The organism is Weissella paramesenteroides ATCC 33313, assembly GCF_000160575.1.
GTDB lineage: Bacteria > Bacillota > Bacilli > Lactobacillales > Lactobacillaceae > Weissella > Weissella paramesenteroides.
In genome coordinates, this window is record NZ_GG697133.1 from 1 (window position 1) to 91,875 (window position 91,875).

A 91,875-nucleotide genomic window follows, 5' to 3' on the forward strand; every position below is an offset into this window, starting at 1 on the left:
TGTCGACAACTTAATTAATTATACAGACATAATTTTTAAAAGTCAACAACTTTTTTTATCATCATAATTTGTATAAGCTCGGCTTTTTTAACCGCTCATATAATATACCTTAGAAAAGAATGTTCGTCAACAACAAGTTTCAGCTTCTTTACTTACGAATATTTTTTACTCACCTTGCATTTACTTAAACGCAATAAATTAGTTACTAACATAGCCTAAAAAAGCTCACTGTAGATTCCCTTTCTTAGGGAACTTACAGTGAGCTTCTCACTTTAAATTTATTAACAATAATTAACTCAAAGAAAACTACTGATTATCATTTGAACTAGATGATGAACTGCTATCACTACTATTATTTTTATCATCTTGACTAGAAGACGTTGCTTCCTGAATAGTTTGTGGTTTTCCACCCAACTCTGGTGCATCAGTAATATAGTCTTTCAGTGTTGACTGGTTATTATGCTTAGCTTTGACTGATGTTGGGTTGTCCTTATTGGCTTTCTTCAATTGCTTCAATCCGCTTGCCTTCTGGTATGAATAATCTTTGCGATTAACCTTCTTAAATCCTTCCGGTGTATAGAAACGTAGTAAGTCACCCGTTTGGACATCATCTGAATACGTTAGCATTTTATCAACATCTTTTTGTGTTGCATCAATAATTTGTTTAGCTCTTGGATCCTCTTTTGGATTAATTTTTGTACCAGTGGTCGTTACATAATAATTACCACCATACTTCATATATTCCGCAGAAACCCAATCACCATTTCTAAATGGTACAACTTGACGACGATTTGTTGCTAATAAATCTTGACCAAATTGAATATCGTTATCTGTTGAAACACCTAACAGGTGCAGCAATGTTGGCATGACATCAATTTCACCACCATAGGTATGATTAATACCACCCTTCAATCCAGGTGCATGTACCATGAATGGTACCTTTTGCCAATTAGCTAGGTCATAATCAGATACGCTATCTTTTCCGGTCAATTTAGCAATTGCTGCCTTATGGTTTTCTGAAATACCATAATGATCACCATATAGGACAATCATTGAGTTATCATATAGGCCAGACTTTTTGAGCCAACTTAAGAATTCGCCAAAGGATTGATCCAAATAACGGGCCGTTTGGACATATCCGTCAACGGTCTTATCATTGGTTTTAGTTTTAGCAATAGAGGCATTTTGACTATCTAAATCATATGGATAATGATTTGTGACTGTAATAATTTTTGAATAAAACGGCTGTGGTAATTGTTCGAGGTATTTCGATGCATCCTTCAAGAAAATTTTATCCTTCATACCATATCCTATATTATAATCTGCATTATTTGCATTCTTATAATATGGCTTACTGAAGAAATAATCATATCCCCAAGACTTATACGTATTATCACGATTCCAGAAAGAAGCCACATCTCCGTGGAATGCTGCTGTCGTATATCCTTGTTGATCTAGAATAGCTGGCACAGCTTGATATGTGTTAGAAGTACCATAATTAACCATTGCTGATCCTGATGCTGTACCAAATAACCCTGTTTCAAGCATCATTTCCGCATCAGCTGTTTTACCTTGTCCCACTTCATTGTAGAAATTATCAAATGATAAAGTATTTTGATCATGATAGAACTTGTTTAAATTAGGAGTTACTTCAACGCCATTAACTTTGTAATCCATTAAAAATTGTTGGAATGACTCTAAATGAAAGACAATGACATTTTTGCCTTTTTCTTTACCGAAATAGGTCGCATTTTGTAAGGTTTTGTTTCCCTTAACATAATTCTTGATTTTATTAAGATCATCGGCTTTGGCATCTTTTTTAATATCCGCCGTTTGTTTGGTCTTAAAGATATTATATGCGGCATACTCATTTAAACCTAAGTATTTAACAATATAATTATTATCAAAAGTTCGAGTTAATAGACCAGAACGATCTTTGCTTGAAATGCCGTATCCAACAAGCATCAAGACAATTCCGAATACAGTTGTCAAGGCAGCAAAGCGTTTCTGAACGACTTCTTTATCGAACTTAATGCGTTTAAAGACTAATAATAGCACTAAAATTATGATATCCAGAAATACTAGAAAATCAAATGGGCTGATAATTCCTGCAATTGATTTTCCTAAATTATTATCTACTGAGCTACCTGAGTTAAGGATGTTCAACGATAAAAAGTCTGAAAATTCCCGATAATACAGCATATTGGCAAACAACCAAATTGACTGGATCAGATTTATCAGAATCATTAACCAATAAGCAACTTTACCTCTAAAGTAAAGTGCAATACTCAACAGTATAATCGCTGTTGGTAACGGATTAATGACTAGGATAAATTCTTGTAGGGTGCCTTGAACACCTAAAGAAAAGCTTGTCTTGTATGCCCAGTAGGTCTTAAGCCATACTAAGAATACAGATAACAAGAAGAAGCCAACGGTATCGTTGAAATCTGGCCATTTTTTCTTAATGGTTAACATAACTCGTTGCATTTTATTATCTCCAAATATTTTTTTAATTATTTGTTATATTGAAAACAAACTACCAAATTCTGGTTATCAACCTAACATATTATAAAAGACACCATAAAAATTTCTTATAATTCATCAGAATGATTCTCTAAACTCAGCTAGCGCCTCATAAATATCAATTGCCAGTAAGTCAACATCATCAAAAGCAAATCGATGTTGGTGCCGTTCATTTGTTTCTAAAGCAAACATACCTGACATAGAATCATACAATACGGTCACTACTGGCACACCAAACACACTAAAATCACGCTGTTGGATCGTTGACCGCTTGTCTAGGCGCATAGCCTGAACCCGTCGCACAATTTTACTTAAATCATTCTCTGCCAGCATAAATCTAACCTCACTGTTTGGATTTTATATTAAACGCGACAATGCCTGCAAACATCCCCAAGTAATAGGTAATGATTCGCCACAATGCCATCGCACATACTAACAATGCTGCATTTGGCAAAAACGTTGAAAACAGCATTGAAAAACCAATCTCAGCTCCACCTGTACCACCAGGAATTGGGAACAGAGAAATAACCATCACTATTAACACATGAAGTGACATCACTAAAATAATATTAACCTGTGAAGCTCCCAATGCTAATAAAATGAAATATGGGATTAAATAATAAACTGTCAATTGAACTAATGTCAAAACAATAGCTTTAAATAATACCCACCAATCATGGCTCATTCGTATACTTTCAGAATGAAAATTTTTAATTTTTTCATTTACAACTTGTTGCCATTCTTCTGCCTTATTTGGTTTTATCCATTTAATTGGTTTAAATACTACTCTGACCAGTGCTTTAGTTAAACCTGGCCAGTACATCACTAATAATAACGTAATTATCACAACTAGATGGATAATAAATCCTAAAATGACAAATAAAGACCACGCCTTTAATTTATCAGCAATAAATTGATAACCCACAACAATTGCAATGAAAAAATTAATGACAATCATCGCCTGATAGACCACAAATTTCATCAGTAAAATGGACCCTGCGCGACCGGGATCAACGCCAGCCTGAATAAGCGTAATCAATTGCATGGGTTGTCCCCCTGCAGAAAATGGTGTTATCCCATTACCAAATTGTTCAACCAAAGGGATTCGAATAGCATCGGACCATGATAATTTCTCATGAGAATCATCCACGAAAACTTTCACAACAATTGATTCCAATAATAAATAAACAACCATTGCTAACAAGGCAACCAGTAGCCACCACCAATTGGCATCCCGAAGATCTTGCATAAGTTGTACCATACTAACATTACGAAAGGACCAATAAAATATGGCTACACCAGCAATCATCATTAAAACAAATACAATGCCATTTCGCCTTGTCATTGATGACCCCCATCATTTTTGTCATTAACCTGATTTGTATAATAAGCGTCCCAAATTTTAGAAACATGTGTTGCTGAATAATATTCAGACGCCGCCAATGATTGTTTTGCCATCTGTTTCTGTAAATCATTATCTGCTTCAAGCGTATCAAGTTGTTTCTGCATCCCATCTTTATCAACAGCAGGTAAATAATAGCCATCAATAATAGCACGATATAAATCTAAATCGCGTAAAATTGTTGGCGTTCCAGTGCTAAAGGCCTCTAAAGCTGACATCGGAAACAGTTCTGTATAACTTGGCAGCAAAAAAACATCAGCTGCATTATAATAATCATTCATCAATCTTCTATCCACTATACCAGGAAAAATCAAGTTTTTAGGTGGATTATCAACCACTTTTTTAAGTGTTTCATAGCCGGCCGTTATAGCGCCAAACGAGAAACCACCAACCCAAACGAATGTCCAATTCGGATTGTCTTTTGCTAACTGAATAAAATCTAACACACCTTTTCGAACTTGAACCTGCCCTACACCCAAGATCATGAATGTATCTTCAGGTAAGACCAATTTTTTACGAATATTTACTTTTTGATTTTCAGGAACAGGAAAGAAATCGTCTTTGGAAACAAAATTAGGAATATAGGTGATTTTTTCTTTTGACACACCTAACGCCACTAGTTTATCAATGAATACTGGATTAACTACCACAATTTGGTCCATTCGTTTATAGAAGGTCATCACATACCAATAAAAAATCTTTTTAAATGGCCACCATAAATTAATTGAACCTTCTAGGGTTTCAGGTAAAAAATGTACATATCCTACTTTTTTACCTCTTCCTGGAAGAAATGTATTTAAAAAGAAGCCAAAATTAATAGTATGATAATGACTAATATCAGTCTTTGACAAACTGTTAAATTTTAGTTGGAATTTATCGGGAAACCTACTAGTTAATAAATTAACTAGTTCACGGTAGGCTGAACCAACACCTTGACCGGGAACTGTTTCAGCTGCAGAGAACATTGTGATTCGAATCATTTATTATTTTTATGGAATGGCGTCCTAGATAAAAATGATTTTGCATACTCAAAATCATTACTATCCGCTTCTTCCATATCCTCCTCTTCATGGTACACAACTAGTGCCTCAGAGTAGAAATCTAACACTCGTTGTCCAAAAGTAACTTCATCAATATCATGCAGCACTTTCTGCCGTACTGCTGGATTTCCTATCACTTGCTGTTGTTTCTTTGCATTTAAGTACATGATTAGTGGTGCCATTAGATCATAACTATCATCCGCAAGCGATCCAATATTTTTATCTAAAACAACTGTCTCTAAATAAGGACTACGAATCGCAACAACGGGTGTATCAGCCGTCATTGCTTCAATAAAGGTCAATCCTTGCGTTTCCGATACGGAAGCAGATAAGAAAACATCAGCTAATTTATAATAACCATAGACCTCTTTATGATCCACTTCTCCGGTAAAAATCACATGATCTGCAATTTCTAATGACCGTACATGATCCTTTAAAGCAGACATTGCTGGTCCATCTCCAACAATTACAAACATCGCCTCGGGTACCTGTTCTAATACCTCTGCAAATATCGTTAATGCAGTATCAATATTTTTTTCAAAGGCCACGCGCCCTAGTGATAGGACAACCGGTGTCTGACTAGCTAATCCTAATTTTTCACGCAAATAAGTGCTGGTATCATCTTGTTTTGCATGTTTTACACTAACACCAGTCGGAATAATCTCAATTGGTGCAGAAACTTTATATTTGGTTAGTGTATCAAATGTTTGTTTAGATGGTGCAATTACGCCAGTCATTCCTGCCATGTAACTTCGCGCAATCACTGCTACACTAGCTGGCCGAATGATTTTCCCGTTAGCAACATAATGTAAATAATCTTCATAATTTGTATGAAAAGTATGTACAACGGGTATTTTCAATTGTCTAGCAACTAATTTTCCCATTAAACCTAATGAGAATTCAGTTTGAGTATGTACAATATCAAGTTCTAACTTTTTTGCTAGCTGAATCGCTTGAATAGCACCACGATACGATAACCGCCGATCCTTGAAACCAATAAATGGAAAACTTGGAAAGCGATAGACATCAGGTTCTAAAACTTCCTTTGGCACATTTGGATCAGTTGAAGTAAAGATATACACCCGATGTCCATGGTCAATAAGCTGCTGTCGGAGTGTCTGAATTGATGATACAACACCGGAAACTTGTGGTGCATATGTATCTGTAAATAATCCAATATTCATAACTGACCAACCTTTCACAAAATTACTTATTACTTATAATAACAAATTTCTATTTATAACGGAAAAAAAGCATGTAAAAAGAGCCATTAAATACCACCATTACGCTTGATGTTTTCAAGGTATGATAGTATTTCTGACTCTTTCATTAAAGTTAACTAACTTTATTCTCAGCTAAGATTTTTTCAACAACAGCGTCCATCTCTGGCGTCCGTTGCCATTCAATATACTCTGAAATAGCAATTTTTGTTGGAATATCAAAATTCTCATTAACAAATTTTTCGTAACTAATAACATTCTTAGAGTGTGGAATGTTAATTTTTAAAATTCGAACCTTCTTGATCATTCCTTCTTCAACAGCATACTCTGCCTGACCATTATGCAACAAATTGCCAATTTCCTTATACGTTGAGCCATCATTGCGTGTAATTTCTTCAATAATATCTAACGTCTGAAAATCTGCTGACATTACTCAACACCAACCTCTTGCTTAACAACCGTGACAATTCGATCAACATATTCATCGACAGCTTCACGAGTAGGCGCTTCCGCCATCACTCGTAACAAATCTTGCGTCCCTGAAGGCCGTACAAGAACACGTCCATCATTGCCCATTTCAGATTCAACTTCGCTAATAATTTGCTTAATTGCTTCATTTGACAATGCTGCTTTTTTATCTTGTACTTTAACATTTACCAATTTTTGTGGATAAACTGTCATTTCTGCAGCTAATTCAGATAATGGTTTATCTGCCTCTTGCATCACATGTAATAATTGTAGTGCGGTTAGCATGCCATCACCTGTAGTTGCCCAATCTAAAAAGACAACGTGTCCAGATTGTTCACCACCTAGGTTGTAACCAGACTTGATCATTTCTTCAACGACATAACGATCACCGACTGCCGTTTTCACAGAGTTCAGTCCGTTTTCAGACATCGCCTTATACATACCAATATTAGACATGACTGTCGTCACGATGGTATCTTGCTTTAAACGACCGTGTGAAGACATGTATTTACCAACGATGAACATAATTTGATCACCATCAATAATCTGCCCCTTTTCGTCGACGGCGATTAAACGATCACCATCACCATCAAATGCCAAACCAACTTGCGCTTCATTTTCAAGCACAAATTTTGCTAATGCTTCTGGGTGGGTTGAGCCGACGTTTTGGTTAATATTAAGACCATCTGGTGATGTCCCCATCGTAACAAAATCAGCGCCCATGTCTGCAAATAAATTAGCCACTAGACCTGACGTAGCACCATTTGCTGCATCAATAGCTAATTTCATGCCATCTAGGTTACTAGGAATAGTCGTTTGCAAATATTCTAAGTATTTAGCCGTTCCCTCTTTAAAATCAGAAACAGACCCCAGGCCTTCAGCTGCTGGGCGTGGCAATGTATCTTCTGGTGCATCAAGCAGTGCTTCAATTTCTGCTTCCAGCTCATCTGATAACTTCATACCATCAGAACCAAAGAATTTAATACCATTATCTTCTGCCGGATTGTGTGATGCTGTAATCTGTGCACCAGCATCGGCCTTTTGTGCACGAACTAAATAAGCAACCCCCGGTGTAGAAATCACATCTAAACGTTGGATTTCAATACCAACAGAAAGTAAACCAGAAATTAGTGCATGTTCCAATAATGGACCTGACATTCTTGTATCACGTCCAACAAGCACACGAGGCCGATGATCTACTGCATGACGAGTTAGTACTGCTCCACCCATTCGGCCAAGACGAAATGCTAACTCAGGTGTCAATTCTTTATTGGCAATGCCCCGCACGCCATCTGTTCCAAAATAATGTAATTCAACCATAATTCTCTTTCTACTCCTTAGGAGTTATAACCACCGATACTGTCTTTGGGTCAACACTTTCAGCACCATTTGGCACATCAATCGTAACATCTTTTTGTGTTGCTGTCGTTACGCCAGACAAATCTACAACAGCCTGGACATTCTTTAATTTGTTTAAGACATCAATATTTCCTTGTACAGCTACTTCATTAACTGAGCCAGACAATGAAAATTCTGAAGCATTACCATTTTTTGTTTTTAAATCCAATGGTACTTGACGCGTACCATTACCTGTTTTAATTGGTATTTTAACCGTTGTAACCTGTGGTGATACAGCGACATCTACTGGATTACCATTCGCATCTACTGCCTGCAATGTGACCTTTTGTCTAACCGTTTTTTTCGTATCTCGCTTCAATTGCACATCAGCGACAACACTATCTACGACATTAATTGCGGACTGACGTCCCATAATTTGAACGTTGTTGACTGACGTTGTCACCGTACCAACTGTGTAACCATCAGCAATAGCATCCTTATTATAGTTAGTTTTCACTGAATAATATGAAGAAGTGCGCTTATACATGGTCAATGTTACTTTAGGTGTTTTCAGCTTATACGTCAAATCTTTATTTAACCCAGTAACTTTAAGACTAACAGTATGTGTACCATCTGATAAATTCTTTAAGTTTGCTGATACTTGAAAATTTTTCGTGTTTTTTGCAGCCGTAACTAATGCCGATGGTCCACTTATTGTCACCGCAACATTGTCGGGCACACCACTAATATAATAATCATCTGTATTAATGCCAGAAAATTGAATAGGCACATTAACCGTTGCCGACTGTGAGGATGTTATCTTGCCAATAGTAGATAATTCATTAGTATTATTATTTGATCGACGCGTGGACGTTGTTGATTGTGAGTCAGTGTAAGCGGACATAAAGATGGCGACAGCTAATGTTAACAGACCATACACGATTTTATCAGTACGTCGTTTCATATTACTTATCTCCTCGCTTTAAGAATGATCTTAACTGCGTCCACCAAGATTGGTTAGCTACCTCATCTGATGTGACAAGTTGACGGGTAAGGTACTTCCGATAATCCTCTCGAGATAACGACTGCATCAATTCCGAATTTCTAGTAATTGACACAGCACCCGTTTCTTCAGACACAACAATAGTTAGTGCATCCGTAACTTCTGAAATTCCGACTGATGCACGATGCCTTGTCCCCAACTCTTTAGGAATTGTTGCACTGTCCGACAATGGTAAATAAGCTGCAGCCGTTGCCAATCGATTATCTTTCAAGATAACTGCTCCGTCATGTAACGGTGTATTCGGAATAAACGTATTGATCAATAGCTGACTTGAAATTTCAGCATCAATTGGAATACCGGTTTCAATATATTCTTCTAAACCTGTCTCCATTTCAATTGAAATTAAAGCACCAATACGTCGCTTAGACATATACTGAATCGCATCATCGAGCTCATTAACCAATCGTTTTTCAGATTGATATGCCTGTTTTTGTCTGAACAAACCAGAACGACCAAGGTGTTCAAGACCTCGTCGAATTTCAGGCTGAAAAACAATCACCAAGGCAATGACTCCCCAATTAATAATTTGGTCAGTTACCCAAGAAATTGTCGCTAATCCGAAATACCAACTAACTACCTTCACTATGATAACAATTCCAACACCACGCAGTAAAGTGACCGCCTTGGTACCACGAATCAGCATCATCAATCGGTAAAGAACCCACCAGACAATGATGACATCAATGATACGAACAATGTTTATATTTTTTAATAATGCATCAATATCAAAATTCATACTAACTCCTACTCTTCCAAATTGGTCAACATGCCTGCTTCCGTAAAGTTAATATTTTGTCGAATGTTCATACTCGTCGCATTCGAGATAAAGTGAGCTTCAGTTAAATGTTGTACCGCTTCACGTTGTGCATTCAAGCCAACTAATTCGAGTTCAATTTTCAAATCTTCAATATTTTGGACACCTTTACGACCATGACGTGCACGTTCCAAGCGTGAACGGTACATAATAATTAAATTATACGCTGCCGTTTGATCCAGGTGCGAATTTTGTGCCTCTTCTGTACTAATATATTTTGAGATTGCTGCAATTGCTTCTTTGGCAGATTCATGATGCGCTAATTCATACTCTGACATCAATGTGTCAGAAGAATCATCACTTAACCAGACACGTACCATGCGTCCAAAACTCATTAAGAATCTACGAATTTGACGCCAAGTTCGCTTACCTCGATCATGGGTAACTAAATCATCCAATTCGGATTCTGCACGATCAATACGCCGACCTTCACTAGCAAAAACTAATGGTGTAATGCGCTCATCGACTAACAATCTTTGAATGGCACTACGTTCTGCTTCTAAGGCGATTTGCCGTAATGACATTTCTGCATTTAAGATTGGACTCAATTTGTCAGTTTTCATAAATTGCAATTGCAATTGGCGAATTTGAATTTGATAACGTCGAATTATTTCATAGACAACCGCCTGATTTGATTCTCGGCGTCGTGCCTCAATTTCTCGCACAGCTGACTGTAAAACATAAACCCGTGCACGTGGTTCTGACATATGTTGTGCGACCTTAGCTTGCGCCTTATTCTTACCAGGTGGCACTTGTGTTTTCTTTGTTCCACCAACTATTGGTAGAAATACAATGGCAACAACCAATGATAAAATTATTGTGATAGCAGCAATAAATAGCATTAGCGCACGTTGTGGAAATGGTTGGCCACTATCTGTTACAAGTGGTACAGATAAAACTCCGGCCATTGTCACTGCACCGCGAACCCCTGTCAGTCCAGATGTAATGGCAACCTGCCATGATGCAGTTTCATTTTTATGATTTTTTAAACGTACCCACTGTGAGACATAAGTCCAAATAACACGAATACCAAAAATAATGAACCAAGTAATTACTGAATACAAAATAGCCATTGGTAATGATATGACTTTGCCTAAATGTGTTGCTAATGGAAATTCAATTCCCAAAATAACAAATATGTATCCATTTAATAGGTATCCGAAAACATTCCATGTATTAATACCAATAACATGGAGTTCCCCCGTATAATCAACATCATGTTTTGTATGAATATTTAAAATAATTGCCGCAACGACGACAGCAATAACACCAGATGAATGAATTTCTTCAGCAATAATATAAACTAAGAAAGGTGTGAATAATTGAATCACAACCCGTAATGAGACATCATTAATGGCATGTGCAGATAGCCAGTCACCAACAGCATTAATAAGAAACCCCATTAATGCCCCTACTAAAGTTCCCACAATAGAAACATATAGGAATTCACCTGTTGCGTCCCAAAGCGAAAAGGTTCCTGCTGTTGCAGCTGCAACAGCAAATTTAAATCCAACCAGACCACTTGCATCATTAATTAGACTTTCTCCAGCCACTAAATGCATAATTGAAGGCGGCAATTTTGCTTCAGATGCAATGGCTGACACTGCTACGGGATCAGTCGGTGATAAAATAGCTGCAATCGCCAATGCTACAGGAAGTGGTAACTGTGGAATCATCCAATAAATCAAAAAGCCACCAACAATCGTTGTAATAAATACTAATAAGATTGCATTACCAAAAATAGGTCCTCGTAATTCCCAAAGCTCTTTTTTAGGAAATCGCCACGCGTCTGAGTATAGCAACGGGGCAATAAATAAAAGTAAAAACCATTCTGTATCAAGTTCAATTTCAACATTAAAAAACACAGCCACAAGTAAACCTAATCCAATTTGGATCAAACTGACTGGTATCTTTTTTAGAAAGTTACCTAATACGTTGCCTAACACAACTAAAAATGTTAGACCAACAACGGTTTGTAGTAGAACCATACACACACTCCTTTTCTTTGTTTATTTTCTCCCTAGTACCCGAACTTCAGTTTCTAAGTTTACTGAAAACTTTTCATATACAACATCTTGAACATGCTTAATTAACTGAACATAGTCACTCCCGGTTGCTTGTCCACGATTAACAATAAAACCTGCATGTTTTGTCGATACCTGCGCACCACCAATTTGATATCCTTGTAGACCAGAATCCATAATCAATTTACCAGCAAAATATCCAGTTGGTCGTTTAAAAACTGACCCACACGATGGAAATTCTAAAGGCTGTTTTTGCGCGCGACGGGTATTAAAATCAGCCATTTTTTCACCAATTTCTGATCGTTTCCCAGGTTGCATAGTAAATGTTGCTCTAATAATGACATCGCCCGTTTCCTGAACCAAACTATGACGATAACCGAATGCCAATTCAGCTGCAGAATATGTTTTTATTTCTCCCACCGGCGTAATTACATCAACACTTTGCAAAACTTGATCGATTTGACCGCCATATGCCCCTGCATTCATAAAAACAGCGCCACCAATCGATCCAGGGATTCCTGCGGCCCACTCTAAACCAGTTAATGAATAGTCATAGGCTACTTGTGCCACCTCAATTATCCATGCCCCTGCTTCAGCAGTGATGCTATTTTTTTTAAAAACTTCAATTTGATGCATATCGGTCAAGAAAATGACTACTCCTTGTCGACCATCATCAGTAATAACCAAATTCGAAGCATTACCAAGAACTGTAATGGGTAAATCAGTCTCATTTGCAAAATGGACGACCTGCTGTAGTTCTTGTTGTGTTTTTGGCCAAAAGCACCAATCTGCTGGCCCACCAACACGTGTATTTGTATAGTCTCCTAAATTAACATTCGCCTGAATGTTATAACTTGGAAACATTTCATTCAACATTTTCATTTTTCAATTCCTTAATTAAATCACTTTAACCAACTGTTTCAATGGTTCAACACCAAAATCAGTTGCTTGTCGTACTAAAATTTCAGCTGCCGCTACTGTGTCATTAAGTGCATTATGATGGTGTTTTAAATCAATTCCTAGCGCTGCTGCTACCGTATTTAATTTATGATTTGGTAATTCTGGATAAAGTTTTCGTGACGTGCGCACAGTATCTAAAGATAGATAGTGCGGCAAGTCAATATCATAATGAGTTAATGTTTCTCGCAAAACACCATTATCAAACGGCGCATTATGAGCGATAACTAATTGATTAGGTGTATAAAACTGCTGAATTTGCTCCCAAACTTCTGGAAAAATTGGTGCATTACGGACATCAGCTTCGGTAATCCCATGAATACGAGTATTACGCTTATCAAAAAAACTATCTGGTTTAATTAATGTATAAAATTCATCAACAAGTTTGTTATCGCGCACAACTGCCAATCCAAGCGATACAGCACTATAACGCTTAGCACTTGCAGTTTCAAAGTCCATTGCAATAAAATTCATGATTACACCTCATTAATCGTTGACCGTCCAAGCCATGTCAAAAGCTGGCACCAGTTTTTGATCACTATTCATAATTTCACTTTCAGAACCGGCAATGCGCTTAAAACCCATTTTTTCATAAATATGAATGGCAATTTCATTGATTGTTTGTACTGTTAATACCAACTGATTGACTGAACTAAAGGTTATTGCCCAGTTTAAAATTTCTGAAATCATTGCTTGCGCTAATCCATTACCTTGATAATCAGCTAACACCGCAACCCCAATTTCTGCAACTCTTGGTTGGCCAGGTTTTGCCGCAGCCGACGCCAAACCAACTAATTGTCCCTCTTCAGTGGCCGACACTAGCATAATGTTATTTGTTGTCGTCTGCAGAATATCAATATTATCAGCTTCATCCGTTGCTTCAATCGTTTCAGGATCTTGTGCAATCATAAATGTACTAGATTCATCCTGTAATTGAAATAACAGTCCCATCAGTTTTACTGCATCCTGTCTATCTGCAGGTCGTACAAATACTTCCATTATGCCTCCATTGCTGCTAATAATTGGTTTGATCGATGACCAGTTGCTGTAATTGTAATTAGTCTTTCTGTCTCTTGACCTTCGACCCGTTCAAACGAAATTTTTAATACATCATCAGGTAGATCGGCCTTAATATACTGTGACCACTCAACTAATGCAACACCATCGCCGCCGAAATACTCTGATAATCCTAAATCCTCTGCGTTTCCCTCTTCACCTAGACGATAAACATCCAGATGGTATAAAGGAAACTTTTCTGTACGATATTCACGTACCAAAGTAAACGTTGGACTCTTAACGGGCCTTCTCACACCCAATTCTTTTGCAAATCCCTGTGTAAAGGTAGTTTTTCCTGCTCCTAAATCACCTGATAACAAAATTGTGTCACCAGCTATCACATTTTTTGCCAACTTAGCGGCTAATTCTTGTGTTTCATTCACTGTGTTTACTAATATTCTCATAGTTAAAAGTATACCATTTTTGACTAACTGATTACAGAGCACAAACGGCTCAAATAATGGCAAAAAAGCTCAACATAAAATTTTTACGGAGCTTTAATGACATAATATTTTAATTTAATTGATTAACCGTTAACTCATCGGGAACATTATAAACGACTGCCTCAGTAGCAGTTAACATATCATCTGTTAACTGTAGTTTGGACATTTCACCCTGATGATAAGACTGAAAATAATAACTACGGCTTTCAGCCACCGTAGCTGCTCGATAAACCGAGAATGTTTGTTGATGTGTCAAATTTTGTGGTACTGTCACGCTATCTAATAAATGCCAGCTGGTAATAATTGCCTCTGCTTCATCCGCCGGTTGATCAGCCCGTTCTTTTAGATACGCTGCTCTTAAAAAGCGTGCACCAGGTGAGTAAGAACCTGGCGGTGTCGCTTTGCCAGATAGTTTTCCCGTTGTTACTTTAGGAACATTGATTGGCATTTTGCCCGCCTTAAATTCTGGTTTAAAATCAACATATTTTTCTAATTGCTGAATTTGACGCTCAAAATGTGGACTATTGGTTACCACCCCCAATGGATTCGCCACAATTCTCATTGGCCAAGTAGTTGGCTCAATCACGACGATTGCCCCAGTAGGATCAGTAACAGCAAAATGTAATTCAGGATTGCCATACTTTATGACACTATTTTTTTGAGACATTAGTTGAATGTCAGCAATATGTTCAGTAATATCAGCAATTGATTTAAAATTTCCTAATAGCCAAAATACAAATTCAAATGGCGCAATCTGTACTTTAGAATCGTCAATTTCATCCACAAAGTGTGCACCATTACCAAAAGTCAATTTTTGTGCACATAGTCCATATTCATTAACACCATCCGCAATATCTGTTCGTTTATTGCTTAATTCACCACCACCAATGAAGGCATACTTGTTTTGTATGAGATGTCGGTTAAATGATGAATGCCATTGATATTTTCTAGGCACAAACATTGGCGAATTCTCTAACCTCGGCCAATCCATTGTTCGCGACAAAACATGTACACCATTACGTGCAACTTGAAAAATACTCGTACACATACGCTGTCCCTCTTACCTTATATATTAAAAAGCGCCATGACACATCTCATCGATAAATTGCCAACGAATTTGTGTTATGTCGCTCCTCTATTAATTTATCTAGTTTTCTAATGCCTGTGCAGCCGTAATAATAGCGACCTTATAGACATCTTCCTCATTGGCGCCTCGTGACAAATCTGAAACCGGCTTTGCTAACCCTTGTAAAATTGGGCCAACTGCTTCAAAGCCGCCTAAACGTTGGGCAATTTTATACCCAATATTTCCAGATTGTAGATCAGGGAAGATAAAGACATTTGCTTGGCCAGCAATTTCAGAATCTGGTGCCTTTGACTTAGCAACCTCAGGAACGAACGCTGCATCAAATTGTAGCTCACCATCAAGTGCTAGTGATGGTTCTAGTTCTTTAGCAATTTTCGTTGCTTCTGAAACTTTATCAACCTGTGTTGCTTTGGCTGAGCCCTTTGTAGAAAAGCTTAGCATCGCAACCTTTGGATCAATACCAAAGACTTTTGCCGTCTTAGCTGACTGAATAGCGATTTCTGCCATCGTTTGTGCATCAATGTCAATATTGATTGCTGCATCAGCAAAGATATAACGGTCATCATCACGTTGCATCACAAACGCACCAGAAATTCTTGATGAACCTGGCGCTGTTTTGATAATTTGCAAAGCAGGACGAACAGTATCCCCAGTTGGATGTGTTGCACCAGATACCATACCATCAGCTAAATTCATATAGACTAACATCGTACCGAAATAGTTCACATCAGTAACCCACTTTTTAGCGGTCGCTGTATCTGTCTTTCCATGGCGACGTTCAATAAGTTCATGAATCATGTCGTTCAACTTATCTTCAGGATAACTTGCTGGATCAATAACTGTTATGTTTGATAAATCAAATTGATGTTTTTCTGCCGTCGCATCGATCAATGACTGCTTTCCTAACAAAATTGGCTTAACTAGACCATCAGCAGCTAAACGAATTGCTGCACCTTGAATACGTGCATCTTCCCCCTCTGGAAATACAAGTGTCTTATTTTGTCCTTTTATCTTATTTGCTAATTGCTCAAACAACTCCATGATCAACAAACCCCCGTCTTTTTTTAAAATTATTTTTTATTACATATCCTATTATACCATAAAGGCACTAAACCCATTGATGTATAGCCGTTTCTAAGTGTTTCACTTTAGCAACAAAATATATTGATTTATACCCACTTAATAGGTGCAACATTATTTTTTTGCAAAAATTCGTTGGTTTTACTGAATGGTTTAGAGCCAAAAAAACCACGATAAGCAGACAATGGACTTGGATGAGGCGCTTTCAACACCAAATTTTGTTCACCATTAATGAGCTGCTTTTTATTTTGCGCTTGTTTACCCCACAAAATAAATACAGTTGGTTGATTTCGTTCCGCGACTAATTTAATAATTTCATCAGTCAACTGTTCCCATACTTCGCCTGCATGTCCCCCAGCATGGTGAGCTGGTACTGTTAAAACTGTATTTAACAGTAAAACACCTTGTTTTGCCCAACGATGTAAATCACCATTGTTGGGTGCAGTAACTGCTAAATCATCTGTTAATTCTTTATAAATATTAATCAATGACTTAGGTAAGGCCATCGTTGCTGGTACAGAAAAACTCAACCCCTGCGCTTGGCCAGGGTTTGGATATGGATCTTGCCCTAAAATCACGACTTTCACCTTGTTTAAAGGGGTTTCTTTTAACGCAGCAAATACATTTTGTCGTTCTGGATACACCGTATCGACTAAATAAACTGTATCTAAAAACTCTTGGATGCGACCAATATAATTTGGCTGCAATACTGGTTGCAATGCATCTGCCCAATCTTTTGGTAATAGCTCTGGCATATCGACTCCTATTTTCATAATTTGAATTCATGCATATATCTATTATACTGACTAAAACACGTTCAAACATGATTATGTTAGAATAAAATAATGAGTAATCTTTTTCATGTCATGACGAGGTGTTTATATGCATGATTTACTAATGTCAAAAGTACGTGAACAATTTGATGGTACAACTACTGTCACAACTTATACAAATGTCGTCAAATACATTATCTCTGGACAAATCGGTCAACGATACGATACGATCACCATTTATAATCAATCTTACGAACCACTTGCTAAGATTACACAAATTTCAAGTGGTATTATTCCTAGGTTCATTTTAGCAAACCATCAACAAGAAGTCGGTTCAATCGGCCTATCTCTGAAGTTACACGAATTATTATTTGTGAACAACTTAAACTGGTTTGTCCTTGGTAGTCTTGAAAAACGTCACTTTCAAATAAAAACAGTTAGTCAACAATTAGCAACCGCGACCCCAAGTAAAGATCAACGTCTATTAATCAAAATTTCTGATACACATCAAGAGCCACTTTTATTACTGATTATTGCCTTTTTAGATCGCTGGGAATTTATTGCTCATGGGCACCCACTAGCTTGGCCAAGTATTTTCAATATGCCAGCCCCACGTTTGACACCATTTATTAATTCTAAAGCACTAAAATATCTACCTAAAAAATAAAAAGGCTGGGACAGAAATTGTCTCAGCCTCTATTTTTTTCGCTAAAAGTGCGTAATTAAGAGCATATTAGTTTTATAGCATAAACGCGTTCCAAGCCGGCTTCAAAACGACTTTTGTCTCGCTCTCTTATTTATACATTCAAAACTTTATCTAAGAAATCACGTGTACGTGGATCTTGTGGATGATCAAAAATTTCTTTTGGTGCACCTTCTTCGCGAATATAACCATCTGCGAAGAATACCACACGATCAGCAACCTGCTTAGCAAAGCCCATTTCGTGAGTCACCACAATCATCGTCATACCTTCTTCAGCAAGTTCTTTCATAACTGCTAAAACATCACCAACCATTTCTGGATCTAATGCTGATGTCGGCTCATCAAATAACATAATTTCCGGATTCATGGCCAAAGCACGCGCAATTGCCACACGTTGTTTTTGACCACCAGATAATGTGTCAGGCTTAACATCTGCCTTATCAGCTAGACCAACACGATCTAAAAGCTTTTTAGCATTTGCAATCGCTTCGCTTTTGGTCATCTTACCTAATTGTACTGGTGCTAACGTCATATTCTCCATGACTGTTAGATGAGGAAAAAGGTTAAAGTGTTGGAATACCATACCAACCTTTTCACGTATCTTGTCGATGTTCACCTTAGGTTGGTTGATATTCTGACCATCAATAGCAATTTCGCCACTATTAATTTCTTCAAGCTTATTCAATGCACGTAGAAATGTAGATTTGCCAGAACCAGAAGGGCCAATCATTACGACAACTTCACCTTCTTCAACAGCCAAGCTCAACCCTTTTAGCACTTCATTTTTTCCAAAGCTTTTATGAACATCACGTGCTTCAATAACTGTTGCCATTATTTGATCCTCTTTTCTACCCAATTTGATAACCAAGTTAATAGTGTAATAACGATAAGATATAGAACCGCAATCATTAACCAGACTCTAAATCCTTGCAAATTACGAGCAATGATTAATGTACCTGTTTGTGTTAATTCAATAATACCAATTGCTGACAGAATTGATGTATCCTTCAACGTAATAATAAATTGGTTAATAAAACTTGGTATCATTAAGCGAATTCCTTGTGGCATAACAACTTTGCGCATTGCCTTACCATATGGTAGTCCCAATGAACGTGCTGCTTCAAGCTGTCCTGAATCGACCGACTTAAATCCACCACTAACGAAAGCACCAATATAAGCACCTTCATTCAAAATCAACGTGATAACACCCGCTGTAAAGGCCGGAATTTTTTGTCCAGTTAAGTTGGGAATTCCAATATATATAAAGAAAGCTAGAACAAGCATTGGTAACCCACGGAAAATGTAAATAATTGTCGTTGAAAGGCCACGAGCGAGCTTACTTGGCATAACGCCTAGAATACCTAGGAATATTCCCCAAATAGCTGCCAAAATAATTCCCACTAAGGTCAACTCTAGTGTCTTAACTAGCCCACTAGATAGCGCACTCTTATTTTCTTTAACAAGATCCCAAATTGTTGTTTTTTGATTTTCAGTCTGGTTAGCTGCATTCTTTTTATAATTGTAGCCACCTTTTCCTAGATATCGGTTAACAATCTTGTCATAAGTACCATCTTTTACAATTTCTGCATAACCCGCATTGAATTTCTTTAATAGTTCAGCATTAGCAGACTTTTTGACACCAAAACCATACCAATTACCTTTGGCTGGTTTTGTGACAATTTTTAGATTTGTACCTTGCTGAATCGCATATGCCATAACTGGTTGATCCTCAAAAACAGCAACCGTATTACCAATCAAAACATCATTGTACATTGTATTTGAATCATTAAAGAAGGTTACTTTAAAACCATACTTTTTTGACATCTCACGTGCGTAATCCGCTCCAGCACTACCTGTTTTTGCGGCCACTGTTTTACCTTTTAGATCAGACAATCCTTTGATTTTTGATTTTTGTGAAACAGCCATAACAATACCACTTTTATAGTAAGGTGTTCCAAAATCAAAAGTATTTTTACGCTCGTCTGTTATGGACATACCAGCAACGATACCATCAACTTGACCAGCCTGAACTGCCTGCACACCAGCATTGAAGCTCATTGGCTTTAGTGTATAGGTAAAGTGCTCGCGTTTTGAAATTTCTTTCAGCATATCCATATCAATTCCACGATACTTCCCGTTATCTGTTTGAAACTCAAATGGTGGGAATGTTGTATCAGTTGTAATGGTATAGTTTGGTGTTGCTGCATGCACAGCTGGTGAACTTACTACTATCCCAACTGCCAGACCAACTAACGCCATTAGACTAATTAACCACTTGCGCATTGTCTATTCCTCCAAGACTATAATTTTTAAATTCATACCAGTTTATTTTACGCTATTCACACGATAAAAAGATATTTTGTGTCAGCTTTTCTGACATTAAATATTCTTTATCAGTAAAGTAAAAACACTGATTTGATGGATTCTATGCTAAATCTCCATCAAACCAATGTTTTTAAAAGTTATTAATAACGTTTCTTCAATGTTCGGTGTAACTCACGATCTTGATCACGTCTTTTGATTGTTTCACGTTTATCATAATTATGTTTACCAGTTGCAACACCAATTAGAACCTTTGCAAAACCATGTTTTAGATAAACCTTCAAGGGCACAATCGTTTTACCCTGTTGCGCAACAGCCGCCTGTAATACTTGAATTTCTTTTTTATGCAATAATAATCGTCGACTACGTAACGGATCGTGATTAAATCGATTACCTTGTTCAAATGGACTAATATGCACATTATCTAACCAGGCTTGGCCATCACGAACCTGGACAAAACCATCCCCAATCGTGATTTTACTGGCACGAACTGATTTAATTTCTGTTCCCGTCAATTCGATACCTGCTTCATAAGTTTCAGCAATTGCATAATTATATCGTGCTTTATTATTAGTTGCCAACGCACCATCAGCGCGCTGCTTTTTTTTAGCCATGACAACCCCCTGATTCTAATTACTAATGACGGCCTTTACGGTTGGTACCTTGATGCTTCGAATCTGGTTTACGTTTATTCTGATAGGCACCAAATGGCTTACCATCATTATGAGTTTTATTTCCCTTTGATGAATGATTACGCTTATCATGTTGACGGCGCTCACCACGATTTTTACCAAAAGCACCACGATGTTCTTCGGGTACTTTAATATCGGTCAAAGGTGCTTCATCTGGGTCTACCAATACAAAGTCAATCGATGCTTGTTCCTTATCAACACGAACAACACGAACTTTCACTGGTTGACCAATTTGATAGATATGATGTAAGCGACGGCCAATCAATGCCATGTGTGCTTCATCGTAAACATATTGATCATCAGTAAAGTTTGATACATGAATCAATCCTTCAACGGTGTTCTCTAATGAAACAAACATACCAAACTTTAGCACACCGTTGACAACACCATCAAACTCTTGGCCAACTTTGTCCATCATGAACTCAGCCTTCTTCATCGCATCAGTATCACGCTCTGTATCAACTGCACGACGCTCTTTAACAGAAGTATCTTCACCAATTTGAGCTAGTTTGTCTGCATACTTTGCCTGTGCTTCTTCACCAAGCCCATTCTTTTCATACCACTTGATCAATCGGTGAACAGTTAAATCAGGATAACGACGAATTGGTGATGTAAAGTGCGTATAATATTGGGCGCCAATTCCAAAGTGCCCTAATGGTTCATTCGAATACTTCGCTTGTTTCATTGTACGCAGCATCATCGTTGAAACCATCTGTTCCTCCGGACGACCGACAAAGAAATTATGGATCGCTTGCAAATCTGTTGACTGTATCTTTTCAGGATCCAACTTTACTGGTGCTCCCAAAGCTTTTACAAATTCAACGAAGTTTTGCACACGATCAGCATCCGGCGTTTCGTGAATACGATATAAGAATGGTACCTTAGCTAAGTCAAAGTGCATCGCAACAGTTTCATTTGCTGCTAACATGAACGATTCAATAATCCGTTCTGATAAACCACGTTCACGTAATTCAATATCAGTCGGCTTTCCTTGCTCATCAACAATGATTTTTGCCTCGGGTGCATCAAACTCAATTGCGCCTCGGGCCGTACGCTTTGCCGACAAAATACGATGTAACTCAGCCATATCTTCAAACATCGGCACTAATTCTGCATATTCAGAACGGGTTTCTTCGTCACCATCCAAGATTGCATTCACTGCCTTATAAGTCATACGTGCATGTGATCGCATCACTGATGTATGTAGACGATGATTAACCAAGTTTCCTTTTGGTGTGAACTCCATTTCAGCTGACATCGCTAATCTATCAACACCTGGATTCAATGAAGCAATGCCATTTGATATTTTACGTGGCAACATAGGAATCACACGATCCGTTAGGTAAACTGATGTGCCACGATTATAAGCTTCTTCATCCAAAGGTGTTCCTTCAATCGCATAATGAGATACGTCAGCAATATGAACACCTAAGTGGAAATTACCATTTGGTAACTTCCAAACAACAACCGCATCATCCAAATCCTTTGATTCAATTGAATCAATTGTAACTAATGGTTGGTCGGTAATATCTTCACGTCCCTCACGTTCACTATCTAATACTTCGTCAGGAATCGCTTCTGCCTGCTTCATTGCATCTTCAGGAAAGACATGTGGTACATCATGGTTGTAGACAATTTCCAAAATATCAACACCTGGATCATCTTTATAACCAACTTTATCTGTTATGACACCTGTAAAGTGCTTTGGCATTTCAGCTGACGGATATGTTGCAATGGATGCCACAACGACTTCACCATCTGTAGCAACTAACCCACCTTCTTTGACTAAAAACTCAAATGAAGAAAACTTTTTATCAGTTAATCGTACGCTACCAACATAGCCCTTGTAATCACTACCGAGAGCGAATTCCCCAACAACTTGTTCACGCCCGTGCGTAATAATTTCCTCAACCTTACCCTCTGGACCACGTTTCTCATCACCTTTATTAAGTAATTTCACACGCACTTCATCACCCTGAGTAGCAAAGGCAGTATTGTCTGGATTAATAAATACATCTGGTGCTGTTTCATCGTAATGAACAAACCCGAAGCCTTTATCATTAGCTTTAAAAATACCAATCACACCCTCATGATCAGCATTATACTGGAAAGCCCCTGCATCATTGACCTTGACTTTACCAGCACGTTCCAAAGCCGCTAATGCTTGCACAACTAACTTAAAAGCATTTGCATCATTTAATCGCAACCCATCTGTCAACGTTTGTGCTGGATACGCTTGGGTTGGATTACCTTTCAAAAAACCAAATAATTGATTTTGTAAATTTTGTAACTCCATTAATTTCTCACTATTCTTAAAATGAAAGACCTCTCGTAATAAATGTCACGAGAGGTCTTGAGCACTGGTTATTTTTAATGTGAAGAAAGGTAAACAAGCGCCAATCCCAAAATAAACCAGATTGCTGCAAGAACTGCTGTAACTCGTTGCATCACAGCGACAAATCCTCGGGCCTTTTGGGTTGCAAACAAGTCACCACCACCGCCACCTGATAATGCTGACAAAGCATCCTGTTGCTTAGATGGTTGCATCATAACCGCAATAATAATTAGTGCACCCACTATAATCATTGCTGTTAATAGTATGTTGTACATCCTGGTGCCTCCTCTTTCTTCTATCTCTAATCATATATACTTTTATAGCATAACATAGGTAATAAATTGTCTCAATAAAAAAAGTGAGACTGATCAATAATTTCATCAGTCTCACTTATCTTTATATTAATTAATTATTTTGCTTCGTAGTTAACAATTGCATCACGTGCAGACTTGTCAATGTTGTAGAAGCTGTTAATACCCTTGTATTCAGCAACCTTATCAGTCAACAAATCTTCAATGCGCATCAATTGGTTGTACTTAGCAATACGGTCAGTACGTGACATTGAACCAGTCTTAATTTGACCAGCGTTAGTTGCAACAACCAAGTCAGCAATGGTTGTATCTTCAGTTTCACCTGAACGATGTGAAACGATAGCTGTATAACCAGCTTCCTTTGCCATTTCGATTGCTTCAACAGTTTCTGTCAAAGTTCCGATTTGGTTAACCTTAATCAAGATAGCATTAGCAGCACCCTTAGCAATACCCTTTGCCAAGAAGTCAGTGTTCGTTACAAAGAAGTCATCACCAACGATTTGTACCTTGTTACCAAGACGATCAGTCAACTTTGCCCAGTTATCCCATTGTTCTTCATCGTTCAAGTCTTCAGCTTCTGCCAAAGGATCCTCAACAGAAACAACTGGGTACTTCTCAATCAAGTTTTCTAGATAATCGATGAATTCATCAGTTGTGTATTCCTTCTTATCAGGTTCACCAGCTAATGTGTAAATCTTCTTTTCATGATCATAGAATTCTGAAGAGGCAACGTCAAAGGCAATTGCCACATCCTTTCCTGGCTTGTAACCAGCGCGTTCGATTGCTTGCAACAAGTATTGGAATGGCTCTTCATTTGAAGTAAAGTTAGGGGCAAATCCACCTTCATCACCAACAGCAGTTGAGTGACCTGATTCCTTCAACAAAGCTTGCAATGCGTGGAAAGTTTCTGAACCCATACGAACAGCTTCAGCAACTGACTTAGCACCAACTGGCATAATCATGAACTCTTGGAAATCAACTGAGTTATCAGCATGTGCCCCACCATTAACAACGTTCATCATTGGCGTTGGCAATACCTTTGAGTTAAATCCACCAAGGTAGTTGTACAATGGTGTACCTAATTCATCAGCAGCGGCACGTGCAGCAGCAATTGAAACACCCAAGATAGCGTTGGCACCCAACTTACCCTTGTTTGGCGTACCATCCAAGTCGATCATTGTGCGATCCAACAAAACTTGATCAGTAACATCCATACCAATCAACTTGTCCTTGATTACCTTGTTAACATTTTCAACAGCCTTCAAAGTTCCTTTTCCAAGGAAACGGCCCTTATCACCATCACGTAATTCGACAGCTTCGTTAACACCAGTTGAAGCACCAGATGGCACGATACCACGACCAAAGCCACCTAATTCAGTGTAAACTTCAACTTCAACAGTAGGGTTACCACGTGAGTCTAAAACTTCGCGTGCATAAATATCAGTAATTGCAGACATGTTGTCTTCTCCTTACTTATTCTTGAAAGTATAGTTAAATATGGGAATATCCCTCGAGACTTATTGTAACATAATTCACAGTATATGCTAACAACGACGTCTGTAAGTTTAATAACGGACACAAAAAATTCACATTACCTTCACAATCAAACGATCACTTTTTAATTATTCTTAAAAATCAATGCGCTGACGTCACTAATTTGCAAGTGATTTGTTGTTGTTTTGTTATACTAATGACTGTCATGTAATTGTTAAGCACGTTAAACTATACTTGTTATGACATTATTTTTTAAGGGAGAAGATTTATGAAAAGAGCAATTTTTACTATTTCATTATTAGTTAGTCTATTATTCATTATTCCCATCTTCTTTCTAAGTACATCACAAGCATTTTCGGGCTGGTTAACAAACCCAAAAGAGCAGGTCACCCATCTACAAGCACAAAAGCAATCTCAAGCGGAATCAAGATCGAACTTAGCAAAATTTAGTTCAAGATTAGCTGCTAGTGGTGTCTCGGTCATCTCTAGTAACTCAGAAGATGCCGTTGATCCCCATCGTACAGTGATGACTTCTCAAAATCCTAAAAATTCCCGGACCTCCCAGCAAGCCACAAGCCAAGAAATGTCATCTCATTCAACCAGCACTAATCGAGATAAATCATCAAACCAACCGACAAGTTCTAGTGCTAATTCACAACATAGTTCAAGTAGCTATAGTTCATCTAGCATGCCAAGTTCTTCTACTTCGAGCAATTCTTCAAGTAACTCTAGTTCTTCAAGTAGTTCTAGCTCTTCAAGTAGTTCTAGCTCTTCAAGCAGTTCTAGTTCTTCAAGCAGTTCTAGTTCTTCAAGTACTTCTAGCAGCTCTAATTCTTCAAGTACCTCAAATAGCTCGAGCTCTTCTGACTCTTCAAGCAATAGCAGTTCTAGCTCAGTTAATAGCGAAAGTTCTAGCACTAGTGGTTCTGAAAGCTCAACAACAAATCATGATTCAAGTTCAAAAGAATCTGGTAGTAATAAAGAAACAAGCAATACACAGGGAAGTTCAGTTGTAACTCCCGCACCTGACACGGCTATCTCATCTGTTGATTAACAATGAAACGCGTCTGAAACATAAGTAACTATTATAAACTGAAAGAGGTTGAGACAAAAAATGTCTCAACCTCTTTGTGCTAAAATGTCTTAATTATAAGATTATAAATTACGTTTTGCTTGCTCTGCTAAACTAATCAGCTCAATAAATGTTGCGGCATCCAATGCAGCATCCCCAACTAAAACACCATCAATGTCTGGCTGCTTCAAAAGTTCATACGCATTTGCTGGTTTCACAGAACCCCCATACAAAATCCGAACATGGTCAGCAACTTCTTGATCAAACATATCCGCAACTGTTTGACGAATCACATGTAAACTTTTTTGGGCTGCTTCGGGGCCCATTGCTTGCCCCGACCCAATCGCTGCCGTTGGTTCATAAGCCAACATTAATCGACTCATTTCTTCACGTGTCACACCCTTTAATGATTCAACGACCTGGTTTACAATCCAGTGTGCGTGGTCATTGAGTGATTCCAATTGAACAGCTTCATCAATTGCAATAATTGGTGAAACGCCATTACGCAAAGCAGCCAACGTTTTTAAATTAACCATTTCATCCGTTTCACGAAAATAGTTTCGGCGTTCAGAGTGACCAATAATCACTCGACTAATACCTAGGTCAGCAAGTGCTGCTGGACTTGTTTCACCCGTATATGCACCTTTATCCTGCCAGTACATATTTTCAGCCCCAATTTCAATTGATGTTCCCTTAGCAGCAGTCACCATTGCATTTAATAAGACATCTTGTCCTGCTAATACTGCATCCACATGCGGATATGCTGCTAATTTTGGTGAAACCTCAGCAATATAACGTTCTACCTCACTTGGCAATTTGTTCATTTTCCAATTTGCTATAACAATTGGTCGTCGTAACATCCTCTTTTACCACCCCTCATCGTGCTTATTCTGATTATACCACGCTTACCAATTCAAATTTACTTAATGCACAAATCAAAGTTTTGATAGATTTGCTAATAACATTTACTTAATTGACCATCTTAATCACAAAACTTCATAGATAATCGCTGTTTTTGGTGCTAAATATATGCCCTCGTCTAAAGTGCCTAACAACACTTTTGCAGTTGACTCTAAATTGACCATTAATTTTGCATTTGTCGCAAAAATCCCTTTAACTATGTGATTATCTTTTATCCGCTGGACAATAACGCCATCGCCGTCAGTTGAAAACTCAATACGGCCATCAGATAGAATATCCGCATAGGCATGACGAATGCCAATTAATTTTTTCATATAAGTGTACATTGCATTTTCGTCATCCTTTTGCCAATCCATTGGGCGTCGATTGTCAGGATCATCACCACCAACCATGCCTAATTCAGTACCATAGTAAATATCCGGTGTGCCAGGTTGTATAAACATGAAGGCTAACAACTCTTTAACAACTTGTTCGTCATTTTTAGCAATTGTTTTTATTCGTGCTGTATCATGAGAATCTAATAAATTAAACATCATGCGGTTTGTTTGATCTGAATATAACATCAGTTCATGTTTTAGTTGGTTAATGAAGTTTTGTGGTGATTGTTGTTCTGTTAAGAAGAAATCCTTAATATGCTGCATATATGCGTAGTTCATCACACCATCAAATTGACTACCATCTAGCCAAGCCTGAGCTGTATGCCAAATTTCACCAAGAATATAAATATCTGGTTTTAGCTTTACCATCGCTGATCGGAAAGCTCGCCAAAAATGATGATCAACCTCATTGGCAACATCCAACCGCCACGCATCAATATCAAAATTTTCTACCCAATACTTCGCTACATTAATTAAATATTGTTGCACTTCTACGTTACTTGTATTCCATTTAGGCATATGTGGTGTGAAAGCAAACGTATCATATAAATAATGCTTTTCAAACGTCGCATCTGTCACCTGCTCATCAATAGCTACAGGAAATTGATTAATATGGAACCATTCCGCATAACGTGAATTTTGCCCGTTTGTTATAACATCTTGCCAAATAGGTGATTTATCACCAATGTGGTTAAATACAGCATCTAACATGACATGCATATGTCGCTTGTGCGCCTCTGCAATTAATGTATGAAGTGTCTCCTTATTACCAAAAGCTGTGTCAATCTCATAATAATCTGTCGTGTCATATTTATGATTAGTTGGCGCACTGAAAATTGGTGTTAAATATAGCCCGTTAATTCCCAAATCCTGCAAATAATCTAAATGATCAATGATTCCTTGTAAGTCTCCACCAAAAAAACTATCTGGTGCGGGTTTAATATTTGCTTGCCACGGTAACGAATCTTTAGGATCATTTGTTTTATCACCATTTGCAAAACGTTCAGGAAAAATTTGATACCAAACCGTTTCTTTAACCCATGCAGGTCCTTGGTTACTATCTATCATATGAAAGTATGGTAATTTAAAAAAATTACTACCATTGTGTAACGATGTATCATTCACTTCATAAAATCGTTGATCACCATACAATATTTGATTTTCCTGTTCGTCTTTAAGTAAAAACGCATAGGCCAATCGTTTAGTTACTTGTTCTATGGTAATTTGCCAATAATCATATATGTTGTCATTTCCCAAATATGTCATTTCTGTTCTTTTCCCTGGCCTATCCATTGATAGAGCATACGGATCCGCAGAAATTAAAGTTACCTGTTTAATATCATTGCATGCTGTCTTAATTCTGATACTCACTTGATTATCAGAAACTAGCGAAATATCTGCACTTTCGGGTTGATGATGAATACCAGCTTTTAACATATTTATCACCTCCACTTAAATAATACGATTGGTTGTTTCTGCATCGAAATAGTGTGCCTTTGATAAGTTAGCTGCAACTTCAATTTGTGTTCCTGGATCAACAAAGTCGCTACCTTTACTGCGCACAACAACCTCCGTCTCACCAACTTTCGTATACAGCATTGCATCCGCACCTAACAATTCAGATACTTCCACCGTTGTATTAAATTTGCCTCCAATGTACGTTTCAACAGCAATTGGATCGAGATGCAAATCTTCTGGTCGGATTCCAAACACAATCTGTTTGTCGTCATAGCCACCATTAGTTAATTGTTTCGCAATTCCTTCAGGCAATTTTACTGAAAAGCCAGAATTATTTTCAATGATTCCGTCATGATAAGTGACAGTTAATAAATTCATGGATGGTGAACCAATAAAACCAGCCACGAAAGTATTTTTAGGTTGATTATATAACTCGCTTGGCGTACCCACTTGCTGGATATCTCCATTATCGATAATTACAATCCGATCCGCTAATGTCATTGCTTCAGTTTGATCATGTGTCACATAAATTGTTGTGCCACCCATTCGTTGATGTATCTTTGCGATTTCAGCACGCATTTGCACACGAAGTTTGGCATCCAAATTTGACAGTGGCTCATCCATCAACAAAATTTTTGCATCACGAACGATCGCCCGTCCCATTGCGACACGTTGTCGTTGTCCACCAGATAAATCTGCTGGTTTACGTTCTAGATATTGCTCAATACCCAGTACAGCAGCAGCCTCATGCACCCGCGTATTAATTTCTTTTTTAGGAAGTTTTCTCAATTTTAGTCCGTAGGCAATATTGTCAAATACGGACATATGGGGATACAAGGCATAATTTTGAAAAACCATGGCAATTTCTCTGTCTTTTGGCGCAACATCATTCATAATTTTGCCGTCAATGGAAAAAATACCATCGGTAATATCTTCCAAACCTGCTATCATTCTCAAAACCGTTGACTTACCAGAACCAGATGGTCCAACAAAAACCATAAACTCTTTATCATGTATTTCTAAATTATAATCAGCGACTGCTGGAATATCCGTATTTGGGTATGTTTTTTTAATATGTTCTAATTTAATCTCTGCCATGTTTTTTCCCTTTTTAACCCTTTACTGCACCTGATGTAACGCCCTCAACAAAGAAACGTTGCAAGACAATAAACAATATCGTAATTGGTACTGCAATTAAAACTGAACCTGCGGCAAATGCCATAAACAATGAGTTTGCTGACTCTCTTGTCATCATTGTATAAAGTCCAATTGCAACCGTATAATTTTGTATATTATCTCCCATAATTACTCGTGCAAAAATAAAATCCATCCATGGACCTGTAAAAGCCATTAATGTGGTATAGACAATAATTGGTTTTGAAAGTGGTAATGTAATCGTACGAAAAATATCCCACTTTGTTGCCCCATCTAGCATTGCTGATTCATCAAGAGATATTGGAATTGTATCAAAGAAACCTTTTTGCACGTAGAATCCCAAAGCAGCTCCTGCGACATACACTAAAATTAAGGCAAGTAAAGATTGTGTTAATCCAATTGCTTTTAAAATATAATAAATAGCAATCATACTCATAAAGCCAGGAAACATGTTAAGAATCAAAGCAATCTGCAAAAATCGACCTCGCCAATGAAACTTCAAACGGGATAACGAATATGCCATAACAACAGTAATAAAAGTTGACAAAACCGCACTAACTACTGCAACAACCAGAGTATTCATAAACCATCTACCAAACGGATACGTTGAATTGGTAAATAATGTTTTATAGTTATCTAAAGTAAAATGATGTGGAATGAAGTAATCCACAAACATGCCACCCTCGGCACGAAAACTAGTTAACACGATCCAAATAATCGGTAAAATCCAAATAATCGCCAAAACGGTTAATACAATATATATTAACGTTCGTGAGCGTCTCTTTTTATTTTTCATGACTGCTCCTTATCCTAAATTACTCATCTTATTAACACGTTTATATGCAAATAATGAAAAGATTGCTGATAATGTGAAAATCAAAATACCAATAACTGATGCTAAATTATAATCAGCCGAATCAATCGTCAACTTATATAACCAAGTCACCAGTAAATCTGTGTCCCCTGCATTATAGTAATTAGAATTCATGGGTCCACCACTAGTTAACAAATAAATAACATTAAAGTTATTGATATTACCAATAAACTGCTGGATCAAGCTAGGAGCCATAACAAACAATATTTGAGGAAATGTCAAATCACGGAAAATTTGAAACTTATTCGCACCATCAATTTCTGCAGCTTCAACCTGATCTTGACTTAAATTCTGTAAAATGCCTGTTGTGACCAACATCGTGGCTGGAATTCCAATCCACATATTAACAACAATAACTGTAACTTTTGCCAATGTTCCATCTGTCAAAAAAGGAATTGGATGGCTAATTAAATGCCAATTCATTAGCATTGTATTTACCATGCCGGAATCATTTAATAAATTATTCATAATTAATAAGGTAATAAATTGTGGCACAGCCATCGTAAGAATAAAGAGGGTTCGATAAACCTTTTTCCCTTTAATTCCCTTTGCATTTATTAACATTGCCAATAAAACACCAAACAAAAATGATGTTGCAGTTGCCATAACTGCCCAAACTAATGTCCATCCAAGAAGTGGAAAGAACGTGCCCGCGACATCACCGCTTAGTACATTTCCAAAATTTTCAAATCCTACCCATGTAAACAAATTTTTAGGTGGTAAATGATTATGGTCATAATTCGTAAAAGCAATAGAAATCATGTAAATCAACGGTAGAATTGTGAAAGCCAAAACTCCTATCATAGGTATCGACATCAAAAGAATGTGTAATTTACTATCAAGTAATTTTGCCAGATCTTCTTTCAAGTTTGGTACTTTACTATGATTTAAATCAAATTCCAGTAAAGTTCGTGCAGATTTTAAATTCACCCAATACTGGTATAAAAATATACTGACTACCAGAATTGTCGCGATACCAAACAACAAGAGCAACATAGAATTATCGCCTTGTTGCAAAATATTAATTCCTAGTTTTTTGTCAAATACGAAACCCTGTTTGTGTGTACCTAATGTCAACAAATAATTTAAGCTTTTAATTCCTCGCATCAAAAACCATGTAAAAAATGATATTTCAACGGCTAGAAACCAAATCCCTTTTAAAACTTGTCCGTGTAATAATTGTGAACTTCCCATAATAACAGCAGATAGTTTCATCCGCCAGTCACCCACCTGCAAAGCTTTTAACACTGTTAATCCTTGCTTTTGCATATGACAACCTCCATTTAGTGCTTATAAAAAGATATGCCTATATAGACATATCTTTGATAGTAATTACATTAGTTCTTGTCAGATTTTTCGGATTGCTTGACCAACTTATCTAACTTACTTTGCATGTCCGTATCAGACTTAATCTTTCCCTTATAAGCATCGTTAATCAACGCATCAGAAGGTCCCCAGAAAGTAACCATTTGAGGTAGTTTAGGCATAACAACTGAATTTTCTGGTTTTGCCATCTCAATCACAGCAGCAGCAACATCATCTTTTTGCACTTGATCGTTAGCTTGAACTGCTTTACTTGAAGGCACATAACCTAACTTATCAAAAATTTGTTGTTGTACCTTATCTGAAGATAAGTAGTTAGCCAACTTCATAGAATTCAAAGCATTCTTAGTTTGTGCATTGACCCCAAATAACTTAACCCCGAGAAAGGCTTTCATTTGCTTATCCCCATCACCAAAGTTTACAGTTGGATATTTTGCCACGCCCAACTTGTCACCAAGTTCTTTCTGCAAAGCTACCTTATCCCACGGTCCTGAAAGATAAGCATCTGCTTTACCATCAGCCATTTTATTCAATGATGCTGCATCAGTACTTTGAATAACCCCCTTGTTCTTCTTTTGTGAAGCAATCCATTTTAGAACTTGCACGCCTTTATCATTATTAAAGTTTGTACCCTTTACAGATTCTCCATTTTTACCGTACAAGTAATCACCATTACTCATGAACAATGGCACATATTTATAATTTGCACCATCATCTGCCAAGTTTGTAGTTAACTTACCTTTACTGGTAAGTGAGTCCCAAGACTTAATGTCATTTGCTGATAACTTTTCTTTGTTATAGTACAAAACTTGAGTTTCTACACCGTAAGGATATCCATACATCTTCCCTTTATACTTTGCACCTGCAACAGCAGACTCAGTTTGATTTTTTTCAATTGTTTTTTCATACTTTGTATTCTGATAAATCAATCCAGCTTGTACCATTTGTCCCAATTGATCATGTGGAAACATAAATACGTCTGCTGCTGCAGATGGATCCTTTTTTAAATCAGCTTGCGCATCTGCCGATTGCCCAATTTTAAAATCTACTTTAATCCCTGTATCTTTTGTAAACTGCTTAACAATTGGTTTATAGGCTTTGTTATCAACCCATAATTTAACAACCTTATCATTCGCAGAAGCAGATTGTGTTGTTATCACCATTCCTGTTGTCGTAGCAGTTACAGCTAAAGCAGCGATCATCGCAATTTTTTGTGTCTTGCCCATTTTTCTATTCCTCTTTCAAAAAAATATACAATAATGTAAGCGTTTTCATATGTATATTTTAGCAAACTATTTGCAAAAAGCACGTTAAAATTCAATGTTACCGGTAACATAAATTTTAACTAGTTGACCAATAAAAAAAAAAATATTAAATCACTGTTCAATATGTCTTTATTGTTTTATTATTCACAATCGTTAATTGTCATTAAGTCCCATAACTACAGCTGAGTATCCAGCCATTTTAACATGGTCGTTATCGATTGTGATATCTCCTACTTTTTCTAACACGTCTCCAACATTGTGTGCATCAAATTCTGCTAGTTCATGACTTAGATTAACAAATACCGTTAATACTTGTCCATCAAGGATGCGCTGATAGCCAATAACAGTTTCAGGCAATGAATCAATTGGTTGGAAATCACCTGTAGTTATAACTGATTGCCATGCTAGATCATGATGCAGTTGCCCTAATTTCTTGTAATAGTTCAAAACAGAATTTTCGTCTGCTAACTCTGTCTGCACATCAATACCTTCTCTATCATTTCCCATGCCTAGCCATGGTTCTGTGTCAGAGAATCCCGCAAAGTTAGAATTATTCCATTGCATTGGGACTCGTGCATTATCACGTGATTTATCGTTAATCGATGCGAGAGCACTTTCTTTAGAATAACCATCCTTAAGTGCCATTTGATAATTATTGATTGATGACACATCATTAAATTCTGAAATATCCTTACGGACGAAATTCTTCATTCCTATCTCTTGGCCTTGGTAAATAAATGGCACACCTGGTAAGAAATAATACATGGTTGCCAATGCCTTTGCGGCTGTGGGTGTTTGATCATGCTTATCAGGTACTAACTTTGATAATACTCTGGGTTGATCATGATTCTCTAAAACATTGGCAAGTGTACCATGAACCTGCCCAGCAACCTGTTGTGACTCAAATAGAGCTTCACGCAGATCCTTTACTGTCCATTGGCTACGACCGCGATACCATTCATCAGTATTTAGGACATCGATATTCATATATGAAAAGTCAAAGATCATTGAAAAGTAGCCATTTGGGCCAATATATTTCTTTAAATCTTTCTCCGGAACACCGTATGCTTCACCAACTGTAATAGCGTCATATTTATCAAATGTTTCTTGCTTTAGTTCATTCAAGAAGACATCAATACCTGATCGATTTTGTCCCTTCTTAATAACCGAGACAAGGCCATCACTGCCATCGGCAGGTAAACTAGCCCAATCTAAGTCTTTCTTCAAATGAGTAATCGCATCAACTCTAAATCCTGCCACACCTAATTCCAACCACCAGTTAATCATTTGATATATTTCCTGACGCAACGCCGGATTTTCCCAATTCAGATCTGGTTGTTGTGGGGCAAAAGTATGAAAATAGAACGTATTTGGTTCATCAGCAACTGGCTCCCAAGTTGAGCCACCGAAAATACTACGCCAATTATTTGGTACATCACCGTCATCAGTCGTTTTAAAAATAAAGTAATCACGGTACTTACTTTTGGGATCAGCTAATGCTTGTTTAAACCATTCATGTTGATCAGAAGTATGATTGACAACTAAATCCATAATTACTTTAATATGACGCTTTTTAGCTTCAGACAAGAAAACTTTAAACTCATCCAGTGAACCAAATTGCGGATCAATATCTTGATAATCAGCAATATCATAACCCATATCAACCATTGGTGATTTGTAAATTGGTGAGACCCAAATCATTGTGACCCCTAATTCTTGAATGTAATCCAAGTGATCAATCATTCCCTGAATATCACCAATTCCATCATGATTCGTATCTTGAAAAGAACGTGGATAAATCTGATAAACAATCTCGTTTTGCCACCATTTTGTAGACATCTATATATTCCCCCAAATATTCATTAATGTTTTTAGCATATATGAGCTAGGTTAAATATTCAATCCTAATTCGCTACAAAAAGAAAACGCTTACATTTTATTCTTTTCAACAATTTAATCATAATTACTATTAAAATAAACATATATGTATATTTAAAAAATCATTTAAAATAAAATTAATATAAAAATTATATTTAACCTGCCATGGAATGTTACCGGTAACATATTTGAAGAAAAAATTACTAACTATAAAAAAAAGAACAACCCTTTTTGGTCGCTCTCACAATTTTTTATCAACTAGTCAGCTGAAACATTAGATTTTACTAACGCAACAACTTCATCATTTGTTTCGGCATCAACAGCTTTAGCAGCTAATTCAGCCATATCCTTCGTATCCAACTTCTTCATCAATGAACGTGCCTGTAGAATAGAAGTTGCAGACATTGAGAACTCATCTAATCCCATACCAACAAGAATTGGCAATGCAATTGGGTCCCCTGCCATCTCACCACACATTGCAGCAAACTTACCATACTTATGTGCAGAATCAATCACATTCTTAACCAAACGTAAGATTGATGGATTGTATGGCTGGTACAAATATGACACACGATCATTACCACGATCAGCAGCCATAGAGTATCCAATTAGATCATTGGTTCCAATTGAGAAAAAGTCCACTTCTTGTGCAAACTTATCTGCCAAAACAGCAGCCGCTGGAATTTCAATCATAATACCAAGCTTAATGTCATCTGATACTGGCGTACCCTCTGCAACTAACTTAGCCTTTTCTTCATTGAAAATATCACGAGCTGCACGGAATTCTGGTAACGTTGCAACCATTGGGAACATGATCCAAAGTTGTCCGTAAACTGAAGCACGTAGTAATGCACGTAACTGTGTACGGAAAATATCATCACGATCTAGAGAAATACGAATAGCACGGTAACCAAGGAAAGGATTCTCCTCTTCAGGCAATGGCAAATATGGCAAGTGCTTATCACCACCAATATCCATTGTACGAACCGTAACTGGCTTGCCGTCCATACTCTTTAATACCTTCTTGTAAGACTCAAATTGATCATCTTCTGTTGGCAATTCTGAAGAATCCATGTACAAGAACTCTGTACGATATAGTCCAACACCTTCAGCACCATTATCAATGACACCATCAAGATCTTTTGGTGTTCCAATATTTGCTCCAATGACAAATTCCTTGCCATCGGCTGATACAGACTTTTCGTCTTTCAACTTAGCCCATTCCGCTTTCTTAGCAGCGTATCGATTACCTTTAGCTTGATAAGTTGTGATTTCATCTTCTGTTGGATTTACCAACGCCACACCATCAAGACCATCTAAGATAACTGTGTCACCCTCATTGATTTCCTTCGTAGCAACTTCAGAACCAACAACTGCAGGAATTTCCAATGTACGAGCCATAATAGCAGCGTGTGCCGTACGACCACCAACATTTGTAATAAATCCTTTGACATAGCGACGATCTAATTGCGCAGTATCAGAAGGTGTCATATCTTGCGCAACAATAACAACTTCTTCATTGATCAATGCTGGATTTGGTAATTCCTTATCAAGCAAGTGACTTAACACACGCTTGGTTACATCGCGGATGTCAGCAGCACGTTCAGCCATGTATGGATTATCATCTGCCATGCCTTCAAACATGCCAATAAACATATCTGTAACAGCCTTTAAAGCTGCCTCAGCATTTGTTTTATCACTATCAATTTTATCGTTAATGTTACCCAAAAGCTCCGGATCTTCAGTAACCATGATGTGTGCTGTAAAGACTTCAGCTTCATCCGCACCCATTGATTCTTCTGCTTTTGCACGAATCTTTTCCAAATCTGCCTTAGAAGACAAAAAGGCCGCCTTGATGCGGTCTTTCTCACCTTGAGTATCGTCGATTGTGCGAGTCTCAAAAGACAGATCTGGGTCAACTAACTTATAAGCTTTCGCAATTGCGACACCATTTGATGCAGCAATTCCTGTAATTTTATTAGTCATTCTATTTCCCCTAGAACCTGTTTAACCTAATCTAAAAAACTAGTCCGTCAAACCTTCTGCTGACATTGTTTCTGCAATGGCTGCCAAAGCGTCTGCTTCGTCATCACCTTCAGCAGAAATCTTAACATCTGCGTTTTGACCAACACCTAGTGACATAACACCCATGATTGACTTCAAGTTAACGTCCTTACCTTGGTATGATAGTGTAACGTTTGATGAGAACTTTGAAGCTGCTTGTACCAACAAAGTTGCTGGGCGAGCGTGAATACCAGTTTCGGCTACAATGTGAAATTCGCGTGATTCCATGGTGATAATCTCCTCTAAATTTAAATATTATTCTTTTACTTTGGGTTAAGTTAAATTATGCTTTCTACAATCAATTTTAACCAACCTTCATACATTCATTTTATCAGGTATAAGACATATTCGCAAGCGCTTACATATTTTTTTCATAAAATATAATTTGTTATCGTTAAGCTATAAATTTTATTCTATGATGCTTCGTCATCTTTTGCTGTATATGTAATTATACCACCACGTTCGGCAGTGCCCCTAATTGCATTCTGATAGGGATAATCTCGCCATACAACATAAAAATCAGAAAACTCTTTTGCAGTTACCACAAATTCATCTAATTCGCCTGATCTTAGTTGATCTAATATCTGACTATAATCCATTCTGCCTCCTCAATTACATTATACAGCGATAATTAAAATTGGCACAATATACTTCCATATGTAAATCCCGCACCAAATCCAGTTAACAACACTTTCTTACCAGCTAGTTGCTTATTGTGTCGCAATTCATCTAAGCCCATTGCAATACCAGCCGACGATGTGTTTCCATATTTCGTAACATTTGTCACAAATTTTTCCATAGGCTGTTCTAATTTTTTAGCAATCATTTCAATTATTCTTAAATTAGCTTGGTGTGGTATGAAATAATCAACATCCGATGGTGTCACATCATTTTTCTTTAAAAAGTTGATAATATGATCAGGAATCAAACGTTCAACTTCACTAAAAACTTGCCGTCCTTCCTGATGAAAGGCTTCGGTTTTCGGATAGTTATCTGCAGAAAGTTCATGTAGCGGTTGAATACGTCCTGAATGCACCACCTCCGCATTACCAATCGTATGCATTTCTTCTGCCACTAGTAGTGATTGTTCACTAGCTTCCAATATGAACGCTCCCGCACCATCCCCAAAAAATACTGAAGAGGCACGGTCTTTAAAGTCCATCATTTTTGAATTAACTTCAGCAGATATAACTAACGCATACTTTGCGGTACCGGCCTTTAAAAATTTATCTGCGGTACTTAAACCAAAGATAAATCCCGCACATGCTGTGGAAATGTCATACGCCCATGCATTCTCTGCCTGTATATTTTTTTGTACCAGGGCTGATGTCGATGGTGCCAATCCGTCTGGTGTAAATGTTGTTACAATTATTAACCCAATCTCAGCTGGTGTAAGTGATGTTTGAGCGAGTGCTTGTTGCGCTGCCTTAGTGGCTAAGTCCGAAGTATTTTCTCCTCGCAATGAAACATGCCGAGTCTTTATACCCGTATGTGCTTGAATCCATTCATCATTTGTATCCATGATTGTAGCTAAATTATCATTAGTCACAATGTCTTGCGGCACATAATGAGATGAAGCAACAATTTTTACGCCTTGCGCCATGCTTTGCTCTCCTCCTAATTTCTATTCAAAAGATATTATACGCATGCTAACCACAAAAAGACATTAATATTTTACTAAAAAAAAATATTTCATAACTAATTTCGATTGAAATAATGTAAATATCGGTTGCCATCAGAAGTTTGGGTCAGTTTAGTCACGCTGGCATTATCTGGTTCAGGTATATTGCTAGTTACATGGTTTATGCCAAAAGTAGCCATTAATATCGCCTTAATCGTAAAACCATGCGTAACAACAATTATTTGTTCATTTGGATGCTGCAAGCTTGTTTCATTCAAAAATAGGTTAACTCTTTCAACAACCTGTGCAAATGTTTCACCTGCCGTGGCATATTTCGTATAATTTGCGGTCACATCGTGTAAAACAGGATTAAAGACATCCGGAAATTGCATTTCAAGTTGCTGATTTTTTTGTCCATCCCATTCACCATACGAAATTTCTAATAAACGTTGATCCTGTTGCATAGGAATACCAGCCGAATTATTAAGGATATCTGCCGTTTGCATGGTTCTGTGCAACGGACTACTTATTAACAAATCTGCAAAGCTAATATCAAAATGATCCGCTAATTGGCGAACTTGTAATTTACCTTTGTCATTCAATCGTGTCATAGCAGAATTAATTTGTCCTTGTTTCAAACCCGCTGCGTTAGCTGCCGTCTGTCCATGACGTACAAAATAAAAAGTTGTCATATGTTACCCTCTGTTATCTTCTTACCATGTAAGTTAAAAAAGAGGCCGAGCCAGAATTTCTCTAACTCAGCCTATAAACCGCATTTTACTATGCATGAAGCATCAAAAATAAATTTTATCTTATGCTTCCGCTATCTTTTTCTGCTGTTGTAGTTTGAAATTTTCATTGTATGAAAAGACGTTTTGTCCAGCGATTGCTGCATCCCCAACGGCTGTCGTGATTTGACGTAATTCTTTTTCACGAACGTCACCAAGTGCATAAATACCTGGCAATGATGTTTCCATCCGCTCATTTGTTTTGATCCAACCTTGATCATTTGTAATACCCAAATCAGCAACAACATCAGAAACTGGTAAGACACCAACATAGATGAATACACCTGCAGCATCAACCGTATAAACTTCATCAGTTACATTATTGTGTACTCGGACCCCTGTAACCTTTTTATCATCACCTAAAATTTCTTCAACTTCAGTATTCCAAACGAACTCAATCTTTTCATTGGCAAATGCACGTTCTTGCAAAATTTGCTGTGCTCTCAACTTGTCACGACGATGGAAAACAGTAACCTTATCTGCTAACCCAGCTAAATAGGTTGCTTCTTCAACTGCAGAGTCACCACCACCAACAACGATGACATGTTGTCCACGGAAAAACGCACCATCACAGACAGCACAATAAGATACACCTCGTCCTGAATATTGGTCTTCACCAGGTACGGCTAATTTCTTGTAATCGGAACCAGTCGCCACGATAACTGTGTTAGTTGTATATTCGTCCATATCAGTAACAACGCGCCATGAGCCATCCTCTTGTGCTTGAACATGTAACACTGTTCCAAAAGCATACTCAGCACCGAATTGTGTTGAAGACTGATACATTTTTTCAGCCAAGTCTGGACCTAATACACTACTAAAACCAGGATAGTTTTCTACCTCAGCCGTGTTATTCATCTGGCCACCATATATCCCTCGATCAATCATTAGTACCGACAGATTTGCACGTGAAGCATAAGTCGCTGCCGTCATACCACCAGGACCTGCACCCAAAATTATTGTGTCATAGTGTTGGGTCATAACAACACCTCCCCTTCAAGTACTTGCTTATCAAACTCATATTGACTATCTACTACATTTTACATTCTTTTAATTAGAAAGCAAGTTTTTTAACTTACTTTTTGTAAACAAAAAACTGCAAGCCCGATAGATACCGAAACACTTGCAGTTTTTGTGAGTTCATCAATGACTAATCTAGCTTAGCAGCTAATTCCTTGATATATGCCTTCAAATCTTCAGACGTTTGTGGGTGCTTTAGCCCAAATTCAATATTAGTTGTTAAGAAACCAATCTTTGATCCAATATCATAACGGCTACCCTTAAATTCATGAGCATAAACGTGTTGACGCTTGTTCAATGAATCAATGGCATCAGTTAATTGAATTTCGTTTCCCTTACCTGGCTTAGTATTCTCTAATTCCTCAAAAATTTCGGGTGTTAATAGATAACGACCAATAATTGCCAAATTAGATGGTGCATCTTCTGGCTTTGGCTTCTCAACGAAAGTATTAACCTGGTGTAGTCCAGGTTCAACTTCCTTTTCAGGTGCAATCACACCATACTCAGAAACTTGATCATGTGGTACTTGCATCACGGCCAGCGTTGACTCACCAGTTGTGTTGTAGCGATCAATCAATTGCTTTGTCAAAGGCACCTCATCACTCATCAAATCATCACCTAGCATTACAACGAATGGTTCGTCGCCAATGAATGATTTTGCGGTCAACACAGCATCCCCTAAGCCACGTGGATGAGATTGACGAATAAAGTACAAGTTAATATCAGTTGTCTCTTGAACAAGCTTTAGTAACTCATCCTTACCTTTTTCACGTAAATTGTTTTCCAATTCAGGATTTGAATCAAAATGATCCTCGATTGAACGCTTTGACTTACCGTCAACGATCACAATATCTTCAATTCCTGAAGCCAAAGCTTCTTCAATAATGAATTGGATAGTTGGCTTATCAACAATTGGTAGCATTTCCTTTGCTAATGCCTTTGTGGCAGGCAAAAAACGAGTTCCTAATCCTGCGGCTGGAATGATTGCTTTACGTACTGGTTTCATGATTAATTTACTTCCCTTCTTGTGAGACTGGACGTCCCATTAATGTTTGAATAGCTTCTTTAACATCTTGATTTTCGTAAAGTACGCGATAAATCGCTGACGTAATTGGCATCTCAACATGTTTCTTTTGTGCTAATTCATGGGCAACTTTGGTTGTTGAAATCCCCTCAATAACCATTCCCATATGTTCAATAATATCTGCTAATTTCTTACCTTCACCTAATTGGACACCAGCTCGATAGTTTCGAGAATGTACCGAGGTAGCTGTGGCAAATAAGTCCCCCACACCAGACAATCCCATAAAAGTAATTGGATTAGCTCCAAAAGCCTGTCCTAAACGACTGATTTCTGCTAAGCCACGGGTGAACAATGCTGCTTTAGCATTAGCGTCATACCCAAGACTTTCCAGTGCTCCTGCCCCAATGGCAATCACGTTCTTCAATGCGCCACCGATTTCTGATCCGATCATATCAGTATTGGTGTAAACACGGAACACCTGATTACTTAATGCATGTTGGACCTTTTCAGCAACTGCCACGTCTGTACTAACTGCTGTAACCAAGGTTGGGTCATGTGTAATAACTCCTTCAGCATGTGAAGGTCCTGAAATCACACCAAGTCCACGTAAATACTTAGCTGGTACTTCTTCGGCTAGCATTTCTGATACACGTTTGTATGTCCCTGGTTCTAATCCCTTGGTTGCAGCCATTAGAATGATACTTTGATCTAAGTTTTTAAGGGCTGCAACTAATTGCTTTGCAACCTCTCGTGTCGCCTTAGTTGGCACAACACTTAATACAATATCAGCATCCTGGACTGCAGCTTGCATATCTGCGACACCAACAACCCCTTCATTTAATGGATTATCACCCAAATATTTTGTATTTCGATGCGTTTCATTAATTTCGGCAACTTGTGATGCTCGATGACTCCATAAACGAACGTCATGCCCATTTTCAGCAGCAACATTTGCCAGTGCGGTTCCCCACGATCCAGCACCTAAAACTGCAATAATTTCGTTACTCACGAGATTCCTCCTTTTTATTGCATGAGCGCCAATATCATAATAATACCATATTCTAATATCTTAGCAATCTTATCATGAATGGATCGCTACAGAACAACGTTACTAGCCTATTTTGAGTTTTCGGCAATCAAACTATTTAAGTTGTTATTAAAGGTTTCTGTTGCATCAAATCCCATTTGCTTAGCCCGGAAATTTTTGGCTGCCGTTTCAATAAGCACCGCCAAATTTCGTCCAGCTTGAACAGGCAAAACAAAACGTGGTAAATCAACGCCTTGAATCGTAATAACTTCTTCACCATTACCTAAACGATCCACTTTTTGATCATCATGCCATTTAGCAAGATGTAGATTAAAAGCAATTGTCGCGTGTGAGCGGACCGCACCAGCGCCAAACAAGTCCATCACATCAATGATCCCTACACCACGTAATTCCATCAAATTGCGCAAAATTGCAGGCGGTTCTCCAACTAAGCGTTCCTCATCTTGTGCATAAACATCAACACGATCATCAGCAATCAATCGATGTCCTCGTTGTACTAATTCCAATGCTGTTTCTGACTTTCCAACACCTGAATCACCAGTAATTAACACACCTAACCCATAAATATCAACTAAAACACCATGTACAGATTGACGTTCCGCTAATCCACCACTTAAGAAATAAGTCATATTAGCTAATATTTTTGAAGATGTTAATTCCGTTGCCAATACCGGAATATGATTTTCCTTTGCAGATTGCATGAACTCTTCCGGTAATTTTCGACCCGTTGACACAACAAAGGTTGGCGTATTTGGTTGCATCATCTTTCTTGCAATCAATAATAATTCTGAATGATTCATTCGATGAGCAAATGAAGTTTCAGTAATTCCCATCAACTGAATTCGCTCAGGTGCATAATAATTAAAATAACCTGTCATTTCAAGACCGGGTCTTGAAATATCTGGGGTTGTAATCTTGCGATCTAGGTATTCCTCACCTGCTACAATTTTTAGGCGAGTATTATCCAATAAATCTTTTACTGTTAATTCTTTTGCCATTTTCTACTACCTGTCTTAATTATTGATTATCATTTTTACTAAAGTAACTAGAAATTATCATGTTAACCACGGACATCACAATAGCAATAAACATTGCCCAACCAAAACTAGCAAATCTGAACCCGTCACCAACGACCCAAGCCGTCAGCCACAATACAACGCCGTTTATAACTAGCCCAAACAAGCCAAATGATAGAATAGTTAGTGGCAAAGCAAGTAATTGTAAGAATGGCTTCACCAAGGCATTTAAAATTCCTAGGATCACAGCAGCCAGTATTGCTGTCCAAATATTTTTAATATAGAGACCATTTCTAAATAGTCCCGCCATTGCTAATAACATAACTGTATTAATAATAATTCGTTGCCAAAATGAGAAATTTTTAAAAGTAACTGTCTTCATCTATTTCCTCCAGTTATTCTTAGCACCAGTATATCAAAATTAGGCTAATATTTGGCTAAATGTTCGGTAATTTATATACTTAATTGTGATAAATAAAAACCAGAAACGGACGCGTCCATTTCTAGTATTATCAGAATCTATTAATAAACTTATTTGTGCTTTGCCCGAAATAGATCATTGAATGGTGACTCCCCACTATGTGCCACCTGAGTCAAAAACATCTTAACGGCTTGCTGTGTCGTTAACCCGTTTTCTTTAAATACTGTATCTGCTGCATTGCGTACTTCTTCTTCAACCCGAATTTGAATTAATTTTTCCATGTGATACGTCCCCCCTGTATCCTAAAAGATATATCCAACTCACTCATTATTATATACCATTTTACAGAAAATAACTTAACCAAACATATTTTTAAAATACATGTTATTCAAAATGCATGACTTACATAACAATATTTTCTCTAGATTGGTTTTTCGACAAAAAAACACACTGTCAAATAATGACAGTGTGTTTCATTTGGCATTGCTAAGATTGACGCGTCTTAGCTCACGTGATGGTTACCCACCAGTCAACGTACACCCATTAGGTAACCCTAAAGGTAGTCATGTGCAGTAAAGCAAGTTCCACAACTTGCTTTACACCCTCCAGTAATACGACTGTTAATGAGGGCCGTTTATCAAAGATCATTTAAGATCCTCTCGACTCATCGCATAAAAATAATTATAGCACAATGACTACCATCAAACAATCTTTTTATTTAAAATAGACTATAATTTTTCAACTATACATAACGCATACATGTATCATTACTAAGCTAAAATTTAAGATGGCGCTTACAATAAAGTGTTATTAGGTATATAATATAAGCATATAAAGAATTTTATGTAATTAATAACTAATTTATAAGGATGGTGACTTCCATGGCAGAGGACAAAATTGCATACAAGAATATTTTGGCACCAATTGATGGTTCAAAAATTTCTGAGGCCATAGTTGAAAAGGCTGCTGCTGTTGCGGTACGTAACCAAACCGTTTTAGATTTATTGTACGTCATTGATACCAATTCAATTTCAGGATTAGCCGGTATGTCAATTTCTGGTGACGTTGTTTACCAACTAGTGCAGGATGCAGAAGAAAAGTTATCTAAGTACGCAGAAATTGCACGTAAGCAAGGTGCTAAAGAAGTTAACATCCACGTTCGTTTTGGATCGCCAAAAACCGTTATTGCTCGCGACTTTCCTAAAGACCATGACACTGGTCTAATTATGTTAGGTAAATCTGGATTAAACACGCTGGAACGACTACTGGTTGGTTCAGTTACGACTTTTGTTGTTCAAAATGCTAAAGCAGATATTTTAATTGTGCAGTAAAAATAAATACCAGCCACCCTGTGGTTGGTATTTTTATTATCTGCGGATGCTCATTATACCTATATACAATAGAATTCAATGTATTTTTATTAAAGTTAGGTTATAATAATTTTATATTTCTAATCAATATCAAAGTAGAGGAAGAATTATGAAAATTATAGGCAATACACTAGAAACAATTCACAAATTTCGACACGGACACCTTAGCAAACGTTGGTTGGAGGATCCCTTCTTAACTTCAACGACTGCATTGGGTGCAAACCGAAACATTAAATTACAATTACTATATTTAGATACGAATGACACTTTTTACTTAGTTGAAAGCACCTCATCGATTGCTCACTCTTTGCAATATCAAGATGGTGCAATTAGTGTTTCTGAGTGGTCACCGGCTGATTTTGCTGGCTTATTACGCAGTTATAATCAACCCGGTTTTGATAATTATTTCCAATTAATTGTTACCAACACTGCGATGGCTTACTCTGATTCGAAACAAAAGGACTATGTGAAGTAGCCACCTCGTTTTAAAAATCACAGTCACAAATAAGTATAATAAAACAACGTCATCAAGAATCAAATTGCATTCTGATGACGTTGTTTTATTATATTGCCACATCAAACTATTTTTTAATAACAGTTGTACTTAAAATTTTAACCGGATTCACAGGTGCAGATTTTTCAGAACCATCCGCATTATCCTTAACTTCAGCACTAGCAATTTTATCTACCACATCCATACCACTAATAACCTGTCCAAATACTGTATAGTTGCCATCAAGTGAGGGATTGCCACCCTTTTGATATGCTTTAATAATTTTATCTGGATAATTTTTCTTCTTTAATTGCGAAGCGACATTTTCATGATTTTGGTTGATAAAAAATTGTGAGCCATTTGTATCTGCACCAGCATTAGCCATTGATAATGCCCCTCTGATATTATACAAAGATGCCGAAATTTCATTCTTAAACCCTGAGCCAGAATCAATTTTTGAATTTTTATTTTTCCAAATTGACGAACCACCAATTCCTGTACCAGTAGGATCACCACCTTGTATCATAAAATCATTAATGACACGATGGAAAATTGTGTTATTGTAATATCCTGTCTCTGCATGTTTCACAAAATTCTTTACCGCAAGTGGTGCGTATTTATTAAATAATTTCACCTTAACATTACCGACCGTCGTTTTTATTTCAACAACCGTTTCATTCTTATGAACTGCGTTCGAAAGTTGTGGTAACGGTTGTTTATTTAATTCTTTTTTTGACAACGTCTGTTTCGTCTGAGTGGTTGACTGCTGGTTAGAATGCGATGATAGAAACGCAATGCCAATGACAGCTAGAACGACGACAACTACTACGCTAGCAACAATCATTTCTGATCGACCCTTCTTCATTTTGTTAACTCCCATTCTTTATTAACACTAAAGCATAAATATTATGAACCATTGTATAATTTTTTGCTTAGCCTAAAGATAAAATAATCACTTAAATTAGCGACTTGTCATCTTAAATTCTAAGAAATAATCATTATATGTGCCTACCCAAGATGGTCCTAAATCTTTATAAACTTCTAAATGTGACAAAGTCTTTTTTGAAGGATACCAAGCTTTATTATTTTTGATTGAACGTGGCAATAATTTTACCGCCTCTTTATTAGGAGTTGCATAACCAACATATTCAGCATTTTGTTCTGCATGCTTTGGCTCACTCATAAAATTGAGAAAAGCATACGCTGCTCGCTTATTGGTAACAGTTTTAGGCATGACAATATTATCAAACCACAAGTTACCACCATCACTGGGAACAATATAATGTAAATGCTTATTTTCGGCTATCATCTCAGAGGCATCTCCAGAGTAATCAACCGCTAATGGCGCTTCATTCTGAGCCATATACATCTTAATCTCATCAGCAACAATTGCCTTAACGTTAGGCATCAATGTATCTAGCTTTCCTTTAGCAGCTGCTAACTCAGGAATACTTTTTGTATTAACAGATTGCCCGCTCGAAGCTAAAGCCATTCCCATAACGTCACGGGATGAATCAATCAACATAATACTTTTCTTATACTTTGGTCGCCATAAATCATTCCAAGTCTTTATCTCGCCAGGTTTAATATATTTATCGTTATAAACGATTCCCAATGTGCCCCAAAAATAAGGTATTGAGTATTTATTACCTGGATCAAACGATTGATTCATAAATTGTTTATCATAATTTTTCAATCCAGTTAACTTACTATGATCTAATGGTACGAGCAAATTGGCTGATTTCATTTTTTGAATCATATAATCAGAAGGAACCGCTAAATCATAGTGCGTACCTCCTTGTTGAATTTTTGTAAACATTGCTTCATTAGAGTCAAATGTTTCATAATCAACTTTATAACCCGTTTCTTTTTGAAATTCTTTTATCAAAGATGGGTCAATATAGTCACCCCAATTGTATATAGTGAGTTTTTTGTTGCCTGTACCTTTTGCACTAGTACTTGAATTTTCAGAATGCTGAAAACCTAGATTAATACCAAAAAGTAATAATACAGCTACTAAGATAACCCCTGATAACCAAATAATTCTTTTCATTACTGATGCACCACCATTCTTGCACCACGCTTTTTCTTACCATTTTTTGAACTATAATTTGAAATAAAGTAATAGATAATTACTAAAATCAAAGATAGTAAAAACATAAGCGCTGACATTGCGTTAATTGATAAATCAATTCCCTGTCGTGCACGCGAGTAAATTTCAACTGATAGCGTTGAGAAACCATTACCTGTAACGAAAAAGGTAACTGCAAAATCATCTAAGGAATAAGTGATTGCCATAAAGAAACCTGATAAAATACCAGGCCAAGCATAAGGCAAAACAACGCGAGACAAGACTTGATAATTATTCGCCCCTAAATCACGAGCTGCATCTACCAATGCAGGATTCATCTCATTTAGTTTTGGTAAGACCATCAAAACAACTATTGGAATTGAAAAAGCAATATGTGACAGAACTACTGACCCAAAACCTAATTTTAATCCCACTATTGTAAAGAAGATCAAAAAACTTGCACCAATAATAACATCTGGTGAAACCATCAAAATATTATTCAATGACAGTAGTATATTTTTAACACTTTGCCGTTTTGTATTATAAATTCCTAACGCACCAAAAAGACCAATCAAAGTCGCAATCAAAGCAGATAACAACGCAACAATGAATGTGTTGACCAATATTTGCATCAACCGTGTGTCAGCAAACATATCGACATAATGACGCCATGAAAATCCTGAAAAATCGGTCATAAAGTCACCTTTATTGAACGAATAAAAGATTAAATAAAAGATTGGTGCGTACATTAAAATAAATACAAAAACCAAATAGAGATTAGCCCATTTTTTTGATTTACTTGCCATGTTTTGCCCCTTTCTTTTTATGATCTCTGGTCAATAACATCGTTAGTCCCATTGCAAGAATAAGAATAACACCAATTGTCGAGCCCATGCCCCAATTTTGTGTGACTAAGAAATGTTCCTCAATTGCCGTTCCTAGTGTAATGACACGGTTACCACCAATCAATCGTGTAATCATGAATAATGATAGCGTTGGAATAAATACAGCCTGAATACCAGCTTTAACACCACCCATTGACATAGGAAAAATGACCCTGACTAACGTTTGCCATGAATTTGCACCAAGATCACGGGCAGCATTAATATAACTTTGATCCAGCTCAACAAGGGAATTAAAAATAGGCATTATCATAAACGGAATTTCAATATACGCTGCCACAATCAAAAACGATGCATCAGTAAACATAATCTGTTGTGGACCAATACCAATTAAAGTTAAAAAATTATTGACTGTGCCAGTTTTAGAAAATAAACCAATAAATGCATAGGCTTTTAATAATAAGTTAACCCACGTGGGTAAAATCACCAGTAATAACCAAAATTGTGCATGCTTTAATCTGCTCATAATATAAGCCATTGGATAACTGATTAATAGCGTTATGACCGTAACGACGAATGCAAAAAACACCGAATTAAAGGTCATGCGTAAGTATGTACCCGAACTAAAATAAGCCTCATAATTTGCTAACGTAAAGTGTCCAGATAGATTACCAAATGACTGAATAACAAGTAGGATAACTGGCGCAATAACAAACAATCCCAACCACAAGAAGTAAGGGATTGTATAACTAAATGTATGATTACGATTCATGCAAACCATCCTCCTCTGAATCCTCATACTCTTCCATACGTGCATCGAAATCTTCCTCAGATTCATTTAACCGCATAATATGAATATCTTCTGGATCAAAGAATAACCCACGTCTTTCCCCGATAACTGCTGGGTTTGTTGCTTGAATTTGCCAGTCATTTTGATCATCATCATGAGCTGTGATTTCGTAATAATCTCCTCGGAACGATTGATCATCAATGGTAACAACTAATTTACCTTTGTCAACCGCTACCAAATCTAAGTCTTCAGGTCGCAGGACAACTTCAACTTGCTCATTTGGTCGCATACCACCATCAACATTTTCAAACTCTTTACCCGCAAATGATACCAAATAATCTTTTCGCATGACACCTGGTAAAATATTTGATTCACCAATAAAATCTGCAACAAAGTGATTAATTGGCTCATCATAAATATCCACTGGTGTACCGTTTTGGACAATCTCACCATCATTCGTAACAAAAATCCAGTCCGACATTGCCAAGGCTTCTTCCTGATCATGCGTTACAAAAATAAAAGTGATGCCTAATCTTTTTTGTATTTCACGTAATTCATATTGCATATCCTTACGTAATTTGTAGTCTAATGCCGATAGCGGCTCATCCAATAATAGGACTTCTGGGTCATTTGCTAGTGCTCTAGCAATTGCGACTCGTTGTTGCTGTCCACCAGATAACTCAGATATTTCTCGGTCCTCAAAACCATCTAACTTTACGAGCGCCAACATTTCAGAAACTTTGGCTTTTATATCACCTTTATTGATGCCTTTAATTGACATGCCAAATGCAACGTTATCAAAGACGTTCATATTCGGAAATAGTGCATAATTTTGAAAAACAGTATTTACGCGACGTTTTTCAGGCGGTAAATCATTCATCCGTTTACCCTCAAATAAAATATCTCCTGAAGTCGCTTCCAAAAATCCTGCGATAAGACGTAAGATAGTTGTTTTACCAGACCCTGATGGTCCTAATAAAGTATAAAATTTGCCAGCCTCTATTTCTAAATCTACTGACTTTAAAACAATATTATCATCATATTGTTTGGCAACATTTTTAAATTCGATAATTGGTTGTGCCACTATCAGTACCACCTTTCTTTGCATAACCTTAATTATACAAATTTATCAAAAAATAGTCGATAACGAAAGATAGGCACTTACAATTAAAAAAAGAAGATGTTGATTTAATAATCAACATCTTCTTTATATACATATCTAAAAACTAAGTTTAGTCATTTGACTCCCCATACTTAGCAATGATATCTTCTTGAACGTTCTTAGGAACTGCTTCATAGTGATCAAATGACATTTGGAATGTTCCACGACCTTGCGTAGCTGAACGCAAAGTAGTTGCATATCCAAACATTTCTGATAGCGGAACCTTAGCATGGATCAACATTTGCTTACCACGTTGTTCTTGACCTTCAAGCAAACCACGACGAGCTGAAACGTGACCCATTGCATCACCCAAGTTATCCTCAGGAACAACAATGTCAACCTTCATGATAGGCTCCAAAATAACAGCACCAGCGGTCTTTGCAGCTTCACGTAGTGCCAATGAAGCAGCAATCTTGAAGGCAGCTTCAGATGAGTCGACATCGTGGTATGAACCATCATACAACTTTGCCTTCAAATCAACCAATGGGAATCCAGCCAAAGGACCATTGTTCAATGAATCCTTCAAACCAGCTTCAACTGAAGGGATGTATTCACGAGGAACAACACCACCAACGATGGCATCTTCGAATTCGAATCCAGCACCTTCTTCGTTTGGTGCGAACTCAATCCAAACATCACCATATTGTCCCTTACCACCTGATTGACGCTTGAAGTATCCACGAGCTTGAACAGTCTTTGTAAATGCTTCACGGTAAGCAACTTGTGGTGCACCAACAGTAACATCAACGTGGAACTCACGCTTCATACGGTCAACAATAATATCTAAGTGAAGCTCACCCATTCCAGAAATCAAAGTGTCACCAGTTTCTTGATTCGTTTCTGCACGGAATGATGGATCTTCTTCAGCAAGCTTTTGCAAAGCAACAGTCATCTTTGCTTGGTCTGCCTTAGTCTTAGGCTCAACGGCTAATTGAATAACTGGGTCAGGGAACTCCATTGACTCCAAAATCAATTGACGATCTGGTGAAGTCAAAGAATCTCCAGTAGTCGTATCCTTCAAACCAATGGCAGCAGCGATATCACCTGAGAATACCTCAGGGATCTCTTTACGGTCAGTTGCGTGCATTTGTAGCAAACGACCAACACGCTCACGCTTACCCTTTGAAGTGTTCATAATGTATGAACCTGACTCCAATGATCCAGTATATACACGCAAGAATGTCAAACGACCAACGAATGGATCAGTCATAACCTTGAAAGCCAAAGCAGCGAATGGATCTTCGTCGTTCGCAATCAAGTCAATTTCTTCACCCGTCTCTGGATCGTTAGCAACATATGGCTTAACATCCAATGGAGATGGCAAGTAATCAACAACCGCGTCCAACATCATTTGAACACCCTTATCCTTGTAGGCTGAACCTGCAAGAACTGGGTAGAATTGTAGTGAGATTGTTGCACGACGAATAGCTGCCTTTAACTCGGCTTCAGTGATTTCTTCACCTTCCAAGTACTTGTCCATGATTTCATCATCAACATCAGCAATAGCTTCAACCAATTCGTTGTACTTTTCCTCTACTAAGTCTGTGTATTCAGCTGGGATTTCACGTTCTTCCCATTCCTCACCAAGTTCAGTAGTTGGATACATTGCCTTCTTTTCAATCAAGTCAATGACACCAGCAAAGTCATCTTCTGCACCAATTGGCCATTGGATAGCTTTTGCGTTTGCATCCAAACGTTCCTTCAATGAGTCAACAGACATACCAAAATCAGCACCTAGCTTGTCCATCTTATTAACGAACACAATACGTGGTACTTGATAAGTCTCAGCTTGACGCCAAACTGTTTCAGTTTGTGGCTCAACACCAGCGGCACCATCCAAAACGGCTACGGCACCATCAAGCACACGTAGTGAACGCTCAACTTCAATAGTAAAGTCCACGTGACCTGGTGTGTCAATGATGTTAACACGGTATGGATCATTCTTAAATTGGTCATAGAAACCATGCCAAACAGCAGTAGTTGCGGCAGATTGGATCGTGATTCCACGTTCCTTTTCTTGATCCATAAAGTCCATTTGTGAGGCACCATCGTGCGTTTCACCAATTTTGTGAATCTTACCAGTGTAGTACAAAATACGCTCTGTCGTCGTTGTCTTACCAGCGTCGATGTGGGCCATGATTCCAATGTTACGAGTACGTAGCAAAGGGTATTCACGCTTGTTAGCCATGAGTAAATTCTCCTTGAGTTTCTTAACATTTAATTTTGTAATTGGTTAAATGTTTGGTTGTCTACTTTTATTATACCTTAAATACACCAAAAGTGGCTACTGTCATTTGACTGCAGCCACAAAATTGGAATATTACCAACGGTAGTGTGCGAAGGCACGGTTGGCTTCAGCCATCTTGTGTGTGTCTTCACGCTTCTTAACAGATGCACCAGTATTGTTAGCAGCATCCATAATTTCCTTCGCCAAACGTTCTTCCATAGTGTGCTCACCGCGGGCACGTGAGTATTGCACCAACCAGCGCAATCCCAATGTCACACGACGCTCTGGACGAACTTCGACAGGAACTTGGTAGTTAGAACCACCGATACGGCGTGCTTTAACTTCCAATACGGGCATAATATTGTTCAATGCTTCTTCAAAGACAGCTAATGGTTCGTTACCAGTAACTTCCTTAATACGATCAAAAGCATCGTATAAAATTGTTGAAGCAGTTCCACGCTTACCATCAAGCATCAAGCGATTGATTAAACGTGAAACAAGCTTTGAGTTGTAAATTGGATCTGGCAGAACTTCAGCCTGCTTAGTGTAACTCTTACGTGGCATTATTTAGTCCTCCCTGATTATTTTTTCTTGTTCTTAGGGCGCTTTGCACCGTACTTAGAACGTGATTGCATACGACCGTCAACACCAGCAGTATCTAGTGCACCACGGATAATGTGGTAACGAACTCCAGGCAAGTCCTTAACACGACCACCACGGATCAAAACAACTGAGTGTTCTTGAAGGTTGTGTCCAATACCTGGAATATATGCAGTAACCTCAATCAAGTTTGACAAACGTACACGGGCGTACTTACGCAAAGCTGAGTTAGGCTTCTTAGGAGTCATAGTACCAACACGGGTAGCAACACCACGCTTTTGTGGTGAAGAAACATGAGTGGCCTTCTTTGATTGTGAGTTATAACCAAAGTTCAAAGCAGGTGACTTTGACTTTGTGCTCTGTGACTTACGAGGCTTACGAACCAATTGGTTAATTGTAGGCATTTCGAAGAGTCCCCTTTCAATTTTTCTTTTTATAGTAGTTAGTCCACATTTCCAGGCGTGTCATTTATTAGACAACAGTACTGGCAAATAGACTTTATTTGGTACTTCTCGTTTACGAGTTCAGCACGTCGCGTAACCGCAAACACCCTGCTAACTAAAAGCACAATTAATAATATAACACCATTTCGTTCCTTATGCAACCCTTTTATCACATAAAAACGTTGATAGATTGGCTTTTAGTTTGCAAACAATACCGGGCGTGTCATTTTTGCTAAATATAGGTTTTATAGTGTCTTTATTTCTAATTAATTTAGAAAAAGGAATATACACTGATGTTTTTTGACTTATTACTATTAACGACATTATTAACTCTTTCTTACCAAGACGTCTGTCATCAATATATTAATAGCTTATGGTTGATCCTACCATTACTATTTGGTGCTTTATTTTACCGCACCCCTATCTGGTTATTATTTTCAATTTATTGTCTTTGTTTGGTAATTAATATACTTAGTGGTGAACGCTTTATTGGCAATGGCGATTTAGATGTTTTAGCAACCTTAAGTTTATATGTTACGTTTCAACAATTTTGGTTTATTTGTACAATTGCCTGCGCTTGCCAATTATTTTTTCATTTACTGACTCACAAACAAATGATTGCATTTATCCCGGCCATCACCATGGGATATATCGTGTTCTTAGTACAGCAAATTTGGATAAAATAAAAACGCCATGATTAATATCATAGCGTTTTATTACTTACTAAGCATTAAACCAATGCTAACAAGTCAGCCTTCTTTGCTGAAGAAGCAAATTCAATACCGTTTTCTGACAAGTATGCCTTAATTTCAGCAACAGTGTTCTTATCAGTTGGCTTTGAAACAGACTTTGATGCAGCTTTTGGTGCAGCAGCGTTGATAACAACACCCTTTTCCAAAGTAGCAGCTGACTTCTCTGCAACAACTTGACCGTTGTCAGCCAAAGCCTTCTTTGCTGATTCAACCAAAGCTGAGAAAGCTTCAAAGTCTGAAACAGCTAATTCTGCCAACATCTTACGGTTCAAAGTTGAACCCATCAATGACAAACCGTTCATGAAACGTGAGTATGACAAACCGTTCATACGTGCACCAGCATTAATACGTGCAATCCACAACTTACGGAAGTTGCGCTTTGTTTGCTTACGGTCACGGAATGCATAGAACCATGACTTCCAAACTTGTTGCTTAGCAACTTTGTAGTTGATATGACGTTGACCACGGTAACCCTTGGCCAACTTGATCATCTTCTTACGACGTGAACGCGTAACGTTACCACCCTTAACTCGCATGGGTATTTCCTCCAGTAATTTCTAATTTTTTATTCGGAACCAGTTATAATTATTAAAAATTAATAATTAACGGCTCAACAAGTGCGTATATGTCTTCAAAGTTGTGTGGTTCATCATTGAAGTTCCACGCAATTGACGACGTTGCTTCTTAGTCTTACCGTGGAAACGGTGTGACGTATAGGCGTTAGCTGACTTCAACCCACCATTAGCAGTCTTCTTGAAACGCTTTGCTGAAGCGCGGTGTGTCTTATACTTAGGCATTGATATGTCCTCCAAACTGGTTTAATTACTTAGTCTCTTTGGGTGCAAGCACCATAAACATGCTGCGCCCTTCCATCTTAGCTCTTGATTCCACCTTTGCGATTTCTTCAAGATCCATTGCCATACGGTTCATTACTTCACGCCCAATTTCCTTGTGTGTGATAGCACGTCCGCGGAAACGAATTGACACTTTAACTTTATTACCCTTATTTAAGAACTTGATTGCATTGTTCTTTTTGGTATTAAAGTCATTAACATCAATAGTTGGGCTAAGACGAATTTCTTTAATATTGACAACTTTTTGATTCTTTCGTTGCTCACGTTGCTTTTTCTGAGCTTCAAATTTGAACTTACCATAGTTCATAATCTTTGCTACAGGTGGTTTCGCGTTGGCTTGCACCAATACCAAATCCAAATCCGCATCGTCAGCAAGGCGTTGTGCATCTGCTGTTGACATGACACCTTGGTCACCGTCATCAGTAATCAGACGAACTTCACGAGCACGAATGCGATCATTGATTAAATCTTTTTGTTGTTGTGGTTGGCGTGCGTTTGCTATGATCCTTACCTCCGAAAAAACTTGCGATAAAGTAAAAGCGGCTTGCCGTTACACACGACAACCCGCCATCTATCATCTTTACGATAAAATGATTAACCTGATAAGTAATCTTAACTAGGTGAATAGCGGGTATGCCATTACTTTATTTCCTAACAAATATTAATTATACACTGGGCTAATTTAAAGTCAAGGACTTGTTTAGAATACCGTTGATAAATTTACGCGACTTATCATCAGTAAAATCATGGGCTAATTGTAAAGCCTCATTAACCGCAATTTTAGCCGGCACATCCGTAAATTTTGCTTCATACAAAGCTAAACGCATCAAAACTAAATCAGTTGTATTTAAACGATCCAATGTCCAATCTGATGATAAATGATCTGTAATCATTAAATCCAACTCATCTTGTTTAGCTACAACTCCTAAGACAACTGAAGTTAAATCTGCTGGTATTTCATCTTCCCAAGCAATTTCAGGATCGCCTACTAAAACTTGGGTAATTGTCGTATCAACATCTGCTGTTGGATTTAAAGCTAACCCAAAAAGTGATTGGAACGCTGCTTGACGAATTTGGTGTCGATTTAGTTCGGTCATTATTTGGTTCCTTCCGTGTCTGATTCTTCACCAAACAAATTGTTAACATCAACAGAACTAGTGATTTTTTGTGAAACAACACCTTGTACGTGAACATTAACGAGGTTCACTTGTAATTCTGTCATTGCTGCAACCTGTGAGGTTACTCGTTGCTGAATTGCATGAGATACTTTCGGTACGCTCACACCATAGTTAAGGTATACGTATACATCCACAGTTAAGCCATCTGCAGTTTGCTGTAATGCGACACCCTTACCATGGACACGTCGACCAAACGCCTCTTGCGCACGTTCAGATAATGAACCAGATAAACGAGAAACGCCTTCGACTTCTTGTGCAGCTAAACCTGCGATAATCTCTAACACGCGCATACTAACTAATGTTTCACCAGAAGCCTCACTTGAGTGTGTTAATACGATTGTCTCCTCTGCCATACGGAACTAACCTCCCTAAGATAGTTTGAAAGCGCCGGCCGGCTGCCGGTCGGCGCTTTCTCAATTGATATAGTTAATTATACCCAATTTTGCCAGTAAAGACTAGGCACGTGAAGTATATGATCCACCATTGTCAGTATTAACAACAAGCTTGTCACCTTCATTAATGAAGTCAGGCACGATGATAACCAAACCAGTTTCCATCGTTGCGGGCTTACCACCACCATTAGCAGTTGCACCCTTGATACCTGGTTGTGTTTCCTTAACTGTAAGTTCAACAGTCTTAGGTAGTTCGACATCTAAGATTTCACCATTATAAGTTGTAATCTTAACGCTCATGTTTTCTAGCAAAAACTTCAATGCATCAGCGATTTTGTCTGCTGGAATAGAAATTTGCTCATATGTTTCATTATCCATGAATACATGTTGATCACCATCAGCATACAAATATTGCATATCCGTTTGGTCAATGTTTGCCGTTTCAAACTTATCACCAGGACGGAAAGTTACTTCGTTTACTGCACCTGTACGTAAGTTCTTCAACTTTGAACGCACAAAGGCTGCACCTTTACCTGGCTTAACGTGTTGGAATTCCAAAACGCGCCAGATTGATTGGTTATACAAAATTGTTAAACCAGTTTTCAAGTCATTCATACCAATAGTTGCCATGATTGAATTCTCCTAAATTTATGTCTTTCTGAATTATATTATCAGTTTTCTTCGCTAAAAACCAGTTTTATATATATTTTTAACAGAATGTTTTTTAATTCTTTGTTCGTCAAAAAAAATTACACACCAATCAAAAAAACCGAAACAACCCTGCTTCGATTTTTAAACTTCTATTTTCAAGAATTACAAACGTGCTTGTAATGATTCTGTCAATTCTTCGTATCCTGGCTTACCAAGCAAACCAAACATATTGCGCTTGTATGCCTCGACTCCCGGTTGATTGAACGGATTAATACCATTCAAATAACCTGAAATACCAACAGCGACCTCAAAGAAATAAATCATTTGCCCCAAAGCAAATTCATTTTGCTTATCAATCTCAACAATCATGTTAGGTACGCCACCATCAACGTGGGCAAGCATAGTTCCTTCAGAAGCCGTGCGATTAACATAGCTCATTTGCTTTCCTTGCAAATAACCCAAGCCATCATCAGCATCCATCGTTGGAATGGTTACGTCAGTGACTGGTTCTGTGACACGAATCAACGTTTCAAACAAATTGCGACGACCGTCTTGAATATATTGTCCAAAACTATGCAAATCAGTAGAGAAGTTTCCAGATGCTGGGAAGATTCCCTTGCCATCCTTACCCTCTGACTCTCCTTGCAATTGCTTCCACCACTCACCAAATTGTGTCAAAGTTGGATCATAATTAATCAATAATTCCGTTGTATAGCCTTTACGGTACAAAATATTACGGTAGGCTGCATACTGGTAAGCTGGGTTTTTTGATAAATCAGCATCTGCGTACGCCTTTTCACCAGCTGCCGCTCCGGCCATCAATTGTTCAATATCGCCACCACCAACGGCAATTGGCAACAATCCAACTGCTGTTAGTACTGAGAAACGCCCACCAACACCATCTGGCACAACAAATTCTTCGTAACCTTCTTCATCCGCTAAGGTCTTCAAAGATCCCCGGGCAGCATCCGTCGTTGCATAGATACGCTCACGGGCACCTTCAACGCCATACTTGTCTTCTAACAATTGCTTAAATACACGGAAAGCAATCGCTGGTTCTGTCGTGGTACCAGACTTTGAGATAATGTTAACAGAGAAATCACGATCACCAATTAACTTGATTAAGCTATTCAAGTATGCTGGCGCAATTGAATTACCAGCAAACAAAACTTGTGGGAAGTCACGATCTTCATCACGATAATAGTTAGCAAAATAATCATTAAGGAAATCATTAGCTGCACGCGCACCTAAATATGATCCACCAATTCCAACAACAACAAGCACTTTTGAATCACTCTGAATTTTCTTAGCAGCTGCTTGAATTCGAGCAAATTCATCTTTGTCATATTCTGTTGGTAGGTGCAGCCAGTCTGTGTACTCTGCACCAACACCAGTTCCCTGACGTAACAACTCATCTGCAACACTAACCATTGGTTGCATCATTGATAACTCTTCTTCTCCCACAAAAGAAGCCAACTTTGAAGTATCAAATGATAATGTGGTCATAATTAAATCCTTCTTCCTCTATATCGTTATATTACTATTTTTTATATGCGGTATAGACCAATTATAGCTTTTCCTAGTAAAAAATGAAAGTGTTTCCATGTAATCTTTTACACAATATTTTAGCTTAATCTAAATTCTTGAACTTATAAACCGTGCGATAAGTTTGTTTCTTACCTGCAGGCAAAACAATATCCCCAAATCCTTCATGATTAATCGCATCTGACAATGTCTGTGCTTCCAACGCAATTGCATTATATGGATGCTTGTCAAACCACTCACGATCACCTTCATGATAAGCAACTTCTGGATCTGCAATAAAGAAGATAATAGCATTTCTGTCTGAATAAACCTCAATACTACGGCCAGACTTAGGATCTGACACCACTGCAGCCGGACGACCAGCAACTTGATTGATTTCAAAAGCATTATCAAATTTCACATCATATGGACCATCTAACTTAGCCAAATTATCACCAATTCTAGTTGGTTCGTTAAAATCAAATGGTGTATTTGCATTATCTAGGAAGTTTCCAGTTGGTGTTGTATCTTCTGGACGTAATTCCAAACGACGTTGTGAATGAATTTGCAAATTCAAATCACGAGCATCAGTGTCAATACCAGCTGGATTGAAGTATCCATGGCTAGTTGGATTAAATAAAGTATCTTCGTCTGATTCGGCAGAGAAAGTCAAAGACACTTCATCATCATCAGAAAATGTATAAGTAACTGATGTTGGCATTGTACCAGGGAAATGATCAATTTCTTCAGTCATCGTGGTTGTAAATGTTACTGAATTTGTCGCCTGATCAATCGTATAATCCCACATCCGATTTGAGAAATTATCTTTACCACCGTGCAACGCATTACCTAATTCATTATCTTTCAAATGATAAGTCTTACCATTCAACGTAAATTTTGCGCCTGTAATACGGTTACCTACGCGACCAATAACGTCCCCAACTGAATATGCTTGTTCCCATAATTTGTCAGTCGTATGTAATCCAACCATCAAATCTTGATTATCATTTGTTTTAAAGAATTGCCATGTAGCACCCCAATTTGTCACACCAATTTTATGACCATTTTTATTTTCAATCACAATTTGCTCTGCAATTTCGCCATTTGGCATCTTACCAATTTCATGAACAGTTACTGTCATTATCGTTCCCTCTTTTCAATTCCCCTAAAATATCCATCTATAAAATTCCAATATACTTGTATTTTAACACATTATTTTGCACGCAACTGGATATAAATAAACCGTTTTCATAACGATTATAACCTCATCATAAAATAAACAAAAAGTTCTAGAAAGAATTTGTTTTAAATTCTTTCTAGAACTAATCTTAGATTGTTTTGTTAAACATATGAAATTATAATTTTGCAATTAAAATTGCACCAACAACTACCAAAACTGATCCAATTGCAATATACACCATTTGACGTGGTGTTTTCTTCTCTTTTAGTAAGAAAATTGCACCAAATGTACCTACGATAACACCCGTTTGTGATAAGGTTGCAGCAATTGCTTGACCAACATTTGGATTGGCAGCTGAGATAAACATGAAGACATTTCCAAGTCCCCAAACTAAACCAGTTACCATATTACGCCAAGTTCCTTTTTCAAACATTGTCTTACCCTCTTTCATAAAGAAGATAACAATCACTAATGCGCCTAGAACTTGTCCAATTGATTGTGGACCAACAATCGCCGTCATGTAGTCCAAACCTTTGTTTTGATTATGTACATGATCAGTAATATACCCAACTTTATTGAGTAAATTAGGAAAAATAAAATACAACATATATCCTAATGTTGAAATTAGGATAGCAATTGCACCGCTTTTTGCTTCATGATTAGCAGACGCTGTACCTGGTTGTGCTGAATCTGGCAATGCTGTCAAAACAGCACCCAAACCGACGGCAATGATAGCGATTGTTCCAAACAACCACATATGCCCAGTCTGCCATTCTCCCAACACAATAGCGGCCAATAATGCATTACCAATAATTTGACCTGCAGTTGACAATGGTTGCCCAATTGAAACACCTAATTTTTTATAACCAACAAATTGACCTGCAGTTCCAACCGCCCAAAAAATTCCAGAAACGAAACCAACTAACCAAATACGTGGATTAAAAGCAAACGACATGCCGGAATTTGGAATAACAAAAACACATAGGGTCAATAAACCAAAGACTAATGATCCAAAAGTCATTCCTAATGTTCCTTGAGCAGCCGTACCACCCATCTTTGTGGTAACTAAGCCCACTGATCCCCACGCCAATGCCGGAATCAATGCAATTAAAATTGACATAATATCTCCTTCACAATTATTCAAAAAATATTCACAACATTGAATGATAACATAGTAAATCTTCAAAAACAATGTATCCGTTATCATTTTTATGATATATTTTTGAATCAAATGTAAAATGAGTTATTAATTAATTTTTGATGGTAATAGAATTTCAAAAGTTGTGCCAATTCCTAACTTAGATGACACTTTTATCTCACCATGATTGGCACTAACTAGTTGTTTGACAATCGCCATCCCCAACCCAGATTCACCGCGTTTCGTACGTGATGGATCAGCCTTATAGTATCGCTGCCAAATTTTACCTAACTGGTCTTCAGTCATTCCTATCCCAGTGTCCGAAATGACAATATGTGCTTGTCCGGCTATCTCATCAACTGCCACCGTAATAATGCCATTTGTTGTAAATTGGATGGCATTAGCTAAGATATTCGTTAAAATTTGTGCAACTTGATCTGGATCTGCATAAACGATTACGTCTTGTTCGGTCAAATCTTGAATCTCATCACCAACTGACTCAGCCTGCTTAGTCAATTGTTCAATTTGACGTCGAATAACTGAAACAACACTAAATTGTTCAGGTCGGTTGTCTAGTTGTTGTTGTCGTAATCGCTCATATGAGAGCGTTGACTTAATTAACCTTGTCAATCGATCTGCTTCTTCTTTGATTAAATCATAAGAATGTTGTTGTTCATCTGGACTGATAACGCCATATTGCAAGCCTTCAGCAATACCTGCAATCGTTGTAAGCGGTGTCCGCATTTCGTGTGAAGCATTTGACAACATTGCCGCTTCTTCATCACGCTGTGCAACAATTTTGTTTTTTAAAAACTTTATCTCATGCTGTTGTTTTCCTAATAAACTAACTTGTTTTTTAAGCAAGATTAGACCATAAACGCCAATCGCCGTTATCAGAGTTAATACTAAAATGGTGATCAATTCATTCAAATGGCACAATATCAACAAAGTCGCCAATACAAACATCAGAATTAATATAATTAACAATTTTTCAATGCGCCCTTTTTTCATTTGCTCATCTCTAATCATTATTTCATTGGTGTTTCAGGTACATTTGAATCATCAAATTTGTACCCCACACCCCAAACGGTTTGGATCACTTGAGGACCAACTTTTTCAATTTTTTGACGTAGCTTTTTCACATGAGCATCTACAGTGCGCTCATCCCCAAAATACTCATAATCCCATACCAATTGTAATAGTTGGTCGCGTGAAAATACCTGACGTTGCTTTTTTGAAAGCACACGTAATAAGTCAAACTCTTTTGGAGTTAAATCCGGAATCAACACATCATTTAGATAGGCTTCCCGTGTTCTTGAATTTAATTTAAATGTTCGTGTTTGCACATCAAAATCGTCAATTACGCCTTCTTCATGACTGACAGGTTGCATCATTGCCCGCCGATGAATGGCTTTGATTCGTGCAATCAATGTAATTGGACTAAATGGTTTTGTAACATAATCATCCGCACCAACATCAAAACCAAGTACTTGATCTGAATCAGAATCGCGTGCTGTTAGCATAATTAAAGGCACTTCTGCAGACACTTCTCTAATTTTCATAGCAACTTGCATCCCATCAACTTTTGGAAGATTCAAATCCAAGATGACAGCATCCCATGTCTGTGCGTTCTCGTTAAATAACTTAAGTCCTTCTTCACCATCGTAGGCATTGGTGACATCCCATTTTTCTTTTTTATAAAACATCCCCATCATTTCTGACACGGACGTATTATCTTCTATCATTAACAATTTCATGTTTTTACCTATATCCACCATCAGCACTTTTTTGTTCCATAAATCTTTAATTTCTATTATACAACGATGCTTCTTAAAACTTTTCAAATCGTTATTTCATCACTGCAACACTGACAAACATTTTTTGCCTAAAATACCATTAATGTAAGGAAAAATAGGTTGGAACAAAAGAAAATGTCCCAACCTATTTCACCTTATTTTGGCAAGTTTACATGCACATCTGCTGGCTTTGTTTCTACTAAAACATGCCCTTCATGAACAGAATATAGTAATTCTGCTCGTTCATTCAAGGCATCATACCAATTAGCGGCATTAAAGATTAAGAAGTTTGCTGGCTTCCCTACCTCAATACCATAATTCTCCGCAACCTGCATCGTCCGCGCACCTTGACTAGTAATAAAACGGTATGAGTTCATGATTTCTGTATAGCCCATTATCTGTGTTGCATGCAACCCCATATGTAGGACATCCATCATATTGCCATTTCCCATTGGATACCAGGGATCCTTTATATCATCTTCTCCAAAGGCAACATTCAATCCCTCAGCATCTAATTCTTTAACACGTGTTAACCCACGACGCTTTGGATATGTATCAAAGCGCCCACCTAAATACATATTAATTAATGGATTAGCCACAAAATTAATATCAGCCATTTTCAACAGTCGCATGAGTTTAGAAACATAAGCATCATTATAAGACCCCATTGCTGTCGTATGTGATGCAGTCACCCGCTCCTTCAATCCTGTCTCTAATGCTAACATAGCTAATGTTTCTAATCCTCGTGATGCTGGGTCATCAATTTCGTCTGTATGCGCGTCAATCAGCAAGTGATACTTTTTAGCTAAGTCAAATGCAAAATGCAATGATTCCACCGAGTATTCACGAGTAAATTCAAAATGAGGAATCGCACCAATTGCATCTACTCCCATTTCAGCCGCCTTAGTCATTAATTCCTTACCATTAGGAAAAGACAAAATGCCCTCTTGTGGGAAGGCAACTAATTGTAAAGTCATCCAAGGCTTAACTTCTTCACGCACTTCTAGTAATGCCTTTAAAGCAACTAAATCTGGATCGGTCACATCAACATGTGATCGGACGAACTGTAGTCCGTGCGTCGCTTGAATTTTCAAAGCCGCAATTGCTCGCTGCTTAACATCCTCATGGGATAAGGTCTGCTTGCGTTCACCCCAAATTCGAATACCATCAAACAAAGTACCGCTCTCGTTCCACTCGGGTTGTCCAGCAGTCATTGTTGAATCTAGATGAACATGCGGATCAACAAAGGGTGGGATCATTAATTTTCCTGTTGCATCGATAACTTGTTCACCCGCAATTGGTGTTAAAAAATCATCAATTGCAGCAAATTTTCCATCTGTAACCCGCACATCCTGCAATTTTTCAGCATTTTCAATCACAACTTGTTTAATTAACATACCTAATCTCCTTATTAGTTACCCTTTATTTTTTCTTGGCTTCAGTTTAAAACCATAATATGAATGCCCTTTATATGTTTGTTTTGCTAAATAACCGGTTGCCGTATAATTTTTTCCGCGTTTTGTTTTCGCCTCAAAACTAATTTCGTCACCATTAAGCAAGTGTTGCACTTCCTCATCCGAAAAAGTATGGTCACTCCACGTTTTAGCAAAACTAATTTTTTGACCGTTAAATTGTCCCTTAATTTTTTCAGAGCTTTTCTTTGTTGTTCCCGCATTTTTAATTTTGGGTTTCCCTAATTCAATGACCAATTGCTGAGCATTTTCAACCATGATTGGCATGTCATGCTGAACAACTTGAGTTACTGAATCTAACGCTTTTACCATCGTTACCTTAAATTCACCGACTTCGTTCATTATTTCAAATAACCTTTTGGTAATTTTTGGGGATGCAATCCACGTTCCCGCAACCATAATAGCAGAAACATTGCCGGTTTCAGTAAGCGTCAGACGCCCCTTTTTTTCAGTCATCATTTTACGATTTCCCTGACTCATCTCCGACAAAGTTGAAACACGTGTCGCTCCAGTTCCAACATTATTTTTTTCCAAAAAGGCCATTAACCACTTTGTTGTGGGATAACTTGGCTTTTTATTAGTGCCCTCATAGATGTACGGATCTGCTTTAGGTCCGACTGTTGCATCATTTTGCACCTCATCAACTTGATTATCTTGTAAAGCCTGCTGTGCATCATAAACAAGTTTATAATTTTTGGCGATTGGTATATTAAATGCTGTTTTGAAGCTAGGATATTGCTTCAATTCTGCTGTTACATGATCATAAATATAATCTTCGGCCAACATCGCCAAATAATTTTTAGCTAAAATTTCATAAATTGCAGCGGCACTCCCACCATATTTTGATAGAGCTTGCATACTTGTTGGTACATTCAATCCGGGACGATTAGCCCCATGTGACCCTTGTGGTTTGACATGCGTTGCACGCGGTTGTCGATGCGTCAAAAGTTGTTTATCAACCCCAACTAAGTGAGCAATTTGATCAACTTTTGGTAACAGTTCTGCAAATTGTTCTGGGGTGACCGACTTATCATCAGTTCTTGGGTACGAAACAATTTGTGCTTCATACATTTTCTGATACGTTCGCAGTACCTCTTTACTGTCATAGCCCTGTGGCGCCAAAATTGCTGCCAAACCAGCCAAATCCAATAATTTATCAGGAGCTTGTCGCCGTTTCGTATGCTTTTCATTAATGACATCTGCCGGTTGATAATTTTGTTTTTCAACTTGAGCAAGTGCTTCTTCAGCATACCGCCAAGCAACCTGATCATCTTTTGGCAACGAACGTTTAAATATGTGCCCAGCTGGATCCTTGAAGCGAACCTCATAAAAAGGCTGTTTCACATACTGCTTAATTTTCTGCATTTGCTCGTAAATTTTCCAAACAATCACTGATTTCAAACGACCTTCACGCGCTACAACTTTAAAGCCAGCTTTTTTAGCAGAAGTTGTTGCAATTCTCGTCAATTGCATGGATGCAAAATCCCAGCGACTACGAGTTTCCCCTTTTAAGTATGCACCGTGTTGTGTCTTATCAGAAACGTCACTTAAATTAGCCATCGCCTGTCTAATACTTTTAGGTGCCTCATCGACAAAATTTGCCCGTAGTACTTTCCCCTGCCACTTAATTGCATCGATGACCTCCCATGCCAGCAAGTCACCTTCTCCTGATGGATCCGTATCCGTAGCAATCACAATGGCATCATAGTTTTTTCGACTTTCTTGTTGTAAGTCTGTCAGCTCTGTTTTCGTTGATTTTAAACGACCGGTCTTTGGTTGACGCTGTTTTAAATACGTGCGCTGCCAATTCATCTCTGTTAATTGCCAAGGTAAATACTTTAACGTCCAAGATTTATAAGCCGTTCGTAAATCTTCATTAACCATCTCCTCTGGCTCCTTAAAAGTCATCATGTGACCATGAAGATTAACAATCTGATAGTCATAGCCAGCATATTGACCGGACTTCCCACCTAACGCTTTTATAAAATTTTTAGCGGCAGATGGCTTCTCTGTGACAATTAAATATTTCATCTGAATTCAATCCTTAAAGCAAAGTTTTATTTGGCAATATTACTTTTCTTTACTATTAAATAGCCAGGTTAACCCATAATAAATTATCCCTGAAAAAAGCATTGCCACAAAAGTTACACCAATCGTTTCACTTAACCATGAAACTGATTTTAAACTAAAGTATAGCACGATACCAATTACCCAAGAGATAATTGCCAACCAATTCAAACCACCTTGATACCAATATTTACCGTCTATTTTTGTGAATTCTGACAACTCATATTTTCCTTTTCGAATCACAAAATAATCAACCAAAAAGACGGCAATTTCAGGACCTAAAAACATGCCAATATAGTCTAAGAATGCCGTGAAAGCATCCAAGAAAGTCGTAAACAATAACGGAATGAACGATACAGCCGTGGCGATAAGTGTGACAATCCATAAAGCGGGCGTTAATTTTAATTTATGCCACATATTAGTCAACGCAGAACCAGCCGCCATTAAATTGACTGCATTAGCAGTCGTTGATGTAATAATAATGACAAGTAATGCAATAATTCCTAATCCCAATTTAGATGCAATCGTTGATGGATCCGAATCATTTGGATCAAATGATTGATTCATCACAGCAGTTCCAATCGTTGCTAGCAATCCAATAAAGGCAAAGCCAAACAAACCGATATTCGCCCCCAAAAATGACCAACCGGTTGCCCCAGAATTTTTCTTAGCAAACCTAGAGAAGTCAGATGATGCTGTCACCCAAGCCAAATTAAAGGCTGCTAGAATATCAATTGCCGTTCCTGAAGAGATACGAACTGACTTAGGCGGTTGCCAGGCAGAAATTTGATTTAGTGAGACATTTTGAAAGACAACAACTGCCTCCCAAACAACAAAAATAATGACCAAAATAATACCAATTCGCTCAATCAGTCGCACAGACTTTTCACCTAGCGAAATAGAAGCTAAATGTAACAATGACATAATAATAATTCCGACGACTAGACCTGCTTTACCACCATTGGCGTAAGCTGTCCAACCTAATAAGTCCTTGAAAATTACCGAAATCGAAATTGCTGCAATAAAAGTATTAGCTGCTGCCCACCCAATAAATTGCACAATGTTGATTACTGATGGGCCAAACGACCCCTTCAATCCAAACGATGCTCTTGTTAAGGCCATCATCGGTAGCCCTGTTTTATATCCCATGTAAGAAGCTAACGTGAGAAATAGATATGACATAATTCCTGTCACAATTAGTGTCGTTGATGCTGTGTACATACCGGCCGCTGCAATCACACCACCAATATACCAGGTACCATTATTCGCATTAGCACCAATCCATGTCGCAAACATGTCCCAGTTTGACATTGTTCGCTGGTTTTCATTTATTGCCTGCACCCGTCCAAATTCTTTTGCCATTTCTTTCTCCTTAATAAGAGTATAAAAAAATCGCCCCACAAATATGGCGCGATTTAAATTTGTTATCTCGTTTACAACGCGCTCCTTTGTCAGCTCTCGTCTGACTATTAAAAAAGCAATATTTTATTGTGTTAAACTATACCGTTTTCTGAATTTGAAGTCAATCATTGCTGTGGCATTTGTTTCGTATTAACGGATAACTGTATATTATGGGCCGCAAGAATTCGTAATACAATCATATTAACATCGGCCCGTGCTCCGGGAAAATCAGTATCTGGAAGCATTTTCAAAAACACATTAACATTAAACTCATACCCATAAGGTGTTACCTGATTAATAAACGCCTTAGCTGTACCTTCTTCAAAACGATCATCCACTAATAACTTTCTCATCGTTTCTTCTGAAACAGCAATCAACTCCTTGGTATCTGTTTTCAAAGATAGATAAAAAACTAATGGAATTTTACGTATTTCTACTCGAGACCAATTGGTAATTGGTTCGTTAGAAAGTGTTGCATTTGGCACAACCACTAATGCCCCGTCTAAAGTACGCACTAAGGTCGAACGAAATGTAATATCTTCTGCAATTCCGGCAACGGATGGTGATTCAATATTATCACCAATTTGAAATGGTTTTTCAGTAATAATGATAATACCACCTAACAAATTTTTAATTGGGTCCTGGGCGGCCATTGAAACAGCCAAGCCTGCCAAACCTAATCCGGCAAACACACCATTAACGTTAATACCCCAATCAGACAAAATCATTGTAATCGTTAATGCCATCACAACAAATTGTAACGTTCGCTTTAAGAATGGCATCACAATCGAATCAACTTCAACATGAATTTTCGCACCAAAATATTGGAACAAATCAGTGAGAGATGACATTAATGAATATAAACCATATCCCACACTAAACATCACAACCGATTTATTAATTGCATCGACGTATTGCAGAATTAAATGCGGTGCTCGAGCAGTATGTAAAGCCCAAACGAATCCAGCAAATAAAACTGCAATTTTGACAGGCTTTTCAAAAGCAACGAGCACATCTCGCCAAATTGCGAATCGCTTAGACAATCTCTTTTCAATTTGATAAAAGATGACGCCAACAATCCCTTTAGTTACAATAATTGTCAAAATAATAATTAACAAAGCGAGTCCAAGTGCCTGCCAATCAAAGTTATTGATTAACCATTTTTGTAAAAGCTTCATACAAGACTCCCTTCAATTTTTCTATAACAATATCATACCTAATTTATTAGCTTCATAAAACTAAAAGACAAACTTCTTCGCAAATTCACAAGATTCAAAAAAGAGCGCGCGAGACAAAAGTCGTTTGAAAGCCGATATGACACGTGATTTGCGTCATTTTTGACTAAAAAAGTTGGAACAGTTCCTTTTGTCCCAACTTCTCACGATTATAAAACGATTTTTAGTATGAATCACCGTTCACAATTGAATTTTTAACAATGACATAGTCAACATATCTTAAATCACGTAATTGGCGCCCACCAGCGTATGAAATAGATGATTGCAGATCTTGTTCCATCTCATTCAAAGTATCCTGAATCATGCCACGATAAGGTACTAATAACTTCTTACCTTCAACGTTCTTATACTCACCCTTTTGATATTGAGAAGCAGAACCAAAATAAGTTTTATACTTCGCACCATCCAACTCGACAATGTCACCTGGTGTTTCGGCATGGCCAGCGAATAGTGAACCAATCATTACCATTGTGGCACCAAAACGAACTGACTTTGCAATATCACCATTATAACGAATGCCACCATCAGCAATAATTGGCTTCTTTGCAGCCTTAGCGCACAAACGCAAAGCTGCCAGTTGCCAGCCGCCAGTTCCAAATCCTGTCTTTAATTTGGTAATGCAAGCTTTTCCAGGACCAACCCCAACTTTCGTTGCATCTGCCCCAGCATTTTCTAAATCACGAACTGCTTCAGGTGTTGCAACGTTTCCAGCAATAACAAATGATTCTGGCAAATTTTTCTTGATGTACTTGATCATTTCAATAACTGAATCTGAGTGACCATGGGCAATATCAATTGTAATGTACTCTGGTACTAAATCTGCAGCTTTCAACTGATCAATAAAGTCATATTCTTCTTGCTTGACACCAACAGAAATTGAAGCAATCTGGCCTTCTTCATGAAAAGTTCGCACGAAATCCAGACGTGTTTCTGGGTTAAAGCGATGCATGACGTAAAAATAACCTGATTTAGCCAATTTCATTGCCAATGCATCATCAATAACGGTTTGCATATTTGCTGGCACGACGGGTATTTTAAACGTGTGATTTCCTAACTTTACTGATGTATCAGCCTCTGAACGACTATTAATAATACATTTGTTTGGTATTAGTTGAATATCCTCATAGTCAAAAACGGTCGTAAATTCCATATTATAAACTCCTAAGCATGAATGTTCGTGTTTTTAAATTTTATTTATTATTTTAACCACCAGTAATAGATTATACACGAACTAAAAATATTAAACAATATTTTTAACTCATTAAATGCGAATGTTTATCTAGAACATCTGACGTATCGTATTTGTACTGCTACAAAAAGCTTGGTATACTAGTATCTATTAACGGGGTCGTTACGGAATCGACTAGCATTGTTTGGGCTGGTACTGCGTTTAGGGGTTGTGGCCCTATAATCCACTCAGTAGAATTAACTGCAAAAAATTCAAACAATAACTACGCATTAGCTGCCTAAAAACCAGCTGGCGTTGCTTACTTTAGTATTAGTTGCGTGCTATCGTAAGTCTCAAATTAAGCAACCTGCGCTAAACGCTCTCCGTCTGCGGGAGTTTAGAAGAGGATAATCAGGCTGGCTTATTCGATCACTTGGCAAAACGGCGTGCGATAAGTGAGATTTAAATCGTTTTGCTATGAACGTAGAGGTGTCAGTTGCAAGATGTTAGGACAGGGGTTCAACTCCCCTCGGCTCCATTTAATACCAGCTAAAAACGCTGATATAACGGTATTTACGTTGTTTCTGGTGCCGAATTAGTGCCGAATTTAAATTTAATAGTCTACTTTTTATAGTAGAAACCCAAAAAAGCCCACTAAGCTATTCAATCGAATAACCTAGTGGGCTTTTCAGGTAAACACTTTATCACTCGTAAATGATTAGTTTGGATAATATAAAAAAGCACTAACAAATAAATGTCAGTGCTTACGATTAATTAACTTATATACAACTTCATCCGTTTCCATTATGATAATTAAGTAGTGAATTTGAGTTAGCTACTCAATGAAACTATGACAAGTAAGTGAGTATACATACACCTTTTCACACTCTAAATTTGGAGGTGTAATGATGATACAACAATCTTATGGAGGTTGCTCGCATGGTATCTCTAGCTATCTGTATAGCTATTGTGCTAGGCGCTCTGGGTAAGTTTGCTATCAACTTAGCAAAAGCCTACGAGATAAAGAAAAACGCTGATAAGCCGTAAAGACTAATCAGCGCTAACTTTATAAGCATACTCTAAACTTGTCGCCTGTAAGGTCTCGCACACCTTACGGGCTTTTTTTGTATGCCCTTATTATACGGTGTGTGTTCCTACTTTGTAAAGACTAAGTCCTCGTACGCGCAATGACCATATGATGCTTGCATTTATTTATAACTGCTTACACTTATTCATTTTATTGATTTTCAATAACAACCTGATTATTTACTTTCTCACAGCAAACGGCATTTTGCATGTTATCATGTTGTATAAAGATATTGTAAATGAACAGTTCCCACCCGTTATCAACAATATTACTGGGTACATTATCATACTCGCTAATTTAGAAAGGACAATCTCATGTATTGGAAAGGTTTATCTAAGACAAATGAAAAGCGCCTATCTCAAACAGGTGTAACCCCTCTCTCTCAAATAAACATACAGTCATTATCAGAGACAAATAAAACTGGTTTGCAAGACTTGCTTTCAATGGAAAATGCTATAGAAAAGCGCTGATAAGTCATAAAGATTTATCAGCGCTGCCCAAAAACACACTCTCAAGCTCAATCGCCTGTAAGGTCTTATGCACCTTGCAGTTTTTTTATGTCTACATTTTATGATCTCGGCTGGCGCTTTGTAAAGTTCCCCACCCACATATAAAAGAAACGACAATATCATCATCTGACAAATTAATAGCTACTTCTTTGTCTGTCGATGATATATCTTTCTCTGCATAACATACTGGTTACTTGTGTAGTTAATAAACAATGGTGCACTCTCTTCAATCACATTACTGAATTCCAAGCCATACCATGTGGTTGGTGAAGCAGTAATCTTTTGTAGATAAATTCTACCTGCAATCAAACGTCTGTCTAGCCCACTAAGTTTATCATTAATAACCAAATCCGCAGGTTGTTCCTTAATAATGACAAATTTAAATGAGCCAACTTTGCGCTCCATCTGAGTCGAGTACTTTGGCACTTGTGATTTTAAAACGCCTTGTTCAACTAATTTGGCAACAATTTGATGCAGATAAACACTTACCACTTGAGATCGTTTAAAGCCAAGATATAATTGCACATTCACAATATTGTCCGTATCCAACATATCCACCGTGTAGCTACTTTCATATGGTTCATCTGTTTCATTTACTGTGACAAACCAATATACTTTAGCTCGTTTTGGTTGCCGATCTAAAATAGAGTACATTGCACTACGTTTAATTCGATAATCATCTTTAATTTTAGTCATGTAAACCAAATTTGTAGTAAAAAATGGTTCTGTCTCATCATCACTTAACTTTGACAGTTGATCACGGTAATCAAGTAAAGACACATATTCACTTGCTACTTCATAATGCTCTCTTTTCTTATTACCAAAGTACCAAACCCACATCACATACAAAATAAGCAACATCAATAATACTGTAATATAGCCACCATGAATAAATTTAACCAGACTAGCTATCAAGAACAAGGTCTCAATTGTCCCAAAAAATATCGCAATACCAAATGCGCTAATCCGGTTAAGACGATCCTTCAAAAATTCAAAGAGCAATATGGTTGTCATTAACATGGTAACAGTAATTGCTAGACCATATGCGGCCTCCATCTTTTGTGAATTACCAAAGTACCAAACAATGCTCAACGTAATAATACATAAAATCCAATTCACATTAGCGATATAGATTTGATTTTTAACATCACTAGGATGCTTAACCAATAAACGTGGTAATAATTTTAATCCCATTGCTTCAGAAACTAATGTAAAGGAACCTGTAATTAACGCCTGCGAAGCAATAACAGCAGCCAAAGTGGCAAGTACTATGCCTAAAATTCGCCAATTACCAGGCAGCATTTCATAAAACGGATTAAGATTTGACAGATTAGCATATGCCTGATCATGTGCGTGATTAATAATCCAAGCACCTTGACCTAAGTAATTTAAAATCAATGCGCCATAGACCAATGGCCATGTTGCATAAATATTTTTCTTACCAACGTGCCCCATATCAGAATATAAAGCTTCAGCACCTGTTGTTGCCAGAAAAACACTTCCCAGAATGAAAATACCAACTTTATTAACCGGACTAAATAACAACGTAATGGCGTAGTATGGTGACAAAGCTTTTAAGATTGCTGGGTATCCTAATATGTTGACAATACCAAAAACTGCTAAAAAGCCAAACCATAATATCATTACTGGTCCAAAAGCTTTTCCAATCGTACTTGTACCAAAACGCTGAATAACAAATAGCAACAATAATACCAACGTTGTAATTAACAAGACATCACTTTGCGCATTCCCAAATGATATTGACCCCAGATGCTGTCCACGCAACCCTTCAATGGCTGAAGTAACGGTTACTGCTGGTGTTAATGTACCATCGGCTAAAATAGCGGCACCACCAATTAACGCTGGAAAAATGAGCCATTTTGCTTTTGCTCTTACCAATGCATAAAGTGAAAAGATGCCCCCTTCATGATTGTTATCGGCTTGCATGGCAATAACCACATATTTTAACGTCGTAATAATCATTAACGTCCAAAAAATCAACGAAATGGCACCGATAATATAATCCGGTGATGTATGGCCCATTTTACCAGCATCACCAACTATGGCGTTCATGACATATAGCGGTGACGTTCCAATATCACCGTATACAATTCCTAACGTAACTAGCATTCCTGCAAATGAAACACGTTCAAATTGCTTGAGCATTACTAATTTGCCTCCAAGTTGGATCAAAAATTTTTGAAATTCTAATTAATACCCCCGTATAGTACCGCCAAACATTTTATAAAGCAACCAATAATTCCATCAAAAAAGCCAGGATATAAATATATTCCGACTCAATCAGCTTAAAATTCACGAAAGACTTTTCGCCAAATTTAAATATTTGTTACCTACCAATGCCAGTTTAATCAACAACATCAAAGAACACTGCGCCTAGACCTTTATCGAAAGTTGCCTTCCAACTACCATTTCCTAATGATTCCGGTAATAAGAATGTACCACTTGAAACACGTTGTCCAGCTTTTAATGGGGTTCCCTGTTGTTCAAGTTTTTCGACTAACCAATGGAGTGAATGTAGTGGATTCCCTAAAACTTCAGACGAACTGCCATCTTTTAGTTTTTTACCATCATGGAATAACTCACATGTGACATTGGCCAACTCATCAACATCGGTGAACAGTTTATCCGTGTCCACCTCATTACCATAAACAACATAACCACCAACCGCCGCATCTGACATTACCATATATTTTGACAGACTTGGGAACCAATCACTAAAACGTGAATCAGGCACTTCAACAGCCGGCGCAACCTTTGTCTTGTGAAGTAACTCTACTAAGGAATCTTCGCTGCTAAGGTCTTCTTTAGCTGTAAATAACATCTCAACCTCTGCTAATGGCTCCATTAAGTCACTTCGATATAGCGTTGTGGGCGATGAAACAAAGTGACTTTTAACCTGGGCACCATATAGCGGTGAATCCGAGTCAAACATATCCTGGGTTTCTTGACTAGTAAGCGATACCTTGTAGCCACCAACGGCCTCATCTTTTAATTCAGTTAGCCGATGTTGTACTCGGTAGGCAGTCTCTTCATCCGTAACGACGCCCTCATAGGCAGATTGCTGCAAGGGTTCGTGTGTTTGATATGCATTAAACAAGTTCTCTGCTAACTCATTTTCAGCTGTTGATAATTCATTTTCTTTAGTAAGTGTTTGTGACATTGTCTGATTCATAAGTGTATCCTCCATTAAATTTGATTTATTTGTTCCCACTTATGTCTGTACTTTGAGGACAAATAAATAATAATTCATGACTCGAAAATCGTTCATACTATGTGTTAAATGCGACAAAAGACTAATCTGACTAGGACTCTCTTTTGCGCTTTGAATCACCGATTCCATCTGTCCTCACCCCCTAAAATACAATTAATGCCATTCAAATTAAAAAGCGTCCTTTTAACTACCTGGTTAAATAGTTAAAAGGACGCTGTATGCGTGGTACCACCTTAATTTATAATGCTATCACTAGCATTATCTCTCACGTACAACATTTGTAATACGCTGACACTATAATGGGTGCACCCAATGCCATCTAATAAAATTTCAACGACATAGCTCAGAGATGATCGTCATTAATTATCGCAACCTGTTTCGCACCAACCAACAGTTCTCTTATCGCTAACAAATAATGAGCTTCTCTTCATTGCTTTTTAATTTGAATTTAATTATTGATGCTAATTTACACCAGAAAATTTTTCTTGTCAACTTTTTATGGTACGGTCGGCTTCAAGATATCTTTTGTCGTACTATCTCGGTTCTAAAATAGACAAAATATCCTTTAAAACACCATTTTGATAAAACATCTGATGTTGAAACTTTGTTCGCTCATTTTCGACAGCTTGCATGGCTTGATTAGAAATTTGCTTCTTTAAACCTTTGCTTTGTGTATCTTTTGCTGCCTGCGTTTCAACAACCAACGTTAACAAGGCATGGTAATAACCCAAAAACCAGCCATTAAAATAAGGCATAATGACACTTTCTATCACTAATTGATTATCATGATGTGAAGTGATTGCATGATATTCTTCTGCCAGCATACTATTAATTTGTGTCGCTACTTCATTTTGTTGCGAATCATTTTCATGAACATTGGTAATAAGTTTTGCAAATTCCTTATCAGCAGTATGTTCTACTTGATCGATCCAAGTCGCTGGTTGATCATCTGGCTGAACACCTTCACTTAATCCAATAATCAATAAATATGCTGCTTCATATCCCCGACGCATCCCCGCCATTAAAATAGGTTCCAAAATTGGATTTAATTGTTTGATATCCAATGTTGCATTAATTGCCATAATCTTTTGCTTTAGATCATCTTTTAACATAATTTTTCCATCACTGTCTATTTTTGATAACCACTATACCATAAATCATCTGCCACAAAAAAGCCGAAGTCATTACCAATTATTGATTGGACAACTTCGGTCATTTAATAGTTTTTATGCTAATGCACCCATTGGATCCCATGGTGCTAATTCTTTTGGTGTGCCATTTTCATAAGCATCACGCAATTCATCAGGAAGGAATTCCTTCTTAATAACAACTTGATAAGTAAATTGGTCAAACCACTCGTCAGACATTGTAAAGTAACCCTTGTGGCCATTCTTATCACCCCATGAGTTCTCAACCTTCCACTTTGTTGGCTTACCATCGACAAGGTCAACACCAGTCAAAACCATGGCGTGCGTCATCAATGAATCACCATAATCCAAGCGCTCTGCCTTGGTCATGCTGAAATCGATATCGAATAGGCTATCTTCATCATATAATTCTGTGTCCATCAAGCCAGCGACACGATCTAACTTTGGTCCCATATCAACACCAAACCAAACGTTCTCCCCAGCAGATAATTGCTTGATTGCTAATTCTTTGAACGTTGCTAAGTCAAGATTCAAATGCTTAACATCACGACCACCGACAACTGAACCCAACATTTTAACACCATAAGTTTGGTTGTATGGCTTGTCATCTGTTGGTGCATTAATAATTGAAATATAATCACTTAGATTCCAACCAACATATTTCTTAAAGAAGTCTTGTGGCGTAATTGCTTGCTCACGATGGAACTCATTATCCTTATCGCGGAATGAGAAATCGAAAGTCAAAGGTGGCTCTCCAAATGTTAGTGATAGCATACGATAATTCTCTTTATTGAATGCTGCAAGCTTAGCTGAAATTTGTTCATCTGAAGCGTTTTGCGCAACCAATTGACGTAGCGCAATTGCATCTTTACGCAACTTACCATTGAACAAACGGTTGAATTCAGCAGAATGAGATGATGCTTGTGACTCTGGGAAAGCTGATTGTGGCACAACACCATACTTCTCTATGATTGCAACAATCATATCCCACTGCCCACCATCTTGTTGTGGCGTAGCTAGCAAGAAGCTAACTTCACGATCAGTAGTTGGCTTGTCTGCCGTTGCCACAATATTGTTGTAGAAGTAATTTGCCTTCTCCAACTTATCCCAAAAGAATGTGTAACTTTGTGATAACTCGAAATCACCAGGTAAGCCATGGACTGACTTCATATCATGGCGCATTGTATTCAACGCTGCAAACATCCAGCAACGTCCCGATTGCAATTGATTAGCAACTGGTGAGCTCTCCAAATCAACACTAAATGTTGGTGTCAATTCACCGGCACGTTGGTTATCACGTGCTGACTTCAAAATACCATTCGTTGTCACTGCACCACGTAAAACTGCGGCCTTGGGGCTTTCATTCACAGCTTCTTTAAATGCTGTTAATTGCTCTTGGGTAATTTCACTCATTTTTTAACCACCTTTTTCTCATAATTACTTAAGTTTATCCCTTTCAATCCTAATATGCAATATGACACCCATAGGCTACGAGATATGAATGCGGTAAGCACGATAAACGTAACCCTTAGACTGCAAATTAGAAAGTTCAACATTAAACACCTGATAACCTTCACGAGTTACTTCCACAATATTAGAAGCATCCCCATTTTTTGCATTTAAGTAACCAAAATCAATTAAGAAATTACCATTAGCCAACAATCGATTTGAACCAATTCGATCTGTGAAATTAGCCGTCCCCAATGCCTGTCCATAAGACCAAACTTCTTTCGCAGTCATTGTTTTCAAATTGATTCTTAATTCACGGCCTGCTGAATATTTCTTGGTCGTCTTTTTATCACCATATGACACAGCATAATTATTATCATAGATAGAAATAGTTTCTTGGCCGTCTTTTTGTGAACCAGGAATGACACGTGCATCATGCTGTCCACCATTGATAGTTGTTCCATTAGCATAACGCAACACATGCTTTTGCCACTTTTTTGGCCAATCTGCTTTTGGTTTTCCAGATAAAATCCAGATTGGACGCATCGTTTCATAATTTAATTTCATTACTAAATCCTGATGACGTGATGAGATAATAATACTGTTATCTTTTTTATCATAATTGATTGCGTTTTGATGTAACCAATCAACTTTCCCATCAGAACGTTTCGTTGCATCATATTGTGCATACATGTCCATTGGGAAAATACGTTTCAAATCAATAACCCGTACCACTTTACCTGTTTGACGATTGATTTCAACCATCGTATCCTCAATGAACTTTGATCCATCAGAAACGGTAGCTAATAAATTCCCGTTTGGTAATTCAATAACATCATGGTGAATAGCAGTTGTTTCTACGTCTGACTTATGCTTGGCTTTCAAATTTTCAGTTGATGATGTTTTATTACTAAATTGATAATTGCGGTAAATCTTTCCTAAATAGTTTGTCTCAACAAGATCGTTATAAACAAGTTGACTATTATTCTGTTTTCTCAAAATCAACAAATGACCATTCTTTAAAGTTTTAAAAATATGCTGATTATATTCAGTTGAATACCACCGTATCTGCCCATCGGCATCAATAGCAAATGGCTCTTTTGTTGTACGGGTAAACACGGTTAAACCGTTCTTTCCAATCGCCATTTGCTCCTTATTAGCCATTTTCACTTGAATATTAATATTAGCTAAACTTTTGGGTAATGCTTGTGTTTGTACCATTATGGTTTTCTTCTGAACATGTCCATCAGCATAAGTTATCGTAAATTCTACTCGATTTGCCGTATTAGCGTACAACCCCACCACATTAATGCGGTGAGTTTTACTATTTTTAGTTGTATCATTACTGATGGATGTCCCGTTTGTTTTACCAACAACCGTATAACTTACTCTTGCTGCCTGATCTGTATGAAAAATAGCGAGAGCAGTTAGTGGCGAGGTTTTATACGGATTTGTCTTTACAAACATATGCTCAATTGTATAATCCGAATCTTCCTCCGCATGTGTATATTTCTTTTCTAGATTTTTTTGACTCGAAATTAATTGTCTACTCAAATGAATGCCTAAGTTATTTTTGATTTGTGTCTCTGTTAATAGTTTTGGATGACTTTCACGATATACCTTGTGACCGTAAAAGCCACCTGCACAAACAACGATAACAAATACAACAACCCCAATCCAATGCCCCCACTTTTTTCCTTTTAAATAATCACCCATATCTAACCCCTTTTTGACTATAAATATCTATTTAACGTCTAAAATAGCGGACCATTCACGTGAAATCAATATATCGGCCAGAATATTAGTATTTTTTTATGAATACAAAAACGCCTATCCGGGCAAGATAGACGTTTTTGGATCAAGTTGGCTATTAAACATAACCAACGATCTTTATTAAGGAGTAGGTTGTCTAAAGCATCATCACTTTAAACGGTTAGGTAAATTTCTATGAGTGTGGGCTGTTGATAGGAATGGGCTTTCCTTATCAACAGTATTTATGATAAGGCCAGCGACTTAAATAAAATATAAATCAGCCTAAAAGAAACCTTTAATTTGAAAAACCAATAAAAAAGTGATTTTGGTACCAACAAGGTAACCCAAAATCACTATCCATCATCTATTTAAGAGTAGAAAATATGAATAAGGTTGATGACTTACCATAAGTATAGCACATTAAATGATAAACTCAATCATTTTTCTAATCAATATTTAATTTTATTTTGCAAAAAAGCCAAAATATGCGATTACCAAAACACTCAAGATAATTCGATACCAACCAAATGCTTTAAAGTCATTATTCTTAATATAATTAAGCAAGAATCTAATCGATAGATAAGCAACAACGAACGATACAACTGTTCCAGTCAACAGCACCATGGTTTGTGTACCAGTAAACGCACCACCATGACTAAAATATTTCACGATTTTTAGTAATGATGCACCAAACATCGTTGGAATTGCAAGGAAAAATGAAAATTCTGTTGCAACAAAACGAGACGTACCAATTAGAATGGCTCCCAAAATGGTTGCCCCAGATCTTGATGTTCCAGGAACTAATGATAAGAGCTGGAACATTCCGATAATAAATGCTGTTTGGTATGGCAAATTACTTAAATTCGTAAAACGTGGTGTGAGACGATCATTACGATTTTCAATAACAATGAATAGAATTCCATAAATTAGCAACATAGCAGCCACTACTTGCCAATTCATCAGATGTGCATCCATCCAGTCATTGAATAACAATCCTAGAACAACTGATGGCACAATAGCAACCAACACCTTTAACCATAGGATCCAAGTATCATGTTTTTCCAATGAATTCTTTTTAGGAGAAAATGGATTCAACTTATGGAAGTAAATCACCACAACTGCAAAAATCGCACCTAATTGAATCACAACATTGAACATATCCGTAAACTGTGTTGACTGCTTCATCTGGATAAATTCATTTGCTAAAATTAAATGACCAGTAGAGCTGATCGGTAGGAATTCTGTAATTCCTTCAACTATTCCCAGAATAATTGCTTTAATAATGTCAAACATTTTTTAACCTCTATATGCTTAGATTTTAGTAACCAAATTTAAGAATGCCATACACCATATAATAGTGTCAAGGAAAAATGGCTATGGATGACGGTTAAAAAAGAGTGCACGTTCCGAATTTATAGGCCTATAATCCAAACATTTTTAACATAAAAAAGTTGGAACATTTTCTTTTGTTCCAACTTCTTCCTACAACTAGGTAAGATGGTTCATCCTACTTTGTCGATTCTCTTTTGTCTCCAAGCAACACTTTTATCATATCTGGATAAACACCACCGTTCTGATTTCTTTTCATCACAAGGGCTGTCAGTGCTTGTTTCAAATATTTCTCATTCTTATCATTAACGGCTCGCCATGTTGCAAAACCGCCCATAGATTTCACTGTAATATGACCCATATCAGCATAAACATTTTGTCGATTTTCAATGTAATAATCGTAAATAATTACATCTCTATCCTCATACTGCTTAATAACGGTTAACATATTACTTCTCACTTTTTATTGGCTATGATATTGTGTAACCCAACCATTATAACGCATCTCACGTTGATTTCCAAAAATTGACGTTATTCGTACCATAATTGTGGTAGTGTTTAGTCTACCAATAACTCTTTTGCAAGATAGAAGCATCCATAAATTCCCGCATTATCACCATTACCAACAGACACAATATAATCTTCTAATTTTGGTACGGCTAAATAATCATGTAATTGTTCGGCAAATGACTGTCGTACCATTGGTAACAAAATATCACGGTGTGGCACCCCGCCACCAAAGACGATACGTTCTGGGCGCAATGTAGCAGTATAAGTGACCGCCGCCTGTGCCAAATAAAAAGCTTCTATTTGCCATGCTAAATGATCATCTGGTAGTTCTTTCGCCGAAACACCCCAGCGTTCTTCCATAGCCGGTCCAGCTGCCAATCCTTCCAAGCAACGATCACCATGGAAAGGACAATGCCCTTCATAGTTATCTTGGGGATGCTTAGCCATCATAATGTGACCAGCTTCTGGGTGTGAGTAACCACCAACAAATTCTCCGTTGGCAATAATACCTGCTCCAATACCAGTTCCCACCGTTAGATACACGACATTATCCACATCAGCAGCTGATCCTGATACATATTCCGCCCAACCAGCAGCGTTAACATCCGTTGTCCAATAATAAGGTATATCACGCCAAGTTTTCATGGCACCGAGGAAATTATAACCTGACCAGCCTCGTTTAGGTGTATCTAAAACATAGCCATAGGTCTGGCTATCAGGTTTGACATCAATTGGTCCAAATGAAGCAATGCCAATTGCAGCAATATCTTCATATTGATCAAAAAATTCTTGTACCTTTTTGATAGTCGACGCACCATCTTCTGTTGGAAAGCTTTCACGAGCCACCACAGCTTCCGGCTTTTCGACTGGCGCGACAGCCACCACAAACTTTGTTCCACCTGCTTCAATTGCACCAAGTAATGCCATTTGGCAATTCCCCCTAAATTTCATAGTATACTGGTATTCTAATCGATTATTTCTATAATTGCAAACGTTTACAAATATTGATGTAAAAGCATCACAAACGTTTACGCTTTTGATCCTTTCATCCAAATAAAAACGCCTACCTTGCGCGTTTAGGTAGACGTTTTCTGTGTGGCATCGATGTCTTTAACTTTCGTTATTAACTCCACAACATTTTGAATATGCTCCTATTATAACGTATTCTTTGAAAAAATGGCGAATTACTTTTTAATTAATCGTCGATACATCCAAACCGTTAACCCATAGTAAACAATATATAGACCGCCAATACCAATTAAGGAAGGTCCAAAACCGAGGTATGCATTGCTTGTCCCAGCCATTAATGGCGCAAACATTTGTAACCCAAATACGACGTCTAAAATTCCGATTACCATCGGTATAACAAATAGAATTCCTAAATCAGTGGCAATTGTTTTGGTAATCTTTTTTTCACTTGTTCCAATCATTGCCAATACACGATATCGTTTCTTATCATCTGCAACACCCGATAATGTCTTAAACATTAATGTGGCTGCTAACATTGCCAAAAAGCCAATACCTAAGAAATTTCCCATGAACTCGACACCACCGAAAATCCCCTTTAATTGTTTGTATTCTGCATATGATCCAGTTGCAAATTCTGGCTTGATGCCTGTAATTTTTTCTTGCAATTTCATATTATGCGCTAATGCCTGCTCATTGGCCATCATATCTGTCACTTTAACCATACGAACAGTATGTGTTGTCGTACCATGCGCCTGCATATCTGATGCATTTTCTGCAACAACTACTTTTGCACCAAAACGTGTATTCAAGATTTGATTAGCAACCGAAGTCAACGTTAGATCCGATTCTGGTTCATCACGTAATTGATTCCCTGTTAACCATTTTGTTCGCCAGCTTGAGCCATCTTTTGACCAAACCTTCGCTGGCAATTTTTGTTCATTGAACTCCTCAGCATTGAAATAAATCGTTTGTCCTTTAACAACGTAATGGTAGGATTGATTCCACGCAATTCCCTTCAAATTATCCGTGCTAATCTTGTTTGTCACATAAGCCGCAGTCAATGGATCGGCCTTTTCAGCTTGGCTAGGTAACATCAAATAATATCCTTGACCAACTGACATAGCTCCTAAAGCCAAAGCGAACATAACAGCAATAGATGATAATATCCGTTGATAGTCTGGTAATCGAAATGAAAGCTGTCCGTTTATAAATGCACGCAATCCACGTAAACTATATTTTGAACCACGCACCCAGCTTGTTACCATTTTTAATGTTCGGCTAACAAACCAATACGTTCCCCAAACATTTAAAATCAAAATGACAACAAACCCAGATAAACCAATTTTGGCAATCTTAGGCATCAAGACAAAGCTCGCAATTAGTAATAAGAGCCCAATTAAACCAAATAAAGGATCAAGTATCTTACGTTCTTTAGGTTGGTTGACCTGTTTATTAGCTAATAATAGTGTTAATGTATCTTGCTTACGCAAACGACGACGATTATACAAACCATTTAGTGTAAATAAAACAATAAAAAATACTAATGTTGTAACGATAGATTTTATTGAAAAAGATTGCCAATGGTGTAGCTGGACACCTAAGAGATTCATTAAGTAGTGACTACTTAGTGCCGTTAAACCAAATCCAATAAGAATGCCAATGATTGTTGCTATAACACCAATACTTAACGTTTCCCTTAGCAACAAGGAACCAATTTGCTTTTTAGTTGCCCCAAGCATGGACATCAAACCATATTCAGATTGACGAATTCTTAGCAAAAAACCATTTGCAAAATTTAAATAGACAAATGTAATCATGCCTAACAGTACTTCACCGATGACAAATATTACTGTAATTTGTGACACAACCGCATTCGCTTCTAAAAATGCCTTATTAGTGGCCATTGCACTAAACATATAAAAAATTGCTGCCGAAATAATCAAGCCAACAAATAAAACAATATAATCACGCCATTTAGAACGCAATGATTTTAAAGCAATTCCAAACATATGATCCTCCTAATTGAAATTTCCTAGCTCAGACAATACTCGTTGATAGAATACTTCTCGTGATTGATTGTCACGAGTAATTGTTTTTGTAATCTGTCCATCCGTTAAGAACAAGATTCGAGATGCAAATGATGCTGAGAAAGCATCATGAGTCACCATGACAATAGAAATTCCTTCGTTATCATTGATCTGAGTTAAATAATTCATCATTTCGCGAGCGTTTTCTGAATCTAGTGCTCCGGTTGGTTCATCACCAAAAATAAGTGTTGGATTGTGTACCAAAGCTCGTGCAGCGCCCACTCGCTGTTGTTGACCACCTGATAATTCTGTTGGATATTTATTGAGATAAGACTCAATATGCAGTAGTTGTGCGACTTTTTGCACGGCGTCTTTAACTTTCTTTGGACTTACCTTTTGCAGCGTCAGTGGTAAACTGATATTTTCCTGCACGGTTAAACTTTCAATTAAATTATAATTTTGAAAAATAAATCCCATATCTTGACCACGGAATTTTGCAATCGCATCATCATTCATCTGCAAAATATTCTTGTTGTTAATCATCACTGATCCTGATGAAGGTTGCATCAGTGTTGATAAAATATTCAATAATGTTGATTTTCCAGATCCCGATGGACCCATAATAGCGACAAATTCGCCCTCATCTACAGACAATGATAGATTTTTCAAAACCTCTTGTTGTACACCTGCTGTACTTAAATATGTTTTATTTAACTGATTGGCAATTAGAACTGGTTCAGTCATGATTTTTTCTCCTAGTTTTTATTTCATTTATGTTACAGACAATACTATACACAATCTAATATTGCATTGTCAAATTATTTTTTTGATTTTTAAAAAATAGCGCGCAACAAAAGTTGTTTTAAAGCTGGTGTGTCACGCAATTTACGCCATAAAAGTTACAGGTTTATAATTATGACGTTTTTAGTAAAAAAAAATTGGAACATTTTCTTTTGTCCCAATTTCTTTTCCACGCTATGGTTAAATAATTATAAGCAAGTCAATTTTATAACAACAAATTAAACTTCTGGTAATTTTAAGTCTTTTGCATCAATTAATTGTAATTTATCAATAAAAATGTATTTCATGATCAGTGCCATGGCAATTGGAACAATAAAGAACGCTATCACGACTCGTAAACCAATCCCATTTCCCGTAGATTCATTAAGTGCTGTGACTGGTCCAATAAATCCTGATAAGCCGAAACCTGCTGAAAATGGCGTTCCTGACATACTCAGTAAGCTTGAAATTCCCCCTGCAATGGCCGATGCAATGATCACTGGAATAAATAGTTTTGGTTTAGATAACATGTTAGCCATTTGAATTTTCGGTGAACCCATAAAGTGGGCAATGAATAAGCCCCATGAATTTTCTTTCAAACTCATAATTGCCAAAACCAACGAAGCAGTTACAATTCCTGTATTAGCAGCTCCAGCTCCGATTCCAGTCAACCCAATAGCCGTTGCAATACCAACGGAAGATAATGGTGAAACAATCAATACAGCGAAGATAATCCCTAACAAGATGCCCATCACTAATGGTGCTGTTTGGGTTGCAGCGGCGACAACAGATCCAATCGCATCTTGAATAGCAATCATCACAGGTAACGTCAATAAACCAAGACCACCACCAACTAGCAAAACAGCTAATGGCTCAAATACTGCTCGTAATTGGCCAAGTAGTTTGTGAAAGGCGATAGTAACTAAACTAGCCATAAATGTTGTTAACATAATATTCAAAATCACGCCAGATCCACTAATAACGTACTGCCCGCCATGACTTGTTACCACACCTGAAGCAATAAATGTTGCTAATGCCATTGAAGCACTTTCAATGGTTCCAAACTTAAGCAATGCACCCACCGCAAAGGCGGCAATTATTGGTAACGTACTTTGTGCTAAAGTCACCATCATTGTTAAAGTCTTTACAATATCTGTTTGTGGCATGATTGCAAGCAACTGACTAATGATCGCTGATGGAATCAATGCCACAATGATTCCACTGGCATTGCCATTTAGAATTGCTAAGCCAAATTCTTTTTTGTTTAATTTCTGAACTGTCATATGACTTCCCCTTTTTATCTCATCATTCACTAATTTCATATACAATTTGTGCTTTACCCAATAAAAAAACTGGGTATTTTTTATAAAAATACCCAGTTCCTAATACTACTCAATAACTGCAATTAAGTCGTATTGTTTTGGTTCCGGATATTTTCTCTATCCGAAACCTAGCAAAAATGCTTTTGGTCATTTCGGATAGTCACCTAAAAAACCAAAAGTAATACACTGTTTCAGCTGTTAACATCTTCTTATGTACCATCATTTTCGCTCCCTTACTTAATTGATAAATCTAATTCTAATATATTTTTCATTTTTGTCAACATTTTTTAATCATACACATAAAAAAGCGTCGTATATCTACGACGCTTCGTACATCAATAATGCACTAGATAGTCATTAGTTTAACTACCACGGGGAATATCTATAGTATATCGAGATGTCGTAAAATAAGCGAATAATTTGTTTATAATTATTTTCTAACAATTGCACAAAAAAATCGCTCTGCGTATCCGCAAGGCGACATGGTGTGGATGACGACCCACAAAATATTTTTTGATTGTGAAAGCGTTGATGTTGATAAAGAGTCGTCTCATCACCCTCTTACTGCTCGAACTATTAAATAAGTTATCGTTCTCATTTTTTCTGAAGGAGAAGAGTTTTCAGCAAGTTCTTGAGATTAAACGATTATTCGAACAGTAAGAGTGAAATGCGACAATAACATCCTAGTAGTCCCCAACCAGCTAGTGTTTCACAATTTTAATCAGTAGTTTCGTATACGTTCCCCCGTATCCTTAACACATTTATTATTGTAAGCGTTTCCAAAGAATTTGTAAACCCTTTCGGTGAAATTAATTTTATTTTATTTGTATGTTTGTCATGAATTAAGTGTATTTATAAATCGACTTTATCAAATAACTCTTTATACAAAGAAAAAAGAGCTAGAATATTTATTCCTAGCCCTAATTTATTTCTATTAATGTTATCTCTTACTTTGCATACTCAATCGCACGCGATTCTCGAATAACAGTTACTTTAATATGCCCTGGATAATCCAAATCAGTTTCAATCTGATTTCTAATATCACGAGCTAAGACAGTTGCTTCAATATCTGAAACAGCTGCTGGTTCTACAATAACACGAACTTCTCGGCCGGCTTGAATAGCATATGACTTTTCAACACCGTTAAACTCATTTGCAATAGCTTCAAGTTGTTGCAAACGTTGAACGTAATTTTCTAATGATTCTGATCTTGCACCTGGTCGTGCTGCTGAAATTGAATCAGCAGCAGCAACTAGAACGGCAATTACAGAATCCGGTTCAACATCCCCATGATGCGAAGCAATTGAATTAATCACAACTGGACGTTCCTTGTATTTCGTTGTCAATTCGACACCTAACTCTACATGAGAACCGTCTACTTCATGATCAATAGCCTTACCAATATCGTGTAATAATCCTGCGCGCTTGGCAAGCGTAACGTCCTCCCCTAACTCAGCTGCCAACAAGCCAGTTAGTTTTGCGACTTCTATTGAATGAACAAGGACATTTTGTCCATAACTTGTTCGGTAATTCATCCGACCAACAGTTTTAACCAGGTCTGGATGCATGTTATGAATACCTAAATCGAAAATAGTCTGTTCACCTACTTCTCGAATATGTTCATCCATCTCTTTACGAGATTTTTCAACCATTTCTTCGATACGTGCTGGGTGAATACGACCATCAGCAATTAGCTTTTCCAATGTGTTTTTAGCGATTTCACGACGAACTGGATCAAAACCACTTAGAACAACGGCTTCCGGTGTATCATCAATAATTAAATCAATACCAGTTACTGTCTCAAGTGCCCGAATATTACGGCCTTCTCGACCAATAATACGACCCTTCATATCATCGTTAGGAAGTGTCACAACAGAGACAGTTGTCTCAGCAACCATGTCAGCTGCAGAGCGTTGAATAGCGCTAACAACTAGGTTCTTTGCACGTTTATCTGCTTCTGCAGTAGCACGTTCCTCACTATCTTTGATCATCACAGCACGTTCAGCGACTAATGATTCTTTAGTTTCTGACAAGATCCGATTACGAGCGTCTTCACGTGATAAGTTGGCTACTTCTATCAACTTATCTTCACGTTCAGCAACCAGTTCTTCGGCGCGCTTTTGTTTATCATTGACGCTTTGCCGTTGATGATCTAACTTTGTTTCCTTATTCGAAATAACTTCTTCACGTTTTTGTAAAGAAGCATCTTTTCGATCCAATACAGATTCACGACTTACCAAACGATCTTCTTGTGCTTTTACTTCAGAACGGCGTTCTTGTAACTCACTTTCAATACGTTGTTGGTAACGTTGGCTTTCATCTCGCGCTTCAACAAGAGCATTTTTCTTTAATTGCTCTGCATCAGTAGCCGCTTGATTCGTTATGTCTGTAGCAGTTTGATGTGAAATGGTTAGCGTATGGTTAATTTTTGTTTTAGCCACCGTATAACCGATTCCAATACTAATTACGATTGCGACAAGCAACAACAGGATGATCAATACTATGTTCATCTTGTTTCTCCTGTCTAGAGAGTTGACGTTTATGTCAAATCAATAGTGTTTTTTTGCGCTTAATAACACATATTTAATTTTAGGCTTTTCTATATAATAAGTCAATCAATCTAACATTTGATGTACGTAACAAAAAACCGTCATATCAACATTTTATTCTGTTTCGGTTTATCAGAAACGAGAACAATGTTAATATGGCGGAATTTCATTTTTTATATAACTTAATTAATGTTTAACTCGTAAACGTAAAATATAACTCATGATGCAACGAATAATGACCGCAAAAATCGGTACGACATACAACCATGGCGAAATAAAGATACCTAGTCCTGCTGCTAATAGTAGAAAAATAATAACCGGCAGACTTGCAAATGATAACATTCTCTTATCAATTTGAATAAGACGATCTGCAGTTGCCCACAATTTTTCTAAGTCAGACACATTCGCGACGTGAATATCAGCATTGATATCGGGACGATTGACTGCCACAGTAATGGTGTCCACTTCAACTGGTAAGTTGTCTTGGTTAGTCACGAACATCGTATTATCTTTTGATGTCCACTGTTCTTGCTGTGTTTTTTTCGCCATTGGCGTCAAATCTGATTGTACTTCATCTAACGAAGTCATAATATTAGTTAATTGCATGGTTGCGCCAATTGTATCACCTGAGGCAATTTTTACATCCAAATGGCGTTGTGTGAAGAAACGATCTAGAGAAAGTAGTGACTTATTCAAAGTATCACCAAAAGTAATGACACCAATAACTTGTAAACTGTCAACAACATAACTTACTGAATTACCCAACATCTTGTACGTTTCCAAAGCATTTAAATCGACATTGTACCCTTCAGCTAAAACTTCTGCTGCTGACAAAATGGCAAAACGTTCGTTTAAAATAACACCTTTTACTCCCGCACCTTCTATAATTTCAGGTTCAGAGGCCGTTGATGGAAACACACCATGACTCTCGGCATACTGTAAAATCGACTTTGATAAGGCAGAAGCTTCATCCATTGACAATAATCCAGTTGCAATTCCTAAAACATCAAAATCACTATATCTTTTATCTAACGACAATATAGAATGTACTGTAATGTGATTATCAGTTAAAATACCACTTTTTTCCGTAACGATTGTCGTCACTTGAGGTAATCTTTCTATAACACGCGCATTTTTAAAGTTCACACCATTAGTTGCTAACTTTTCTAAACTTTGCTCTCTATGCCAACCAGACCACAAAGCTGGCCAATTTGCATCTGTTATGATCAAAACCGAAACCATAGTTGTTAAACCATAAATCCAATTTGTCGTTAATCCAAAGAACAATAACGCATAGAGCGATAAAAACATCGTAGCAACATTTAAACGATGTGCAGTTCTTTTCATGGGTGCATTCAGTATAATCGACAAGGTTTCTTTTTGTAATAAGCCCATTGAAACGAGCAATAATGCCATACCGATAAATAGAATCGGCAAGGTCATCGTCGTCACGGTATGTCCTGTCGCATTTGTTAGATAAATCCAAAGGACAACGAAATACCATATAGTTTGACCTAAAATTGGTAGCCAAAGCGTCACAACTAGTAACTGTTTTTGTTGATATAAAGCCTGCTTAATCATGCGATCATCCATATAGACCACCATAACAGCTGCTACTCCAAAAATAGTCATTGTCATATTTTTTATGTGTGTCGACATTAATGCAGATGATCCCACTAACGTTGGTAAAAACACTGCAGATAGCACTGCAAGTACAAGCATGACTATTGCGTATTGATAATAGCGAATTTGACGTATCGGCATATCTTAAACCCCTCATATATTCAGAATGATATTGATACAAAAATAACCGTGTCCACGGGACACGGTTATTTATAAAAAGGAGATGGAGGGATTCGAACCCTCGCGCCGGTTTCCCGACCTGACGGTTTTCAAGACCGTTCCCTTCAGCCAGACTTGGGTACATCTCCATGAA

Annotated in this window: 83 protein-coding genes, 1 tRNA gene, 1 other RNA gene, 1 pseudogene and 1 other annotated feature; of the genes and pseudogenes, 5 read left to right on the forward strand and 81 right to left on the reverse strand. The window is 37.5% G+C overall.

The window, feature by feature from the left end; all coding sequences use genetic code 11:
• Positions 1-306: 306 nt before the first annotated feature.
• The 17 genes from HMPREF0877_RS08225 to HMPREF0877_RS08305 all read right to left on the reverse strand — a co-directional run bounded on the left by HMPREF0877_RS08225 (position 307) and on the right by HMPREF0877_RS08305 (position 17,270).
• The gene (locus tag HMPREF0877_RS08225; RefSeq protein ID WP_002828873.1) at positions 307-2,487 is read right to left on the reverse strand and encodes an LTA synthase family protein; all 2,181 of its coding nucleotides are present in this window, start codon (positions 2,485-2,487) and stop codon (positions 307-309) included.
• A gap of 114 nt (positions 2,488-2,601) precedes the next feature.
• Positions 2,602-2,856 (reverse strand): DUF1797 family protein, encoded by a 255-nt coding sequence (locus tag HMPREF0877_RS08230; RefSeq protein WP_002828874.1) that lies wholly within the window; start codon positions 2,854-2,856, stop codon positions 2,602-2,604.
• Positions 2,857-2,866: 10 nt separating this feature from the next.
• Positions 2,867-3,868: a lysylphosphatidylglycerol synthase transmembrane domain-containing protein gene (locus HMPREF0877_RS08235; RefSeq protein ID WP_002828875.1), complete on the reverse strand. Its 1,002-nt coding sequence runs from the start codon at positions 3,866-3,868 to the stop codon at positions 2,867-2,869.
• Entirely contained in the window at positions 3,865-4,905 is a 1,041-nt protein-coding gene (locus tag HMPREF0877_RS08240; protein ID WP_002828876.1) for a glycosyltransferase family 4 protein, read from the reverse strand. The genes HMPREF0877_RS08235 and HMPREF0877_RS08240 overlap by 4 nt, the downstream gene beginning before the upstream one ends.
• Positions 4,902-6,149, reverse strand: a complete 1,248-nt coding sequence (locus tag HMPREF0877_RS08245; protein ID WP_002828877.1) for a glycosyltransferase family 4 protein — start codon at positions 6,147-6,149, stop codon at positions 4,902-4,904. The genes HMPREF0877_RS08240 and HMPREF0877_RS08245 overlap by 4 nt, the downstream gene beginning before the upstream one ends.
• A 151-nt stretch (positions 6,150-6,300) precedes the next feature.
• Complete coding sequence (locus HMPREF0877_RS08250; RefSeq protein WP_002828879.1) at positions 6,301-6,615, reverse strand: hypothetical protein; 315 nt, start codon at positions 6,613-6,615, stop codon at positions 6,301-6,303.
• Positions 6,615-7,973 carry a phosphoglucosamine mutase gene (gene glmM / locus HMPREF0877_RS08255; RefSeq protein ID WP_002828880.1) on the reverse strand — a complete coding sequence of 453 codons (1,359 nt, stop codon included), beginning with the start codon at positions 7,971-7,973 and terminating at the stop codon, positions 6,615-6,617. The genes HMPREF0877_RS08250 and glmM overlap by 1 nt, the downstream gene beginning before the upstream one ends.
• Positions 7,974-7,983: 10 nt before the next feature.
• Positions 7,984-8,955 (reverse strand): CdaR family protein, encoded by a 972-nt coding sequence (locus tag HMPREF0877_RS08260; protein ID WP_002828881.1) that lies wholly within the window; start codon positions 8,953-8,955, stop codon positions 7,984-7,986.
• Position 8,956: 1 nt separating this feature from the next.
• Positions 8,957-9,790, reverse strand: coding sequence for a diadenylate cyclase CdaA (gene cdaA, locus HMPREF0877_RS08265; RefSeq protein WP_002828882.1), 834 nt, complete (start codon positions 9,788-9,790; stop codon positions 8,957-8,959).
• Positions 9,791-9,798: 8 nt separating this feature from the next.
• Positions 9,799-11,856 (reverse strand): Na+/H+ antiporter, encoded by a 2,058-nt coding sequence (locus HMPREF0877_RS08270; RefSeq protein ID WP_002828883.1) that lies wholly within the window; start codon positions 11,854-11,856, stop codon positions 9,799-9,801.
• Positions 11,857-11,877: 21 nt separating this feature from the next.
• The gene (murB, locus tag HMPREF0877_RS08275) at positions 11,878-12,774 is read right to left on the reverse strand and encodes a UDP-N-acetylmuramate dehydrogenase (protein ID WP_002828884.1); all 897 of its coding nucleotides are present in this window, start codon (positions 12,772-12,774) and stop codon (positions 11,878-11,880) included.
• 15 nt (positions 12,775-12,789) lie between these two features.
• A complete protein-coding gene (locus tag HMPREF0877_RS08280) occupies positions 12,790-13,323 on the reverse strand; it encodes a 3'-5' exonuclease (RefSeq protein WP_002828885.1) in 534 nt (177 codons plus the stop codon).
• A gap of 12 nt (positions 13,324-13,335) precedes the next feature.
• Positions 13,336-13,848 carry a GNAT family N-acetyltransferase gene (locus tag HMPREF0877_RS08285; protein WP_002828886.1) on the reverse strand — a complete coding sequence of 171 codons (513 nt, stop codon included), beginning with the start codon at positions 13,846-13,848 and terminating at the stop codon, positions 13,336-13,338.
• Positions 13,848-14,309, reverse strand: a complete 462-nt coding sequence (gene tsaE / locus HMPREF0877_RS08290; protein WP_002828887.1) for a tRNA (adenosine(37)-N6)-threonylcarbamoyltransferase complex ATPase subunit type 1 TsaE — start codon at positions 14,307-14,309, stop codon at positions 13,848-13,850. Before tsaE ends, HMPREF0877_RS08285 begins: the two co-directional genes overlap by 1 nt.
• Before the next feature lie 109 nt (positions 14,310-14,418).
• Positions 14,419-15,396, reverse strand: a complete 978-nt coding sequence (locus tag HMPREF0877_RS08295; RefSeq protein ID WP_002828888.1) for a linear amide C-N hydrolase — start codon at positions 15,394-15,396, stop codon at positions 14,419-14,421.
• A gap of 99 nt (positions 15,397-15,495) precedes the next feature.
• Positions 15,496-16,476 carry a phosphate acetyltransferase gene (gene pta / locus HMPREF0877_RS08300; RefSeq protein ID WP_002828889.1) on the reverse strand — a complete coding sequence of 327 codons (981 nt, stop codon included), beginning with the start codon at positions 16,474-16,476 and terminating at the stop codon, positions 15,496-15,498.
• A gap of 128 nt (positions 16,477-16,604) precedes the next feature.
• Positions 16,605-17,270 carry a uracil-DNA glycosylase gene (locus HMPREF0877_RS08305; RefSeq protein ID WP_040761095.1) on the reverse strand — a complete coding sequence of 222 codons (666 nt, stop codon included), beginning with the start codon at positions 17,268-17,270 and terminating at the stop codon, positions 16,605-16,607.
• A gap of 127 nt (positions 17,271-17,397) precedes the next feature.
• On the opposite strand from HMPREF0877_RS08305, the gene HMPREF0877_RS08310 reads away from it, so the two are divergent.
• Positions 17,398-17,955: an LURP-one-related/scramblase family protein gene (locus HMPREF0877_RS08310; RefSeq protein ID WP_002828891.1), complete on the forward strand. Its 558-nt coding sequence runs from the start codon at positions 17,398-17,400 to the stop codon at positions 17,953-17,955.
• 130 nt (positions 17,956-18,085) lie between these two features.
• On the opposite strand, the gene HMPREF0877_RS08315 is transcribed toward HMPREF0877_RS08310, so the two are convergent.
• The 25 genes from HMPREF0877_RS08315 to HMPREF0877_RS08435 form a co-directional block, all read right to left on the reverse strand.
• On the reverse strand, positions 18,086-18,823 hold the full coding sequence (locus tag HMPREF0877_RS08315; RefSeq protein WP_002828893.1) for an amino acid ABC transporter ATP-binding protein: 738 nt from the start codon (positions 18,821-18,823) through the stop codon (positions 18,086-18,088).
• Positions 18,823-20,274 (reverse strand): amino acid ABC transporter substrate-binding protein/permease, encoded by a 1,452-nt coding sequence (locus HMPREF0877_RS08320; RefSeq protein ID WP_002828895.1) that lies wholly within the window; start codon positions 20,272-20,274, stop codon positions 18,823-18,825. Before HMPREF0877_RS08320 ends, HMPREF0877_RS08315 begins: the two co-directional genes overlap by 1 nt.
• Before the next feature lie 182 nt (positions 20,275-20,456).
• Positions 20,457-20,927, reverse strand: a complete 471-nt coding sequence (gene smpB / locus HMPREF0877_RS08325; RefSeq protein WP_002828896.1) for an SsrA-binding protein SmpB — start codon at positions 20,925-20,927, stop codon at positions 20,457-20,459.
• 22 nt (positions 20,928-20,949) lie between these two features.
• Entirely contained in the window at positions 20,950-23,301 is a 2,352-nt protein-coding gene (rnr, locus tag HMPREF0877_RS08330; RefSeq protein WP_002828897.1) for a ribonuclease R, read from the reverse strand.
• Positions 23,302-23,375: 74 nt separating this feature from the next.
• Positions 23,376-23,615: a preprotein translocase subunit SecG gene (gene secG / locus HMPREF0877_RS08335; protein WP_002828898.1), complete on the reverse strand. Its 240-nt coding sequence runs from the start codon at positions 23,613-23,615 to the stop codon at positions 23,376-23,378.
• A 134-nt stretch (positions 23,616-23,749) separates the two neighbouring features.
• A complete protein-coding gene (gene eno, locus HMPREF0877_RS08340; RefSeq protein WP_002828899.1) occupies positions 23,750-25,108 on the reverse strand; it encodes a phosphopyruvate hydratase in 1,359 nt (452 codons plus the stop codon).
• A gap of 709 nt (positions 25,109-25,817) precedes the next feature.
• Positions 25,818-26,063: a hypothetical protein gene (locus HMPREF0877_RS10020; protein ID WP_081443736.1), complete on the reverse strand. Its 246-nt coding sequence runs from the start codon at positions 26,061-26,063 to the stop codon at positions 25,818-25,820.
• A gap of 237 nt (positions 26,064-26,300) precedes the next feature.
• Complete coding sequence (gene tpiA / locus HMPREF0877_RS08350; RefSeq protein WP_002828901.1) at positions 26,301-27,077, reverse strand: triose-phosphate isomerase; 777 nt, start codon at positions 27,075-27,077, stop codon at positions 26,301-26,303.
• 126 nt (positions 27,078-27,203) lie between these two features.
• Positions 27,204-28,952, reverse strand: coding sequence for a glycoside hydrolase family 13 protein (locus tag HMPREF0877_RS08355; protein ID WP_040761097.1), 1,749 nt, complete (start codon positions 28,950-28,952; stop codon positions 27,204-27,206).
• Positions 28,953-28,967: 15 nt separating this feature from the next.
• Positions 28,968-30,071, reverse strand: a complete 1,104-nt coding sequence (locus HMPREF0877_RS08360; protein WP_002828904.1) for an ABC transporter ATP-binding protein — start codon at positions 30,069-30,071, stop codon at positions 28,968-28,970.
• Positions 30,072-30,084: 13 nt separating this feature from the next.
• Complete coding sequence (locus HMPREF0877_RS08365) at positions 30,085-30,924, reverse strand: sugar ABC transporter permease (RefSeq protein WP_002828905.1); 840 nt, start codon at positions 30,922-30,924, stop codon at positions 30,085-30,087.
• Between the two features lie 9 nt (positions 30,925-30,933).
• Complete coding sequence (locus HMPREF0877_RS08370; RefSeq protein WP_002828906.1) at positions 30,934-32,271, reverse strand: carbohydrate ABC transporter permease; 1,338 nt, start codon at positions 32,269-32,271, stop codon at positions 30,934-30,936.
• Between the two features lie 68 nt (positions 32,272-32,339).
• Complete coding sequence (locus tag HMPREF0877_RS08375) at positions 32,340-33,551, reverse strand: extracellular solute-binding protein (RefSeq protein ID WP_002828907.1); 1,212 nt, start codon at positions 33,549-33,551, stop codon at positions 32,340-32,342.
• A gap of 192 nt (positions 33,552-33,743) precedes the next feature.
• Positions 33,744-35,429, reverse strand: a complete 1,686-nt coding sequence (locus tag HMPREF0877_RS08380) for a glycoside hydrolase family 13 protein (RefSeq protein ID WP_002828908.1) — start codon at positions 35,427-35,429, stop codon at positions 33,744-33,746.
• A 297-nt stretch (positions 35,430-35,726) separates the two neighbouring features.
• The gene (ptsP, locus tag HMPREF0877_RS08385) at positions 35,727-37,454 is read right to left on the reverse strand and encodes a phosphoenolpyruvate--protein phosphotransferase (protein ID WP_002828909.1); all 1,728 of its coding nucleotides are present in this window, start codon (positions 37,452-37,454) and stop codon (positions 35,727-35,729) included.
• 39 nt (positions 37,455-37,493) lie between these two features.
• Positions 37,494-37,760, reverse strand: a complete 267-nt coding sequence (locus tag HMPREF0877_RS08390; RefSeq protein ID WP_002828910.1) for a phosphocarrier protein HPr — start codon at positions 37,758-37,760, stop codon at positions 37,494-37,496.
• A 185-nt stretch (positions 37,761-37,945) separates the two neighbouring features.
• Positions 37,946-38,131, reverse strand: coding sequence for a hypothetical protein (locus HMPREF0877_RS08395; RefSeq protein ID WP_002828911.1), 186 nt, complete (start codon positions 38,129-38,131; stop codon positions 37,946-37,948).
• A 32-nt stretch (positions 38,132-38,163) separates the two neighbouring features.
• Positions 38,164-39,135, reverse strand: coding sequence for a beta-ketoacyl-ACP synthase III (locus HMPREF0877_RS08400; RefSeq protein WP_002828912.1), 972 nt, complete (start codon positions 39,133-39,135; stop codon positions 38,164-38,166).
• 95 nt (positions 39,136-39,230) lie between these two features.
• Positions 39,231-39,845 carry a histidine phosphatase family protein gene (locus HMPREF0877_RS08405; RefSeq protein WP_002828913.1) on the reverse strand — a complete coding sequence of 205 codons (615 nt, stop codon included), beginning with the start codon at positions 39,843-39,845 and terminating at the stop codon, positions 39,231-39,233.
• A gap of 120 nt (positions 39,846-39,965) precedes the next feature.
• On the reverse strand, positions 39,966-40,922 hold the full coding sequence (trxB, locus tag HMPREF0877_RS08410) for a thioredoxin-disulfide reductase (protein WP_002828914.1): 957 nt from the start codon (positions 40,920-40,922) through the stop codon (positions 39,966-39,968).
• 169 nt (positions 40,923-41,091) lie between these two features.
• The gene (gene galU, locus HMPREF0877_RS08415) at positions 41,092-41,967 is read right to left on the reverse strand and encodes a UTP--glucose-1-phosphate uridylyltransferase GalU (RefSeq protein ID WP_002828915.1); all 876 of its coding nucleotides are present in this window, start codon (positions 41,965-41,967) and stop codon (positions 41,092-41,094) included.
• 7 nt (positions 41,968-41,974) lie between these two features.
• Positions 41,975-42,994, reverse strand: coding sequence for an NAD(P)H-dependent glycerol-3-phosphate dehydrogenase (locus HMPREF0877_RS08420; RefSeq protein WP_002828916.1), 1,020 nt, complete (start codon positions 42,992-42,994; stop codon positions 41,975-41,977).
• A gap of 107 nt (positions 42,995-43,101) precedes the next feature.
• Positions 43,102-44,031: an HPr(Ser) kinase/phosphatase gene (hprK, locus tag HMPREF0877_RS08425; protein ID WP_002828917.1), complete on the reverse strand. Its 930-nt coding sequence runs from the start codon at positions 44,029-44,031 to the stop codon at positions 43,102-43,104.
• Positions 44,032-44,050: 19 nt separating this feature from the next.
• Positions 44,051-44,431, reverse strand: coding sequence for a phage holin family protein (locus tag HMPREF0877_RS08430; RefSeq protein WP_002828918.1), 381 nt, complete (start codon positions 44,429-44,431; stop codon positions 44,051-44,053).
• A gap of 149 nt (positions 44,432-44,580) precedes the next feature.
• Positions 44,581-44,751: a type II toxin-antitoxin system RelB/DinJ family antitoxin gene (locus HMPREF0877_RS08435; RefSeq protein WP_002828919.1), complete on the reverse strand. Its 171-nt coding sequence runs from the start codon at positions 44,749-44,751 to the stop codon at positions 44,581-44,583.
• A 600-nt stretch (positions 44,752-45,351) separates the two neighbouring features.
• Here HMPREF0877_RS08435 and HMPREF0877_RS08440 point away from each other — a divergent pair.
• Positions 45,352-45,801, forward strand: a complete 450-nt coding sequence (locus HMPREF0877_RS08440) for a universal stress protein (RefSeq protein WP_002828920.1) — start codon at positions 45,352-45,354, stop codon at positions 45,799-45,801.
• 148 nt (positions 45,802-45,949) lie between these two features.
• Positions 45,950-46,315 carry a hypothetical protein gene (locus HMPREF0877_RS08445; protein ID WP_002828921.1) on the forward strand — a complete coding sequence of 122 codons (366 nt, stop codon included), beginning with the start codon at positions 45,950-45,952 and terminating at the stop codon, positions 46,313-46,315.
• Positions 46,316-46,421: 106 nt separating this feature from the next.
• Here the strand turns inward: HMPREF0877_RS08445 and HMPREF0877_RS08450 are convergent, their stop codons facing one another.
• The 8 genes from HMPREF0877_RS08450 to rpsL all read right to left on the reverse strand — a co-directional run bounded on the left by HMPREF0877_RS08450 (position 46,422) and on the right by rpsL (position 54,429).
• Positions 46,422-47,198, reverse strand: coding sequence for a peptidylprolyl isomerase (locus HMPREF0877_RS08450; protein ID WP_040761099.1), 777 nt, complete (start codon positions 47,196-47,198; stop codon positions 46,422-46,424).
• A gap of 96 nt (positions 47,199-47,294) precedes the next feature.
• Positions 47,295-48,386: an ABC transporter substrate-binding protein gene (locus tag HMPREF0877_RS08455; protein ID WP_002828923.1), complete on the reverse strand. Its 1,092-nt coding sequence runs from the start codon at positions 48,384-48,386 to the stop codon at positions 47,295-47,297.
• A complete protein-coding gene (locus tag HMPREF0877_RS08460) occupies positions 48,386-49,210 on the reverse strand; it encodes an ABC transporter permease (RefSeq protein WP_002828924.1) in 825 nt (274 codons plus the stop codon). Before HMPREF0877_RS08460 ends, HMPREF0877_RS08455 begins: the two co-directional genes overlap by 1 nt.
• The gene (locus HMPREF0877_RS08465) at positions 49,200-50,018 is read right to left on the reverse strand and encodes an ABC transporter permease (protein ID WP_002828925.1); all 819 of its coding nucleotides are present in this window, start codon (positions 50,016-50,018) and stop codon (positions 49,200-49,202) included. Before HMPREF0877_RS08465 ends, HMPREF0877_RS08460 begins: the two co-directional genes overlap by 11 nt.
• Positions 50,008-51,144 (reverse strand): ABC transporter ATP-binding protein, encoded by a 1,137-nt coding sequence (locus HMPREF0877_RS08470; RefSeq protein ID WP_002828926.1) that lies wholly within the window; start codon positions 51,142-51,144, stop codon positions 50,008-50,010. Before HMPREF0877_RS08470 ends, HMPREF0877_RS08465 begins: the two co-directional genes overlap by 11 nt.
• Before the next feature lie 124 nt (positions 51,145-51,268).
• Positions 51,269-53,386: an elongation factor G gene (fusA, locus tag HMPREF0877_RS08475; protein WP_002828927.1), complete on the reverse strand. Its 2,118-nt coding sequence runs from the start codon at positions 53,384-53,386 to the stop codon at positions 51,269-51,271.
• A 132-nt stretch (positions 53,387-53,518) separates the two neighbouring features.
• On the reverse strand, positions 53,519-53,989 hold the full coding sequence (rpsG, locus tag HMPREF0877_RS08480) for a 30S ribosomal protein S7 (RefSeq protein WP_002828928.1): 471 nt from the start codon (positions 53,987-53,989) through the stop codon (positions 53,519-53,521).
• Between the two features lie 17 nt (positions 53,990-54,006).
• Positions 54,007-54,429, reverse strand: coding sequence for a 30S ribosomal protein S12 (rpsL, locus tag HMPREF0877_RS08485; RefSeq protein WP_002828929.1), 423 nt, complete (start codon positions 54,427-54,429; stop codon positions 54,007-54,009).
• Between the two features lie 332 nt (positions 54,430-54,761).
• Between rpsL and HMPREF0877_RS10145 the strand changes: the two genes are divergently transcribed.
• Complete coding sequence (locus HMPREF0877_RS10145) at positions 54,762-55,154, forward strand: hypothetical protein (RefSeq protein WP_002828930.1); 393 nt, start codon at positions 54,762-54,764, stop codon at positions 55,152-55,154.
• 44 nt (positions 55,155-55,198) lie between these two features.
• Here HMPREF0877_RS10145 and HMPREF0877_RS10455 read toward each other — a convergent pair whose 3' ends face one another.
• The 17 genes and pseudogenes from HMPREF0877_RS10455 to HMPREF0877_RS08565 all read right to left on the reverse strand — a co-directional run bounded on the left by HMPREF0877_RS10455 (position 55,199) and on the right by HMPREF0877_RS08565 (position 71,258).
• Positions 55,199-55,366 carry a HeH/LEM domain-containing protein gene (locus HMPREF0877_RS10455; RefSeq protein WP_258182385.1) on the reverse strand — a complete coding sequence of 56 codons (168 nt, stop codon included), beginning with the start codon at positions 55,364-55,366 and terminating at the stop codon, positions 55,199-55,201.
• Positions 55,343-55,756: pseudogene (gene rplT / locus HMPREF0877_RS08490) on the reverse strand (50S ribosomal protein L20); the annotation flags it as partial. The pseudogene rplT and the gene HMPREF0877_RS10455, both read right to left, overlap by 24 nt.
• Positions 55,757-55,822: 66 nt before the next feature.
• Complete coding sequence (gene rpmI / locus HMPREF0877_RS08495; RefSeq protein ID WP_002828932.1) at positions 55,823-56,017, reverse strand: 50S ribosomal protein L35; 195 nt, start codon at positions 56,015-56,017, stop codon at positions 55,823-55,825.
• A 25-nt stretch (positions 56,018-56,042) separates the two neighbouring features.
• The gene (gene infC / locus HMPREF0877_RS08500) at positions 56,043-56,576 is read right to left on the reverse strand and encodes a translation initiation factor IF-3 (protein WP_050755328.1); all 534 of its coding nucleotides are present in this window, start codon (positions 56,574-56,576) and stop codon (positions 56,043-56,045) included.
• A gap of 175 nt (positions 56,577-56,751) precedes the next feature.
• A complete protein-coding gene (gene nusB / locus HMPREF0877_RS08505; RefSeq protein WP_002828934.1) occupies positions 56,752-57,171 on the reverse strand; it encodes a transcription antitermination factor NusB in 420 nt (139 codons plus the stop codon).
• Positions 57,171-57,605, reverse strand: a complete 435-nt coding sequence (locus HMPREF0877_RS08510) for an Asp23/Gls24 family envelope stress response protein (protein ID WP_002828935.1) — start codon at positions 57,603-57,605, stop codon at positions 57,171-57,173. Before HMPREF0877_RS08510 ends, nusB begins: the two co-directional genes overlap by 1 nt.
• A 102-nt stretch (positions 57,606-57,707) precedes the next feature.
• A complete protein-coding gene (gene efp / locus HMPREF0877_RS08515; RefSeq protein ID WP_002828936.1) occupies positions 57,708-58,274 on the reverse strand; it encodes an elongation factor P in 567 nt (188 codons plus the stop codon).
• Between the two features lie 183 nt (positions 58,275-58,457).
• Positions 58,458-59,801 carry a glucose-6-phosphate isomerase gene (locus HMPREF0877_RS08520; RefSeq protein WP_002828937.1) on the reverse strand — a complete coding sequence of 448 codons (1,344 nt, stop codon included), beginning with the start codon at positions 59,799-59,801 and terminating at the stop codon, positions 58,458-58,460.
• A 124-nt stretch (positions 59,802-59,925) separates the two neighbouring features.
• Positions 59,926-60,960, reverse strand: coding sequence for an aldose epimerase family protein (locus HMPREF0877_RS08525; RefSeq protein WP_002828939.1), 1,035 nt, complete (start codon positions 60,958-60,960; stop codon positions 59,926-59,928).
• A 214-nt stretch (positions 60,961-61,174) separates the two neighbouring features.
• A complete protein-coding gene (locus HMPREF0877_RS08530; protein ID WP_040761108.1) occupies positions 61,175-62,119 on the reverse strand; it encodes a GRP family sugar transporter in 945 nt (314 codons plus the stop codon).
• Between the two features lie 126 nt (positions 62,120-62,245).
• On the reverse strand, positions 62,246-63,148 hold the full coding sequence (locus tag HMPREF0877_RS08535) for a sensor histidine kinase (protein WP_050755329.1): 903 nt from the start codon (positions 63,146-63,148) through the stop codon (positions 62,246-62,248).
• Positions 63,149-63,165: 17 nt separating this feature from the next.
• A complete protein-coding gene (locus HMPREF0877_RS08540) occupies positions 63,166-63,894 on the reverse strand; it encodes a response regulator transcription factor (RefSeq protein ID WP_040761111.1) in 729 nt (242 codons plus the stop codon).
• Positions 63,895-64,088: 194 nt separating this feature from the next.
• A complete protein-coding gene (gene codA / locus HMPREF0877_RS08545) occupies positions 64,089-65,330 on the reverse strand; it encodes a cytosine deaminase (protein WP_002828943.1) in 1,242 nt (413 codons plus the stop codon).
• Between the two features lie 18 nt (positions 65,331-65,348).
• The gene (locus HMPREF0877_RS08550) at positions 65,349-67,436 is read right to left on the reverse strand and encodes a DNA topoisomerase (RefSeq protein WP_002828944.1); all 2,088 of its coding nucleotides are present in this window, start codon (positions 67,434-67,436) and stop codon (positions 65,349-65,351) included.
• Positions 67,437-67,475: 39 nt separating this feature from the next.
• The gene (locus HMPREF0877_RS08555; protein WP_040761113.1) at positions 67,476-68,834 is read right to left on the reverse strand and encodes a cytosine permease; all 1,359 of its coding nucleotides are present in this window, start codon (positions 68,832-68,834) and stop codon (positions 67,476-67,478) included.
• 164 nt (positions 68,835-68,998) lie between these two features.
• On the reverse strand, positions 68,999-70,051 hold the full coding sequence (locus HMPREF0877_RS08560; protein WP_002828946.1) for a mechanosensitive ion channel family protein: 1,053 nt from the start codon (positions 70,049-70,051) through the stop codon (positions 68,999-69,001).
• A 220-nt stretch (positions 70,052-70,271) separates the two neighbouring features.
• Positions 70,272-71,258: a GMP reductase gene (locus HMPREF0877_RS08565; RefSeq protein WP_002828947.1), complete on the reverse strand. Its 987-nt coding sequence runs from the start codon at positions 71,256-71,258 to the stop codon at positions 70,272-70,274.
• A 194-nt stretch (positions 71,259-71,452) separates the two neighbouring features.
• Between HMPREF0877_RS08565 and ssrA the strand changes: the two genes are divergently transcribed.
• Positions 71,453-71,817, forward strand: a transfer-messenger RNA (tmRNA) gene (gene ssrA, locus HMPREF0877_RS10025).
• 1,196 nt (positions 71,818-73,013) lie between these two features.
• On the opposite strand, the gene HMPREF0877_RS08570 is transcribed toward ssrA, so the two are convergent.
• From HMPREF0877_RS08570 to HMPREF0877_RS08635, 14 genes are all read right to left on the reverse strand, one after another.
• On the reverse strand, positions 73,014-75,038 hold the full coding sequence (locus tag HMPREF0877_RS08570) for a KUP/HAK/KT family potassium transporter (protein WP_002828950.1): 2,025 nt from the start codon (positions 75,036-75,038) through the stop codon (positions 73,014-73,016).
• 199 nt (positions 75,039-75,237) lie between these two features.
• A complete protein-coding gene (locus HMPREF0877_RS08575) occupies positions 75,238-76,080 on the reverse strand; it encodes a 2-keto-4-pentenoate hydratase (protein WP_002828951.1) in 843 nt (280 codons plus the stop codon).
• A gap of 228 nt (positions 76,081-76,308) precedes the next feature.
• Positions 76,309-76,544: a binding site (T-box leader), on the reverse strand.
• A gap of 93 nt (positions 76,545-76,637) precedes the next feature.
• Positions 76,638-77,216, reverse strand: a complete 579-nt coding sequence (locus HMPREF0877_RS08580; RefSeq protein ID WP_002828952.1) for a hypothetical protein — start codon at positions 77,214-77,216, stop codon at positions 76,638-76,640.
• 114 nt (positions 77,217-77,330) lie between these two features.
• The gene (locus HMPREF0877_RS08585; RefSeq protein ID WP_002828953.1) at positions 77,331-78,665 is read right to left on the reverse strand and encodes a C1 family peptidase; all 1,335 of its coding nucleotides are present in this window, start codon (positions 78,663-78,665) and stop codon (positions 77,331-77,333) included.
• A gap of 75 nt (positions 78,666-78,740) precedes the next feature.
• On the reverse strand, positions 78,741-80,417 hold the full coding sequence (locus HMPREF0877_RS08590; RefSeq protein WP_002828954.1) for an aryl-sulfate sulfotransferase: 1,677 nt from the start codon (positions 80,415-80,417) through the stop codon (positions 78,741-78,743).
• A gap of 498 nt (positions 80,418-80,915) precedes the next feature.
• Positions 80,916-81,746: an undecaprenyl-diphosphate phosphatase gene (locus tag HMPREF0877_RS08595; RefSeq protein WP_002828955.1), complete on the reverse strand. Its 831-nt coding sequence runs from the start codon at positions 81,744-81,746 to the stop codon at positions 80,916-80,918.
• 214 nt (positions 81,747-81,960) lie between these two features.
• On the reverse strand, positions 81,961-82,230 hold the full coding sequence (locus HMPREF0877_RS08600) for a hypothetical protein (RefSeq protein WP_002828956.1): 270 nt from the start codon (positions 82,228-82,230) through the stop codon (positions 81,961-81,963).
• 110 nt (positions 82,231-82,340) lie between these two features.
• Entirely contained in the window at positions 82,341-83,219 is an 879-nt protein-coding gene (locus tag HMPREF0877_RS08605; protein ID WP_040761114.1) for an ROK family protein, read from the reverse strand.
• Positions 83,220-83,476: 257 nt separating this feature from the next.
• The gene (locus HMPREF0877_RS08610; protein WP_002828958.1) at positions 83,477-85,270 is read right to left on the reverse strand and encodes an ABC transporter permease; all 1,794 of its coding nucleotides are present in this window, start codon (positions 85,268-85,270) and stop codon (positions 83,477-83,479) included.
• A gap of 9 nt (positions 85,271-85,279) precedes the next feature.
• Entirely contained in the window at positions 85,280-86,032 is a 753-nt protein-coding gene (locus tag HMPREF0877_RS08615) for an ABC transporter ATP-binding protein (RefSeq protein WP_002828959.1), read from the reverse strand.
• Positions 86,033-86,307: 275 nt separating this feature from the next.
• The gene (locus tag HMPREF0877_RS08620) at positions 86,308-87,351 is read right to left on the reverse strand and encodes a PTS sugar transporter subunit IIC (RefSeq protein WP_050755330.1); all 1,044 of its coding nucleotides are present in this window, start codon (positions 87,349-87,351) and stop codon (positions 86,308-86,310) included.
• A gap of 986 nt (positions 87,352-88,337) precedes the next feature.
• On the reverse strand, positions 88,338-89,900 hold the full coding sequence (rny, locus tag HMPREF0877_RS08625; protein ID WP_002828961.1) for a ribonuclease Y: 1,563 nt from the start codon (positions 89,898-89,900) through the stop codon (positions 88,338-88,340).
• A 225-nt stretch (positions 89,901-90,125) separates the two neighbouring features.
• A complete protein-coding gene (locus HMPREF0877_RS08630) occupies positions 90,126-91,703 on the reverse strand; it encodes a hypothetical protein (protein ID WP_002828963.1) in 1,578 nt (525 codons plus the stop codon).
• Between the two features lie 77 nt (positions 91,704-91,780).
• Positions 91,781-91,870 (reverse strand) — tRNA-Ser (locus HMPREF0877_RS08635).
• Between the last annotated feature and the right edge of the window lie 5 nt (positions 91,871-91,875).

What these genes read in the sequence shown, in the direction of transcription:
- HMPREF0877_RS08225 (WP_002828873.1), bottom strand. Translation starts at nt 2,487, where the DNA reads ATGCAACGAGTTATGTTAACCATTAAGAAAAAATGGCCAGATTTCAAC.
- HMPREF0877_RS08230 (WP_002828874.1), bottom strand. Translation starts at nt 2,856, where the DNA reads ATGCTGGCAGAGAATGATTTAAGTAAAATTGTGCGACGGGTTCAGGCT.
- HMPREF0877_RS08235 (WP_002828875.1), bottom strand. Translation starts at nt 3,868, where the DNA reads ATGACAAGGCGAAATGGCATTGTATTTGTTTTAATGATGATTGCTGGT.
- HMPREF0877_RS08240 (WP_002828876.1), bottom strand. Translation starts at nt 4,905, where the DNA reads ATGATTCGAATCACAATGTTCTCTGCAGCTGAAACAGTTCCCGGTCAA.
- HMPREF0877_RS08245 (WP_002828877.1), bottom strand. Translation starts at nt 6,149, where the DNA reads ATGAATATTGGATTATTTACAGATACATATGCACCACAAGTTTCCGGT.
- HMPREF0877_RS08250 (WP_002828879.1), bottom strand. Translation starts at nt 6,615, where the DNA reads ATGTCAGCAGATTTTCAGACGTTAGATATTATTGAAGAAATTACACGC.
- glmM (WP_002828880.1), bottom strand. Translation starts at nt 7,973, where the DNA reads ATGGTTGAATTACATTATTTTGGAACAGATGGCGTGCGGGGCATTGCC.
- HMPREF0877_RS08260 (WP_002828881.1), bottom strand. Translation starts at nt 8,955, where the DNA reads ATGAAACGACGTACTGATAAAATCGTGTATGGTCTGTTAACATTAGCT.
- cdaA (WP_002828882.1), bottom strand. Translation starts at nt 9,790, where the DNA reads ATGAATTTTGATATTGATGCATTATTAAAAAATATAAACATTGTTCGT.
- HMPREF0877_RS08270 (WP_002828883.1), bottom strand. Translation starts at nt 11,856, where the DNA reads ATGGTTCTACTACAAACCGTTGTTGGTCTAACATTTTTAGTTGTGTTA.
- murB (WP_002828884.1), bottom strand. Translation starts at nt 12,774, where the DNA reads ATGAAAATGTTGAATGAAATGTTTCCAAGTTATAACATTCAGGCGAAT.
- HMPREF0877_RS08280 (WP_002828885.1), bottom strand. Translation starts at nt 13,323, where the DNA reads ATGAATTTTATTGCAATGGACTTTGAAACTGCAAGTGCTAAGCGTTAT.
- HMPREF0877_RS08285 (WP_002828886.1), bottom strand. Translation starts at nt 13,848, where the DNA reads ATGGAAGTATTTGTACGACCTGCAGATAGACAGGATGCAGTAAAACTG.
- tsaE (WP_002828887.1), bottom strand. Translation starts at nt 14,309, where the DNA reads ATGAGAATATTAGTAAACACAGTGAATGAAACACAAGAATTAGCCGCT.
- HMPREF0877_RS08295 (WP_002828888.1), bottom strand. Translation starts at nt 15,396, where the DNA reads ATGTGTACGAGTATTTTTCAAGTTGCACGTAATGGTGTACATGTTTTG.
- pta (WP_002828889.1), bottom strand. Translation starts at nt 16,476, where the DNA reads ATGGAGTTGTTTGAGCAATTAGCAAATAAGATAAAAGGACAAAATAAG.
- HMPREF0877_RS08305 (WP_040761095.1), bottom strand. Translation starts at nt 17,270, where the DNA reads ATGCCAGAGCTATTACCAAAAGATTGGGCAGATGCATTGCAACCAGTA.
- HMPREF0877_RS08310 (WP_002828891.1), top strand. Translation starts at nt 17,398, where the DNA reads ATGCATGATTTACTAATGTCAAAAGTACGTGAACAATTTGATGGTACA.
- HMPREF0877_RS08315 (WP_002828893.1), bottom strand. Translation starts at nt 18,823, where the DNA reads ATGGCAACAGTTATTGAAGCACGTGATGTTCATAAAAGCTTTGGAAAA.
- HMPREF0877_RS08320 (WP_002828895.1), bottom strand. Translation starts at nt 20,274, where the DNA reads ATGCGCAAGTGGTTAATTAGTCTAATGGCGTTAGTTGGTCTGGCAGTT.
- smpB (WP_002828896.1), bottom strand. Translation starts at nt 20,927, where the DNA reads ATGGCTAAAAAAAAGCAGCGCGCTGATGGTGCGTTGGCAACTAATAAT.
- rnr (WP_002828897.1), bottom strand. Translation starts at nt 23,301, where the DNA reads ATGGAGTTACAAAATTTACAAAATCAATTATTTGGTTTTTTGAAAGGT.
- secG (WP_002828898.1), bottom strand. Translation starts at nt 23,615, where the DNA reads ATGTACAACATACTATTAACAGCAATGATTATAGTGGGTGCACTAATT.
- eno (WP_002828899.1), bottom strand. Translation starts at nt 25,108, where the DNA reads ATGTCTGCAATTACTGATATTTATGCACGCGAAGTTTTAGACTCACGT.
- tpiA (WP_002828901.1), bottom strand. Translation starts at nt 27,077, where the DNA reads ATGTTACGACGACCAATTGTTATAGCAAATTGGAAAATGAACAAATTG.
- HMPREF0877_RS08355 (WP_040761097.1), bottom strand. Translation starts at nt 28,952, where the DNA reads ATGTTAAAAGCTGGTATTCATCATCAACCCGAAAGTGCAGATATTTCG.
- HMPREF0877_RS08360 (WP_002828904.1), bottom strand. Translation starts at nt 30,071, where the DNA reads ATGGCAGAGATTAAATTAGAACATATTAAAAAAACATACCCAAATACG.
- HMPREF0877_RS08365 (WP_002828905.1), bottom strand. Translation starts at nt 30,924, where the DNA reads ATGAAAAATAAAAAGAGACGCTCACGAACGTTAATATATATTGTATTA.
- HMPREF0877_RS08370 (WP_002828906.1), bottom strand. Translation starts at nt 32,271, where the DNA reads ATGCAAAAGCAAGGATTAACAGTGTTAAAAGCTTTGCAGGTGGGTGAC.
- HMPREF0877_RS08375 (WP_002828907.1), bottom strand. Translation starts at nt 33,551, where the DNA reads ATGGGCAAGACACAAAAAATTGCGATGATCGCTGCTTTAGCTGTAACT.
- HMPREF0877_RS08380 (WP_002828908.1), bottom strand. Translation starts at nt 35,429, where the DNA reads ATGTCTACAAAATGGTGGCAAAACGAGATTGTTTATCAGATTTATCCA.
- ptsP (WP_002828909.1), bottom strand. Translation starts at nt 37,454, where the DNA reads ATGACTAATAAAATTACAGGAATTGCTGCATCAAATGGTGTCGCAATT.
- HMPREF0877_RS08390 (WP_002828910.1), bottom strand. Translation starts at nt 37,760, where the DNA reads ATGGAATCACGCGAATTTCACATTGTAGCCGAAACTGGTATTCACGCT.
- HMPREF0877_RS08395 (WP_002828911.1), bottom strand. Translation starts at nt 38,131, where the DNA reads ATGGATTATAGTCAGATATTAGATCAACTAAGATCAGGCGAATTAGAT.
- HMPREF0877_RS08400 (WP_002828912.1), bottom strand. Translation starts at nt 39,135, where the DNA reads ATGGCGCAAGGCGTAAAAATTGTTGCTTCATCTCATTATGTGCCGCAA.
- HMPREF0877_RS08405 (WP_002828913.1), bottom strand. Translation starts at nt 39,845, where the DNA reads ATGACAACTTTTTATTTTGTACGTCATGGACAGACGGCAGCTAACGCA.
- trxB (WP_002828914.1), bottom strand. Translation starts at nt 40,922, where the DNA reads ATGACCCAACACTATGACACAATAATTTTGGGTGCAGGTCCTGGTGGT.
- galU (WP_002828915.1), bottom strand. Translation starts at nt 41,967, where the DNA reads ATGAAACCAGTACGTAAAGCAATCATTCCAGCCGCAGGATTAGGAACT.
- hprK (WP_002828917.1), bottom strand. Translation starts at nt 44,031, where the DNA reads ATGGCAAAAGAATTAACAGTAAAAGATTTATTGGATAATACTCGCCTA.
- HMPREF0877_RS08430 (WP_002828918.1), bottom strand. Translation starts at nt 44,431, where the DNA reads ATGAAGACAGTTACTTTTAAAAATTTCTCATTTTGGCAACGAATTATT.
- HMPREF0877_RS08435 (WP_002828919.1), bottom strand. Translation starts at nt 44,751, where the DNA reads ATGGAAAAATTAATTCAAATTCGGGTTGAAGAAGAAGTACGCAATGCA.
- HMPREF0877_RS08440 (WP_002828920.1), top strand. Translation starts at nt 45,352, where the DNA reads ATGGCAGAGGACAAAATTGCATACAAGAATATTTTGGCACCAATTGAT.
- HMPREF0877_RS08445 (WP_002828921.1), top strand. Translation starts at nt 45,950, where the DNA reads ATGAAAATTATAGGCAATACACTAGAAACAATTCACAAATTTCGACAC.
- HMPREF0877_RS08450 (WP_040761099.1), bottom strand. Translation starts at nt 47,198, where the DNA reads ATGAAGAAGGGTCGATCAGAAATGATTGTTGCTAGCGTAGTAGTTGTC.
- HMPREF0877_RS08455 (WP_002828923.1), bottom strand. Translation starts at nt 48,386, where the DNA reads ATGAAAAGAATTATTTGGTTATCAGGGGTTATCTTAGTAGCTGTATTA.
- HMPREF0877_RS08460 (WP_002828924.1), bottom strand. Translation starts at nt 49,210, where the DNA reads ATGGCAAGTAAATCAAAAAAATGGGCTAATCTCTATTTGGTTTTTGTA.
- HMPREF0877_RS08465 (WP_002828925.1), bottom strand. Translation starts at nt 50,018, where the DNA reads ATGAATCGTAATCATACATTTAGTTATACAATCCCTTACTTCTTGTGG.
- HMPREF0877_RS08470 (WP_002828926.1), bottom strand. Translation starts at nt 51,144, where the DNA reads ATGCAAAGAAAGGTGGTACTGATAGTGGCACAACCAATTATCGAATTT.
- fusA (WP_002828927.1), bottom strand. Translation starts at nt 53,386, where the DNA reads ATGGCTAACAAGCGTGAATACCCTTTGCTACGTACTCGTAACATTGGA.
- rpsG (WP_002828928.1), bottom strand. Translation starts at nt 53,989, where the DNA reads ATGCCACGTAAGAGTTACACTAAGCAGGCTGAAGTTCTGCCAGATCCA.
- rpsL (WP_002828929.1), bottom strand. Translation starts at nt 54,429, where the DNA reads ATGCCTACAATTAACCAATTGGTTCGTAAGCCTCGTAAGTCACAGAGC.
- HMPREF0877_RS10145 (WP_002828930.1), top strand. Translation starts at nt 54,762, where the DNA reads ATGTTTTTTGACTTATTACTATTAACGACATTATTAACTCTTTCTTAC.
- rpmI (WP_002828932.1), bottom strand. Translation starts at nt 56,017, where the DNA reads ATGCCTAAGTATAAGACACACCGCGCTTCAGCAAAGCGTTTCAAGAAG.
- nusB (WP_002828934.1), bottom strand. Translation starts at nt 57,171, where the DNA reads ATGACCGAACTAAATCGACACCAAATTCGTCAAGCAGCGTTCCAATCA.
- HMPREF0877_RS08510 (WP_002828935.1), bottom strand. Translation starts at nt 57,605, where the DNA reads ATGGCAGAGGAGACAATCGTATTAACACACTCAAGTGAGGCTTCTGGT.
- efp (WP_002828936.1), bottom strand. Translation starts at nt 58,274, where the DNA reads ATGGCAACTATTGGTATGAATGACTTGAAAACTGGTTTAACAATTTTG.
- HMPREF0877_RS08520 (WP_002828937.1), bottom strand. Translation starts at nt 59,801, where the DNA reads ATGACCACATTATCATTTGATACTTCAAAGTTGGCTTCTTTTGTGGGA.
- HMPREF0877_RS08525 (WP_002828939.1), bottom strand. Translation starts at nt 60,960, where the DNA reads ATGACAGTAACTGTTCATGAAATTGGTAAGATGCCAAATGGCGAAATT.
- HMPREF0877_RS08530 (WP_040761108.1), bottom strand. Translation starts at nt 62,119, where the DNA reads ATGTCAATTTTAATTGCATTGATTCCGGCATTGGCGTGGGGATCAGTG.
- HMPREF0877_RS08535 (WP_050755329.1), bottom strand. Translation starts at nt 63,148, where the DNA reads ATGAAAAAAGGGCGCATTGAAAAATTGTTAATTATATTAATTCTGATG.
- HMPREF0877_RS08540 (WP_040761111.1), bottom strand. Translation starts at nt 63,894, where the DNA reads ATGAAATTGTTAATGATAGAAGATAATACGTCCGTGTCAGAAATGATG.
- codA (WP_002828943.1), bottom strand. Translation starts at nt 65,330, where the DNA reads ATGTTAATTAAACAAGTTGTGATTGAAAATGCTGAAAAATTGCAGGAT.
- HMPREF0877_RS08550 (WP_002828944.1), bottom strand. Translation starts at nt 67,436, where the DNA reads ATGAAATATTTAATTGTCACAGAGAAGCCATCTGCCGCTAAAAATTTT.
- HMPREF0877_RS08555 (WP_040761113.1), bottom strand. Translation starts at nt 68,834, where the DNA reads ATGGCAAAAGAATTTGGACGGGTGCAGGCAATAAATGAAAACCAGCGA.
- HMPREF0877_RS08560 (WP_002828946.1), bottom strand. Translation starts at nt 70,051, where the DNA reads ATGAAGCTTTTACAAAAATGGTTAATCAATAACTTTGATTGGCAGGCA.
- HMPREF0877_RS08565 (WP_002828947.1), bottom strand. Translation starts at nt 71,258, where the DNA reads ATGGAATTTACGACCGTTTTTGACTATGAGGATATTCAACTAATACCA.
- HMPREF0877_RS08570 (WP_002828950.1), bottom strand. Translation starts at nt 75,038, where the DNA reads ATGCTCAAGCAATTTGAACGTGTTTCATTTGCAGGAATGCTAGTTACG.
- HMPREF0877_RS08575 (WP_002828951.1), bottom strand. Translation starts at nt 76,080, where the DNA reads ATGGAGGATACACTTATGAATCAGACAATGTCACAAACACTTACTAAA.
- HMPREF0877_RS08580 (WP_002828952.1), bottom strand. Translation starts at nt 77,216, where the DNA reads ATGTTAAAAGATGATCTAAAGCAAAAGATTATGGCAATTAATGCAACA.
- HMPREF0877_RS08585 (WP_002828953.1), bottom strand. Translation starts at nt 78,665, where the DNA reads ATGAGTGAAATTACCCAAGAGCAATTAACAGCATTTAAAGAAGCTGTG.
- HMPREF0877_RS08590 (WP_002828954.1), bottom strand. Translation starts at nt 80,417, where the DNA reads ATGGGTGATTATTTAAAAGGAAAAAAGTGGGGGCATTGGATTGGGGTT.
- HMPREF0877_RS08595 (WP_002828955.1), bottom strand. Translation starts at nt 81,746, where the DNA reads ATGTTTGACATTATTAAAGCAATTATTCTGGGAATAGTTGAAGGAATT.
- HMPREF0877_RS08600 (WP_002828956.1), bottom strand. Translation starts at nt 82,230, where the DNA reads ATGTTAACCGTTATTAAGCAGTATGAGGATAGAGATGTAATTATTTAC.
- HMPREF0877_RS08605 (WP_040761114.1), bottom strand. Translation starts at nt 83,219, where the DNA reads ATGGCATTACTTGGTGCAATTGAAGCAGGTGGAACAAAGTTTGTGGTG.
- HMPREF0877_RS08610 (WP_002828958.1), bottom strand. Translation starts at nt 85,270, where the DNA reads ATGTTTGGAATTGCTTTAAAATCATTGCGTTCTAAATGGCGTGATTAT.
- HMPREF0877_RS08615 (WP_002828959.1), bottom strand. Translation starts at nt 86,032, where the DNA reads ATGACTGAACCAGTTCTAATTGCCAATCAGTTAAATAAAACATATTTA.
- HMPREF0877_RS08620 (WP_050755330.1), bottom strand. Translation starts at nt 87,351, where the DNA reads ATGACAGTTCAGAAATTAAACAAAAAAGAATTTGGCTTAGCAATTCTA.
- rny (WP_002828961.1), bottom strand. Translation starts at nt 89,900, where the DNA reads ATGAACATAGTATTGATCATCCTGTTGTTGCTTGTCGCAATCGTAATT.
- HMPREF0877_RS08630 (WP_002828963.1), bottom strand. Translation starts at nt 91,703, where the DNA reads ATGCCGATACGTCAAATTCGCTATTATCAATACGCAATAGTCATGCTT.